The organism is Sphingobacterium sp. UME9, from assembly GCF_014170215.1.
In the GTDB taxonomy this organism is placed as follows: domain Bacteria; phylum Bacteroidota; class Bacteroidia; order Sphingobacteriales; family Sphingobacteriaceae; genus Sphingobacterium; species Sphingobacterium paramultivorum.
Genome location: NZ_LZZP01000001.1, coordinates 115,344 through 230,686 on the forward strand (window position 1 = coordinate 115,344; position 115,343 = coordinate 230,686).

The 115,343-nt window shown below is 39.5% G+C and carries 93 protein-coding genes and 1 tRNA gene (2 of these 94 cut by a window edge); 58 read left to right on the forward strand and 36 right to left on the reverse strand.

Translation table 11 applies throughout. The features are described 5' to 3' along the window. The 4 genes from A9970_RS00495 to A9970_RS00510 form a co-directional block, all read left to right on the forward strand. Positions 1–139, forward strand: partial view of a flavohemoglobin expression-modulating QEGLA motif protein gene (locus tag A9970_RS00495; RefSeq protein ID WP_182980936.1) — the 3' portion only. The gene continues 1,694 nt to the left of window position 1, outside the view; the window shows 139 of its 1,833 coding nt (coding positions 1,695–1,833); its start codon lies off the left edge, out of view; the stop codon is at positions 137–139. Between the two features lie 13 nt (positions 140–152). Continuing rightward, positions 153–1,157 carry a glutathione synthase gene (locus A9970_RS00500; RefSeq protein WP_182980937.1) on the forward strand — a complete coding sequence of 335 codons (1,005 nt, stop codon included), beginning with the start codon at positions 153–155 and terminating at the stop codon, positions 1,155–1,157. Positions 1,158–1,289: 132 nt separating this feature from the next. Beyond that, on the forward strand, positions 1,290–2,273 hold the full coding sequence (locus A9970_RS00505; protein WP_153846179.1) for a lipoate--protein ligase: 984 nt from the start codon (positions 1,290–1,292) through the stop codon (positions 2,271–2,273). 42 nt (positions 2,274–2,315) lie between these two features. Next, positions 2,316–3,083, forward strand: coding sequence for a methyltransferase domain-containing protein (locus A9970_RS00510; protein WP_182980938.1), 768 nt, complete (start codon positions 2,316–2,318; stop codon positions 3,081–3,083). Position 3,084: 1 nt separating this feature from the next. Here A9970_RS00510 and ybaK read toward each other — a convergent pair whose 3' ends face one another. Continuing rightward, positions 3,085–3,561: a Cys-tRNA(Pro) deacylase gene (ybaK, locus tag A9970_RS00515; RefSeq protein WP_159728994.1), complete on the reverse strand. Its 477-nt coding sequence runs from the start codon at positions 3,559–3,561 to the stop codon at positions 3,085–3,087. 3 nt (positions 3,562–3,564) lie between these two features. Next, positions 3,565–5,226, reverse strand: a complete 1,662-nt coding sequence (locus A9970_RS00520; protein ID WP_182980939.1) for a DNA polymerase/3'-5' exonuclease PolX — start codon at positions 5,224–5,226, stop codon at positions 3,565–3,567. A 260-nt stretch (positions 5,227–5,486) separates the two neighbouring features. On the opposite strand from A9970_RS00520, the gene A9970_RS00525 reads away from it, so the two are divergent. Then, complete coding sequence (locus A9970_RS00525) at positions 5,487–6,611, forward strand: peptidoglycan bridge formation glycyltransferase FemA/FemB family protein (RefSeq protein ID WP_182980940.1); 1,125 nt, start codon at positions 5,487–5,489, stop codon at positions 6,609–6,611. A gap of 3 nt (positions 6,612–6,614) precedes the next feature. Here A9970_RS00525 and A9970_RS00530 read toward each other — a convergent pair whose 3' ends face one another. Then, positions 6,615–7,817, reverse strand: coding sequence for a hypothetical protein (locus A9970_RS00530; protein WP_228280351.1), 1,203 nt, complete (start codon positions 7,815–7,817; stop codon positions 6,615–6,617). Positions 7,818–8,159: 342 nt separating this feature from the next. Between A9970_RS00530 and A9970_RS00535 the strand changes: the two genes are divergently transcribed. Further along, positions 8,160–8,588 carry a nuclear transport factor 2 family protein gene (locus A9970_RS00535; RefSeq protein ID WP_083663549.1) on the forward strand — a complete coding sequence of 143 codons (429 nt, stop codon included), beginning with the start codon at positions 8,160–8,162 and terminating at the stop codon, positions 8,586–8,588. Positions 8,589–8,661: 73 nt separating this feature from the next. Here A9970_RS00535 and A9970_RS00540 read toward each other — a convergent pair. The 3 genes from A9970_RS00540 to A9970_RS00550 form a co-directional block, all read right to left on the reverse strand. Next, positions 8,662–8,735: transfer RNA gene (locus A9970_RS00540), tRNA-Ala, on the reverse strand. 233 nt (positions 8,736–8,968) lie between these two features. Then, a complete protein-coding gene (bla, locus tag A9970_RS00545; RefSeq protein WP_153846196.1) occupies positions 8,969–9,670 on the reverse strand; it encodes a BlaB/IND/MUS family subclass B1 metallo-beta-lactamase in 702 nt (233 codons plus the stop codon). A 124-nt stretch (positions 9,671–9,794) separates the two neighbouring features. Next, entirely contained in the window at positions 9,795–10,133 is a 339-nt protein-coding gene (locus A9970_RS00550; RefSeq protein ID WP_159728988.1) for a cupin domain-containing protein, read from the reverse strand. A gap of 187 nt (positions 10,134–10,320) precedes the next feature. Here A9970_RS00550 and A9970_RS00555 point away from each other — a divergent pair, with 187 nt between their 5' ends. Continuing rightward, complete coding sequence (locus A9970_RS00555; RefSeq protein ID WP_310889253.1) at positions 10,321–12,261, forward strand: IGHMBP2 family helicase; 1,941 nt, start codon at positions 10,321–10,323, stop codon at positions 12,259–12,261. Positions 12,262–12,343: 82 nt separating this feature from the next. On the opposite strand, the gene A9970_RS00560 is transcribed toward A9970_RS00555, so the two are convergent. Both A9970_RS00560 and A9970_RS00565 read right to left on the reverse strand, forming a co-directional pair. Next, positions 12,344–13,864 (reverse strand): acyl-CoA dehydrogenase family protein, encoded by a 1,521-nt coding sequence (locus A9970_RS00560; RefSeq protein WP_182980941.1) that lies wholly within the window; start codon positions 13,862–13,864, stop codon positions 12,344–12,346. Between the two features lie 176 nt (positions 13,865–14,040). Beyond that, a complete protein-coding gene (locus A9970_RS00565; RefSeq protein WP_182332881.1) occupies positions 14,041–14,907 on the reverse strand; it encodes an AraC family transcriptional regulator in 867 nt (288 codons plus the stop codon). A 225-nt stretch (positions 14,908–15,132) separates the two neighbouring features. Here A9970_RS00565 and A9970_RS00570 point away from each other — a divergent pair, with 225 nt between their 5' ends. Together A9970_RS00570 and A9970_RS00575 are read left to right on the forward strand one after the other, a co-directional pair. Beyond that, entirely contained in the window at positions 15,133–16,347 is a 1,215-nt protein-coding gene (locus A9970_RS00570; protein ID WP_182980942.1) for an exo-beta-N-acetylmuramidase NamZ domain-containing protein, read from the forward strand. Between the two features lie 24 nt (positions 16,348–16,371). Next, positions 16,372–17,625: a PQQ-binding-like beta-propeller repeat protein gene (locus A9970_RS00575; RefSeq protein WP_182980943.1), complete on the forward strand. Its 1,254-nt coding sequence runs from the start codon at positions 16,372–16,374 to the stop codon at positions 17,623–17,625. Between the two features lie 33 nt (positions 17,626–17,658). Here A9970_RS00575 and A9970_RS00580 read toward each other — a convergent pair whose 3' ends face one another. Continuing rightward, complete coding sequence (locus A9970_RS00580) at positions 17,659–18,009, reverse strand: DUF2200 domain-containing protein (protein ID WP_159728982.1); 351 nt, start codon at positions 18,007–18,009, stop codon at positions 17,659–17,661. A gap of 180 nt (positions 18,010–18,189) precedes the next feature. On the opposite strand from A9970_RS00580, the gene A9970_RS00585 reads away from it, so the two are divergent. Both A9970_RS00585 and A9970_RS00590 read left to right on the forward strand, forming a co-directional pair. Further along, on the forward strand, positions 18,190–18,939 hold the full coding sequence (locus tag A9970_RS00585; RefSeq protein ID WP_182981011.1) for a ThiF family adenylyltransferase: 750 nt from the start codon (positions 18,190–18,192) through the stop codon (positions 18,937–18,939). Between the two features lie 114 nt (positions 18,940–19,053). Continuing rightward, positions 19,054–19,764, forward strand: coding sequence for a hypothetical protein (locus A9970_RS00590; RefSeq protein ID WP_182980944.1), 711 nt, complete (start codon positions 19,054–19,056; stop codon positions 19,762–19,764). Here the strand turns inward: A9970_RS00590 and A9970_RS00595 are convergent. Next, positions 19,761–20,522 (reverse strand): response regulator transcription factor, encoded by a 762-nt coding sequence (locus A9970_RS00595; protein WP_159728976.1) that lies wholly within the window; start codon positions 20,520–20,522, stop codon positions 19,761–19,763. The two genes, A9970_RS00590 and A9970_RS00595, sit on opposite strands and share 4 nt — an antisense overlap. A gap of 739 nt (positions 20,523–21,261) precedes the next feature. Here A9970_RS00595 and A9970_RS00600 point away from each other — a divergent pair. The 3 genes from A9970_RS00600 (at position 21,262) to A9970_RS00610 (ending at position 29,325) form a co-directional block, all read left to right on the forward strand. Continuing rightward, the gene (locus A9970_RS00600) at positions 21,262–24,399 is read left to right on the forward strand and encodes a GH92 family glycosyl hydrolase (protein WP_182980945.1); all 3,138 of its coding nucleotides are present in this window, start codon (positions 21,262–21,264) and stop codon (positions 24,397–24,399) included. 359 nt (positions 24,400–24,758) lie between these two features. Next, positions 24,759–27,044 carry a GH92 family glycosyl hydrolase gene (locus tag A9970_RS00605; protein ID WP_220801484.1) on the forward strand — a complete coding sequence of 762 codons (2,286 nt, stop codon included), beginning with the start codon at positions 24,759–24,761 and terminating at the stop codon, positions 27,042–27,044. A 34-nt stretch (positions 27,045–27,078) separates the two neighbouring features. After that, positions 27,079–29,325, forward strand: a complete 2,247-nt coding sequence (locus A9970_RS00610; protein ID WP_182980946.1) for a GH92 family glycosyl hydrolase — start codon at positions 27,079–27,081, stop codon at positions 29,323–29,325. Between the two features lie 104 nt (positions 29,326–29,429). Here the strand turns inward: A9970_RS00610 and A9970_RS00615 are convergent, their stop codons facing one another. The 3 genes from A9970_RS00615 to A9970_RS00625 all read right to left on the reverse strand — a co-directional run bounded on the left by A9970_RS00615 (position 29,430) and on the right by A9970_RS00625 (position 30,588). Then, positions 29,430–29,987, reverse strand: coding sequence for an N-acetyltransferase (locus A9970_RS00615; RefSeq protein ID WP_182980947.1), 558 nt, complete (start codon positions 29,985–29,987; stop codon positions 29,430–29,432). Positions 29,988–30,101: 114 nt separating this feature from the next. Continuing rightward, entirely contained in the window at positions 30,102–30,332 is a 231-nt protein-coding gene (locus A9970_RS00620) for a hypothetical protein (RefSeq protein WP_182332872.1), read from the reverse strand. Between the two features lie 7 nt (positions 30,333–30,339). Beyond that, the gene (locus A9970_RS00625) at positions 30,340–30,588 is read right to left on the reverse strand and encodes a redox-active disulfide protein 2 (protein WP_088160902.1); all 249 of its coding nucleotides are present in this window, start codon (positions 30,586–30,588) and stop codon (positions 30,340–30,342) included. A 409-nt stretch (positions 30,589–30,997) separates the two neighbouring features. Between A9970_RS00625 and A9970_RS00630 the strand changes: the two genes are divergently transcribed. Together A9970_RS00630 and A9970_RS00635 are read left to right on the forward strand one after the other, a co-directional pair. Next, positions 30,998–31,474, forward strand: a complete 477-nt coding sequence (locus A9970_RS00630; protein WP_182980948.1) for a hypothetical protein — start codon at positions 30,998–31,000, stop codon at positions 31,472–31,474. Positions 31,475–31,500: 26 nt separating this feature from the next. Then, positions 31,501–32,376 (forward strand): hypothetical protein, encoded by an 876-nt coding sequence (locus A9970_RS00635; RefSeq protein WP_182980949.1) that lies wholly within the window; start codon positions 31,501–31,503, stop codon positions 32,374–32,376. A 63-nt stretch (positions 32,377–32,439) separates the two neighbouring features. Here A9970_RS00635 and A9970_RS00640 read toward each other — a convergent pair whose 3' ends face one another. Beyond that, positions 32,440–33,543 (reverse strand): glutaminyl-peptide cyclotransferase, encoded by a 1,104-nt coding sequence (locus tag A9970_RS00640; RefSeq protein ID WP_182980950.1) that lies wholly within the window; start codon positions 33,541–33,543, stop codon positions 32,440–32,442. A gap of 200 nt (positions 33,544–33,743) precedes the next feature. On the opposite strand from A9970_RS00640, the gene A9970_RS00645 reads away from it, so the two are divergent. Further along, positions 33,744–34,514, forward strand: coding sequence for a DUF72 domain-containing protein (locus tag A9970_RS00645; RefSeq protein ID WP_182980951.1), 771 nt, complete (start codon positions 33,744–33,746; stop codon positions 34,512–34,514). 12 nt (positions 34,515–34,526) lie between these two features. Here the strand turns inward: A9970_RS00645 and A9970_RS00650 are convergent, their stop codons facing one another. From A9970_RS00650 to A9970_RS00675, 6 genes are all read right to left on the reverse strand, one after another. Next, entirely contained in the window at positions 34,527–34,859 is a 333-nt protein-coding gene (locus A9970_RS00650) for a hypothetical protein (protein WP_182332862.1), read from the reverse strand. A gap of 11 nt (positions 34,860–34,870) precedes the next feature. Beyond that, on the reverse strand, positions 34,871–35,191 hold the full coding sequence (locus A9970_RS00655; RefSeq protein ID WP_182332860.1) for a hypothetical protein: 321 nt from the start codon (positions 35,189–35,191) through the stop codon (positions 34,871–34,873). A gap of 32 nt (positions 35,192–35,223) precedes the next feature. Then, complete coding sequence (locus tag A9970_RS00660) at positions 35,224–35,538, reverse strand: hypothetical protein (protein WP_182980952.1); 315 nt, start codon at positions 35,536–35,538, stop codon at positions 35,224–35,226. 331 nt (positions 35,539–35,869) lie between these two features. Continuing rightward, positions 35,870–36,928, reverse strand: coding sequence for a major royal jelly family protein (locus tag A9970_RS00665; protein ID WP_259655302.1), 1,059 nt, complete (start codon positions 36,926–36,928; stop codon positions 35,870–35,872). A gap of 318 nt (positions 36,929–37,246) precedes the next feature. Beyond that, positions 37,247–37,900: an alpha/beta hydrolase gene (locus tag A9970_RS00670; protein WP_182980954.1), complete on the reverse strand. Its 654-nt coding sequence runs from the start codon at positions 37,898–37,900 to the stop codon at positions 37,247–37,249. Positions 37,901–38,050: 150 nt separating this feature from the next. Beyond that, positions 38,051–39,115 carry an NADH:flavin oxidoreductase gene (locus A9970_RS00675; RefSeq protein WP_182980955.1) on the reverse strand — a complete coding sequence of 355 codons (1,065 nt, stop codon included), beginning with the start codon at positions 39,113–39,115 and terminating at the stop codon, positions 38,051–38,053. Between the two features lie 112 nt (positions 39,116–39,227). Between A9970_RS00675 and A9970_RS00680 the strand changes: the two genes are divergently transcribed. From A9970_RS00680 to A9970_RS00710, 7 genes are all read left to right on the forward strand, one after another. Further along, positions 39,228–39,575, forward strand: coding sequence for a helix-turn-helix domain-containing protein (locus A9970_RS00680; protein ID WP_220801485.1), 348 nt, complete (start codon positions 39,228–39,230; stop codon positions 39,573–39,575). 176 nt (positions 39,576–39,751) lie between these two features. Further along, the gene (locus tag A9970_RS00685; RefSeq protein WP_182980956.1) at positions 39,752–40,345 is read left to right on the forward strand and encodes an RNA polymerase sigma factor; all 594 of its coding nucleotides are present in this window, start codon (positions 39,752–39,754) and stop codon (positions 40,343–40,345) included. A 96-nt stretch (positions 40,346–40,441) separates the two neighbouring features. Next, positions 40,442–41,581, forward strand: coding sequence for a FecR family protein (locus A9970_RS00690; RefSeq protein WP_182980957.1), 1,140 nt, complete (start codon positions 40,442–40,444; stop codon positions 41,579–41,581). 94 nt (positions 41,582–41,675) lie between these two features. Then, positions 41,676–45,284 carry a SusC/RagA family TonB-linked outer membrane protein gene (locus tag A9970_RS00695; RefSeq protein ID WP_182980958.1) on the forward strand — a complete coding sequence of 1,203 codons (3,609 nt, stop codon included), beginning with the start codon at positions 41,676–41,678 and terminating at the stop codon, positions 45,282–45,284. A 12-nt stretch (positions 45,285–45,296) separates the two neighbouring features. Then, a complete protein-coding gene (locus tag A9970_RS00700) occupies positions 45,297–46,745 on the forward strand; it encodes a RagB/SusD family nutrient uptake outer membrane protein (RefSeq protein ID WP_182980959.1) in 1,449 nt (482 codons plus the stop codon). A gap of 76 nt (positions 46,746–46,821) precedes the next feature. After that, entirely contained in the window at positions 46,822–48,012 is a 1,191-nt protein-coding gene (locus A9970_RS00705) for a DUF255 domain-containing protein (protein ID WP_120334830.1), read from the forward strand. A gap of 8 nt (positions 48,013–48,020) precedes the next feature. Continuing rightward, positions 48,021–49,169, forward strand: coding sequence for a peroxiredoxin (locus A9970_RS00710; protein ID WP_182980960.1), 1,149 nt, complete (start codon positions 48,021–48,023; stop codon positions 49,167–49,169). 436 nt (positions 49,170–49,605) lie between these two features. Here the strand turns inward: A9970_RS00710 and A9970_RS00715 are convergent, their stop codons facing one another. The 5 genes from A9970_RS00715 to A9970_RS00735 form a co-directional block, all read right to left on the reverse strand. Continuing rightward, complete coding sequence (locus A9970_RS00715) at positions 49,606–50,139, reverse strand: NADPH-dependent FMN reductase (RefSeq protein WP_075991829.1); 534 nt, start codon at positions 50,137–50,139, stop codon at positions 49,606–49,608. A 558-nt stretch (positions 50,140–50,697) separates the two neighbouring features. Continuing rightward, a complete protein-coding gene (locus A9970_RS00720; protein ID WP_182980961.1) occupies positions 50,698–51,231 on the reverse strand; it encodes a GNAT family N-acetyltransferase in 534 nt (177 codons plus the stop codon). A gap of 69 nt (positions 51,232–51,300) precedes the next feature. Then, positions 51,301–51,870: a hypothetical protein gene (locus A9970_RS00725; RefSeq protein WP_182980962.1), complete on the reverse strand. Its 570-nt coding sequence runs from the start codon at positions 51,868–51,870 to the stop codon at positions 51,301–51,303. A 19-nt stretch (positions 51,871–51,889) separates the two neighbouring features. Further along, a complete protein-coding gene (locus tag A9970_RS00730; RefSeq protein WP_182980963.1) occupies positions 51,890–52,288 on the reverse strand; it encodes a hypothetical protein in 399 nt (132 codons plus the stop codon). Positions 52,289–52,489: 201 nt separating this feature from the next. After that, entirely contained in the window at positions 52,490–53,140 is a 651-nt protein-coding gene (locus tag A9970_RS00735; RefSeq protein WP_182980964.1) for a hypothetical protein, read from the reverse strand. Between the two features lie 334 nt (positions 53,141–53,474). Here A9970_RS00735 and A9970_RS00740 point away from each other — a divergent pair, with 334 nt between their 5' ends. The 5 genes from A9970_RS00740 (at position 53,475) to A9970_RS00760 (ending at position 59,301) form a co-directional block, all read left to right on the forward strand. Further along, positions 53,475–54,980 (forward strand): sensor histidine kinase, encoded by a 1,506-nt coding sequence (locus A9970_RS00740; protein ID WP_182980965.1) that lies wholly within the window; start codon positions 53,475–53,477, stop codon positions 54,978–54,980. Between the two features lie 67 nt (positions 54,981–55,047). Further along, a complete protein-coding gene (locus A9970_RS00745; RefSeq protein WP_182980966.1) occupies positions 55,048–56,544 on the forward strand; it encodes a TlpA disulfide reductase family protein in 1,497 nt (498 codons plus the stop codon). A 5-nt stretch (positions 56,545–56,549) separates the two neighbouring features. Then, positions 56,550–57,224 carry a LytTR family DNA-binding domain-containing protein gene (locus A9970_RS00750; RefSeq protein WP_182980967.1) on the forward strand — a complete coding sequence of 225 codons (675 nt, stop codon included), beginning with the start codon at positions 56,550–56,552 and terminating at the stop codon, positions 57,222–57,224. A 269-nt stretch (positions 57,225–57,493) separates the two neighbouring features. Beyond that, positions 57,494–58,192 carry an RNA ligase family protein gene (locus A9970_RS00755; protein ID WP_182980968.1) on the forward strand — a complete coding sequence of 233 codons (699 nt, stop codon included), beginning with the start codon at positions 57,494–57,496 and terminating at the stop codon, positions 58,190–58,192. Then, entirely contained in the window at positions 58,150–59,301 is a 1,152-nt protein-coding gene (locus A9970_RS00760) for an AAA family ATPase (RefSeq protein WP_259655303.1), read from the forward strand. The genes A9970_RS00755 and A9970_RS00760 overlap by 43 nt, the downstream gene beginning before the upstream one ends. Before the next feature lie 137 nt (positions 59,302–59,438). Here the strand turns inward: A9970_RS00760 and A9970_RS00765 are convergent, their stop codons facing one another. Continuing rightward, complete coding sequence (locus tag A9970_RS00765) at positions 59,439–59,933, reverse strand: STM3941 family protein (RefSeq protein WP_182980969.1); 495 nt, start codon at positions 59,931–59,933, stop codon at positions 59,439–59,441. A 289-nt stretch (positions 59,934–60,222) separates the two neighbouring features. Between A9970_RS00765 and A9970_RS00770 the strand changes: the two genes are divergently transcribed. Beyond that, positions 60,223–60,795, forward strand: a complete 573-nt coding sequence (locus A9970_RS00770; protein ID WP_259655304.1) for a Crp/Fnr family transcriptional regulator — start codon at positions 60,223–60,225, stop codon at positions 60,793–60,795. 32 nt (positions 60,796–60,827) lie between these two features. Here A9970_RS00770 and A9970_RS00775 read toward each other — a convergent pair whose 3' ends face one another. Then, positions 60,828–61,313 (reverse strand): hypothetical protein, encoded by a 486-nt coding sequence (locus A9970_RS00775; protein WP_182980970.1) that lies wholly within the window; start codon positions 61,311–61,313, stop codon positions 60,828–60,830. Between the two features lie 987 nt (positions 61,314–62,300). Here A9970_RS00775 and A9970_RS00780 point away from each other — a divergent pair. From A9970_RS00780 to A9970_RS00805, 6 genes are all read left to right on the forward strand, one after another. Next, complete coding sequence (locus A9970_RS00780) at positions 62,301–65,441, forward strand: SusC/RagA family TonB-linked outer membrane protein (protein WP_182980971.1); 3,141 nt, start codon at positions 62,301–62,303, stop codon at positions 65,439–65,441. Positions 65,442–65,451: 10 nt separating this feature from the next. After that, positions 65,452–67,329: a RagB/SusD family nutrient uptake outer membrane protein gene (locus A9970_RS00785; protein WP_182980972.1), complete on the forward strand. Its 1,878-nt coding sequence runs from the start codon at positions 65,452–65,454 to the stop codon at positions 67,327–67,329. Between the two features lie 248 nt (positions 67,330–67,577). After that, the gene (locus tag A9970_RS00790) at positions 67,578–68,969 is read left to right on the forward strand and encodes a DUF1080 domain-containing protein (protein WP_182980973.1); all 1,392 of its coding nucleotides are present in this window, start codon (positions 67,578–67,580) and stop codon (positions 68,967–68,969) included. An 11-nt stretch (positions 68,970–68,980) separates the two neighbouring features. Next, positions 68,981–70,396, forward strand: a complete 1,416-nt coding sequence (locus A9970_RS00795; RefSeq protein ID WP_182980974.1) for a Gfo/Idh/MocA family protein — start codon at positions 68,981–68,983, stop codon at positions 70,394–70,396. A 250-nt stretch (positions 70,397–70,646) separates the two neighbouring features. After that, positions 70,647–72,329, forward strand: coding sequence for a glycoside hydrolase family 32 protein (locus A9970_RS00800; protein WP_182980975.1), 1,683 nt, complete (start codon positions 70,647–70,649; stop codon positions 72,327–72,329). Between the two features lie 373 nt (positions 72,330–72,702). Continuing rightward, positions 72,703–73,200: a DinB family protein gene (locus A9970_RS00805; protein ID WP_182980976.1), complete on the forward strand. Its 498-nt coding sequence runs from the start codon at positions 72,703–72,705 to the stop codon at positions 73,198–73,200. Between the two features lie 32 nt (positions 73,201–73,232). Here the strand turns inward: A9970_RS00805 and A9970_RS00810 are convergent, their stop codons facing one another. Then, the gene (locus tag A9970_RS00810) at positions 73,233–73,592 is read right to left on the reverse strand and encodes a helix-turn-helix domain-containing protein (protein ID WP_120334954.1); all 360 of its coding nucleotides are present in this window, start codon (positions 73,590–73,592) and stop codon (positions 73,233–73,235) included. A gap of 154 nt (positions 73,593–73,746) precedes the next feature. Here A9970_RS00810 and A9970_RS00815 point away from each other — a divergent pair, with 154 nt between their 5' ends. The 13 genes from A9970_RS00815 to A9970_RS00875 all read left to right on the forward strand — a co-directional run bounded on the left by A9970_RS00815 (position 73,747) and on the right by A9970_RS00875 (position 92,873). Beyond that, positions 73,747–74,277 (forward strand): NAD(P)H-dependent oxidoreductase, encoded by a 531-nt coding sequence (locus A9970_RS00815; protein WP_182980977.1) that lies wholly within the window; start codon positions 73,747–73,749, stop codon positions 74,275–74,277. A gap of 282 nt (positions 74,278–74,559) precedes the next feature. Next, positions 74,560–75,240 carry a response regulator transcription factor gene (locus tag A9970_RS00820; RefSeq protein WP_088160929.1) on the forward strand — a complete coding sequence of 227 codons (681 nt, stop codon included), beginning with the start codon at positions 74,560–74,562 and terminating at the stop codon, positions 75,238–75,240. A 2-nt stretch (positions 75,241–75,242) separates the two neighbouring features. After that, positions 75,243–76,589 (forward strand): HAMP domain-containing sensor histidine kinase, encoded by a 1,347-nt coding sequence (locus tag A9970_RS00825; protein WP_182980978.1) that lies wholly within the window; start codon positions 75,243–75,245, stop codon positions 76,587–76,589. Positions 76,590–76,679: 90 nt separating this feature from the next. Next, positions 76,680–77,954, forward strand: a complete 1,275-nt coding sequence (locus A9970_RS00830; protein ID WP_182980979.1) for a TolC family protein — start codon at positions 76,680–76,682, stop codon at positions 77,952–77,954. Beyond that, entirely contained in the window at positions 77,951–79,057 is a 1,107-nt protein-coding gene (locus A9970_RS00835; RefSeq protein ID WP_182980980.1) for an efflux RND transporter periplasmic adaptor subunit, read from the forward strand. Before A9970_RS00830 ends, A9970_RS00835 begins: the two co-directional genes overlap by 4 nt. A 1-nt stretch (position 79,058) precedes the next feature. Then, positions 79,059–82,154: an efflux RND transporter permease subunit gene (locus tag A9970_RS00840; protein WP_182980981.1), complete on the forward strand. Its 3,096-nt coding sequence runs from the start codon at positions 79,059–79,061 to the stop codon at positions 82,152–82,154. Between the two features lie 405 nt (positions 82,155–82,559). Beyond that, positions 82,560–83,459, forward strand: a complete 900-nt coding sequence (locus A9970_RS00845) for a dihydrodipicolinate synthase family protein (RefSeq protein ID WP_075991855.1) — start codon at positions 82,560–82,562, stop codon at positions 83,457–83,459. A 169-nt stretch (positions 83,460–83,628) separates the two neighbouring features. Further along, a complete protein-coding gene (locus A9970_RS00850; protein ID WP_182980982.1) occupies positions 83,629–85,086 on the forward strand; it encodes an aldehyde dehydrogenase (NADP(+)) in 1,458 nt (485 codons plus the stop codon). A 35-nt stretch (positions 85,087–85,121) separates the two neighbouring features. Then, positions 85,122–86,120 (forward strand): 4-hydroxyproline epimerase, encoded by a 999-nt coding sequence (locus A9970_RS00855; protein ID WP_182980983.1) that lies wholly within the window; start codon positions 85,122–85,124, stop codon positions 86,118–86,120. Positions 86,121–86,160: 40 nt separating this feature from the next. Next, positions 86,161–87,420 (forward strand): FAD-dependent oxidoreductase, encoded by a 1,260-nt coding sequence (locus tag A9970_RS00860; protein ID WP_182980984.1) that lies wholly within the window; start codon positions 86,161–86,163, stop codon positions 87,418–87,420. Positions 87,421–87,451: 31 nt separating this feature from the next. Next, positions 87,452–89,224 carry a DUF885 family protein gene (locus A9970_RS00865; RefSeq protein ID WP_220801486.1) on the forward strand — a complete coding sequence of 591 codons (1,773 nt, stop codon included), beginning with the start codon at positions 87,452–87,454 and terminating at the stop codon, positions 89,222–89,224. A 6-nt stretch (positions 89,225–89,230) separates the two neighbouring features. Continuing rightward, on the forward strand, positions 89,231–90,655 hold the full coding sequence (locus A9970_RS00870; RefSeq protein WP_182980985.1) for an APC family permease: 1,425 nt from the start codon (positions 89,231–89,233) through the stop codon (positions 90,653–90,655). After that, entirely contained in the window at positions 90,642–92,873 is a 2,232-nt protein-coding gene (locus tag A9970_RS00875) for a S9 family peptidase (RefSeq protein WP_182980986.1), read from the forward strand. Before A9970_RS00870 ends, A9970_RS00875 begins: the two co-directional genes overlap by 14 nt. Before the next feature lie 254 nt (positions 92,874–93,127). Here the strand turns inward: A9970_RS00875 and A9970_RS00880 are convergent, their stop codons facing one another. The 3 genes from A9970_RS00880 to A9970_RS00890 all read right to left on the reverse strand — a co-directional run bounded on the left by A9970_RS00880 (position 93,128) and on the right by A9970_RS00890 (position 98,469). After that, on the reverse strand, positions 93,128–94,801 hold the full coding sequence (locus A9970_RS00880; RefSeq protein WP_182980987.1) for a M1 family metallopeptidase: 1,674 nt from the start codon (positions 94,799–94,801) through the stop codon (positions 93,128–93,130). Positions 94,802–94,823: 22 nt separating this feature from the next. Next, positions 94,824–96,998: a DPP IV N-terminal domain-containing protein gene (locus A9970_RS00885; RefSeq protein ID WP_182980988.1), complete on the reverse strand. Its 2,175-nt coding sequence runs from the start codon at positions 96,996–96,998 to the stop codon at positions 94,824–94,826. A gap of 82 nt (positions 96,999–97,080) precedes the next feature. Beyond that, positions 97,081–98,469 carry an aminopeptidase P family protein gene (locus A9970_RS00890; RefSeq protein ID WP_182980989.1) on the reverse strand — a complete coding sequence of 463 codons (1,389 nt, stop codon included), beginning with the start codon at positions 98,467–98,469 and terminating at the stop codon, positions 97,081–97,083. A 448-nt stretch (positions 98,470–98,917) separates the two neighbouring features. Here A9970_RS00890 and A9970_RS00895 point away from each other — a divergent pair, with 448 nt between their 5' ends. Further along, on the forward strand, positions 98,918–99,802 hold the full coding sequence (locus A9970_RS00895) for an AraC family transcriptional regulator (protein ID WP_120334796.1): 885 nt from the start codon (positions 98,918–98,920) through the stop codon (positions 99,800–99,802). 689 nt (positions 99,803–100,491) lie between these two features. On the opposite strand, the gene fabF is transcribed toward A9970_RS00895, so the two are convergent. The 3 genes from fabF to A9970_RS00910 all read right to left on the reverse strand — a co-directional run bounded on the left by fabF (position 100,492) and on the right by A9970_RS00910 (position 103,054). Next, the gene (fabF, locus tag A9970_RS00900) at positions 100,492–101,730 is read right to left on the reverse strand and encodes a beta-ketoacyl-ACP synthase II (RefSeq protein WP_182980990.1); all 1,239 of its coding nucleotides are present in this window, start codon (positions 101,728–101,730) and stop codon (positions 100,492–100,494) included. A 61-nt stretch (positions 101,731–101,791) separates the two neighbouring features. Beyond that, the gene (locus A9970_RS00905; protein WP_088160945.1) at positions 101,792–102,385 is read right to left on the reverse strand and encodes a TetR/AcrR family transcriptional regulator; all 594 of its coding nucleotides are present in this window, start codon (positions 102,383–102,385) and stop codon (positions 101,792–101,794) included. 84 nt (positions 102,386–102,469) lie between these two features. Then, positions 102,470–103,054 carry a metalloregulator ArsR/SmtB family transcription factor gene (locus tag A9970_RS00910; RefSeq protein ID WP_220801487.1) on the reverse strand — a complete coding sequence of 195 codons (585 nt, stop codon included), beginning with the start codon at positions 103,052–103,054 and terminating at the stop codon, positions 102,470–102,472. Between the two features lie 229 nt (positions 103,055–103,283). Here A9970_RS00910 and A9970_RS00915 point away from each other — a divergent pair, with 229 nt between their 5' ends. The 5 genes from A9970_RS00915 (at position 103,284) to A9970_RS00935 (ending at position 107,926) form a co-directional block, all read left to right on the forward strand. Beyond that, positions 103,284–103,910 (forward strand): superoxide dismutase, encoded by a 627-nt coding sequence (locus A9970_RS00915; RefSeq protein WP_182980991.1) that lies wholly within the window; start codon positions 103,284–103,286, stop codon positions 103,908–103,910. Between the two features lies 1 nt (position 103,911). Then, positions 103,912–104,430 (forward strand): DUF2480 family protein, encoded by a 519-nt coding sequence (locus A9970_RS00920; RefSeq protein ID WP_182980992.1) that lies wholly within the window; start codon positions 103,912–103,914, stop codon positions 104,428–104,430. Then, positions 104,411–104,965 (forward strand): NADPH-dependent FMN reductase, encoded by a 555-nt coding sequence (locus A9970_RS00925; RefSeq protein ID WP_182980993.1) that lies wholly within the window; start codon positions 104,411–104,413, stop codon positions 104,963–104,965. The genes A9970_RS00920 and A9970_RS00925 overlap by 20 nt, the downstream gene beginning before the upstream one ends. A 354-nt stretch (positions 104,966–105,319) precedes the next feature. Then, positions 105,320–107,287, forward strand: coding sequence for a sensor histidine kinase (locus tag A9970_RS00930; RefSeq protein WP_182980994.1), 1,968 nt, complete (start codon positions 105,320–105,322; stop codon positions 107,285–107,287). A 12-nt stretch (positions 107,288–107,299) separates the two neighbouring features. Continuing rightward, entirely contained in the window at positions 107,300–107,926 is a 627-nt protein-coding gene (locus A9970_RS00935) for a response regulator transcription factor (RefSeq protein ID WP_182980995.1), read from the forward strand. 9 nt (positions 107,927–107,935) lie between these two features. On the opposite strand, the gene cydB is transcribed toward A9970_RS00935, so the two are convergent. Further along, on the reverse strand, positions 107,936–109,012 hold the full coding sequence (cydB, locus tag A9970_RS00940; protein ID WP_182980996.1) for a cytochrome d ubiquinol oxidase subunit II: 1,077 nt from the start codon (positions 109,010–109,012) through the stop codon (positions 107,936–107,938). A gap of 6 nt (positions 109,013–109,018) precedes the next feature. Beyond that, positions 109,019–110,356 carry a cytochrome ubiquinol oxidase subunit I gene (locus tag A9970_RS00945; RefSeq protein WP_075991874.1) on the reverse strand — a complete coding sequence of 446 codons (1,338 nt, stop codon included), beginning with the start codon at positions 110,354–110,356 and terminating at the stop codon, positions 109,019–109,021. Between the two features lie 226 nt (positions 110,357–110,582). Between A9970_RS00945 and A9970_RS00950 the strand changes: the two genes are divergently transcribed. The 3 genes from A9970_RS00950 to A9970_RS00960 form a co-directional block, all read left to right on the forward strand. Continuing rightward, a complete protein-coding gene (locus A9970_RS00950; RefSeq protein ID WP_182980997.1) occupies positions 110,583–111,569 on the forward strand; it encodes a hypothetical protein in 987 nt (328 codons plus the stop codon). A gap of 438 nt (positions 111,570–112,007) precedes the next feature. Beyond that, on the forward strand, positions 112,008–115,103 hold the full coding sequence (locus A9970_RS00955; RefSeq protein ID WP_182980998.1) for a TonB-dependent receptor: 3,096 nt from the start codon (positions 112,008–112,010) through the stop codon (positions 115,101–115,103). A 34-nt stretch (positions 115,104–115,137) separates the two neighbouring features. Continuing rightward, a protein-coding gene (locus A9970_RS00960) for a RagB/SusD family nutrient uptake outer membrane protein (protein WP_220801488.1) crosses the window boundary here: on the forward strand, positions 115,138–115,343 show its beginning. Its footprint extends 1,405 nt past the window's final position; only the first 206 of its 1,611 coding nucleotides appear in the window; its start codon is at positions 115,138–115,140; the stop codon falls past the right edge of the window.

The window sequence follows — 115,343 nt, forward strand, 5'->3', positions numbered from 1 at the left end:
TATACCAATCGTTGAAGAACTCATGTTAAAGGGTGTATTGAAGGCTCCGACCCTGACACCAAGGTATCTAATGGATCCATATAAGGATGCCTTGTTAAACCTCAAAAAGAATAATGGAATATTTCAAATGATTCAGTAATCAGATATTTTATATGAAGATAGCATTCGTGATCAACCAAACCCATAAAGAAACTGCTCGTTTCACGACGACTGTTTTGGCATTGAAAGCCCATCAAATGGGACATGAAATTTATTATATTGGCTTGGCCGATTTCTACTATGAGTCGGCCCATATTGCCGCCCATGTGCGAAAAGTACTCCCTGATCAGATGCTTACCTCCACCAATAGCCTCATGGAAGTATTGCGCGCAACAGAAAAAACTAAGATGATTTTGGAAGATATGGATGTGGTTTGGCTACGATTTGATCCAGTTCTGGATATGGTTAGCCGACCTTGGGCTGCCGCTTCAGCCCTACAATTTGCCGCTCTCCTAAAAGAAAAAGGTGTATTGGTTATCAATGATCCCGATAGCCTTAGTCGGGCTAGTAATAAGTTGTATCTCGAGGGATTTGATGAATCTATTCGACCTAAAACAATTGTAACCCGAAACTATGCCGATGTCATTGAATTTTTTGAACAACAGAATAAACTTATTATTTTGAAACCCTTGAAGGGGTCCGGCGGTAAAAACGTATTTTTAATCAATAAGGATAATCAGCAAAACCTCAAGCAAACTGTAGAAGCTATTGCCCGAGATGGTTATGTTATTGGCCAGGAATATCTTCCGGAAGCTGCCCGCGGTGATATCAGATTCTTTTTACTAAATGGAGAGCCTATTTTGATTAATGGTAAATATGCTGCTGTTCATCGCGTGCAACAAGGGGACGAGATTCGGAGCAATGTGCATCAAGGTGCAAAGACCCAAGCAGCCATTATTTCACCGGAGTTATTGCTTATGGTCGATAAGATCCGGAATAAATTAGTTCAAGACGGAATGTATTTTGTCGGTTTGGATGTGGTAGGAGATCGTATTATGGAAATCAACGTATTTAGTCCGGGTGCATTATGCCAGACGGAAGAAATTGTAAAAGAGGATTTTTCGGCGCTTATTATTGAAAAATTAGCGGAGAAGGTTGCTTTCAGAGAACGAGGTTGATGACAGTTGTATCGATGAAAATTGATGTTGTTGAAATCACTGCGGGAGTGCTAAGCTAATGATTTGCGGTAATTATGAATTTGAAATGAATTACATGGATTAAATTCTTGTTATTTTTGAAAAAAGAAAAATATGCTGATTATCGATTCTCCATCCCGCAACGCCTATTTTAACATCGCTTCAGAGGAGTATTTATTGGGTAAATTTCCGGAAGAGGATATTTTTTTACTCTATGTAAATGACCCTTCAATTATCGTGGGTAAATTTCAGAATACCTTGGCCGAAATCAATCTTGATTATGTCAACGAGCATCAGATTAAGGTTGTGCGACGAATGTCTGGTGGTGGTGCTGTTTATCATGATGCTGGAAACTTAAATTTTTCTTTTCATACCTTATTGGGAAATCATGATTTTATGGATTTTTCGACCTTTACCCAGCCGATTGTACATATTTTGAACAAATTGGATATCCCTGCAAAATTAGAAGGAAGAAATGACCTCCTAGTAGATGGGAAGAAGTTTAGTGGAAATGCCAAGCTTGCAAAAAATGGGAAGATGATTCAACATGGTACGATATTGATTGATTCGCAGATGCAGGTATTAAGTGATGCTTTAAAGGTCAATCCATTGAAGTTTGTAGATAAGGCGGTAAAATCGAATCGCGCACGTGTCACAAATTTAATTGAATATTTACCTGCTGGTTTTACGACTGAAGATTTTAAGGAATTGCTGATTGAAGAAATAAAACTTGAGAATCCGGCGGCCAAAATGATTGAGTTTACCGCTTTGGATATTGAAAATATAGAAAAATTGGTCGAAGAGAAGTATGAAACATGGGATTGGAACTTCGGTTTTTCGCCAAATTATAATTTTAAAAAAGCAATTAAGATCCCCGCGGGATTCATCGAGTTGCATTTGGATGTACATAAAGGATACATTGAAAGGGCTAAAATTTTCGGTGATTTTTTTGCATCCCGATCAATTCATGAACTTGAAAATTTATTGATTGGTGAAAAGCATGAGGTAGGAGAGATTGATACCTTATTGAAATCAATTGATTTGACGACGTATTTTGGTAAAGTTGAACCCGCAGAAATTCTTACCTTGTTTAAATAGAAAATGTAGTATTGCCCGATATGGGTGTTAATTAATAAATATATGCCTTGGAATCCAGATATATACAATCAATTTAAAGATATTCGTTTTAAACCGTTTTATGATTTATCTGAACTAATTACTGCCGATAAAATGGAACATGCAGTCGATTTAGGTTGCGGTACAGGTGAACAGACAGCTATCTTAAGCGAACAATTTTCTCAAGCGACCTTTCTTGGGGTAGATTCTTCTGCGGAAATGCTTTCTAAAAGTCATAAGTTGGAAACGGAACGTCTGAAATTTAGGCAAAGTTCCGTTGAGAACTTCCTTGCAGAGCCAAAAACCTGGGATCTTATATTCAGTAATGCTGCTTTACAATGGTTGGAAGATCATCAGGTTCTTTTTCCTCAGCTTATTTCTAAGCTTAATGTTGGCGGGCAATTGGCGATACAAATGCCTTATCAGCCCGAAAATATACTAAATAAAATTTTATTTGAATTGGCGACGGAAGAACCCTATCGATCCTATTTAAGGGGCTGGAATAGGCCTTCTTCGGTATTGGATATTGATACTTATGCGCAATTGTTATTTGATAATGGCCTGGATCAATTAAACCTTTCTCTTCGTGTATATCCACTCATTGCTGCTGATGCAGACATGCTTTACAATTTTATCGCTGGGTCAGCTTTGATTCCTTACATTGAACAATTGGAGGAAGATAAGAAGTCTGTATTTGTAACTGAATTTAAAACACGTATCAAAAAACATTTCACTAAATTTCCAGCGATCTATTCTTTCAAGCGCATTTTATTATATGGGCGTAAAAGGTAATTCACATATCGATCAGATCGGACCAATGGGCAGCTGTAATCGTCGCTAGGTCTGTTGGGGCTAAAATAATCTGAAGCCCCCTTTTTCCCGCGCTTACCGAAATCGCTGTCTCCAATTGTGCGGCCTCTTCAATAAAGGTTGGGAACTGTTTTTTCATGCCAATAGGTGAACAGCCACCACGAATATAGCCGGTCACCGTTAAAAGGTCTTTCATCGGGAGCATTTCACAGTTTTTATTCCCAGAGGCCTTCGCTATTTTTTTAAGGTCGAGCTGTGCATTTCCAGGAACTACGGCAACAATATAAGGATCTTTGTTGCCTTTTAAGACCAAGGTCTTATAAAGTCTCTCGGGTGACAGACCTAGGGTTTGGGCGACATGCTCAGCACTGACGTCCTGTTCGTCTACCTCATATGCTCTGAGTTCATACGTTATTTTTGCCGTGTCCAACAGCCGAACAGCATTTGTTTTACTCGACATACCCTAGCCTTGTTTTTTCTTATTAAAATAGGTCGTTATGGCATCTAGCGCGTATGCATTCAAACAGTTGCTTGCTTGCAGACCACCCTTTTGAGCCACCAATACACCATATTGCATATCGTGCAATCCCTCTGTACGATGGGCATCGGGATTGATGGAAAGTAAAACTCCTTTCTCTACTGCATAACGGTGCCATCTCCAATCCAGATCTAATCGTAAAGGATTTGCATTTATCTCAATGACAACGCCATTTGCCGCACAAGCATCGATTACCCGTTTAAAATCTAACGGATATCCGGCTCTGCTTAATAATAGTCTTCCTGTTGGATGGCCTAAGATTGTTGTATACGGATTTTCGATCGCTTTGATTAGTCGTGTTGTGGCTTTGTCTTCGTCCATTTTCAGATTGGAGTGGACGGAGGCGACAACGAAGTCAAACTTAGCCAATACCTCATCGGGATAGTCTAATGAACCGTCACCTAGAATATCGGATTCAATTCCCCTGAAAATTTTGAATGGAGCCAATTTTTCGTTTAATGTAGCAATCTCATTCCATTGTTGTTCCAACCGCTCAATGGAGAGGCCGTTGGCATAGACTGCAGTTCGCGAGTGATCGCATATACCCAAATATTCTAGCCCCAGGACATCTTTACAATGTAATGCCATTTGCTCGAGGCTATGTACGCCGTCACTATAGGTGGAGTGATTGTGGAGTGTTCCCCTGAGATCTTTGTATTGAATCAGCTTTGGCAGTGAATGCGTTTGAGCCTGCACTATTTCATCTAACCCCTCTCGTAATTCGGGTTCAATATAATCTAAACCCAAGTTACGGTAAATGGCCTCTTCACTGGAAAGTGAAGGGAGATCTGGTAGAATATTAAATAGGAGATCGAGATGTGCAGTGGATCCGGTACTAAGAATCAGGTCGCGATAAAAATCATTGATATTGCTATTGAAGACTTTGAAAGTAAACCCCAATTCATCGGTCAGTTCTATGGAGTTTTCTGTTTTTTCCACTAAAGTAAGTCCATCAAGGAATTTTTCGACGTTGTCTATACTTTCCGATATTAAAAGATCTACGGTGCTCAAAACCTCGCATTTTCTTCGGAAATCTCCTGTATATGACAGCAGGGAAGAAGGGAAATGCAATTTCAATTCGTTGAAAAATTTTTCTGCCAGCGGAAGCACTTTCGCATATAAAAACCATCCTTTGTTGGAAATAGAAAACTCAATGGATTTTTTGATGTCTTCCTGCGTTTTAAGACCAAACCCTTTTGCTTCTACGAGACGGTTTTCATTACAGGCGTAAAGTAATTCGCCGACACTTTCAATCTCGAGTTCTTTCCAGATAATTTGAATCTTTTTAGGGCCAAGGCCCTTAATATTTAACATTTCAATAATACCGGCAGGTGTGTTTTCAATAAGCTCCTCAAGCTCTTTGAAAGTTCCTGTAGCGGCAACTTCTTTGGCTTTTTCAGCAGTGCTTTTTCCTATTCCAGGCTGTGCACTCAAATCTTCAAGACTAGCCTCGTCAATACGGAAAGGTAGCTTGTCCAACTTAAAAGAGGCACTTGCAATGGATTTTGTTCGAAAAGGATTTTCGTTGTGAAGCTCCATCAATTGGCTACATAATTTGAAAATTTTTGAGATCGCTTTATTGTCCATCGTATTTGAATTGTTAAGCTACAAATATCTTAAATTTTAGGTCAAAATAACAATTCAAATACGGATATTATAGCGTTAAATAATGTAAAAAAGCTACTTTAAATGCCTATTTTTCTCTATTTCTTGAAATTAACAACAAAGTGACAAATGCATATGCGCTTAACCAAACATTTTGGCTATGTTTGCCGTTTTTGGGTGTTAAAATTGTGGTTATTTTGTGCATATCTTATAAAAACAACCCTATTAAATAGTAAAATATCATGATAGCAGACATTAGTGACAAAGAAATCAGTGGGCTTTATAAAACAGGTATTATTCAACAAACTGCTTATTGGTCTGCAGTAAAAAAAATGCAAGGTATACAATCCAAGGCATTTAATTTTAAATCCAAACAATCCGATCTGTATGTTGGGGTCGACGACGATACCTATTTTATCGGCGATCTATTAATTATCATTCAAGCCATAGATCAGGAACATAGCATTGCCTATGTACCTTATGGACCTGAGATTGAACCTTCAGATGAAAACCAGGGCTATTTTTTAGAACAGTTATCGGAGAGTTTACGTTCCCATCTGCCACCAAATTGTATAATGATACGCTATGATCTATCTTGGGAATCACATTGGGCTAAAGAGGATGATTGTTATGACCTTCATGGCAATTGGCTAGGGGTGCCGGAGAAACGTATTCAGGAAATGCGCTTTAATTTTAATACAGAAAACTGGAACTTTCATAAAGCCAATACAGACATACTTCCTTCCAATACTATTTTTATGGATCTTAGAAAGGGTGAGGATATGTTGCTTGGAAATATGAAATCTAAGACAAGATATAATATTAATTTAGCAGAGCGAAAAGGAGTACGTGTGCGTTCGCTGGGACTTGAAAGTTTGGAGATTTGGTATGAGCTTTATCGGCAGACAGCTCTTCGAAACAACTTTTTCTTACATGATATAAGCTATTTTAAGATCGTTCTTTCTGCAAGGGCAAGTGATACATTATCTCCGGCAGATGTATATCTTTTAGTAGCCGAAGTGGATAGCAAGCCTTTGGCCGCTATGTTTTTGGTAATTGCTGCAAATCGGGGGACTTATCTATATGGAGCTTCTGCTTCCGAAAATCGTAATTATATGGCGACATACGCTTTGCAATGGCGTGCGATGCAGCTTGCGAAAGAAAAAGGTTGTACAGAATATGATTTCTTTGGAGTATCGCCACAGGCAGATCCTTCACACCCTTTATATGGACTTTATCGTTTCAAAACAGGATTTGGTGGTGAAATCTACCACCGTATGGGCTGTTGGGATTATCCCTTGGACAATAGGAAATATCAGTACTATGCCTCAATGGAGTTTAAAAACCAGAGCTATCATTTGAGTTAGAAATTAGAAGACCTCACCCAAGGTGAGTCTAACGCCACGGTGATTCTTACTGATACCATAGTCGATTCCAATGTTGGTGCCCGAGTTTTTGTTAAACTTAATTCGTGCACCAGCACCAGTGCCGACGTTCCAGTCCTCGAACATGGAATTCTTTGGCCCGTTTAATGTCGTAAAGTTCATAAATGCAACAAATCCAAATAAGCCATTTTGGGTGATATCACGACGATATTCCGTTTCTAAATAGTAAAGTGATTTGCCACGAAAACGGCTGACTGGAAAGCCTCTTCCCGAACTATTGTATGGATCCCATCCTAAATTAGGAAGATCAAGATAGGGCGCTTTACTATTAAATACGGTCCAGAAGAAACTTCTTATGGCAATCATATTTTGGCGATTTCTGTCTTGGGTAAGCCTATGGTATCGTCTAACTTCGAGAAATAACGATTTCCAATTCTGATCACTTCCTAAAAATGTCGGATTTACACGGAACTGTAAATTGGCATAGTTACCCGACCAAGTATTGATCGAATTGGCGCGTGTATCGTAAATTAAATTGAAGCTGACTCCTGAAGACATGGTATTGTCTTTTAAATCTGTTCCATAAGGGTAGGAAGTGTAGTCTTCGAGCTTGGTATTGCTCGTAGACTTAATATTCATTCTATAATCTAAGTCATAGCCAATTCCCATAAAAAGGCCACCATGAATTCTTTTTAATGCATGTTGGTATAAACGAAAGTAGGTGTAATCTAAATTAATCTGCTGGTCGCCATGATGCTCTTTGCCAATTCCCCAAGTTTCGTGCGGGTATTTTAGTAGACGGATATCGCCATCAATCACCCATGCATTCTCTTTTAACCAAATGTAAGAACGGATTGGCAGACCAAATCGTTTTCCAAAATTTGTGTAGGGAGTAAATGTCATTTTGGACATATAGGTATCGGAACGATCTCCTAAATAAAATCCTGCGGTTGTACTTGTAATTAAAGCATGCCCTCCTCCAGGAACATTTGTCGAAAAGGGTAAAAAGGAAAAATAGATTTTCTTTCCTGTACTATCGACAGTTTGGGGTGGCTTGATATTTAATATTTCTTTTCCAATATCAATCAGGTCCCGTTGTTTACTTGTATCAGCGAGATGTTTGGTGGTTTCTATTTCATTGACGGGACGTTGTGCATATGCAGTATCGGCAAGTACAAGTAGAACCATCAAAATAGACCATTTAATATAAAAAAGGTATGCGCTATCGTAGTGTGTCATGAAAGAATGCAATCTAGCAGGAAATAGACAGAATAACAATATTCAAACCAATAATTTATTCATTCTGTCACGTTTTGGCTATAAAGAGAATTGATTGGAAATTTCATTCGCCTAGAAAAAAATATCATTTACCGATTTTAATGTAATGTTAATCTAAATGTAATGAAATCAATATATGAGTTGTCTTAACTTTGAATCAGAAAATAAATAAAAAAAGTACGCAACAAATTTATATAGTAAGCGACAATAAAATAAGAAAATATACTAATACATTATAAAATTGAAAAAGATATGAAAACTTTAGTAAAAACATTTGTAGCAGCGGCAATGATTGCAATCTCTACTTGCTCAATGGCTTCAGTTAAGCCAGAAGAACGCAATTTAATTACTGCTGACTTGGCCATCGATGAATACGTTGGTGCAATGACCGAAGGTCAAGTAGCTAATTTGGATAAGCTTTTTACAGCTGATTTTGACCAAAAAATTTGCGGTAAACAAGATTTGAAACATAGCCGTCATGAGATGATTGAATTTTTGAAAAAACAAAAAGGAATCAAGATGAACTGCAGAACAACAACACAGATCGTTGAAGAATTACCTGATTATGCAATAGCGAAAGTTACTATGCAATTTGATGGTTTTGCGAAAACAGATCTGATCACACTTGTTAAAGAAAACGGAACCTGGAAAATTTCTAAATCTGTAAACTCTTATAAATAAGAATTTGCCGTCAAAATTGGTCGATTAAAAATAAGAAAAGGGTACTTAGAATAGAGTAAGTACCCTTTTTTTGTGGAGCATATCAGATTCGAACTGATCACCTCTTCACTGCCAGCGAAGCGCTCTAGCCAAATGAGCTAATGCCCCAGCTTTATTTGGTGTCGCTAAGATAGTACTTTTTTGGATAAACAAAGCCTCTTTTTTATTTTTCTACATATTTTTCTACGCATGTTATTTAGTCGCTTTTTTTTATGGTGTAAATGCTTTAGAATCAAGGAGCTGTATGTTTGTCTGTTTCAAGATATTTCAATCCTATTGAAAAACAAGTACGTTTAACGAAGATATCTTAAGACCTACCTACTTACGCTCATCCAGATGTATTATTGTTTTTCTGTAAGAAGAGCTTCGGTTCGCTTTATCTGACCTTTATCTTTCCAGGCATCATGGCCAGGAATAACCATGTTAATTTTAGGATATTTTGCCAATAACCTCGCTAGGGATGGCTTCCAGGATTTTATATCCCCATCTGCCGTAAATCCTAGATCTTGGGCTTCGGAGCTTTTTATAAAACAACCACCGTCTAGGATCTTATATTCGGGAAACCAGACAACAACATTGTCCATGGAGTGTCCGGCACCAAAAAAGTTCAAAACAAAAGACTGTCCGCCGACGCTGTAGGTTTTATTGGTGGAAACAAGATGAGTGGCCTGGGCTTTGTGATTTGCCTTTAGCAGGTCGTTCGTCATTTTTGTTGCATAGGTTGGAATTCCAATGCGGTTGTAATAAGCAAAGCCACCTGCCCGGTCTTCGTGCCAGTGTGTCGCGTAAACGGCAATGACGGGTAAATTATGTTTTTGTTTGATACTGTCCAATAAGGGTTGATATTGTGTGGAATCCCATGGTGTATCAAAGAGGATAACGCCTTTTTTCGTAATTAGATATACAGCATTAGCAGCATATTTGGTGCCTCCAAATGTATTAAAGGTCGTGTAAAGATACAGTTGCGGATTTATCTTCTCTATTAAAAGAGGTTTTTCTTGCGCTTGTAGAGATGGAGAAAGACCGAGTAAACCAATGCTCATGCACAAACCAACGAGTTTTGTGCGAATATAGGGTGAAAAAAGTGAGATCATATTTTTGAATGTTATAGCATTAACGTTAGAACAAAATGATTATTATTTTTTCAAGACCTTATTAATACATTTTTTAGGTAGACTGAACAAAGTCTTCGCGATAAGGAGTGAACGAATCGATCAGTTCTCCTTCTTCAAGACATTCACATCCATGAATCAATTGCGAATCAATGATACAAGAGTCGCCTGCAGTTAGGATGCTATCGACACCATTAATATGGTATCGGAATTTTCCTGCACTAACATAAGAAATCTGTGTGTGGGGGTGTTGATGAAGGGCACCGATGGCTCCTTTTTTAAAACGAACTTTCATGAGCATGAGTTCATCATTAAAAACGAGTATTTTTCGCATAACGCCTTCGCCGAGGTCTGTCCATTGCTGCTCGCTGTCGTGTAAGAATATTTCGCTCATCTAATTATTGATTTATGGATGTTTCGATTGGAAAATGCTCTGTTTTCCAATTATAGCAAATAAATATGAATTTACGGCTAGATCCATTGCTTCTTTTGTAGAATATCAACTTGCTTTGCAAAATTTGATAAAAGATGTGGCGAATTAAAAACCAAAAGACTCAAATAAGTGAAAAAACAGTTATTTTGTGCCTGAGCAATATGTATATTACACGATGAATTATTTCGACGAGCTTATTACTTTATTACAAGAAGAGCAGCAATTTGATCGATTACAACATGAAAATTTGTTGTTGAAAAGTAGTTTGAATGAACGAAGAATGCAAGGTGTCACCTGGTTTCCGATTCAGATAACAGATACGGAGCTTGGAAGAGGAGACTATTTGTCCGTTAATTTAAATCGAACAAATCATTATGAGGTCGAACATAAGTTTCGCTTCGGTATGCCAGTTTGCCTGTTTTCAAATCACGATCCCGACCGAGATCGAATAGAAGGCATCATATCTTCGATCAATAGGGACGGGATGCGAATTTCATTTCGTGTCGATGAACTTCCAGAATGGAGCAGAAGAGGGAAGCTTGGTGTTGATTTATTATTTGATGAGTATTCCTATCGGGAGATGTTCAATGCATTGGAGAAAGGAAAGGAATTGAGCGGAGATGCAAAGCAAGGTAGTTTTGTGAGAAGATTAATCGGTGAAGAGTTGATTCCGATTGCTTCTATTGGAAAATTCTATGAGCATCCCAGCTTAAATACGGGGCAAAATAAAGCGATCCAACAGCTATTGGAAGCAAGTACTGTGGCTCTTTTGCATGGGCCGCCGGGGACAGGGAAAACAACAACGTTGGTTCAGGCTGTGAAAGCATTGCTAAAACAATACAACAAGCAAGTGTTGGTTGTTGCACCGAGCAATACGGCCGTTGATCTGTTAACCGAACGTTTAGACGCTGCTGGAGTTGCAGTAACAAGAATAGGAAACCCCGTTAAGGTTTCGGAACATCTTCAAGAATTGACACTCGATGCAAAGATTGATCGACATCCCGCAAATAAGGATATTAAAACACTTCAAAAGCAAGTGCGGACGTATACAGAGATGGCTCAAAAATATAAGCGTAATTTTGGAAAGGCTGAGCGGGAGCAAAGAAAAGCATTGTTTGATGAAGCCCATCGAATCAGAAAAGATGTCGATAAGATTCAGGATTTTATCAGTGCAGATGTTTTGGATAAATCCCAGGTAATCACTGCAACTTTGGTTGGATCGAATCATGAGGTTATTCGCAATCGCAGCTATGAAACAGTCATTATTGATGAGGCCGCACAAGCATTGGAGCCTGCTTGCTGGATACCGATATTAAAGGCACATCGGCTTATTTTGGCCGGTGATCACAATCAATTACCTCCAACAGTAAAATCTAGTAGGGTATCTAACCATGGTCTGAGTCATACATTATTCGAAAAATTGGTAGACCATAATCCGCAATTAGTTTCTTTGCTAGATGTACAGTATCGAATGAATGAACAAATTATGGAATATCCGTCCTCAGCCTTGTATAATGGCTTGTTGAGAGCAGATAGTACAGTGGCAAAGTGGAGCTTAGCATTGGATACCGAACCGGTCTTATTTATTGATACAGCGGGAGCGGGGTTTGAAGAAACGGAAAGTGACGGCGCAATCTTCAATATTGGAGAAGCTCATTTTATTAAAGCTCATCTGAACGACCATATTGGGGCTTGGAAAGCTTCCTTGAACAGAGATGAAAGCCTGAGCATCGGGGTGATCGCACCTTATCGAAAGCAGGCCACTTTATTGAAGGAGGTATTGGATGGGGAAGACGCGCTACGACCTTTTAATGACTTGATTAAAATACAGACAATAGACAGTTTTCAAGGACAGGAGAAAGATGTTATTTATATCAGTTTGACAAGAAGTAACGCCGAACAGCAGATTGGTTTTTTGTCTGATGTTCGCCGGATGAATGTGGCAATGACGAGGGCTAAGAAGAAACTGCTTGTTATTGGAGATAGTGCTACAATAGGTTCACATCCGTTTTACCGAGAATTTATAGCCTATACCGAGTCGATAGGGCACTATCATAGTGTGTGGGAATGGGATATTTCAGCAATATAACGCGAGATGCCACTTCCTATGAAGTGGCATCTTGCTTTTATTGAAACTTACTGACTAGATTGATTCCTGTAATCTCTCCTTATTAAGAAGTGAATTTCATCCAATCTGTGTTTTCGTCGTAGTTCATAAGTGGTTCGGCATTATTATTATTCGATAATTGGCCTACCAACATATAAATATCCATGCTCACGTGTTGACGTGTTATTTCTGTCATCTTATCATTGAACCCGGCGTTGTTAATTTGTAAAACATACTGAAAACAAATGACGCGGGCGATTATCTTTCCAAGTGTAACCAGTTCGCGCTGTTTCGGCTGTAGCGGAAAGTCAAAATTCAAGATTGATGAGAAAAATGGTGCTGCAAATTCAGTTGAGCTATATTTTTTTAAGAAAGACAATAAGTTGCTTTCTTTGGTTTTGCGCATAAGTTTACCGATCGCTTCAGCAACTTGAGAATAAAGCATTTCATTTGAACCCTCAAAGATTTGAAAAGGTCTACTGTCTATGAGGCCACGACCGGCAACATGGTCTAACCTGTAGCCATTTGCACCGGATAATTGCACACATATTTGCGCGGCTTCATGCATTAAGTCTGTCACAAATGCTTTCACACTATTGGCATCTACACCATAGGCTGAAAGGTCATTATGGATAGAGCTGATCGAGACACTGTATGAACACATTGCAGAACATAATGTAAATGCAGCCTGTATGCGCGACAATTGAAATTTAACAGCGTCTAATTCATTTAAACTAATACCCGATACACGACGTTCGGAACAATGCTTCATGGCCTCATCCAACATCCGTTTTATAAAACCCATGCCCATTCCAGGGAACTGTAATCTACTGCGATGGAGGGTATCTAACATCAATTTAATTCCTGTACTTTCCGGATTTAGTTTGTGGTCTGTGGGAACATTGATGTCGATGTCGTTCACACCATAAGGAATCGCATAGAGACCAAGGCTATTGTATTTCTTTGTAACAACAATCTTTTGTTCTTCGACGGCGTTCTCTGTGACAAAGAAATCTATATCCCGCACCAGTTCTCCGTTTTCATTTTTCTTGCGTGCTGTCACGAGCCAAAAGTCTGCAGCTCCAGTAAGACCTTGCCAGTGTTTTTCACCTTTTATATAGTACTTATCGTCCTTTTGTTCGTAAGATGTTCGCATATTGAGTGCGTCGCTGCCGTAAGCTTGTTCGGTAATCATTAGTCCCCCCATAGCTTGGTTTTCCAAAAATTGAGGGAATACCTTCTCTTGAAGTAAGGTGTCGCCGTATTTGGCAAAAGGTTCCAAAAATAGCGCAATATTAATCCCGAAGATTAGCGATAAAGATAGGGATTCATAAGAAGCTGCTGCCAGTACGCCCAAGCATTCTTTTACATGAAGGCCCCGACCACCGTGGTGTTCTGGAATAGCAACCGACAAGGGTTGCATTTTCATGATCTCTGCTAAAAACTCAGGCGGTAGCCCTCGCGTTAAACTGAGCGAGTTGTAATCATACTCTTTATTAAATAAGCTTGATAGCCTAGTTTTAAAATCCGCAATAAACAAATCGAAATCTTGGGTTATATTGTTGTGTTCTGAAACCTTAAGCATCTTTAAATATGTAATTAAATGATGGAACAATTTATTTGAAACATCGAGAATAAAGTGTACTACCGAACTGAAATTCTCTTTTTGCTTCAATCACTTACACAAAAATAACTGCAATCAATTTGATTCTCTTGTGTACTTCAGTATAAAAGATAGGACAAATCGTGCATATTGAAAACCTAAGTTGCTCTGTTTCGATAAGAAGTAGGAGAAACGCCAACTATTTTTTTGAAAAGCCGTGAGAAATAAGAAGGATCAGAAAAATCCAATTCATAACAGATATCTGCAATGCTTTTAGTGGATTCAAACAATAGAAATTGACTGTGCATAATCAGCACTTCAAGAATGAGTTCCTTCGACGATTTCTTGAATACAGAAAATACGCATCGATTAAGGTAGTTTGTAGATACCGCGAGTTTATCCGCGTAGAATGAAATATTTTTTTGCTTTTTGAAGTTTTTGTGCACAAGCTGTTTGAACATCATAGCAATTTCCTGTCTCCGATTGAGGGCTAGGTTGGATGAAGATAGCTTGATGATTTTTAGAATTGCCGATTTTAATAAATTTTCAAATAGTTCTCGATAAGGTAATTCCGAAAGCAGTTCATTATAAAGCAATCTAAAAAGCTCTTGAAGATCGCTGCTGTCTCGCGCAGTTAAGTTCAGTAAGGGCGAGATATTAAAGATATTCAAAATCTCCTGTTCCCTGAATATGGAAGTCATTGCATTGTCGTTGATCAAAACGCAATGTCCTTTCGCGGATTTATCGACCGACTTTATTGTTGAGATATTGCCGTAATTGCTGATAAGAATTGCCGGAGCTGTTACAACGTATTCCTTAGCTCCAATTTGATGTTTAAAATAACCTTCAGTTATATGAACGAGGAGGTTATAGCCCAAGAAAATAGGTGGGGTAGGGAATTTAATGTAAGGAGCGATTTCACTGAGCTGAAATATCTTGATCGGCGATTGCTGGTAGCGAAGATGCTCCAAACTACCTGTCATAAAACGATCTACAAATTCACCCGCATTTACCTGCTTTTCCATTATCAATTATTATTATAAAAATTTAGTATGCCACAGCTTCTGAATGTCATCTATTGTTTCATGTGTAAATCATGCTCCCAATAATACTCCAAAGGTAGCTGGATAAAACTTGTTTATCAATTTTAACAAATGATTTGCTAAAATAAAGCTTTATCCTTAGTTTAGTTTTTGCAATCGGATAAATAGCTTGATGCTCAGGGGCTATATTTTAATATTATAAACCAAATGAATATGAAACCAGTGCTCATTTTTATATTGACTCTATTCCTGTTCAGAAATGCAACAGCACAGATCTCGTTGAATTATTGTAATGATCGTATACAAACTGGAGCCGAGCAGACCGAGCGTTATCTTCCTTATTTAATGAATAAACGCATTGCAATATTGGGCAATCCATCTACGGTTATTAAAGGGAGACACCTTGTTGATAGTCTACTTGCACGCGGGGTTCAGATTGTGAGAATCTTTGGGCCTGAGCACGGATTTCGAGGCAATGCAAGTAATGGAACTAAAGTGGGGGACGAAATCGATCCGACAACTAAAATTCCTATTGTCTCTTTATATGGGAATAAGAAAAAGCCAACAGCGAAGGATCTAAAAGATATCGATCTGTTTATTTATGATGTGCAGGATATGGGGGTGAGATTTTATACCAACATTAATACCCTTCGGGATATTATGGAAGCCTGCGCAGAAAATGATAAGGAGCTCTTGATCTTAGACCGGCCCAATCCCAATGCCTACCTAATTGATGGTCCTATTTTGGAGACAAAACATAAGTCGGGTATCGGGCAATTCCCAGTTCCTATTGCACATGGGATGACTACAGCTGAATTCGCCCAGATGATCAATGGAGAAGGTTGGATGGATACTAAAAAGAAATGTAAATTGAAGATTATTCCTGTAGCAGATTATGATCATAGTATGCTTTATAAGTTACCAGTCAATCCTTCGCCCAATTTAAATACGGAACAAAGCATACTATTATATCCCAGTACCTGCCTCTTTGAAGGTGTGAAAGTGAATCATGGCAGAGGCACCGATTATCCCTTTGTTGTAATTGGTAGCCCAATCTATAAGGGTATATATGACTTCTCATTTGTCCCCGTCAGTAAAAAAGGGATGAGTGAATCGCCACTGTTTATGAATGAAGAATGTTATGGAATAGACCTGCGTAAATATGATCTGCAGCAGCTTGTAGATAGCAAAAAAATAAACCTATCCTGGATGATAGCGCTTTATCGGAATTCTCCGGAAAAAGACAAGTTTTTTGATCAATCATTTTCGAAACAGATTGGCAGTATCGAAAAGCTCGTGGGCGTAGATTTATTTCGCAAGCAAATTGAAGCCGGTGTTTCGGAAGAAGAAATCCGAAAAAGCTGGGAGCCGGGCCTAAGTAATTATAGAAAGACTAGGGAAAAATACCTTATCTATCAATAATATAACCTGAATAAAAGTATATCGATGTTTGGACTAAAATATGATTGGCGCCCAATTATTATCCTATTTATTACAGTGGGATGTTTTTGTCAGTTACGGGCGCAGCATCTGGCTAGAAGTCTAGATCGTCAAAATTATACAGCACAATCTAACATTAGGTTAAATCCCGCGTTGAAATGGAAATTCAAAACAAAGGGAAGGCTGTTTTCTTCGCCCGTCGTTTGGAAGGATATCGTTTTTGTCGGGTCTTGCGACAGTAATCTTTACGCATTGAATAAAACGAGCGGTAATGTACTTTGGAAGTATAAAACTACCGGTGAAATTCGGTCAACTGCTGCTCTTGATGCCGGAACAGTGTATTTTTTAAGCACTGATGGCTACTTGTATGCCCTGGATGCCCAAACAGGTCGAAAATTATGGCAGTTTTCAACCGATGGTGAAAAGAGTTATGATGTATGGGACTATTTCCTCTCATCTCCTGCGGTTGCAGATGGTGTAGTTTATTTTGGCTCTGGGGATCATCATGTCTATGCCGTAGATGCTAAATCGGGAAAACTTGTTTGGAAATTCCCGACTGGAGGTATTGTGCATGCAGCCCCAACGTTGGCACGCGACCATGTTTTCATTGGTAGTTTTGATGGTTATTTTTATTGTTTGAAAAAAGATGGTACCCTTCATTGGAAGTTTAAAACAGTTGGCGAACGTTATTTTCCAAAAGGCGAGATTCAATTCAACGCAGTTGTTGCTGACAGTACAGTCTATTTTGGTGCGCGTGACTTTAATGTATATGCGCTAAATGCCACGAATGGAAGTGGATTTTGGGTATATCATCAACCGGGAAGCTGGACAAGTGTTCCTAGTATTTTTGCCGAAAAGCTTGTCGTAACCATGTCCGATTCCTATAGTATACTTGTTTTAAATAGAATCGACGGCGTGAAAATAGTTGAGCCTAAAGTACCTTTAAACACGTTTAGCAGTGCCTCAATTGCTGGTAATGAGGCTTTTTTTGGAACGCTGGATGGTGTAATTTATAGATTGGATATAAAAAACGGAGAAGTTGTACCTATTTTTCAAACTGAGTCGAGTAAAAAGAATAGGCAATTGTTTCTCAATGATGAAAATATGCTCCACCCCGATCTGCAGCAAAAATATAAAGATGATATTACAAGACTGTTTGCAGACTACCTGCAGATGGGAAGTATCTTTTCAACAATATGGATTGATGAAAATCGGCTTTATTTTAGTTCCACTGATGGTGCCATCTATGCATTGGAATAGTAAGTACGCGCTATTTACAAATCGTAGCAGGGCTTACTTTCTCAAAATTTTTTCCATGGATCTACCTTTGGCCAGTTCATCAATTAATTTATCGAGATAACGAACTTTCTGAACCAGCGGATCTTCAATATCCTCAATGCGATAGCCACAGATTACACCAGAGATCTTTGAAACATTCGGGTTTAAGCAAGGTGCTTGTTTAAAGAAATGTTCAAAGTCAATTTTATCGTCAATCGTTTGCTGTAGGGATACCGGGTTATAGCCGGTAAGCCAGAAAATGATTTCGTCAACCTCTTCTTTTGTGCGTCCTTTTCTTTCGGCCTTTTGTATATAAAGCGGGTATACACCAGCAAATGACATGCGATATATTCTTGTATTATCCATTTTTACACATTGATTTTATTAAAGGTATTCATTTTGAATGAAAATAAAAACAAAGGATAGTTGGCTAAATTAAGCAGAATCATTGCTACGTAACTATAAAATTTACTTAGCAATTTCTTTAATAATAATATAAATTATAATTCTATTTTTATGCGATACAAAATTATTGAAAGATTATATATGGATTTGAGGTATATTCGAAATAACATACATATTAAAGAAGAGGATCAACAACGTATCAAAGACTTTCCTGTGCTGATAGGAGGTTGCGGAATAGGAAGTTATATTGCAGAATGCTTGTTGCGTATGGGGTTCGAAAATTTGACAATTGCTGATGGTGACATTGTCGAATTGTCAAATCTAAATAGACAAAATTATACAAACAAGGATATTGGTGTAAAGAAAGTAATTGCTTTGCAGGATCGCTTACAGACAATTAATCCGGAAGCCAAAATAACGGTATTTCCAGAATTTATCAACAAAGATAATCTATATGATATCGGTGTTAATCATAAAGTTGCTATCAATGCCTTGGATTTTTCTTCTGATATTCCCTTTGTTTTTGACCAATATATGACCGAAAGAAATATACCAGTAGTACATCCTTATAATTTGGGTTGGGCCGGATTTTTAACGGTGCTTCCGCCCGAAGGTCTCAATCTGCAGTCATTGGAAAAGGCCCATCAGACATTCGAATTAAATGTCGGTAATTTCATTGTGGATAGTTTAAAAGCAAAGGGTATAGAAACGAAATGGTTTGAGGAATTTTTGGAAGAATATGGAAAGATAGCGTTGACGTCACCTCCGCCGCAGCTATCCCTAGGTTTATACCTCCTATCTGGCATGGTAAGTCACATCGTGTTCAATTTGGCAACAGCAAAACCGGTGAAATTCTTTCCCGATTCCTATTATTTATCCATGATTAGCTAACTATAATATAAGATAAAGAATCGATTGTTTTATTACACTTTTGTGTAGTAATTTTAATGCGGAAGGAATTTAGGAGGAAAGTGCTTATTTTTATTGCTCTTGAATACCATCTACATGAATTGGACATCTGATAATTATTATTTCACTAAACTTAAAAAGGAAGAACTTTTTGAACTCATTCATTTTTATTTAAGGACGACAGCTGAATATTATAATTTGGATGATTCTCTTAATGAGGAATATGCGCATCATTATAAAAATTTGTTAGGCGAAGATTTAAGTTTTTTTGATACTTCAATTTATTATGTCTTGCGTGATCGAAAAATGCATAATATCCATGCATCAATTCGCATTACTTATTGGGATAGAGAAACAGTATTACCCATTCAAAAATTATTTTCCGTATCAAAAGAAGAGCTTTTATCGCAAAACGTAAATCACTATTGGCATATCGGACGATTTATTATTTCGAAGAAGATTGAAGGCCAACGGATCAGTATTTTGAAAAAGATGCTCTTTGATGCATTTTTTTCGCCCTATTTTCTGGATAACGGCTTAATCATCGCCGAATGTGACAAAAAGCTGGTCAGTACACTATTAAAACTTGGGATACCTTCGTATGAGCTTGGCAGCCCAATCATCTATTTATATTCAGAAACCCTGCCTATTTATATTAGAACTGAATGGCTCGATTACTTCATTCAAAAAAATAAAGTCGCTCAATATTGTTTAGCTAATAGTGATGATTCGGATAGCTTTGCTATTAAAGCAAAACATATGGGTTTTCATGATAATAATGGCAGCAAAAATAGAGTATCTAATTAGAATAGAGATAGCTCAATAGCTAGTGCTGTTGCTTCAGTAATACTCTTCACCTTTAATTTTGAGAATATTTGCTTTTTGTGAAACTTAATGGTATCAATTGAAACGTATAATTTATCGGCAATTTGTTCCATTGTGAATCCCTGAGCTGAAAAAAGAAGAATATCTTTCTCGCGTGGTTTTAGTTTGACATGAGGAGATTCTACCCAAAGATCAGTATCTAAATTATATTCAAATTGTTTGCCCGCATCGTCAGATTTAAACTTAATATTCCCCGCATTGGCATGTGAAGAAATGGAAACTACACATAGTGCAATCCAGGGGTTTGAAGATTTGTCTAAAAGAATAGGCTTCAGTTTATGGTTTATAAGAAGAGGTTTTCCTTTAGCTTGCTTCAAATGAAAATCATAGGATATTGAATGTGTTAATTTGTCTTCAGTCGGAAGATTTTCGAAAAATTCGAATCCGACTTCATTTATTTTCTTTAACAGCAGTAAGTCTCCTTCAGGTACATTATCCAAATAATGCTGATATCCTTTTTTTTGAACTTCAGAAGGAGTATTTCCACATAAAAATATAGGGTTATCAGACACGAACAGAAAGCTCTTTTTTGAATAATCAATTAAATATATGCTTTGGTAAGTTAATTTGCTGAGAGATTTTGCAAAATTAATATAGGCATCTACAATTTCATAGTCATCCTTAGTAAAATTATCTTTAACATATACCGGCTTAAAAAAATCTTCAATCTCAACTTTCATATTGTAAACTACAAAAAGGATTTACTCTAGTATCTAAATAATAAATTAGCGAAAATTTTACGCTAATTTGTAAGGCAAAAATAATGACTTAAATTCAAATAAAATATTTAAAATAGCCGTTTGTTAAGTATTTATACGTGTTTTATGTTTTTCTAGAACTAAAAAATGACGTATTTCAACACTTTTTGTCTCTATTTTACTTGATAATAAATGTCCTACACAAATGTGTAGAATATTTATTAGATTATAAATCTAATAGTTTTACTGCTTACCTTTGCCCAATATTGCAATTAAATTATATAAATATAACCTATTGAAATCAATTTCCCAATAATAATTTTTAAATAAATAAGATATTTGACAAAGTTTGGAGCAAATATAATAACAATTCCCGCTAATTTCCTATAAAACTATTTCTCTGAGTAGCTATTCACTGGACTATATTTTGCCCTTTTTTGCAAAATGCAGCTCTTTTCCATCTAAGAATCAAAACCTTTCATTTTCCCACGCTTGTGTCAATTAGATTCAGTTTATTTTTTTCTTTTTATATGTATATACATTTTGATTTTATTCGTTTGATATTTGTTTTTTTTGTAGTAATATTGTGCTTAAAGTTTTGCTTTTAAACGTTTTTTGTAGATTATTAATGTATGTACAATGTGATGTGTTTTGTGAATTGTTTCGTGCAGTTTACGAGGAAAGCAACTGATGTAATTAAAAATTATAAAAACTGACACTTATGAAATTACGTTTCTCACTTTCTTTTGCCACCGGTCTGTTGTTCATGTGTGTGCAGTCTGTTGTTGGTCAGGAGCACGCAATTTGGCAATTGGGGAATCCAGACGGTTCAAGCAGCGAATTTGCCTTGTCCCCGAATGGATATAAGAAATTTCTGGAACATGATTTTGGTTATGAAGACAATGCATTTATCATCGGTCAATCTTCTTTAACAAGGGATTTACCCTATGTATTGCCCGGTCCGGCCAATGAATGGGGGGGGACTGGAGGAACCTCTGGTCTGAGAACACATTTTTTTAATCTATACTATGTGTTAAACAATAGTATAAAAAATGGTCAGTGCACACTCCAGGTTAAATTAGCAAATAGTGACCCTAAAAATAGACCTACGCTACAGATCGCAATCAATGGCAAGCCCTATAATTTTGAGGTGGAGCGGGGAGCAGGAAATGGTGAGCCGCTAGAGAATCCTTTAAAATCTGGAAATTCTACGATAAATATAACATTACCAGCTGATCTCATTAAGAAAGGAGGAAATCAGATTACCATGACTGTCATAAAGGGAGGTTGGGTTGAATTTGATTCCTTTAAACTGCTGGGTTCACAGCAAGTAAAGTTAATAGCTAATCGCTCTGTAATTGTTAAAAATGTACAGCAAGCTGATTTTGAGATCCTAAGTGCAGGGAAACCCGTCCAAAATATGCTGGTTGATCTCTTGAAATTGAAAGATGATGAACAGTTGAAAGTAGTCTTAGATGGAAAGAAAATTTATGAGAAAACACTTGAAAAAGGTACAGCGAAACTTGAAATACCAATGCCTTATGTCGCTAAGGATATATGGAGTAAGTATGAAATTTATAGTAATGGGCAATTAATACAGTCATCAACAATCAAGCGGGGCCCAAAAAGACTAGGTGGAGTTTCAGATTATGTGAACACGATGATGGGTGCAGCACATTCCAGATGGATGATAGCCCCGGGACCGTGGATGCCTTTTGGCATGGTAAAGATAAGTCCAGATAACCAAAATATTGGCTGGCAGGCTGGTTATGAGCCTTCTATCGAATCTATTGGTACTTTTAGCCATATTCACGAATGGACAATGGCTGGATTGGGAACATTTCCGACAGCAGGTCAATTGAAAACTCGGGTCGGAGATCAGTACAGTACAAATTCAGGATATCGATCAGCAATAGATAAAACCAGCGAAAAGGCTCCATTGGGATATTATGCTGTTCATCTCCTTGATCACGATATCGATGTAAAATTGACGGCTGGTACACGTTCCAGCTTTCAACAATATACCTATCATAAGTCGGACACAGGACGTATTATGATTGATCTTAAAGTTAACGGAGAATATGATTATAAAATTAAAGATTTCTCGCTGAAAAAGGTTTCTGACTATAAGGTTGTAGGATACAGTAATCAATTATCTGAAAACGTTTGGTCCACGGATGCAAAACAGGATTATGTCGTATTCTTTGTGATGGAGTTTGATAAACCGATAAAAAACTATGGTACATGGCATAATGATAAGATAACAGAACGGACCGATTTGGTCGCCGATAGTGCTCAATTTGCGGGAATGTACGTGGAATTTGATGTGCACAAAGATAAGGCTGTACAACTGCGCACGGGGATTTCCTATGTGAGCTTAGCCAATGCAGAGGAGAATTTAAAAACGGAATTGTCGGAGCCATTCGGATGGTCCATTGATCGGGTCGTGGAAAATCAACATAAAGTTTGGGATGAACTTTTAGGTAGATTGGAGATAAAGTCTTCAGACTATTTTGAAAAAGAGAAATTCTATACCAATATGTATCGCACTTTGGCAAGCCGAAACACATTTAGTGATGTGAATGGTCAATGGAGGTCTTCGGATGAAGTGATACGAACTTTAACCCATAAAGGGGATCTCGCCTTAGGCTGTGATGCTTTCTGGAATACCTTTTGGAATTTAAATCAGTTTTGGAATCTGGTTACACCGGAATGGTCCAGTAAATGGGTTAGATCGCAACTTGCGATGTATGACGCAAATGGCTGGCTGGCGAAAGGGCCGGCTGGAATGGAGTATATACCCGTCATGGTTGCTGAACATGAAATACCGTTAATTGTTGGGGCATACCAGATGGGGATTAGAGACTACGATACTGAAAAGGCATTTGAAGCTGTTAAAAAAATGCAGACAACGAGTCCATTGAAATTTGAAGGTGGTTTTGCGGGTAATAGGGATTTGGATGTCTATTTAAAATATAAGTACGTTCCCTATGATGTGGGCCGGTTTTCAAATTCAATGGAATATAGTTTTGACGATTGGACAGTTGGGCAGTTTGCAAAATCGCTAGGAAAAGAGCAGGAGTATCGCTATTTCAATGATCGCGGAAACTGGTGGAAAAATGCGATAGATGTCAGTAGCGGATATGCTCGGATGAAGGATTCAAAAGGAGAATGGTATAAAGATTTTGACCCTTTTAAATCGGGAGCTAACCATCATTATGTCGAAGGAAATGCATGGCAATTGACCTTTTTTGTGCCACAGGATATTCCTGGACTAGCTAAAATGATCGGCCAGGATGTGTTTTTAAAACGATTGGAATGGGGATTTCCAGAAAGTGAAAAATGGCGCTATAATGGCCCTAATGATCAATATTGGGATTATCCTGTTGTTCAGGGAAATCAGCAATCAATGCATTTTGCCTATATTTTTAATTGGTTGAATAAGCCCTGGTTGACACAAAAATGGAGCCGCTCCATAGGTGAGCGCTATTATGGCCAAGGGGTTTCGAATGCTTATCTCGGCGATGAAGACCAGGGGCAAATGAGTGCTTGGTATATCATGAATGCTATTGGTTTATTTCAGATAGATGGCGGAACAAGGGTCAAACCAATTTATGAAATAGGAAGCCCACTCTTTGAGGAGGTTAAGATTAGATTGGATGGTAAATATGGAAGAGGTAAACAGTTTATTATCAAAGCGAAAAATGCAAATAAGAAAAATATGTATGTACAACGCGCAACATTAAATGGAAAACCCCTCAATACCTTTTACTTTGATGCTTCTGAACTTCTAAAGGGAGGAGAGCTCGTCTTAGAAATGGGAGCCAGCCCTAATAAGCAATGGGGATTGTACCAATAAAAGATATATTTTATTGCCGCACCATACTTAGGGCGAGTTGAAGTATAGTAAGGATGTGTTAAAGTTTGGTTAAACTAAGAGGTCTGATATAAGAAACTGCCTTCGGACGGCGTTATATCTGTAGTTTCATAATTTAGGTTAATAATTGGTTAGTTAGTAAAAGCCTGAAGTTCCCCACTTCAGGCTTTTGTTGTTATTGGTTATCATAAATCTCTTTGCTTAACATTTTTAGTTTTGCTAAATCCTATTAACAAACGTAAAATCATCGATATAACCACTTATAAGATTTGTAAATCTTTGCGATTATCTGTAGTATTGTAGGTACACGCTAAAATGCGCGGCCTATGGTGTTTGCTTGAATGAAAGCAATTAACAATGTCGTCTATCAAGATTATATGATCAAATCTATTCGTTTTTTACTTTTAGGATTATTTCTTTGGGAGAACGTTTCTGCCCAAAAGCTTCCTACTGACTATGTCAACCCGTTTATCGGTACCAGCAATTATGGAACAACTAATCCGGGAGCTCAGGTTCCCAACGGCTTGATGAATGTTTCTCCGTTTAATGTAATGGGATCATCACTTAATGCATTTGATAAGGATGCAAGATGGTGGTCTACTCCCTATGAACATAGCAACAGTTATTTTACAGGTTTTTCTCATGTTAATTTAAGTGGGGTAGGATGTCCAGACATGGGAAGTCTGTTGTTGATGCCAACCTCAGGGAAATTAGAGGTTGATTATCATCAATACGGAAGTACCTATACGCAGGAGGTTGCCCACCCCGGGTATTATAGCAATGTGTTAAAGAAATACGGTATCAAGACCGAAGTTTCAGCAACAACCCGTGTAGGTGTTTCTAAATTTACTTTTCCAAAAGGACAGGCAAATATCCTGCTTAATTTGGGCGAAGGTTTAACAAATGAAACGGGAGCAACAGTTCGTTATGTAAGTGATACCGAAATAGAAGGATCTAAGTTGCTGGGCTCTTTCTGTTACACGAACAATCAGGCTGTTTACCCGATCTTCTTTGTTATGCGGGTCAATAAAAAACCGTCAAAAAGAGGATATTGGAAATTCCAGCGTGCCGGAGAAAAATGGGAAAACGATTGGAATAAAGATGCCGGAAAATATAAAATTTTTACGGACTATACCGATCAGCTTTCCGGCGATGATCTTGGCGCATATTTTAGTTTTGATGTCAAAGAAAATGAAAGCTTAGAAGTACAGCTTGCCGTATCATTTGTGAGCGTTGAGAACGCACGTAAAAATCTAGATGCTGAACAAGCAGACTTTAGCTTTGAAAAAACACAAAAGCACGCAGCTTCGCTTTGGAACAATGCATTGTCAAAGATACAGGTAGAAGGCGGTACCGAGGACCAAAAAACAGTGTTCTATACAGCATTATATCATGCTATGATTCATCCAAATATCTTGCAGGATGTAAACGGAGAGTATCCTGCCATGGAAAGTCGGAAGACACTTGTTGCAGATCACAATCGTTACACCGTGTTTTCGCTATGGGATACGTACCGAAATGTTCAGCCTTTAATGTCGCTGGTTTATCCCGATAAGCAGGTGGGCATGATACGTTCCATGATCGATATTTATAAGGAAAGTGGTTGGATGCCCAAATGGGAGTTGTATAGCCGAGAAAGCTATACCATGGATGGCGATCCGGCAGTTCCAGTGATCGTTGACGCATGGATGAAAGGCATTCGGGATTTTGACGTTAATACAGCTTATGAAGCGTTTCTGAAATCGGCAACGACTACGGATTCCACGAATAAAATTAGACCAGACAATGCGGACTATGTGAAGTTTGGGTATGTTCCACTGCGCGATTCATTCGATAATTCGGTATCTCATGCCATAGAATATTATGTTGCAGATTGGAACATAGCCCAATTGGCCGGTTCATTGGGGAAAACCAAAGACGCTCAGCTTTTTGCTAAGCGAGCACAGGGATATAAACATTATTATTCTTCGGAGTATGGGACTTTCAGACCTATTCTTCCTAACGGCGAGTTTTTAAGTCCATTTAGCCCATTGATGGGCGCCAATTTTGAACCTAATCATGGTTTCCATGAAGGTAACGCTTGGAACTATAGCTTTGCCATACCATTTGATATACCTGGTTTGGTGAAATTGATGGGCGGAAAGCAAAAATTTGTGGATAGACTGCAGGCAACGTTTGATAAAGGGTATTTTGATGTTACCAACGAACCAGATATGCTGTATCCACATGTGTTTTCAGAAATCAAAGGAGAAGAATGGCGTACCCAAAAGCTGGTCAAAGAAATTTTAGAAAAGCATTTTACGAACAGCCCAGGGGGTATACCGGGAAATGACGATACGGGAACAATGTCTACATGGGCTTTAATGAACATGATTGGAATCTATCCTTTTTGTCCAGGTAGACCTGATTATACAGTTGTAACACCGGTATTCGACAAAGTGACCATCCAACTCGATAAGAAATATTATCCAAACGGGGACAAAGTGACGATAAGACGTCAAAAAGTGGGTGCTGGTGATTATATCAAAAAGATCGTTATCGATGGAAAACCATTCAATGGATTTAAAATCAACCATCAGACTTTGGTCAATAGTAAGGATATTCTAATCGTTACTGGAAATAGATAATTAGGCAAACTAAATTGAAAAACTGATCTACACGATGAAATATATTAATTATGCGGTCTGTGCAGGCCTTTTGTCCTTAATTGGTTGCGCTTCACTAAAAAATTCCGATGAGACTTCTTATGCAGGGTATGTAAATCCTTTTATCGGAACGGATTTTACGGGCAATACATATCCTGGAGCACAATCACCTTTTGGGATGGTACAGCTCAGCCCAGATAATGGGCTGCCTGGCTGGGACCGTATTTCCGGATACTTTTATCCCGACAGTACGATTTCTGGTTTTAGCCATACACATTTAAGTGGAACCGGGGCTGGCGACTTGTACGACATATCTTTTATGCCGGTTACCTTACCTTATCATGAAGCCGCGGCTCCCTTAGGTATACATTCCAAATTTTCGCATAAAAACGAAAAGGCTCACGCCGGATACTATCAGGTAAAACTTACTGATTACGATATAAATGTGGAGCTGACAGCAACGGCACGCTGCGGTATTCAACGTTATACGTTTCCAAAAGCCGAGTCTGCGGTATTTTTAGACTTAAAGAAAGCAATGAATTGGGATGCTACCACGGATTCACACATCGAAGTGGTTGATTCTGTCACTATTCGTGGTTATCGTTTTTCGGAGGGCTGGGCAAGGGGCCAACGCGTTTATTTTGAAACTCGGTTTTCTAAGCCTTTTATGGCCGTTCATATCGATAGTTCAGCAATATTATCCAGCGCTGATACAACGGCAAAAAGTGCAAAACGAATTGGTACTGCATTCAAAGCACGTTTTGATTTCAAGACAGCAGCTGGAGAACAAGTGACTTTAAGTACGGCCCTTTCGGGTGTTAGTATGGAAGGCGCTTCCAAGAACTTAAAAGCAGAAGCTCCAAAAGATGATTTTGATTATTATTTAAAGGCGGCAGAGCAAAATTGGAATCATGAATTGGGTAGGGTAGCGATCGAGACCAAAGACAAAGAGGAGCAGGTTAAGTTCTATACAGCGTTATATCATTCCATGTTAGCGCCGACGATTTTCGGTGATGTTGATGGTGCGTATATGGGGGCTGACCGGAAGGTACATCAGGCCGAAGGTTGGACTAATTATAGCACATTCTCACTTTGGGACACTTATAGAGCTTCGCATCCGTTATTTACCTATATCGACCCTAGTCGAGTAAATGATATGATTAAGTCCTTCATAGCCTTTTATGAACAGCACGGCCGATTGCCGGTATGGAATATTTACGGGAGTGAAACGGATATGATGATTGGGAATCATGCAATTCCTGTCATTGTAGATGCATATTTAAAAGGAATCGGTGATTTTGATGCATCAAAAGCGTTAGAAGCCTGTGTTGCCACAGCTAATATTGACAATTACCGGGGTATAGGTCTGTATAAAAAACTAGGCTATGTGCCTTATGATGTCAAAGATGAATACAATGCCGAAAACTGGTCCCTATCAAGAACACTTGAATACGCCTATGACGATCATTGCATCGCAATGATGGCCGATAAGATGGGAAAGAAAGAGATTGCGGGAACATTTTTTGCAAGAGCTCAAAATTATAAAAATGTGTATAATCCGGCTACTTCATTTATGCAACCTCGAGATAGCCATGGTAAATTTATTACTCCATTTGATGCGGAGGAATATAGTGCCCATATTTGTGAAAGTAATGCATGGCAATATTTTTGGTCTGTACAACATGATATCCCTGGATTGATTAAACTTGTTGGCGGACAAGAGCGCTTTGGACAGAAGTTAGATAGCATGTTTACATTTCATCCTTCTGACACCAGCAAACTGCCAATTTTTAGTACAGGAATGATTGGGCAATATGCACACGGTAACGAGCCGAGCCATCATGCACTCTATTTATTTAATGCGGTTGGACAGCCCTGGAAAACGCAGCAATATGCGGCAGAGGTAATGAACAAACTTTACTTGAATACACCTTCGGGATTAAGTGGAAATGATGACTGCGGGCAGATGTCGGCTTGGTATGTGTTCAGCTCATTGGGATTTTATCCTGTAGATCCCATCAGTGGAAAATACGAAATCGGTACACCTTTATTTGAAAAAGCTGAATTGAAGTTGTCCAATGGAAAGAAATTTACTGTGAAAGCTAATCATGTCAGTAAATCTAATATTTATATACAATCCATTACGATCGATGGTAAGTCTCTTGAAACAAGTTATATTACACATGAACAAATTATGTCTGGAGCGACATTGGTGCTAGAAATGGGCGAAAAACCGGGACCGGTATGGTACAAAAATAGATAGGTCTATAGGTAAATGGAGTTTCTTATGTGAAACTCCCAAATAATTAAGAGAAGCCTCCAAATGAATATTTAATCGTTTTGGAGGCTTTTTATTTGTCGGCAGAATCAAGCTTTTATAGACAAGCTTTTGTAGAAGTAAGTCGTGCTACACAATGTTCCATTCGGGAAGAGGGCATAATTTGGGATATCTCCGACTATCGTCCAGCCACATTTTTGATACATGATATAAGCCGGGCTATCGGTCACTGTATCTAGTACCAATAGTGTCTTATTTAGATCAATGGCTATATTTTCAATGTGTTGAAGTAGATTTTGTGCAATGCCCATTCTTCGAAAGTCGGTATGGACTAACATTTTGGCTACATCTGCGCGATGTGTTTGATTTGATGGGAGGTCGATTTGCAGTTGAACAGTTCCAGCGATTCGATGCGTAAACGCATCTTTTGCAATAATCAATATTGTTTTCTGCTGCTTGACCTTGTTCAGTACTTCAGTCCAAAATTTTTTTGCCTGCTCAATTGTTAGATCTTCCATAAAACCTACCGATGCACCTCCTTGGACAATATTAAAAGTCAGCTCTACTAGTTCAGAAATTAAGTTAATGCTAGATTCTTTGACTTCTTCAATGACAAAATCTGTATGGGAAATAGGTGAGGAACTCATGTGTTTGATTGAGGACGAGATATAGAAAAGGAATTGATCGCGATGTTATGTAAGAAAAGACATTCTGGTAACGATAGGCTTGGCTCTTCTGGTGAGAATCATATTTAAGAATCGTTACTCGTTGCGGGTGAAGGCATAATAGATGACGTATAACCAACCTAGTATTCCATGAATTAGAGCCCAAAGTATAGATTTGTTACGATCCCATGAGGTGACAACGGCAATTACGGAACCTAGTCCAATACCCGATTGTGTGATCGTCTGTGTCGTTGATTTACTGATCTCTTGACCAAATACGATATCCGCGAGTAAAATAAAGAATACGAATAATGAGAGGTGTTTCATGATGACTTTATTGAGCTCCTCTTATTTTGAGTTCTTCATTGATTTCTTTTATTCTTTTAAAATTCAGAATAACAATGGGAGATAAGGCGAAAGGAATGGCCATCAGTGCACTGAATCCTTTGCTAATTGAGGTATAAATTCCCATGCCTAATAGGATAAAAAGCATGGTTGTGAGCATCCAAGTAATTACCAGAGCAGTTTTTTTGTTGGTTTGAAGCTCTTCGTCAGTCATTCCGTTTAAAGGTCTATTATTCATATTTCGGTGGTTTATAGTCTCTAAGTTCCGTAATTCTTTTTAAGAAACAAAGTATTCTGCCTTAAATGACGTGTGAATCTTGTTAAATATAGCTTTTTTTTCTGTTTTTTAAAAAAGGAATAATTAAATGGCTAAAATAGTCGGTTTCCAAGGACCTTTTTCTTAATAATACAGCATAAGGTGATTTTTATGGATTCCGTTTTTTAAAAGAGCAACCTTTTCATCTTTCATGGTAACGAACAGTTTGTGCAAAGTAGGTATAAGCGTATTGTTTTGAGCAAGTAGATTGTGCGGAAAATAACGAATCTTAAAACAAAGACCACGAATATTAAACGAGGCGGAAAGACTGTTTTAAAAAGCTGTTATTTGTAAAAAAAATCAAGAAATGAGAATGCTAGCTTTAATCTTTATGATATTTACTATGTGTTCCTGTAGGGGTAATTTGGAGTCGGGGTACAACGAGAAAATGGCGAAGCTCTTTCATAGCTGTCGAGAAAAAATGGATGAGAGCTATGGAAAATTGCTGGAAGGGGAATATGATGTCGATAAATCAGACTATTCCTATCACATGAAATTGAATGAGGCACGCGCTTTGAGTAGCTACATAAAGGGAATAAAATGCGAAGCCTCTCAATTGAAATACAGTAAAACTGCCGAAAGTTTTCACATCGCTACAGTTGGTTATATGACCGAGATCGTTGATGGATATGGTGTTTTATTAATTAAATATATTGATGAACAGAAAAAGGGGGATCGAAAAAGTCTGTTGCGGGAGATTACTGATGAAAAAGAAAAAATTGCCGCCTTAGCTGAGTCATGTTTAGGATATCAAATAGCCTTCTTGAATCAAGCTGGAATAAAAGTAGATAGTCAAACAGGAAAGTAGTTGAAATATATTTTAATTTTATAACAATGTTAACACTAAAAAATAAGTGGTATTTGCTTATCATTTTACCCATGATGGCATTGTCCTGTAAGAGCAAAATAGCTGCACATCAGTCAATCCCCCCGTATTCATTAGCTGATACTGTGAAACCCGATTGGTATCGCGAATACTATGGTCAGGTTGTGATGATCGACAATGATTTTGTGACTCAGAAAAATGGCAGTTATTTAATAGATCTTCCTTTGCAGATCGTTCCAGATTCCACTTACGTTTTCTTTTTGAGTACTAGAATTCCAGTGGATTTACTAAAGCGGTCAACTGAATTCTATCCCGATCTTCAACATTTTGTACTGATTGTCCCCGATTGGAGGTATTATGATGAGGTTGCCAAAGAAGCCTCGAAAAACGGAATGTGTATAGAACCTGCGACGACCAATTTTTATTATTCCATAAAAAGAGAGGATGGCGGGGTTAAAGTCGACAGCATCCGGCTTTCTGGTGAAGATAACGCGAGGTTCGATTTTGTTAAACCAATTTCCCCAAAAGACATGCTTACCGTTTATCGAAAAGAAAGTTACGGATCGGTTTGTTGCCCGCGTGACCCCAAATGGGATAACGTCGATAAAGATGAGCTCTTTCTACGTGATTTTGAACACCGCAGTCACCTGAATGTGACCAAAGGGAGGTATGTGCAGATGGAAGGGAAAGAAGGCGAAAAAAGTATCTATTATACCTTACCAGGATTATCTTCAGCACAGCGATTACAATTTTTAGTAGATAAATATGCGCAATGGATTGTCAATAAAGATATGGCGGCAAGGACGTTTATGCCACAGTTATTTACACCGCAAATTGTACCTATGGTAACCGAAGGTTTTAACAAAATGAAAGAATTACCATAAAGTTAGCGATACCGCAATTTGGATGTTTCCGGAACAATATGTTGTTTTTTGGTGGAGATAAAGCTATTCTGTTAGCTTTATCTCGAACATTTTATCCCAGTTTTTACCGGTAACAAAGAAAGTGTTTGATCTTTTATTGTAGGCGATACCATTTAATACATCTAAATCCACATGTTGTGTTACATGTTCACGTAATTTAGATAGATCGACTAAAGCTTCCACTGTACCAGTTTTAGGGTCGATCCGTCCAATGACATCCTCCATAAAGAAATTTGCATAGATTTTTCCTTTTACCCATTCCATTTCATTGATTTGATCCACCATGGCTGTGTTCGTTGCTGCACGGATATAGTCCATTTTTGAGAAGTCATTTGGATTAAGCGTATAGATATAATCAGAACCATTGGACATGTATAAGTTTTTACCGTCAGAAGTTAAACCCCAGCCTTCCATTGGCTGAAAGTAAGGAAGTGTCTTAATAACAGAGAGACTGTTTATATCGTATAGGTAAGCTAGATTATTTTTATAAGTCAATTGATATAATTTTCCATTTAGTACGGTGGCACCTTCGCCAAAAATTGAATCATCCAATTCAATTTTTTTGGTGGGTTGACCCGTTTTTGGATTAACAATACGAACACTCGATTTACCCTTATTTCCGCTTGGACCAACCCCATTCCCGGTACTTTCGATCAAATTATCCCCGTAAAACTCCAATCCTTGTGTGAAAGCTTTAATATCATGGGGGTAAATATTCACAATGCTATAGCTTAGCAAAAGTGGAGGGGTGGAAGCGAATAGATCTATATTGACTGAATTTTCTTCTCGTTTTCCATCGCTAAATATGACAGCTTTAATAATCTGCTTGCCAAATTTCTCCTGTTTTAATGAAAAATGGAAAGGTTCATTTCCGATTACTTGACCAATCTTTTTATCGTTTATAGTGTAAATAACAGAGTCTATTTTGGACGTTTTTTCGCTACCCATCTTTAAGATCAGATCCTCGCCCTGCGTATAGCTCTGTTTAATGTTGTCAAAGGTAAATGTCGGATTTTCATCGGCATATTCGGGCTGAGAGCTTGAAGTTGTATTGTTACTTTTATTTCCGGTACAACTGCCCAAAATGGTGCCAATTACGAAACAAATGAGGTAAGATTTTTTGTGCATTGATAGAGGGTGCTTGATTAATTATCCGCTAATAAACTAGAAAACGAGTTGATTATAAATAGCTGTTGCTGTAATACTCGTTTCTCAAACTTAGATAAATTGTTTTTTATATGCAATTCAATTGCTGATCAATACAAAAGATAATTTGTCTGTGAAAGAAAAAAATGAACAATTACATGCTAGCCGATTGTTATAAAGGTATGGAAAGATTATATTTTACTGGAACGAGCGGTATCCTTTTGCCTTACAAGAATAAAAGCTACTATCCTGAGGAGTTTCAGGATAAAAGTCGATTGGCTGTATATAGCTTATTATTTAATTCATTGGAAGTAAACAGTTCTTTTTATAAAATCCCCAGAGAAGAAACCGTCAGAAGATGGTCCGAAGAAACGACCGATAATTTTCGTTTTACGTTTAAACTATGGAAAGGAATTACACATCAAAAAGAACTCAAATTTGATCCACAGGATGTCGCCAGATTTCTATCCGTTATTGACGCTGTCGGCCAAAAGAAAGGGTGTTTGCTCATACAATTACCACCATCTTTTAAATTTGCTTCTATTGGATTGCTTGCTGAATTGCTAGATTGTATTGCTCAGGACAAGAGAAGTGAAGGATGGGCGATCTGTGTAGAATTTAGGCATCCCGTTTGGTATAGGGAAGAAACTTCTGAACTTTTAAAATCATATAATATGAATCTGGTTATTCATGATAAGAATATGCAAGGTATGCGTCTTCAATACGCAGATGCAAATGCAAACATAATCTATATGCGATTCCATGGCCCAAATGGTGACTATAAGGGAAGCTATACGGACGACATATTGTTTGAATACAGCACCTATATTAACGACTGGATTGCAGAGGGAAAAGAAGTCTATACTTATTTTAATAATACAATCGGAGCGGCACTGTCTAATCTGAATACATTAGCCAAGTATATCACAGCGAGCAAAATATTTCCTGCTTAAAAAGTCTCTTTTTTAAAGTGCACTGCCACGGATATATTCAGTTCCCATGTAGCCGTCCCAGCCTTCATGTTCACGCATAATCCGCTGATAAGCTGCGGTCAATGCCCCAACCTTCGTAAATAAGGGAATACCTCTCCGGATGCAGTCGTGATCAGCGTAAGTCCCGGCATTATCGTACCATTGTAGCCACGCAAGTAATTCTTGTCTCTTCATAAGCGTTAATCTATCGAATAGCGTCTTATCTTTTAAGCTCATAAGCTGATAACGCCAATCCTTGCGATGCGATTCCATGGCTAGAATTTTTGGAAGCTGATGCGCTATGATCTGTTTAATAAGAGATTCCATAATTTGAAATTTTAGTTGTTAAAGATGAGTTGTGCATGCGCATTCGAAAAGTCATTATAGCTTCTTTTCATGTGGATGCGCAGGATTTCTTTATGTATATACGCGACAGCCTTTAATTTGGAAAGCTGCTGCACGCCATTTTCAATACATTTGCGATCTGTATAGTTTCCTTTTGGATCATGCCATTGCAGCCAATCAAGGAGTATTTCTCTTTCTAGTTTCTCGAGTCTCTGATGTAAGCCGACTAATTCACTTTCCCGAAGTTGTTCGCGCCAGTCAGACCAGATCGGACCTGACACTATACCTCGCTTCTCTTTAAATTTGTTTTCCATGTTTTACGTCGAATTTGAAGATCTAAAATTTGTTAGATGACTAGCTTACTGATAATAGCATTACCAAGTTTACTTTTCATAAATAGCTCAATTTGTTTCAGCAATTCTGGACTTACTTCGGGAACTCTTTCTAAATCTCGTATAAACCACTTCTGAATGACAGGCGTTTGTTTGGAACGTTGGTCAAATTTAACCACTTCAGCCCGTGATGATTTTCCAGCAGGATCGTAATATGACCACAATACAATGAAAATCGTATTTGGATCTTCATCGGGATAGGGAGTATGAAAGCGAACGATGTCACCCACGTGTAATTCCTTATTGTCATATGCTGCGCTGTGTTCCATAAAAAGCGTTGTCTAAAACTGATATTCAAATATACTAAAAATATTAGTATTAAAAATTTTTTGCTAAAAATTTTATACTTTATCTAAGATGCCGTTGTTTTTATAGTTGGGGGCATGTCTTAGTGATTTGTGCTTTTACTTCGATTTTATTGTTCTTATGGGGTTGAATTTCAATATCTTATCTTGTGGGTAGAAAAGGCAGACAAATATAAAGGGGAACTATTCGAAGGGAATATTGTTAAGGCTGCGCATGGGGATAATACCTAGGTAAAAAGTAGATGCGTTAGCGCGAGTTTTATGCTTCAGAACTTCACTTGTTGTAACATTCTTCTCAAAATTTCGGTAATTTGACCTTAAAGACATAATATGGCAACTCTACCTTATCAACTCCCTTATTCCATTGTTGGTCTTTAAAGAGCTGTGCACAAGAGAAATAAAGGTATCCATCTCCGCTGATGCCCATAGAATCGGGCCATAGTATTCGGGAGTCCCGTACCAGGGTATTCACATTTCCATCAGGATTTAAATATTTAATACTATAGTCTATTGACGATGTTAGGTAAATATTTCCATCAATGTCTGCTAGTAAGCCATGCGTGATTCCGACTTCTCCTTTGTCTTTCACTTTTGCCTCCAATTCTTGATCCGTCAGCCTTTTGTTTGCTAAAAATTCTGTTGCAATACAATACAGATGGGTTTGATTGATCGGTTTGAAATATAAATATTTAAAGTCGTGACTCAATGCTATGCTATTCACGTTGGAAGAAAAAGGCTTTCCATTTTCATTGCGCATTTCAATTCCATTATAGCTTAATATTACATCAGGATCAGCCAGCGTAAAACGGCTTCCAGTTAAAGCCTTTCTAGTCTGTCCAGTTTTAAGGTCTAAAATAATGATGGCCGCTTGGCCGGGATCGGAGAGATAGGCTAAATTTCGCTTGTGGTCAATGCGCATATCATTTAGACCTGATTTGGTTTTATCAAGGTCGTCGAAACGATAAATATGCTCAATTTTATTTTTTTTTGTATCGATTTTTAACAATTTAAATTGGCCTTGAGTTGATTTTTCATCTTTTCCAAAAATTGATCCGGCCGAAGATGGTTTAGAATCCAATACCCAGAGATTGTCCTCGGTATCGACAAATATATCCTGAACATTTACAAAGTGGGAATTCTCTTTTCCTTTTAAATTCCATTCTTCATTTGGATAAGGAACAGGTTTTCCATTGATGATTTCAGTAAGTGCATACTGATAATTTTTCGCTTGTTTTGGGAAGGAAACAAATAATCGATTGTTGGAGGTAACGCTCACACCGATCGGACGGTACGGACCTAAGGCTGCTGCGACTTCCAGTTTCGAGGCTGTAGTATTATTGACTTGTGCCAGCATAGTGAGAAAAAAGATGTGACAGAATAAAAAACTTAATATGAGCCGTGTTCGCATATTCTTGTTATAATTTAACCTAACTATATTGCTTTTGACTGTTCCCACTAAGTAATAAAGGGGGGGGGTTAGCTTCATAGAGAGACCGCGCTCTCATAGAAGAACCTTCTATTCTCAATTATTGTTTGTCCTTTTCTCCAAATAATACTTTTTTACACTGCTCAGCATATCGTACGACTAATGCCGATACGAATCCACTTGGATTTAATTTTCTGAGCGACTAGAAAAGTTGGGATTGGTCTCGGTGATTAAAAAGGGGGTGATTTACGAACAAATTTCTTGCAAGAGCTTTTCAATCTCCTGTGCATGTGTAACTGTCATAAAATGTCCCGCACCCTTAATGATAAAGTTGGGCTTTACATTTTTGATGGGGATAATACGATCGCTACTACCGTGTATATGAATTAAATTGTCCGGAACCGAATTGTTTTTCCATTGTAGAATTTGATGTATTGCCCAGGCTATAAAGATTGGATCTGTATCCTTTAGGATTTGTTTCAGCAGTAAAGAATCTTCTTTGCAGCGTATACCAAAAAAATAATCCGACAGAAAGCTATGGGTCTTGAGCAATGAATTAGGGACAAACACGTTCAGCTTGAGTCTACCCGCTAATCGATACAGTACGGGTAATTCATACCTTCCTTTGGCCGAAGCTAGCAGAATAACTCGTTGAACAGTTATAATTTTGGCAATTTCCATTGCAAGCATTCCTCCGAAAGAAAGCCCAATGAGGATGGGTTGCTCTGCGGTAATTTTAGTCGATATTCTTTTTGCATAAATAGATAGTGGTTCATTGCGGCTTGGTGTAATCCAATCCAGATAGGTTATATCAAGCGAGCCAAAGTCTATCTTGCTGAATACACGTTGATCTACACCCAAACCGCTGATGACATATATTTTGGTTGCGGTGATTTTCATTTAATCAAGTGTTTGTATCCATTTGTGGAGACAAGTTACTGAATTATCGCTATAAAACAGGGGCAAAAAATTGATTTTCGAATCAATTTTTTGCCCCTGTTTTATAATATTGAATAACGTAATTTTAATCCACCTAATCGCGCGAGCTTACTAAGATAAGCTCGCCAAGCTCTTAGCTTCAAAAGTCGATAATTCGTTGTATTTTTCGGCCTTTACTTTCTTCACCCAATTCGGGTCTTGCAAGATCGCCCTGCCTACAGCTACAAGGTCAAAATCGCCACGTTCATAACGACGGACAAGTTCGTCCAGTGAAGCGGGAGAGGACTTGAACTCAGAATTTGTAAATACTTCACCAAAGTCTTTGTCAAGACCCACAGATCCAACCGTGATTGTGGGCTGTCCTGAAATCTTTTTGAGCCATCCAGCAAAATTTAAGTCACTGCCTTCAAATTCTGGCTCCCAATAACGACGTTGGCTTCCATGAAAAATGTCGACACCGGCATCCGTCAATGGTAGGATCCAATCTTCCATCGCTGCAGGGGTAGGGGCAAGCTTGGCTGTATAGTCCTGCTGTTTCCATTGTGATAAACGTAGAATAATTACAAAATCAGGTCCAACCGCTTTTCGCATTGCTTTTACGACCTCAACAGCGAATTTAGAACGCTCCTTAATTGTTTTTCCACCAAATTCGTCTGTTCTGTGGTTCATTCCTTCCCAGAAAAATTGGTCGATCAGATAACCATGTGCTCCATGGATTTCAAAAGCATCAAAACCGAGGTCTTTTGCAGATTTAGCAGCGTCAGCGTAAGCCTGTATTGTGGCCTCTATATCCGCTAATGTCATTGTATCTGGGCTTTCAAACGCAGCAGGCGGAGTCCATTGCATAGGGGTATAACCAACATGCCATAGTTGAGGGGCTATTTTTCCTCCTTTTTCGTGCACAGTATCGACGATATTTTTCCAGCCGCCCAATGCTTGGTCACCGTAAAAGTTTGGAATATCCTTTAAATTCTTTGATGAAGGTCTTTCAATAACTGTACCTTCCGTCAAAATTAAACCAACATCTCCCGCGGCACGACGCTCGTAATAACCCGCTACAGCGCTGTCGGGAATCCCATCCTTAGAAAATGCTCGCGTCATGGGCGCCATTACAAAGCGGTTTTTGAGTGTTAAATTTTTATACTCAAATGGATTAAAAAGTGTTTGTATGCTCATTTTTCTTGTTTTAAATCGTGAATCTTCACAAAGATATTTTAAATAGTGTATATTTGTAACTATTATTGGTATAAACTAGTTACCTTTGCGTAACTATTTTGAATATATTCAAATGAAAAGGACTGAATTTAAAAGTTGTTCTTGCGCGATGCAGCGTTCTATGGCAATTTTAGGTACCCGATGGAAGCCTGTGATTATCTATACTTTGCGCGATCGAAAAGCCCGATTCGGCCAATTGGATGCGCTTATCGAAAACATTTCTCGGAAAGTCTTGACGAGTTCATTAAAAGAATTAGAAGAGGATGGTGTTATTTTAAGAGAAGAGTACAGGGAGCTCCCACCACGCGTAGAGTATTCCTTGACAGAAAAAGGCAAGGCATTAATACCTATTATGTGCCAATTGGCAAAATGGAATGAAGCCTACTATCAAGAGCCTGCATCACCAGAATTGATCGCGTAGAAATTACAATCTAAATACATAGATCTTGCGTAGTATTTACGCTGATCGCTGCCGGATGGACTAGTATCGTGTCAACCGGTTTGGCCTGTACGTTTTCTATCGCTTGCCAGCGCGGGATTGTTGATCACAATAAATGAAATTTTCATATTTATTTAAAATTTAAGTAATATTGAATTGTGAAAAACAAGGTAAACCAAGAATTTAGCAAGCAAGATTTTTTAAAATCTTTTCGAGAGGGCAGAAGGGATGGTTTACAGTTTCTGTACAAAACTTTCTATAGTCCAATGTGCTATTTTTTAGAAAAGATGAATCTTGATAAAGGTACCATCGAAGAAATAGTGCAGGATGTATTTTTAAAGCTTTGGGAGCGCCGGATTGATTTTGATCATGTTGAATCAATCCGAGGTTTTCTCTACACAAGTTGTAGAAACGCTGCTTTGAACAGGATTCAACAAGAGAATAGAATTCAACAAAAAAACAGTTTTTATACGTCACAAGTTGATCTGGTCGATTTACCGATCAGTCATCAAATGATCTATATGGAAACGCTTCGAACGATCCATGATGCCATTGATACGCTGCCTGAGCAGTGTAAGCAAGTGATGCGTAAGTTGATTGTTGAAGATCTAAGCCCACAGGAGGCAGCGATTTCCTTAGGACTAACCACTAGTACAATCTACAATCAAAAGAAAAGGGGAATTGAACTTTTGAGATTAAGACTCAAGCCTGACCAGTTTTTTTGCCTACTTTTGCTTTTACTCTATTATTAGAAAATTTATACTTCTGATATATAGGTTTTTGTAAAAATATCTACCATCTCTTTAGAGAAACGAAATCAAAATATTGTTTTAAGTATATAGAGCAATATGAAGCAAATACCCCAACATATCATTTATTTACTGAGCAAATCCAAGCTGGAAGGATTGCGCGATGACGAAAAATTGCAGTTGGACTTATGGAGGTCCGAAACGGATGCAAATAAGGGGCTATGCGATCTCATTGACAACAAAGATCAAATGCAAGCGGATTTAGACGGGATAGCCCGTTATGATTGGGAGGAATCATTTGCCCTCTTTGAACAAGATTACCTCAATACCTCATACACTAAACCTTTTTATAAACGCTTGTGGTCTTACGGTATTGCAGCAGTACTGATTGGATTATTGGTGTTATTTTTTATCCATAATCTTTCGGATACGGTATATCAGGAGACTCCGGATAAAGATATTCAACCCGCTCAAATGACGGGGGTAGTTCGTCTGGGAGCTGGACATTCAATTTCGATGGTTCCAGGAGATACTTTATTATCGTTTGCTGCTCCCATGAAAAATAAATCCAGCCAGACGGATAGCTTATTCGCGACAACACCCAAAGGGGGAAAAATGACCATGGTATTACCTGATGGGACCAAGGTATGGATGAATGCCAAAACGAAGTTAGATTATTATGAAATAGATAGTATGCGGGAAGTTCGTTTAGTGGGGGAGGCTTACTTCGAAGTTGCCAAGAAACATTTGCCATGGGGAGGTGAGGTCCCAAAATTGAAACCTTTCGTGGTACAAGCAGGGAAGATCAATATCTCCGTATTGGGGACACATTTTTATGTGAAATCAACCAAGAATCTAGAAGACTTTAGAACGACATTATACGAAGGCAAAGTTCGGGTTCGACAGGGCGACAGGCAAATTATACTGTTGCCAGGGGAAGAATCTTATATCAAACTCGGGCAGATCGAACGACGAATAATTGATCTCGACGTGCGTAACGCATTGAAAGACGGATATTTTGTGTTCAATTCGGAAGCTTTAGGGGGTATAATGGATGAGTTGGCGTCTTGGTATAATGTAGATGTCGTCTATCTCGATAACCAAATAAAATCGGAAAAATTTGAAGCGATGTTGTCGCGTAACAGCAGCCTGAAAGATATCATCAACGTACTGGAGAGTACAGGGAAAATTAAGTTTAAATTTAAAGGAAAGACCATTTATGTAGACAAAACAACCTAAATGAAAAGAAGAAACCCTAAACGCTTGCAACATTTAGGGCTTCAGATCAAGTAATTCTAACTGTAACAGAATTTTAATTCTTAACCTAAAACAAATGTATAAAAATTATGCACAACTTGGTCGTGCCCTACACGATCAAACGCAACAAATGAAAAACAGCGATCGCCCAGATATTTGGGGTAGGCCGCAATGGAGGGGAAACATTATGCGCATATCGCTTACAACCATACTGATGTCTTGTTGTCTGCTTCATGTTGGAGCTAAAACGTATGGACAGGACATATCGATACATGAGAAATCAGTGTCGTTGAGAAAGGTTTTTTCAGAGATCAATAAGCAGACCGGCTATTCTTATGTATGGGCGGCCACAACTATTGATCCAGATACAAAGGTTAACTTAACTGTAAAAAAAGAATCGTTGGGAAATGCACTTGGGAAGTTATTGGACGATTTGGATCTCGATTTTGAGATCAAGGGGAAGATTATTGTCGTACATGAGAAATCTCAACAAACACAACGTTCGATCGCTAATCAGTTAATGACAGTCAAAGGTTTTATTGTCGATTATAACAATAGACCGCTTCAAGGTGCAACCATTCGTGTTAAAGGTGTTCCAAAAGGGACCGTTACAGATCAAAATGGACATTTTGAAATTAACGGTGTTAGTTCAAATAGCTTTTTGGACATTACAATGGTCGGATTTGCTCCGCTTACAATTGCAGCTAAGTCCGATTTGGGTACGATCACCTTAAGGGCCCTGGATGAGCAATTGCAGGAAGTGAACATTACGGTCAATACAGGATACCAAAAAATAAGCAAAGAAAGAGCAGCAGGTTCAATTGCGCAGGTCACTGCCAAAGACATGGAAGGACGGCTCCAGCCTAATTTGCTGGACCGGATCGATGGATTGTTGCCCGGACTAAATTTGGTGCGAAATACCTCAAGTCCGCAGAATAATAAAAATAATCTGGGTATTGAGGTTCGCGGACGATCTACAATCAATGCGCAGGCTGCGCCTCTGATCGTCGTTGACGGTATGCCTTTTGAAGGCGACTTAACAGCCATTAATCCCAATGATATCGCTTCCATAACGGTTTTAAAAGATGCGTCGGCAGCCTCTATCTACGGCGTACGTTCCTCCAATGGTGTCATTGTGATCACAACAAAAATAGGCTCTGCAGGTAAAACGAAGATCGACTATAGCAATACACTTTCTTTTAGGGGACTTCCAAGCCGTAGCTATCTTAATCAGATGAGCAGTGCTGAACTGGTCAACTTTCAAAAAGAAATGTTTAATTATCGTTCGGGCGATTATGCTGTTATTGATCCAAGAAAAGCAATGAATGATGTGTATCGGATTTTGTACGATCGTAAAGGTGGCGTTATTTCGGAAGAAGAGATGGAAAAACGTTTGGATGTATACCGAAATCGTGACCGCTTCAGTCAGATGGATAAGTTTCTGAACACTACTCGATTCGATCAGCAACATAACCTCGCTGTTTCGGGAGGCTCCGATCGTTATACCTATCATTATTCCCTCAATTATACCCAACCAGGAGATTATAATAAAGGCCGTGCAACAAATAAGGAACTGGGATTCAGTCTGAAAAATAATTTTAAGTTTACCGATTGGTTTAGTTTACGCGCAAACGTATTAGGGAAAAATCAAAATAGAGAAGGCGATATTGGCTTCAATTTCTACGATAACTATATGGGGGGCAAGGCATCCTATTATCTTCTTGAAAATGAAGACGGTTCTCCGGCGCAATGGTATAATTCAAAATCGCAATTTGAGATTGATCGTTTGAATACCTTGGGACTGGAAGATGAAACTTATATTCCTTTAAAGCACGTAGCAGCGATTCATGAAAAATTTTATAATAAATACCTCAATTTGAATTTTGCAGCCAACTTTAAGCTACTTAAAGGGTTGGACTTCGATCTATCCTATCAAAGTGAAAGAACAGAAGGGTATAACGGAACTTTAAATAGGAAAAATTCCCAGTCCGTTGTAGGTATGGTCAATGACGCGACCCAAATTGGAAAGGACGGGTCAATCAAGCGCAATATTCCGCAGGGGGGACAATTTGCCGAACAACGTAACGATGTCAACAGCTATACCTTACGTGGTCAATTCAATTATCAATATAACAGTCGGGATAAACATGAAATTATAGCTATTGCAGGTGCTGAGCGCAGGCAAATTAACAATCGTTATACAAATATTTATAAATATGGGTACGATGAAAGCAGTTTAGTCTATAAGGGGATTAATGAAGAGCTTTTTGGTATTCAGATCCAAAATACACAGGCACTTTTTAATAGCTATACTATTTCGAAAAAAGAGACTGGATTTAAGGATCTAGTCGATAGATTTGTTTCCTTCTATGCCAATGGATCTTATACCTATGATCGTAAGTTGACTTTGAGTGGAAGCATCCGGATGGATCAATCTAATTTGTTTGGCACAAATATCAAAAATCAATACAAACCTCTTTGGTCCATAGGCGCTTTATATCATCTGCCAAAAATTGATTGGGAACCATTAGATCGTTGGTCGGTGCGTGCGACTTATGGCGTAAATGGAAATGTGCCAAAGGATAATGGACCATATTTGATTTCAAGGGTGAATAACAATCTGAACTACTTTAATGGTGAAATGCAAGCCTACATTGATTCTCCGCCTAATCCATTGTTGCGATGGGAGCGAACAAAAGTATTCAATGTTGGCTTTGATTTCTCACTATTTAAAGATAGACTTACAGCTACCCTTGATATCTACAATAAGAAAACTTCTGATTTATTGGGGAATACACCGTTGGATCCAACCTTGGGATGGGATATGGTGTTGCTTAATTATGCTGATATGCAGAATAGAGGGATCGAGTTGGGGCTGAATGGTAAGGTGATTCAACGTGAAAACTTCAGCTGGAACAGCACAATAAATTTTAGCTACAACAAAAATAAGATCACAGACCTCTACGTTGAGCAGAATACACCGTATTACTACTATTATGCTCCTCAAAATCGTGTTGGAATCCCAATGGGTAGTTTATATAGCATAGATTATGCGGGATTAAATGATAAGGGACGACCTTTGGCACGAAAGGCTGATGGTAGTCTGGTCGAGACCACGCAAAAATTGACAGTCGATGATTTAATTTATGAAGGTACGACAGTACCTCCCTACACTGTTTCTTTCAGAAATGGATTTCGATATAAAGATCTGACGCTTTCCTTTATGTTCATTTTCAATGGTGGTCATGTGATGCGGGGAGTTCATCCAGAGTTCCTGAGTAAATACGCGGAGCTTAACTACAATAGTAACTTCGACAAATTATGGTTGAATTATTGGAAGAACCCTGGTGATGAAAGTAACCCTGATATTGCTCCTGCATTTGTTTCTGCTGCTTCAGGCAATATTTCGGATATTTTCAATGCCGCACATAAATTTGTTCAGAAGGCTGACTATATTAAATTGCGCGATATTTCATTATCCTACAACCTTCCTGCACAATGGATTGCACCGACAAAACTTTCTTATGTGCGTCTAACAGGACAGGTATTGAATGCATGGCGTTGGGTCGCTAACAAGGATAATCTCGACCCCGAGGTTTGGGCTGGGTATAGTACGGTAACGAGTCCAAGTAGAGGTATACAAGCACCAATAATTTACAATTTAGGTGTATCTGTAGGATTTTAATAAGAAAATATCATGAGAAAAATATATATAGGATTGCTATTCGGTTTATTGACATTGAATAGCTGTAGTAAATATCTGGATATCAAACCAAAAGGTTTTACAATTCCAGAGAATCTGAATGATTACAAATTGCTGCTAAACGATCAATCTTTAGTAAGAGCTTCCGCTGTTTATCCGAACTATTTAGTAGATAATTTACAGTCCGGAGACCCTCAGGATGTACAATCAGCAGCAAGCTATGACTATTATGACTATGTGAAAAAACAACTCTATAGCTTTGCCCACGGTGCTATATTTGAAGATGGCCAGTATGATCCATACTGGGAATCGGCTTATAGCCATATATTCACTTACAATGTTGTTATTAACAATGTATTGGCAGCAACAGAGGGCTCCGAGACAGAAAAGAAAAGGGTTTGGGCTGAGGCTAAGGTCGGTCGTGCATTTGAATACCTTAGTCTAGTGAATATCTATGCCGCGCATTATAATCCTGTAAGTGCAACAAAAGATCTAGGGGTACCTTTGGTGCTGAAAGAGGATATCAATCAAAAATATGAGCGCGTGTCTGTTCAGGCGATCTATGATCAGGTAATTAGCGATCTTAATGATGCGCTACCAAATTTGAGTACAGTGCAGTCAAATAGATTTCAAGCAGTGCGTTCAGTCGGCTTCTCTTTTCTAAGCCGTGTTTACCTCTATCAGGGAAAATATAAAGAGGCCCTTGAGAATGCAAAACAAGCACTTGCTGTCAATAAAACGCTCATCGATTATAGTTTATATACCAATAAGGATAAGACGACTTGGGGGCGGGTTTGCCTAAAAACAGATAATTCTGTCCAATTTCCCGACTCCAGAACGAATACGGAGGCCGTATGGTCTCGGCTAGGAACAAGTTCCTTAGGTAGTCCGAATGCCGAATTTTATGCCTCTAAAGAGCTGATTGACACTTATGCCAAAGATTTGCCTGCAGGTGCAAAGGACAAACGTTATGAATTATTTTTCTGTCGCGATCAGGCTTCTTTAGGTGCTACAATAGTAAAATTTCCAGGGCGGGTTCTTTTTGCTCCCTACGTCGAATTTAGTACTGGATTTAATACGCCTGAATTGTTTTTGATTGCTGCAGAAGCCGCTGTTCGAACAGGTAATGCGACAGAAGCACTAAGTTTCTTGAATACATTAAGAAATAGCCGAATAGAGAATAATAAAGCGTTAACCTCAACGGATTCAAAAGTTGTTTTACAGACTGTACTTGACGAAAGACGTCGCGAGATGCCATTTATGGCATCCGATAGGCTGATTGATTTGAAACGACTCGCTATAGTAGACAATTTTAAAAAGTCAATCCAACATCCATTGGCAGGGAAAGTTTTCGAAATGGAATCCACGGATGCCCGGATGATACTTCCAGTTCCGCCCAAGGTACTTTCGTTGAATCCCGGAATTCCACAATACGAACGATAACAAAATTAGATGTAGACCGCTCATCCTAATCAATTTCTATCATCATAGAAATTGATTAGGATCTTAATAAAAAAAAATGAAAAAGATACTATTGACAGCACTGGCTTTTTCGCAGTCGATGCTATTACTTGCGCAAGAACATATACAGTTTCAGAAGATCACTTTTGATCAGGCAAAGGAATTGGCTAAGCAGGAAAATAAGCTGATTTTCCTGGATGGATTTACCTCCTGGTGTGCTCCTTGTAAATGGATGGAAGGGAATGTGTTTTCACAGCCTGAAGTGGCTCGTTATTTTAACAGCAGGTTTATCAATACAAAATTTGACTGTGAGATAGGAGAAGGTGTAGATATTGCTAAATTATACCAAATCAGAAGTTTTCCTACTTATTTATTTTTAGATGGACAGGGGACATTGATCTATAGAACCCAGTCTCGAATGGAAGCTGATCTTTTCCTGAAACAGGCACAGCAAGCTAATGACCCTAATTTTCAGATCCCCAATTTGCGTAAATCGTATGATTTGGGTATGCGGGAGTCGAATTTCCTGATCCGCTATATTAAAGTGATGGAACAAACCGATAATCAAGCAGCAAATGCAGCAAAAAAGGCATTGGACAGTGTGGCTACCGATGAATTCTTGAAGAGCCCAAATGGATGGGAGACCATAAAAATGATGGCACAGAGCCTGGATGATCGCTACGGTAAATTTTTTGAGTCTAACAAAGCTTATTTTAAAAGCATAGCCGCACCAGCAGATTTTGCAAAAAAGGAGGCCCAGCTGCTACGATATGCTATGTATGGTTATATTAGGGACAATAAAGCCGATGAATTTAACGCAGGAGTAGCCTATTTTGAAGGGTTAAAAGATCCAGAACAAAAAATTGAAGCAGCATTGTATAAAGTAGAGTGGACCGCAGCACATGGAACCGATAAGGAGTTTGTTGTTCTTACGAATACATTGAGAAAAGGCCTGCTCAAGAATGAAGATGAACGGTTGAGTTTTATTGCCCGCCGCAATGCCAATGCGAAGGGAACTGTTGCAAATCCAGTTATCCTAAAACAATGCTATGTGCTGGCTAAACAGGCCGTTGTATTGAATCCATCAAGTTATTCCAATCAAGGAACATTGGCTGATATTTGTATCGCATTAAAGAAAAAGAAAGAAGCCGTCCAAGCGGCAGAAGCTGCGCGTGGCTTGGCTGAACTGGAAACTTCAAAAATTATTAAACTGGCCGATGCTCTTGTGGCGCGTGCTAAAGCACTGTAATTATCAACATGAAAAAAATAGCTACATCGTTATTCTTGGTTTTAAGTTGTCTCGGGACAGTATTGGCTCAAGGACAGCGTTTTCAATTAACAATAAAGGGAAAACAATTTCCCGCAAAATCTAAAGCATTTGTTCGCTACATCGTGGACAGAAAATTGACAATTGACTCTATTAATTTTGGTCCCAATGATGTTATCTATAAAGGGGAAATCATGGAACCAACGCAAGTCATGTTATTTTATTCCAAAGATGGAGCTTCCTTCTTTAATCGCAAAGGTGGACCGATGGAGCGTCTCACATTTTATGTAGACCCTCAGGAACCCAATACGCAAATCACTGTTCAAAGTCCTTTCGAGTCTTCACAGGTACAAGGCGGGAAACTGCAGGTAGCCTATAAGCAGTATCAAGACTATCTAAGCACCTATGAGAAGAAGCTCATGGTTCAGCAATCTAAAAGAGCTGATCTGTATCAAGCAAAAAATCGTGATGAAAATGCACTCAACCAAATTGGGCTAGAAATAGATAAGATCGAAACAGAGCGTAAGAAAGCGCAGCGATATTTTATAGTCAATAATCCAGACAATTACTTCAGTTTATTGGCCTTGCAGGAAGTTGCTGGCTACGATGATAATGTGGTTACCACTGAACCTTTGTTTTTCAATTTGTCATCAAGATTAAGGCAGGCTGCAATCGGGAAAAAATTAGAAGCAGATATTCAACTGGCAAAAAAGCTAGGAATTGGACAGCCAGCGTTAGATTTTGCACAAGTAACTCCTGAAGGTAAAGAGTTAAAACTCTCAGATTTTAAAGGTAAATACCTGCTATTGGATTTTTGGGCGTCATGGTGTGGTCCTTGCCGTGCTGAGAACCCTAATTTGGTTAAAGCCTATCAAAAGTTTAAGGGATCAAAATTTGAGATACTGGGTGTTTCACTAGATAAACCCGGGAAGAAAGATAACTGGATGAAAGCGATTGAACAGGATGGATTAACCTGGCCCCAGGTGTCGGATCTGAATGGCTGGCAAAATCAAGCCGCTCAATTATACGGTATTCAGGCTATCCCGCAAAATTACCTCATCTCTCCCGAAGGTAAGATTGTTGGAATCAACTTAAAAGGAGTAAAGTTGATAGAGAAACTCGAAGAGCTACTTAAATAAATTTTAAGGAGGGGCAAATCGCCCCTCCTTAATTATGAACCTTTGATAGCTGCTATCGCTATGGGGTCAGTTTTCTGTAATAGCGTTGCTCTTTGGGGGGCTAAGGTAAGGGCTTGCCGCTTATTCGCCATTTCTCTGCAATTCCGTTGGTGTTTCTCTGCTATTTCTTTGGTATTTCTCTGTTATTTCGTTGCCGTTTCTTCGGTGTTTCTCTGCTGTTTCTTCGCTATTCCTTTGGGATTGCTAGGGGGCTGATTCGCTTCTTCTTTGCTATTTCTTTGTCGTTTTATTGGTGTTTTATTGGTGTTTCTTTGCTTTCAAAGCAAAGAAAAGGTAAGCAAAAAGTCAATAATATGCAAAGTAATATGTACTCAGTACATCGGCATAAGTTATGCAGAATGCACGAAAAGGCAAATAGATTTTTAGCGGAATGCCACTAGGAGGAAATTTGTTGCTTAAAGTCTGCTATTTTTTCCTTCAGACTATTGAGGTGTTCAGGACTGATTACGCCATTATCCTGATCAAAATTTTCGTAAAATTTGGGAAGCGAAAATGTTTCTTTAATGATTGCTCCAAACTGCGGGAAAAATTTCTGCGCTTCGGCCATCACATTTCCACCACCATAACCTCCTGGTGAAGTTGTCATAAGCAACATGGGTTTATCCTGGAAAACTTTAACATTTATTCTAGATGCCCAGTCGAATACATTTTTAAATGCTACGCTATAGGAGCGATTATTCTCTGCGAGGGAGCAAATGATCATGTCACTGGAGGCTATATGATCTAGGAAAAGCTGTGCTTCCTGTGGGAATCCATTCTTTTCTAGGTCTACAGAAAAGACAGGCATGTTATAGTCATTCAGGTCGATCAAATTAATCTCGTGCCCCTCGAAGCTTTTAAGTACAAATTTGACCAATTGTTTGTTAATCGATGTGGAAGAATTACTCCCAGCGAATGCAAATATTTTCATGTTTTATCCTTTATGATTATCGGTTGCTTAAATTTAGTCAATTTCTCGAAACAATTGGAGATTTAGACTTGACTTGTCGTTTCTGATAGGTTTTGATTATATGGTATAATTTTTTGAAATCCTCACTATGCATATTTCGTTCATTTATTATCATGATTAAATTATTTGTTGCCTGAAGTTTTATGGTTCTGAATTTAAAATATTTTTCCTCCTTACTGAATAACTTTATGATATTAAACGGATTCAGAAAGTGATTCATATCAATCACTTTTTTTGTGTATCTGGTTATATGACACATATTTAAATCCTTTCGATATAATCCACCTAAGTTTACTTTGGTAAGTGTATCTCCAGATATTTCGAAGTGCTCAAATCTCCAAACGCCCGTAAATATGATGAGCCCACAGCAAGTCTCCCATATTATCCCTAACAGAGAAATGGAATACTTAGAAATTATTATTGGGAATATAGCAATACAACCAAAAAGAAGAATAAGTATAGGAAATGTATGATCACAGCGCAACTTGATATTCTTTTTATCCATTAGAAATTGCTGTTTTATTTTTCCGTTTTAAAAATAGCGTATAATGGAATATCGTAATAGCGGCCGTCTTTCTTTAGATGTTGTTTTAACAGGGCCTCTTTTTTCATTCCTATTTTTTCCATGACTTTTCCCGATGCTGGATTATGGGGGAAGTAGGTCGCAAAAATTTTGTTAAAGTTTAATTCTTTAAATCCAAAATCAATGATCGCTTTTGCAGCTTCGGTGACATAACCTTTATTCCAGTAAGGAATAGCAATCCAGTATCCCAACTCAGCCTTATCCGAGCCTTCATCATGCAGACCAATAGCTCCGATCAGTTTTTTATCTTTATTTCGAATAGCAAAAGTGAATCCTTTACGATTGGCAAATGCTTCTTCTGCTAATTTAAGCCAGTATTCAGCATCCTCCTTTCGGTAAGGATAGGGGATATTTGATGTGAAGTCCGAATAGACCTTGTCTTGCAGGTATTCAACAATCTGTGGAATATCAGTCGTGTCTATTGCATTGAGAATAAGTCGTTCTGTCTCTAATTGTGGGAAATCTTTCATCTGATTAAGTCTTCAGTATGGCTAAAATGAAATTAGGGGTTATTTAGTTTTTATAAATGTAGGGAAGTTTTATGAGATTCTTTTGCTTATATTTTTTCGGGTGTAATAACTATAAATTCCAGTAATAGTGATTAAGATCAAAGTTATCAATAAGCCTATATATACATTGAAGAACATATGGACCAGTGTAAAACCAATGAGTCCAATTAGGATTTCTAAAAAAGCTTGCTTTATACGGGACGGAGGATTTGAGTTCTCAAGGTATCTGGTATACTCTTCTATAATTGGTCGATCGGTATCGGTCCAATCAAAATGCGATAGCTCTGCCGAGGGGACCCATATTGCTTGGACATATTCTAGCATGGCAACTTCGCCAGAAGAAAAGGTGCAGAGAACAGGATAGCGGCAAAGTGCCGGACTTTTATGGCCTTGTTGCGTCATCTCTAAGGGCCTTCCGACAAGAATATCTATACTTAGCTCCTCCATAATTTTGAGCGACAGATTTGCTTTCGTTGGCAGGTGGGACTCGGTTATGCGACCAGGAAATTCCCACTTTAAGGCATGTGTCACCGATGGCGGGCGCTGACAAATGAGTACCTTATCATCCTTCCTTATAATCGCACAAGTCAAATAATGCATAACGGTTTAAAGATAGAAATTAGGAACTAGATTCTTTACTTTCAATCTGATGACTTTCAAACAGCTCAATGCGGCCTTCAATAATCAACAAATAAAAGTTTTCAAAACAATCCTGATAGATCTTTTGTTCCAATGATTTTATTTCTTCAAAGAGATGTTCTTTCGCTACTGCAGCGTAACATAGCTCATTTTTTGATGTTGTTATCGTTTCTTGGCAGGGTGTATCGTGAAGCTGTTTGTACAGGTCGCCTAAATCTGAAATGTCTTCACTACGGTGGTAGGAGGGATGAAACCATACCCAAAAGTCTTCTTGATTTTTATAGGGATGAGGTAATAATTGAACAGACGTATTTCTGAATAGATCTCCCGGATGCTTTTTATAACGGAAATGAGTGGCTGTGGTCTTTAAACTATTCATAAAGTTAATTTGTTTGTAGGTTTACAAAAAATAATTCAAGAATAAAGATGTCATCTTAAATATAGGTATTTTTTTTAGTATTAAAAATTTACAGTTGACGTTAGCACTAATTAGATCGCGATAGGATACAGAATACCACAGTCACAAAGCTGCACTTGAGCTGTTCCGCTAAAAAATGTAAATCGTATTCATTTTATGTTATCATCCCCAGAGCATTTTGATGAGAACGGATATTGTGAATACGAATAATCCGACATAGAATATGTTTGTCCCATGTTTTCTGTCATTATCCGAATAGGAAAATATCCGTTCGCCATTCGGTAGGCTCTTTTTGGAACTAAACAGCATATACCCGATTGCAATTCCTAAAAGTCCACCTAGAAATGCTGAAATATAGCCGAAAATAATCCAATACTTCTGCTGCGGTTCCGGTTCCCGTAGTTGCATGAGCCGCTTCTGTTTCAAAAGATCAAGCTTTTCCTGATCCATCTCTTTCCCTCTTTTTACTAAAATTTCTCTAGCCAGTGCGTAGTCCAATTTGTTCCATTCATCGGATTTTTGAAGAATTTCTAAGAGCTCTTCGTCGGAAAACTGATACAGGTAATGGTCGTCTTCAACCAAAGGGAGAGACTGCATTTCCTGCTCTTCTAAAATAGATTCTGCATTTGCGAAATTGGCAGGATCTATTTGAACCTCATATTGATATCCAACCGTGTTTCCGGAAAATGTAATATCCACAGGGGGTACATTATCTGCCAACCGCGTTGTTACACCTTTTTCCGAAAGTAGTTTATGACATTCTTGAGCTTCTTCTAAACTAGAGAACCTTTTTAACACGATATATGTATCCATGTGATCAATTATTTTTTAATCCCTGTATTTATCATTTGACAGTCCAATGTTGTATGCAATCTTGGCTATTTGCCCTAACACCACAAAATCGGACGTGAATGTGTAAATAATGGATTAATTATGTAGTGTCTTTTTTGAATAAAGTTAATAAAGCCGGTTTGATACTTTTCAGCTTAAAGATAGTAAAATCAAATTCTATTTTATAGAAACAACAATAGAATCCCAGCTATAAGATGAAGAAACATTTGATTCATCACATTTTTGGTGGTATTCGTCACATTTTTCTGTTTTATGTTTTCATTTCAATTAATATTGCCTCATCAAAACCAATAACATGAAACTGAAAGACGTAAGAAAAATAGAATTTTGGATGGCAACGATCGTATTTGTCGCTGTTGTTTATGCTTTGCTTGTTGATACAAATAATCGGGATGATAGCGGTATGCATAACTATTTCCTTCACCAAAAAATAAGCTACTCCTATTTCTTTAACTTTTTTGTGCCGAATTTTATCATTGATTTGCTGCTATATGTGATGTTTCTCCTTTTAAATTTTGTCCTTATTCCTTCCCTCATCAACAGAAAACGGGAGCTGCTGAATTATTCATTACTAGCTGCTCTGATCTTGACATCTGGACTGATTTTAGGTGTATGCCGGACCTATAGCCACGCCTACGAATTGAAGGATTATGACAGTATTCAAAGAAGCTATAATAGTATGTTTTTTAAGGCTTTTGCGCAAGCTATTTTATTAACAATTATAATTTCTTTATACACCTGCGCGCAATATCTGATCAGCTATTTGCTTAAAAGCAAGGCAGAAAATCTGACCCTGCAAAAGCAGCTAAAAATGGATTTATCCTTTGGAATAGGTTTCTGGTTTATTGGATTGTTTTTTTTGATTACATCGCGATCCCATTTACAACTTTCGGTATTATGGACTTTGGTCGTATTGTCTGCGGTCGGTATTGTAATCTATTCCTTATACTATTTGTTGCCAAAATTACAGGAAAAACAGAAGAAATTCCGTGATTTCTTCTGGACTATCTTTGCTATTAGCTTGGTTTCAGTCCTGCCATTAAGTGTGCCCGCGTTATTTTTCTTTAATCAGACAAACGAAGTGGTCTTTATCGTTGCGATGTTTCATTTACCCACGCAATTATTGGTTAGCACGCCGCTGTCCTGGTTTCTCTTTAAAAAACGTCTAATGCGTCAAAACGAAATAGCCTCCCTACGTACAGAGCTCGGGCAGTCGGACGCGAATCTGACCTTTCTAAAATCTCAAATAAATCCACATTTTTTATTTAATGCCTTAAATACATTGTATGGCACTGCATTGCAGGAAAATGCAGAACGGACGGGGGAGGGAATTCAACGCTTGGGTGATATGATGCGGTTTATGCTACATGAAAATACACAAGATAAAATTTCGTTGATGCGTGAAGTTGAATATTTGAATAATTACATCGCCTTACAAACGCTCCGGACTTCAATGTCAGACAAGATTACCCTTATAACCGAAATAGAGGAACAGTTTGAAAATTACCACATTACACCTATGTTGCTTATACCTTTCGTTGAGAATGCATTTAAGCATGGTATAAGCCTTCAGAACTCGTCTTATATTAAAATCTCTTTGCAAGTGCGGGACCAAGTCCTGTTTTTCGATGTGAGCAATAGCATTAATCCAAAAAGTGATAACGATCCCGAAAAACTAAAAAGCGGCGTAGGCTTGGAAAATGTAAGACAACGCCTGTCATTACTGTATCGAGATCGGCATGAATTGATGATACATGAAAATGCCAATGAGTTTTTTGTCCATTTAACATTACATCTTTAGATCAAGATAGTTCCACTATTTTTCAATCCATTATTCACCTGATTTATCGGTTTCTTAATTAACAGCAATGAAAAAAGTACTTGTTTTTTTGCTTGTGACCTTGTTTTGTCTAAGCAGTCATGCTCAGTTTAAATTGAGCGGTAAGGTTTGGAATTATGATCCAAACAAGACCTTGGAAATCAATATTCCTCTTGTTTTCGGTTTTTATAAAGAAAATTCGCAACGGATAACCGTTGCCGGCGATGGTACATTTGAGGTCGCGCTGCCAGTAACAGCTCGAAAATCCGCGACACTAATTTACAGCGGTGTATTTCAAACCTTGTTATTAAGCCCCGGTAAGGATCTTATCGTGAATTTAACTGATAGTACGATCGTATTTACATACGGTAGTGCTTTAACAGAAAATAGAACTATTCAGCAAATAAAACTGGATGAAGTGCCGTTTTTTATGAAAGCCCCAGCCTTAAACAATCTTGCTAAACGCTCTTTGGCTGAATTGAGACAGCAGCTGTTAATTCCCTTTTTAGCAGATTGCAATCAAATGAATGAAGTGATCCAAACTACTTCATTGCCCAGCCAACTAAAAGACTATATCCGTGCTGAGCTTTACGCGCAAAGAATTAACCATCTGAACGATTTTGCCCGTGTAGCTGAATTGCCAAAGCCGACCTCAGATAGTTTAGTGCTAGAACTGTTTGGAAAAGCATCGATTAATTTACAGGATAACTTTGGAGGCCCCTCTTTCTATTCTTTCCTTGACAATTACCTGCGTTATTTGGAAACGAAAGCATTTGTTAAGATTCGGTCGGAGAAGATCTCTTCAAGCGAGCCAATCCCTTATTTCGGGATAAGCCTAGACAGTGCAAACAGATTAATGAATAGCTATAGTAAAGATTATTGGCGGTTTATTGGTGCTTTAAATAATTTTCCCAAGCCTATCGTAGAAAAATACAATTTTCAGCAACTGGTCAATCTATATCATGACAGGGACTTACCACATTTAAAAGCATTGGCAGGAGCGCATTGGAAGATATTTCCAACGGATAAGCATAGGCCGCTCGTTGAACGCTATATTGCCGATCTTGACTCTCTTTTGATAGCGAATAAACAGAACAAACAGATCCGGTTGATTGAGGATGATCGACCTATTTCATCGATCTACGACCTGATTGCTGAATTGAAGGGAAAAGTGGTCTATTTGGATGTTTGGGGTACCTGGTGTGGTCCTTGTAAATTTGAATTGAAATATACACCTGAACTGAAGAAAAGATACATGGATAAAGATATTGCCTTCGTTTATTTGGATATGGATGAAGACCATCGCGATCAGGACTGGAAAGACTTTATACGCGTCAACAATTTAACCGGAATCCATTTACGTAAAAATAGGAAACAGATTGAGCCCTTTTGGAAGGAATTACTGCTAAATGCAAAAGACAAAGCGGAATATTATCCGCAATATTTTATATTTGATAAAACAGGGAAATTAGTTGTAGAAAAGGCTCTTCGACCAAGTAATGGGAAACAACTGTATGACCAAATAGATCAGATTTTAAATCAATAATTGTTATGATAGCCATCGCGATAGATGATGAACCTGTAGCATTGCAGGTTATTGAACACCATATAGCTAAAGTCCCTTTTATTGAATTAAAAAGTACATTTACGGATGCGTTTATGGCGATTGATTATCTCCAGAAGGAGCAAGTGGACCTTATCTTTTTAGATATAAAAATGCCCGATATTTCAGGCATAGAGTTTCTGCGTAGTTTGAATACTTCGCCAATGGTGATTTTTACGACGGCTTATTCTGAGCATGCGCTATTGAGTTTCGAGCTCGACGCCATCGATTACTTGCTTAAACCATTTTCTATGAGCAGGTTTTTGAAAGCCTGCAGCAAGGCGAGCGAATTGTATAGCCTTCGGGCAAAAAAGCTACAGCATAACAAAGACTATCTGTTCGTCAAAGATGGCTATGAACATGTTAAAGTTGAAATTGATCGTATCCTGTATATTGAAGCATCAGGTAATTACACCCAGATACATTTGGGCGATAAATGTGTTAGCTCCAGAATTACCATTAGCGAGCTGTTGGAACTGCTCCCGAAGAACGAATTTTTTCGTTGCCATAGAGCATTTATCGTCGCACGAAGTAAAATGATTAAGTTTGACAAAACCCAAATTTGGGTAGCAGACCGGGTTATTCCCATTGGAACAACGTATACTGAATTGAAATTATATTAATGCTAAATACGCATTTTTTGATAAGTTAGGGCTGGTTAGAAAGGTAGGGAAGGGGCTGTGCTGTCAAAAGGTTAAGGGGGCGTGTTTAAGTTTTTAAGATAAATTTAATACTTTTGTAGCAATAGATCATTTGTGTTGTCAATTTTTAAAATTTAAAGTCATGTAATGCATTGTCGATATTTAGGAAGAAAGTAAACAACGGGATTTACCCGATTTGTTTACCATATACCTATGTCTTCAATTTTTTAGTATGGATTTAAATTTTAAAAATGGAATCAACAAAATATGGTCGTACCTATCATTTCCCATTTTCGCCAGGGACAAGCAGCGACGATCGTTTTAATCAACATTATTGGAAGGATATACAATCTTTCCATAAACTGTTATTTACAGAAAAATTAGATGGTGAAAATAATTGCCTTTCACGGCGTGGAGTATTTGCACGATCCCATGCGGCTCCAACCACGTCGCCATGGACAGCTCAGCTTCGGGAGCATTGGTCTAGAGTAAAAAACGATCTGGATGATTTAGAGTTTTTTGGTGAAAATCTTTATGCTGTGCATTCTATCGAATATGTGCAACTTGAGCACTATTATTATGTTTTTGCTGCTCGAATTAAAGATCAGTGGCTTTCATGGGAAGAAGTTACTTTTTATGCCAGTTTATTTGATTTGCCTACTGTACCTGTTTTGAAACTCGACATGGTAAAGGATTTGACTGAGTTAGAACTTCGGCGTTCAGTCGAAAATTTGGCCATGCAGTCTTCTAAATTTGGATCGGTTGACCCTAAAACTGGAGAAGCATGTACGATGGAGGGGTTAGTCTGCAGAAATGCTGATGCATATACTGTCAGTGAATTTCAGCACAATGTTTTTAAATATGTTAGAAAAGGACATGTGCAGACCGACGAACATTGGACAAAATCATGGCGAAGAACAAAAATGATTTGGGAAAGGAGGGATTTCTAATGGAATGGACAATAGCAGTAAATAAGAATTGGTCGGCTTTAGAGGAGCAATTTTCTTGGGTCAGGGATATGGAACAGGTACAACAAGATCCTTTGCATCATGCCGAAGGGAATGTCGCGATTCATACCCAAATGGTATTACAGCAGCTGGAAGCATTGCCTGGATACCGGAATCTGGATTACCAAAAGCAGGAGCTTCTCTGGGCATCCGCTTTATTGCATGATGTCGAGAAGAGATCGACGACAATTGTTGCTGCAGATGGTCGTATCAGCTCTCCAAATCATGCCAAAAGAGGAGCACAGACCGCACGGGAGATTTTATTTCGTGATGTGGAGACCCCTTTTGCATTACGGGAGGAAATTGTCGCATTGGTACGCTATCATGGATTGCCATTGTGGTTGATGGAAAAAGTCGATCCAATGAAGAGCGCCTTGGAGGCGTCATTGAGTGTCAATATGGGCCAACTTAAGTTGTTGGCCGAAGCAGATGCTAAAGGAAGGTACTGTGCCGATTTGGATGCTTTGCTCTACGCATTGGATATGTTCGAACTGTATAGTAAAGAGATTGGCTGCTGGGATGCCACGCGTTCTTTTTTGTCCGAAAATGCACGATTTACATATTTTAATGGAAACAATAGCTATGTTGATTATGTGCCTTTTGATACATTCAAATCCACGGTGACTGTACTTTCAGGTTTGCCGGGAATGGGCAAAGATTATCAGATTTTAGCCATGAATACCGACCTTCCTGTTATTAGTTTGGATGACATCAGACGCAAATATCGCATTGATGCTACTGATAAAAAGAGAAACGGATGGGTTGTACAAGAAGCAAAAGAGCAAGCAAAAAAATACTTACGCTGGGGACAGGATTTTATCTGGAATGCCACCAACATAACTTCCCAGATGCGAAAACAATTGATCGATCTCTTCGTAAGCTATCAAGCCTATGTGAAATTGTTGTACGTTGAAAAACCCTATAAGATTTGGCGCGCGCAGAATAGCGATAGGGAGTACCCACTGCCAGAAGTTGTCTTGGATAAAATGTTTCATAATTTGGAAGTTCCCCAGTTGACAGAGGCGCATGAGGTTCACTACATTACGGCATAGCGGATGCTTTTAAGTAGGCGGTATTTAAGCAGGATTGTGCTGCATTTTTGATTGATTTTGCGAATCAGCCCACTTATTTGGATAGGGGGCTGATTTTTTATGTAATACCTTTTTTCGGAGAGAGATACAATTTTTAGCTACTTTTTCAATCGCTGTAGCAACATAGATAAAAGCTCCTTTTCCTTGATATCGATGACATCCATGTCGATCCAAAAAGATGCAGGTTTTGTTGATAGATTGCGGTCAATAAAGCTTAATAAATAAATTAGACCGCTTGTTTTTTCTTTTTTTAACGATGAAAGGTCATTTAATTTTATAAAAATAGAATTTGTCCGATATAAACCAGTAACAAAATAATCGATATCCGTCCAAGGGATTTGCTGCGGTTTCAATACGCTGTTATTTAGTAATGTATGCTCATCTATCGTGAGTGCGGCCTCTCCTTTTCGATAGCGGTTCAACTGTTGTAGTCGAAGATAAAAAACCGTTGCCGCAACGAGTATCCATATCGTCGAGGTTAGCTTAAAAATAAGATCATAGTATAACCAAGCATACAACCCAATGACTGCTGGAAGAAAACATAGCAGCATGCTGATGATAATTTTTCCTTTGCTAAAATTAATTTTGATCATTGCTTTCTCTTTTTTCAAAAAGTACAAACTCCGCAAAAAATGGAGCCTGCCATTTTCATCATAGCTCCAATCTGTTAATCATATTATTGGAGCACCTGTTATAAAGATAGGGGGTAAAAGCCATTGAAACTATTCCGATTTATGATTCGTGCTTGTTGAATGATTATTCGTATTACTTGAATTTATCTTGCCATCCCTTCCGTATTGAGCTTATTTGAAATGGGACCGCGTGTCTTTTTTTTGATAAAAGGAATGAGTAGCTTTGTTTGTATAATAAAGTGATGGACTGTTGGAAAAACTTAAAGAACATTTAAAGAAATTTATCGATGTCGATCCGGTCGAATTAGAAGAAATATTGCTTTACTTTAAGACGAAAACGGTCGCGAAAAAAGAAAATATACTGGAGGAGGGCCAAGTGTGCAGATATAATTTTTTTGTATTGAAAGGTATTCTCCGTAAATTCTTTGTTAATGAAAAGGGAGTCGAACAAACGACTGAATTCGCAATAGAAAATTGGTGGATTACAGACAATATGGCTTTCGAGCATAAGCTTGTTACGTCATTTTACATTCAGGCCGTAGAGACGTCAGATTTAGTTTATATCAGTCAAGAAAATCAAGAAAAATTGGTTGCTGCATTTCCGATCATGGAGCGTTATTTTCGCTTTGTTTATCAAAGGGCTTATGCAGCTGCGCAAATGCGGGTTAAATATCTATTCTCTAAATCTAAAGAGGAATTCTACCATGATATGCTCCGTAAATATCCTCAGTTTGTACAACGTGTTCCGCAATACCTGATTGCTTCATATCTGGGATTTACTCCAGAATATTTAAGTGAAATCCGTAAAAAAATACTTCCCTGAATCTGCTGCTATAATCTCGTTGCAATTGAAGGCTAGTAGCATTGGTCCGAATCTGCAATGCGAAAAGGGCTAATTTGAAATTGCAGCTTGTGTTCTTTTGCATAGTCTTGCACTAATTTTTCGAATTTTTCCATTGCCTTTTCCTCAGAAGCAGCAAAACAGTGCAGGTTTAATTCCAAAGGTTTCTCTGAGGTGGCAGGATCGATACGCAATTGTTCAAGTTCGGAGAGGACAACAGCAAAAGAAGTTTTACAGATCTCAACTTCTAAATGCGGCCCCATTAATTGAGATGAAATGCTATAATAAGAATCGTTATTTTGGATTTCTTTCTGAAAGGGATCTAAATAGGTTGTAACAATAGATCGATAACCATATTTAGCATTACCAAAAAAGTGATCAATATATTCCTGTGCTTTTTCATATGTTGAGAAGACACCTTCCAGATTGGTGAATAAATCTGGATCTTCTTTTACTTCTTTTGAAACTACTGTATATACCTTAATGGGGTTGGTTGTCATATTTTGTATGCTACTGTTTGTACATTAAGTAAAAGTAAGTTTTTCTGCAAAAAAACTAATTTAGACTTTTGTCTATGAGTGATTCTAAGATAAAATCCTCGTTTTAAAATAAAAAATTTCCTTTGTTAACTTGTAGCCTGTTTAGAGCAGGTGTTTGTGCTTTAAAGTTGTATATAATTTTCGTATTCTCCAAATTTTTTACTGATTGTTTTTATTTGCTTTTCTAAAATAATGCGGATTGAACATATAATCCTATTGTCGAGCTCGCTTTATTACCAAGCTCCTCCTGCATGTAGCCTGAGCCCAGGTAGAGTCTACTTTTTTAGCTGATTCCAATGTGGAGCCACCTTGTTTACACGGTTGGGGCAGGGCGATGTAGGACAAGAGCAATAAACCAATTACTTCTGACGCCGAATGATGGAAACCTGTTTTGACTAACTCATCAGAAATATGGTTTTGTTCCCAAGTCATATTTTTTCATTTGACCGGGCATAGAAAATGCATGCGATCTTTGCTTCTCTTGTTGATGAAGACTTCTCGGTCATTTCGGTCTTTTGTTTAGTTAAGTGTGTATTTTTTTTATTTCTTTAAATTTAATTTTCTTAAATTTATTTTAATTTAAAAGATAGTGAAATTATAATTAAAAAAGGTTTCATTTTGTGTCAAAACTATGCTCTTTTGTCTCAATTTATTTTTAAATTTTATTTGCTTTGAAGCCTGTTGAGGGCTGTTTTTGTTCGCGTAATGTTGTTTTTTGACTTAAGTAGCACCTGTTCTCTTTTTCTTGTCGGAATCCAGCGATTTGTTTTTTATAGCCATTCAAACGTTTTCGTAAATAAATGGATTAAAAAGGTTTGATTGTGTTTTCTTAATTAATACTATTGTTTTGTGTTGATTAAATAATAACCAATTGATATTAATGACTAAAAGGTCTTGTTTTTAGGCTTTTTATAGTTCTATTTATTAATAACCAATAAATCTTAATCTATGAGAAAATTTAATCGTTTGATTTTCGTTAGTTTTTCTTTTTTGTGTATGCTATTGCTGTCTACAGGAATTGTTTATTCACAAGGAACTGGAAAAGAACTAAAGGGTATCGTCAAAACAAATGATGGTCGTTTTTTGGAGAAAGTTACCGTTTTGGTGAAGGGAACTTCAACGGGTACAGTAACAGATAGCTACGGTCGCTTTAGTTTTAAATTGCAGCAAAGTACTGCTAAGGTTACTTTAAGTTTTACCCATACGGGATACTCGTCCAAAGAACTTGAAGTAGAAGTGGGTAAGGAAATAGAGATCACCCTTTCTGAATCTACTGAGAATCTAGATGAAGTCGTCGTTATTGGATACGGAACTGCCAAACGTAAGGACGTGACAGGCGCAATTGTTTCGGTGCAGACCGAAAAGCTTGAAAAGGAGGCGCCCAGGTCTGTTCAGGATCTATTAAGGGGGAATGCCGCCGGATTGGTGATTGGACAGGGTAATTCGGCTAAGGGTGATGCCGATTTGCTTGTAAGGGGAAAGGGAACATTGAAAGCTGGCAGCAGTCCACTAAATGTCGTGGATGGCGTTATTTTTGACGGCACATTTGCTGATCTTAATCCCAATGATATTCAGTCAATCGATATTTTGAAAGATGCGAGTGCGACTGCTGTGTACGGTGCAAAAGCGGCAAATGGCGTTATCTTAATTACGACAAAAAAAGGTAAAAAAGGAAAGCCAACGATTACGTTCAATGGTAATTTTGGAATGGTAGAAAATGCGGGGATGCCACGCGTAATGCCCGCTGATGAGTTTTTGAAATATCGCTATGATTTTGAAGTAGGCCGAAGAACCGCAGATTATCTTAAAGCACATCCCGAAATGTTTGTGGACCCAAGACTGCTCAATGGAACCAATCAATTGGACTGGTATAATTACGATCAAAAGACCCCCGTTATAAATGTAACAGAGGATCAGTTGATCAGGTCTTGGCTTTCTCGATTGGAGCTAAAGACTCCGGAAATTGAAAATTACATGAACAATAAGATTACGGATTGGCAGGATTTGGTTTTTCAAAAGGGGATCCAGCAGGATTATGCTGTTGCTGTATCGAATAGTAATGAAGCGTCAAATTATTATTTGTCCTTGAATCATGTTGATAGAGAGGGGATTATATCGGGTAATAGATTTAGGAACTTTCGTACTAGATTAAATTTAGAAACAAAGATTACACCCTATTTAAAAGTTGGTGCTAATACTAATTTTGCGGTTCGAAATGAAGGTTTTTTACAGGCGGATTGGAAGCAGTCTGCGGTGATATCTCCTTATGGATCAAATAATATCGATGATCCTACAAGTATTTATCAAAGACTTCCTACTGGAGATGTTACACCGGTAAATCCTTTTTTTGATAATCAATTTAGAGATCGAAAAGATCATTACAATACATTGAATTCCAGTTTGTACGGTGTGATTACTTTGCCTTTTGGTATCGAATTACAATCCAATTTTACGCCTTCGTTTATCTGGCACGAGTATTATAACCACGATTCTTCTAAAAATCCCGAGTGGAAGGCAAAAGGTGGAAGTAGCGAACGCTCATTTGAAAAAACATATAATTGGCAGTTAGATAATGTATTGCGTTGGAAGCGGCGTTTTGATGTACATAATTTTGAAGTCACATTGCTTCAAAATGCAGAGAAAGGGCAGTATTGGCGAACCAAGGCCACAGCTTCTCAGTTTGTTCCTTCTGATGTTCTGGGCTGGCATCGTCTGCAGGCTGGGACAATTCCTTTGAACGAGAGTGAGGATACTTATCGTACAGGCGACGCACTGATGGGGCGTCTGTTTTATTCCTTCAAAGATCGTTATATGTTGACAGCTTCTGTACGACGTGATGGGTATTCAGCCTTTGGCGCTCAAAATCCAAGAGCAACCTTTCCCGCCCTGGCTTTTGCCTGGGATTTTACAGCGGAGGATTTTATGAAAAATACCAAATCCTGGTTGGATTATGGTAAGCTTCGTCTATCATGGGGAAGAAATGGAAACCGCGATATTGGAATGTATGAAGCTCTTTCCGACATGACCTCGGGGTTACATCCCTATATTGATGCGAGTGGAAACCTCTATCTTTCATCTCAGCTATACGTGAATAGAATGGCCAATTTGGGCTTGAAATGGGAAAATAAAAGTTCGTACAACGCTGGTTTGGACTTTTCGATCTTCCATGGTCGTCTGAGTGGCGCACTGGATTTTTATACAGCAACAACTCAGGATTTATTGGTAGATCGTGCATTGCCAGAAATTATCGGATTTAACAGTGTTGCCGCCAATCTTGGTGAGCTCTCAAATAAAGGTTTTGATATTACCTTAAATAGTAATATCATGAATAGGGGGGATTTTAGTTGGAATGCGACGGCAATCTTTATGTTGAATCGGAGAAAAATTGTGAAGTTGTATGGCGATATGGTGGATATAAAAGATAGTGAGGGAAATATCGTCGGCCAAAAGGAAGCGGACGATGTTAAAAATAGATGGTTTATTGGACAGGATCCCGACAGGATATGGGCCTACAAACGAAATGGAATCTGGCAATTAGGGGAAGAAGAAACGGCAGCAAAATACGGCAACCAACCTGGAGATTTTAAATATGTAGATCAAAATGGAGACGGGGTACTAACGGATGCTGACCGCGTGTTTCAGGGGTATACAACACCGCGTTTTAGGTGGTCATTTCGAAATGAATTACGTTATAAAGAGCTGAGCTTTTCTTTCTTTATGTACTCCAATTGGGGACATTTCGCAGAATTCAATCGGGCCGCAAACAATAGTAATTTTGCAGATCGGAGTACGGATTATGCGCTACCGCGATGGACGCCAGATAATCCGATCAATGATTATGCCCGAATTGGTTCCAAAAATAACGGGACTAACTACATTAACAAATCTTATATCAGACTGGAAAATATTGTATTATCATATTCCGTTCCTAAAACACTTTTACAGGCATTAAAAATCCAGCAGTTACGTGTGTCGGCATCTGTGAGAAATGTAGCCTATTTGACAAAAGATTGGAGATTCGGTGATCCTGAAGCTTCAGGTGATCCAACTCCTCGTACGTATAATCTTAGTTTAAACCTTACCCTTTAATTTTTAGATCATGAAATTGAAAAAAAATATAATATTTAGTTTATGTATTGGTTCAATGGCTGTTTTTACATTTTCTTGTAGTAAGGATTGGCTTAAACCGAAACCTTTGTCTTTCTATGAACCTGATGTTGCACTAGCCGATGCGCAAGGTATGTACTCCGCTTTAACGGCCTGTGAAAGAAATATGCGGCATGAGTTTTTTGGCGATGCTGCACCAATTTTGACCGAGATTATTCAATCTGAAGTAGCGGTAGAGGGTACGACAGATAAAGCTGGTCCACAAATGGATATGGATATTGCACTGCTCCCCGATGCAGATCTCAATAACAACGATAGAACTAAAGTCGGTTGGTATTGGTACGAGGGATTTAAGGGGATAAAATACGCTAATCTTATTATTTCAAGAATAGATGCAGGAACTTTTAAAGACGAAAATGAAAAAAACGCGATTTTAGGAGCAGCTTATTTTCAACGTGCCTATCGTTATTTTAAATTGGTGCATCAATTTGGCGATGTTCCTTTTATTGATAAAGAAATAAATGAACCGAAATATGATTTCTATAGTTACGATCGTTGGAGCATTCTCGAAAAATTACGGAAAGATCTGGAGTTTGCCTACCAATGGGTACCCGAAAAAGTAGACCGTGGACGTACGTCCAAATCTGCTTGTGGTATATTGTTGATGAAGGTATGCATGGCCTTGGCAGATTTTGATCGGGCAATCGCTATTGGAAAAGAAATTGTCGCTATTCATCCACTTATGAAAAGCAGATTTACGGTGAATAAAAGTAAACCAAATACCAATCTGATGTTTGATCTTCATAGTGTTGAGGCAAAATTAGACGGGGCCAATACCGAAGGTTTAATGTATGTAGTTTCTTATCCTGGAGTTGATGGTTCTGATCGTATCAGAACAATGCGTAATGGCGTTCCTTTCTGGAATAACGGCGGTATAAAAACACCGGACGGAAAAACGGGGACAGGCCTATCATTAGCAGCGGATGAAACGGATCTTTCATTGGATTTAAATAAGAACTATGGTCGTGGTATAGGACGATTACGTCCAACTTGGTATTTTACAAATCAGATTTGGAGATCTGGGAAAGAAGATAATGATTTGCGGGGGATCTTTAATCGGGATAGTTGGAGAAAGATGGAAGATTTGAAATATAATGAGCCCAACTTAAAAAAGACCGGCAATCCCTGGTATGGAAAAAATCTAGTTAAACCGGCGGGGATGAGTGTTGAGGATTCAATTCGTCTATGGTTCTCTTGGCCGCATTATAAATTATTTGTACCGGATCCATTGCAGACACAATGGGAGGGCGGGGAAACCCCATGGTATATTTATCGTTCTGCGGAAGTCTATTTATTGTTGGCAGAAAGTTATTATTGGAAAAATGATCTTGGTCAGGCTGCCATTGCCATTAACGAAGTCCGTCAACGCGCCGGTGCATCACAGCTGACGGCAGACGAAATCAATATCGGTGAGCTATTAGATGAGCGTGCACGTGAGTTGTATTATGAAGAAAACAGACATATTGAGCTCGTAAGGATTGCCTATATCTACGCAAGAACCCGAAAACCATGTGAAATATTTGGTGGTCGTGTCTATGATTTAAAACAGATTAGTGGTCCAGGAGGAACGAACGCGAATATTAAACAAGCTGGAGTTAATTTTTGGTACGATAGAGTGGTTGCTAAAAGTAATTTCTATAACAAAGGGGTCAAACATAAATGGGCCGAATATAAAATTAGTGTGCACCATATCTTATGGCCTGTGCCTGCCAATGCAATTAATACAAATATCAAAGGTGTTATCAATCAAAATATAGGTTATCCGGGAGCCGAGAAAAATAAAACGCCGTTATTGGTTGAAGATAAGTAACAAGTGTTTTCAAACGTTTTCGTAAATAAATCACATCATTTGATTCATTTCACTTATATTAATTAATATCTTGTTTTATTAAGTCAATTGAATCAATAGCCAATAAGTAAATGGGGGCCTATTTGGCTTGAAAGTGAAGTGTAGTATCGTCTCCTGGCTTTCGCTAGTATGGTCTCTAACTTGTTATGATTGACAAACCAATGATGAATAAATAAACCGGGTCGATAGACTCAAGATCAAATTTTACAATGAAAAGAAATACACTATTTAAATCTGTTGTGATGGCAGCGATCGTTAGCAATGCTGTATTATCGTATGCCCAGACAGATAAAAGTAATGAGAAAGGTTGGACAAACCTTTTTGATGGAAAAACGCTGAATGGCTGGAAATCCGTCGGAGGAAAAGCTCCCTATTCTATTGAAGGTGATGCTATTGTCGGCAGAATGACAAAAGGTACGCCCAATTCTTTTTTGATCACTGAAAAAGAATATGGTGATTTCATATTGGAACTGGATGTTAAACTTGAAGGTAACGAAACAAACTCAGGTATTCAGACACGGAGCCATCTTGATCCAAAGGCTAACGATGGGCGCGGACGTGTATATGGAAGGCAAGTAGAAATAGACCCCTCTGCCCGTGCATGGACGGGTGGGATATATGATGAGGCGCGTCGTGGATGGATTTATCCACTCGATTTAAATGAAAATGCAAAAAAAGCCTATAAAGCAGAGGAATTCAATCATATCCGAATAGAAGCAGTCGGCGACGAACTGCGTACTTGGATCAATGATATTCCTGTAGCTTATGTCGTTGACACGATCGATAGAACAGGTTTTATCGGATTACAGGTACATGGTATTCCACCGCAATTGGATGGAAAGAAAGTTTATTTTAAGAATATTAAAATAAAAACAACTGACCTCAAATCAAAAGGTTTTCCAAAAGACCTTTATATCGTTAATCTGAAGCCCAACGATTTGGCAGATGCCGAAAAGAAAAAAGGAGTTAAGCTCTTATTTGACGGTAAGACCAATAAGGGCTGGCGGAGTATACATGGCGATAAATTTCCGGAACGTGGCTGGCAAGTTAAGGATGGACAAATGACTGTTCTGAAATCCGACGGTGGAGAGTCAACCAATGGTGGTGATATCGTCACAAAAGATAAATACGCTGTGTTTGACCTTTCATTTGAATTTAAGCTTAGTCCGGGAGCAAATAGTGGTGTTAAGTATTTTGTGACTTTAAAAGAAAAATCAAAAGGATCAGCTATTGGTTTGGAATATCAAGTGCTGGATGATGCTTTACACCCTGATGCGAAGTTGGGACGAGATGGAAATCGTACATTGGCATCGCTTTACGATCTCATCACATCCAATCGTGACGAGCGTGCACGCAGACCCATCGGTGAGTGGAATAGAGGTAGAGTTGTGGTCACAGCAGATAACAAAGTGGAACATTATTTAAATGGAATTAAGATGCTGTCTTATGAGCGGGGCTCCAAAGCGTTTAAAGATTTGGTTCAGATCAGCAAATATAAAGATTGGGAAAATTTTGGTGAAGCGAAGGAAGGTTTTATTCTTCTCCAAGACCATGGCGATCGGGTTTCATTTCGCAGCATAAAAATCAATACACCCAATTAAGCTTATCTCTTATGAATCATTATTTATCGCGCAGAAGCTTTGTTAAACAGTCTGTTATCGCTGCAGGAGCGGTTATGCTGTCCAATAGTGTATTGGGAAATGTCAATTTGGCCAAACCAAATGAGCGTGTCAACTTAGCTTGTGTAGGCTTAGGAAATAGGGCCGCAGAAATCATTAAAGAGCTGTATAAAACAGGACTCTGTAATATTGTCGCGCTATGTGATGTAGATCTTGGAGCGAAACATACACAGGAAATTTTGGGCTTGTTTCCCGATGCACCTAAGTTTAAGGATTTTAGAGTGATGTTTGACAAAATGGGAAATCAGATCGATGCTGTAAGTGTCGGAACTCCCGATTTCTCGCACTTTGCCATAACAATGCTTGCACTGGACTTGGGTAAACATGTTTACGTGGAAAAACCCATGGCGAGAACATTCCTTGAAGTTGAACTGATGGCAAATAAAGCCCGGAAAAACCCTAAACTTGCTACCCAAATGGGAAATCAGGGGCACTCCGAGGCCAATTACTTTCAATTTAAAGCCTGGAAAGATGCCGGTATTATTAAGGATGTGACGCGCATCGATGCGCACATGAATATGCCGCGTAGATGGCATGGCTGGGATGTGAATATGAAGGGTTTTCCTGCCGCTGAAATGGTGCCCGAAACATTAGATTGGGATCTTTGGCAAATGCAGACCATAGGCCATAATTATAATAAGGATTTTGTGAATGGTCAATGGCGCTGTTGGTATGATTTTGGAATGGGCGCATTGGGTGATTGGGGTGCACATATATTGGATACAGCGCATGAATTTTTAGATTTGGGGCTGCCTACAGAAGTGTCCGCTGTGAAGCTCGATGGGTATAATTCCTATTTTTTCCCCATGTCTTCGACCTTGAAATTTCATTTCCCAAAAAGGAAAAAGATGCCAGCACTAGATATCAATTGGTATGATGGACTGGATAATTTGCCACCTATACCGGAAGGCTACGGTGTATCCGGACTGGATCCTAATATTCCTGCACCAAGTACAGGGAAATTGGAACCCGCCAAATTAAATCCTGGGAAAATTATCTATAGCAAGGATTTGATATTTAAAGGTGGCTCTCATGCTAGTACCTTGCAGATTATTCCAACAGCGAAAGCTAAGGAAATGGAGTCTCGGTTACCGGAAGTGCCAAAATCACCGTCAAATCACTTTGCTAATTTCTTAAAAGGTTGTAAAGGCGAAGAAAAGACGCGCTCGGCTTTTGAAATTGCAGGTCCTCTGAGCCAAGTATTTTGTTTGGGTGTAATTGCACAACGCTTAAACAGCAAGTTGATCTTGAATACACAGACAAAAGAAGTGACTAATGATAAGTTTGCCAATGCACTCTTAGCTGGACCTCCACCTGCGAGAGGCTGGGAGCAGTATTATAAGATGTAATGGACCAGTAACTGGGCATAGAAAGTAAAGGGCAATGTGAACATTGCCCTTTTTTTTGAAATGAAAAGTCTTTCCTGAAATGTACGATTTGCTTGCTCTTTATATAAAAGAGCTGGAAAGTCGAAAAAAGCTGATAATCCCAAGCAAATTGAGACAAATCAGCGCTATTTTGATCAATCCTAGTAGAAAGTAATTCTCCTCCCTTAGGTATATTTGTGATGCAGCAATTCAATTTTTAAACCTTAACGTCATGTATAAAGTATCCCTGCTCTTTATAGGCATTGTAGCATTTATCCTTAATGCCAATGGTCAAAATTTATCAACCCAATCTTTTCAGGCAACCCATCGGTATCTTAAAATTCCAATTAAAAATGGTGCTCCCAAACGTCATGTGGAGGTATGGCTGGGAAACGATAAAGTAAGGTGGTTTGATGTCGAACTGGCGGATAGTACCTATGATTGGATAGCCAATCTTGATATAGGGAAGTGGAAGGGACAGCAGCTTAAGGTGGTGGCAAATACATCAGACAAAGAAATTCCTTTGTTTAATCCTATTGCACAGAGTGATACCGATGATAACGATAAGGTCTATGCTGAAGATCGAAGGGGACAATTTCATTTTTCGGCCAAGAGAGGTTGGTTGAACGATCCGAATGGTCTGGTCTTTTTTAATGGACAATATCACCTGTTTTTTCAACATAATCCCTACGGAACCAATTGGGGCAATATGCATTGGGGGCATGCCGTGTCCTCCGATCTGTTGCATTGGACGGAATTGGGAGAGGCTTTATATCCAGACGAATCTGGCGTCATGTTTAGCGGTGGGGCTGTCGTGGATAGTAACAATACCGCTGGTTTTGGAAAAAATGGTGTAACAAGCCCTATGATCCTGTTTTATACCGCTGCGGAGAAATCATGGGGACAGGGATTGGCATACAGCTTGGATGGTCAGAAATTTGAGAAAATGCCAAACCATATTTTGGATAAAATAACAACAGGAAACCGAGATCCAAAAGTAATTTGGCATGCCCCCTCAAAGCAATGGGTTCTTGTACTTTATGTTGAAGAGGAACAGGAACAACACACGATGCAGATTTTTACCTCAAAGGATTTAAAAATATGGACATTTGCGAGCAAAATAAAAGGCGGGCGGGGTAATGACCGTTATTTATTTGAGTGTCCCGAATTCTTTGAATTGGCGGTAGACGGTAACCCGAACAATAAAAAATGGGTTTTGACGGGGGCTAATAGCCAATATGCGATCGGAGAGTTTGATGGAAAATCTTTTCATCCTGAGATCGAGCGCCTGTTTAGTCAATATGGTCGTGATTATTATGCCGCGCAAACTTTTAGCAATGAACCGAAGAAGCGACGCATTGAAATCGGCTGGTGGCGCACACAGACAAATCAAGGGAACTCCGCTTTTAATCAATCCATGAGTGTACCGATGGAACTCAAATTGAAAAGTACGGAAAAGGGTATTCGCCTTTTTCGGGTGCCGGTGACAGAATTGCAAAAATTAAGAAAAGAAAAACTCAGCATCAGCCGAAAGAAAATTAGTTCGAACGATTCAAGTTTGTTTCAGCAGTTCAACACTGAAATTGCTGAATTGGATTTGGTCATCGATCCACAGCATGCCAAAAATATTCAGATCAATGTGAGGGGCTTGGCAATTAATTATAACGTTTCGACCGAAGAGCTCCTTATTGACAATGTAAGGGCCCAGGTACCGCTGCGAAATAAAAAACTCGCATTGAAGTTGCTTGTAGATCGGACAGGACTCGAGCTTTTTGCGCAAAATGGAGAATTTTACATGCCCATAAATTATAATTTTGATCGGAATAATTTAACTTATCAGCTCGTAGCTTTTAATGGTGAAGCCGTATTGGAATCTGCTGACCTCTATGCGCTTGACGGTATATGGATTAAATAACACTTTTATGATATAGCAATAATGGAGAGACTGTTTTTGTCAATTCGTTAGGATGATAAAAATAGTGCTGGAAGACTATATTTTTTTGTTCATTTATAAAAAAAAAGGTTTTCAAACGGGGAGAATGAAAACCTTAAATAACCAATTATAAACCTAAATTATGATGATACAAAGGTAAGTGTATTTCCTACACTATGCAAATTTATTTTAAAAAATAATTTAATCTTCGTTAAACAAGCTATTGGAAGTACCTATTTTTATAGGAGTAAACTGTATTTTTTATCGAAAACGGACTGTTCGCTGTATTCTTTTTGCACGCTTTGGCTTGGACTTTAAAAAGCATCAGTTGTAGACAATTAGCTATTTTAGAAACATGGAAAATTTAGAAGTATGGATGCGTGGACCTATTGAAGGGGTTCCTGCTCTTCTCCAACCTGTTGCTCATGCACTCTTGCAGGTTGAAGAAGATGTTTTAAAGTATACTGCACAACTATCTTCAGCACAACTTTGGACAAAACCGGGGGGTAATGCCAGTATAGGTTTTCACCTTCAGCATATTCGTGGGGTAATCGATCGCATGTTTACTTATGCCGAAAACAAATCCTTGTCGGATGAGCAATTTGACGACCTCCATAAGGAAGGTATAGAAAATAGCGATGTGAGCGTAACAGCGCTTGTAGAAAACTTACACCGACATATTCAGCAATCTGTGCAAAAACTAGCGTTAATTGATCCGGAAACCTTGACGGAAGTGCGTTTTTTGGGTAGAAAACGGATCCCTACGACCTTGATTGGTTTGTTGTTCCACGCTGCCGAGCATGCACAGCGCCATGTTGGCCAATTACTGGTAACGGCACGATGTATCAATTAAAAACAAACTATATTTTTGTCCGCTAGAGGCTATTATTTTTGAACTTGTTGTAACTTTTCTCCCCATTTCCCAAGTTCTTGAATAATTGGTTTGACTTCATAACCCAGCGCAGTTAGCTCATAGAGTACGCGTGCCGGTACCTCTGCATATACAGTACGTTTTATAATGTTATCCTCTTCCAGCTTTCGCAATTGTAGGGTGAGCATACGTTCAGTGATACCTGGTAAACATCTTTTGATTTCAGAATAACGTAGCGCGCCATTGATGAGATAACAACAAATGGCTAGCGCCCATTGACCGCCAATCACATTAGCGGCAAAGACTTCGGGGCAATTATGCTCAAGTTGCTTTTTATTTGAAAAGTTAGTGGAACTCGTCTTGATTTTAGTCATACGCACATTTTTTATAGTACCTAACATTAGGTTACAGATAGGCCAAAATAGGAATTATGTCGCTATTTTTAAATCACAGTCATGTCGTTTATTAAAATTGCCGCAATGAATTGGCTAGACCTGGTGACTTGTACATAGATACATAAATAAAAATATGAAAACATTAATAGTCGTTATTCACCCTAATTTTGGGACCTCTCTCGTAAGTAAAATTTGGGTCAGGGCCTTGGAAAACCACCCCGATTTGTATGAGATCCATCAGTTGCACCAAGTCTATGCTGACGGTAAAATTGATGTCGTGGCAGAACAGCAGATGATGGAGAAATATGATAAAATTGTATTTCAATTCCCCTTTTATTGGTTTAACTGCCCGCCTTTTTTTAAGCAGTGGTTGGATGAGGTGCTTACCTACGGGTGGGCTTACGGTAAAAAAAGCGGCTACAAACTGGAAGGAAAGAAAATCGCATTAGCGATTTCGGCAGGGATAGACGAGCAGGAGTATGGGGTTACGGGTAAGTATAAATATAGCATGGAGCAATTAACAAGTCCTTTTGAAATTACTTTTGACTATGTTAAAGCGAATTATCAAAAGCCTTTCGTCTTTTACGGAATAGAAAAAGAGTCATCCAAAGAATGGATAGCGCAAAGTGTTTCGCAGTATCTGAGTTTTCTGGAGCAGTTATAGTCAGTGAATTCATATGTCAACAAGGCTGCTCTCATGACTTCTTTTCCTGTTGGAGCGCAATACTGTGTTCATATTGATTCCTTGCCGAATTGTTAAGCTAAATATAAACAAATTATAGGATGTGCAATATTTTACACCTGAATTGGGTTGGCATTGGTCGTGATGTCGTAACCAAACCGCTATGGGGCACTGAGTGATTAAATTGTAAATTCGTATACTTGTAGAATTCCGGGAGGAATTCGCAATTTTTATAATCCCGCATAAAAATAAACAGCGTATAATATGCAGATACTTTTAGTAGAGGACGATCGCCGGATTAGCAGCTTTGTGGTGAAAGGTCTGGAAGAAATGGGGCACCAGGTCATTTTAGTTGAATCTGCGGAAGCTGCACGTGAATGGATCAATGCAGATTCTTTGGATATTATTGTACTTGATATCATGCTGCCCGGAATTGATGGTATCCAGTTTACGAAGATGGTCAGGTATCGAAAAAATCATATTCCGATATTGATTTTGAGTGCCTTAGGGGAGATTGAAGATAAGGTCGAGGCCTTGGAAAGTGGTGCCGATGACTATCTCGTCAAGCCCTTTTCCTTTAAGGAATTGGTGAGCCGTATCAAAGCCCTGGTACGTCGGGACAATTATAAAAACGTGCCAAAGGACAGTAGCGTAGAAATTCGTGATTTAAAAGTGGATCTTGAACGTTATGAAGTTCATAAGAATGGTAAAAATGTCGATCTCTCTCCCAAAGAATTTAAACTATTTAAGTATCTGATCGAAAATCGGAATAAAACGCTTTCACGGACTGCAATCTTGCAGGCCGTTTGGGGAATCGATTTTGATAACAGCACCAATGTCGTCGATGTGTACGTTTCTTATCTAAGAGGCAAGGTTGATGAGGGGAGCGATACCTCCATTATCAAAACGGTGAAAGGAGTCGGTTATATGCTTACAACGGACTGACAATGAATTTAAAAATTCGGCTTACACTCTTTTCTACGCTGGTATTCACCATTATTTTTGGGCTTGCAACGCTAGTCATCTACTGGATATTTTATAATTCCTCGGAACGACATCTGATCAGTTCCCTCGAAAAAAATGCAAAAATAGCTGGTATTTATTACCTCGAGGCAGATGAGCAGAGTCCTCTAAAGCACCTGGAGTCCAAAAATCAATATGAAAGTTTGGTCAAGCGTGCGATGGTAGCTGTATATAATGCAGAGGGAAAAGTAAGTTATGGCGGTATGCGCTTTGATAGTCAAATTAATAAGGATTTGCTGAGCCAGCTGAAAACAGACAAAACGATTTATTTTAAAACAGAAGATAGCTTTTATTTTGGTTTGTATTATCCAGATAATCAGGGTGACTTCTTTGTGTTTGTCAAAGAGTCGAGCGCAGATTTTGATCATCAGTTGAATCGTTTGCTCATTACGCTTGTCTTTGTTTTTCTCGTTGCATTGATCAGTATTGCCTTGCTGTCCGTTTGGCTGAGTAAATATGCTTATCTCCCCATTCGTAAAGTGATCCAAGAAATTCAACATAAGGATTTAAGCACGATTCAGGAGCCTCTAACGACTATAAAAACGAAGGACGAATTACAAGATCTTATTGAAAGTTATAATGCGCTCCTACGTCGGATCAGTGAAAACATGATTATTAGAAAGAACTTTGTCAGTTATGTTTCACACGAGTTTCGAACGCCTTTGGCGGGAATTCTGGGCTCAATGGAGGTCTTCGGTACAAAGGTCAGAAGTGAAGAAGAATATCATGAATTGGCCGAAACCATTACTGAGCATGTGAATTTTCTGAATCAGCTTATTGGTAATTTTCTATTGCTGACCGAAGATCAGGCCCTGAAGCGTTCACTGGAAACCTTTCGCATAGACGAGATCGTATGGGATCTTGTTCCTAAGTTTTCGAGATCATTTGCCGTGCCCTTGAAAGTCGATATACAGGTCGATGAACCGCGATACTTTAATTTTCGGGGCAATAAGATGCTCGTCAGTCTGTCTATTTCCAATTTAATCGAAAATGCACTTAAATATGCAAATGGGCAGGAAGTTCTTGTCCGAATGACAGGTGTAAATGGCAGGCTGTCTTTGCAAATCATAGACCATGGTATTGGTATCCCACAAGCCGAACTGGAGTCTGTGAAACAGACTTTTTATCGAGGATCAAATGTTGGTAAAGTTAAGGGCAGCGGCATCGGTCTCTCTTTTGCGCAGATTGTATTTAAGGATCAAGGGGTAGACTTTGATATTCGTTCAAATGATCTAGGTACAACGGTATCCCTATTATTCCCTCAATTCTAATCATTTTCTAATCCCTTCTAATCAAACTTTAATTTAACCTAAAGTTGCCTGTAATCCCTGTCATTTAGTTTTGTGTAAATTCAAAATTAAGTGAGAAAACTACGTATTACATTATTTTTACTTCTTGGCCTGAATAGCAAGCTATTTTCGCAGGAGGCGGTTGAAAACCGTTTGCGAAAGGCGGAGATCGAGCAGGTATTCCTTGCCCATAACCTGACCTTAATGGCGCAGCGTTTTCATATGCAGCAAGCCGAAGCTGCCGTGCTTCAGGCAAAGTTGTGGCCCAATCCAACGATTTCCATCTCTGAAGTCAATCTTTGGAAAAACCCTTCCAGCGAATCCTTTCCGGCGCTGATCGGAAATTACGGTAAGTACCAGCAGGTAGCGGTCGAACTGGAACAGACCATCGAAATGGCTGGCAAACGAAAAAAAAGGGTGCAATTGCAGCTTCTCGAAAAAGAAAATGCCCAGCTCCAATTTGAGGAATTGCTGCGGAACCTAAAATATGATCTCCGGAGCCAATGTCTCGAATTGCAGATCCTGCAGGAAAAGGAGAAGTTATATAATAGTCAGGTGGATATCTTTCAGACGTTGGCAAAATCATACCAAAATCAGTGGAAAGAAGGCAATGTAAGTGAGATGGACTATCTCAGGATTCAAAGCGAGTCTATCGCATTCGGTAATAAACTGAATGAAATCCAACAGGAAAAAATCACAAAAATGAATGAAGTTGCGCGCTATCTCGGAGAGAAAGGGACAGCACTCACTATATCAGATACGATCGGCATGCCGCATTTTCTCCAGGGAAAAAAACAAGAATGGAAAACGATGGCCCTCGACAATCGCAGCGACTATAAAATCATCCATAACGAATTGAAAAAAAGCGATGCTCAGCTGAAAATAGAAAAGGCCGAACGTATACCAGATTTGCAGGTCTCCATGAATTACGACCGTGGCGGAAATATCATGCGCGATTTTATAGGGCTGGGGGTTGCTATGGATCTTCCTCTATTTAACCGGAACCAGGGGAATATCAAAATCGCTAAACTGGAGCTTGAGAAAAATAAAGTGGAAATCGAGCAATTTCGTATCGACATAGAACGGGAGATCGACTTCCTTTCGGAGCGGCTCAGCAACCTTGAAACGAGTTTGAAGACAACGGATATCGGCTTTGATGGTAAATTGGACGTAGCGCTAGAACGCTATGTGCGCAATTTCCAACAACGGAGACTGACCATCGTTGAATTTATAGATTTTATCAATAATTATATGGAAAACAAAGAATCAATATTGGAACGCAGGGCGAAATATCTTCAGTATAAGGAGGAACTGATGTACTTGATCGGAAAGGATATTGTCTCATGAAAAGTAATTTTTTAATGCCATTGACACTGCTATCCATTTGTTTAGTGTGGAGCTGTCAGCCGGCGAAAAATGATGAGCAGCCTATTCCTGCTGCTAAAGGCTTTTGTCTTAGCGCCGACTTTAAAAACCAAATTAAAATTGATTCGATACAGAAGCGAACGGTATTTGAACAGATCGCTTTAAATGGGGTTATCCAATACGATCAGGATGAACTTGCTGCGCTAAAGAGCCCTATACCTGGTATCGTGCAGTCTGTTTCGGTCAAGATGGGCGATTATGTAGAAAAAGGACAGATTCTGGTATCGCTTAAAGGGACCTCGGTCAATGACTTAGGAAAGGAGCTGCGGGAACTGGAAAATAGCAAGCGGCTGACGGAGAGTAAATTGCTTAGCCTGCGTAGCCTGCTGAAAGATGGTATGGCTTCCCAGCGGGAGCTGGAAGAGATGGAAAGTGAATTGAAAGCCGTGCAGATTGGAATCCGCCATGTGAAAGCGAACATGAGTTTGCTGAATGGTTCCTCGGAAAATGGTGTGTTTTACATCCGTGCACCCAAAGCTGGCTATATCGTAGATAAAAAGGTGAGTCCTGGTATGACTGTTGGCGATGACGCCGATTTGCTGTCGGTCAGTAAACTGAATGAGGTGTGGGTTTCGGTCAATATCTATGCAAATAATTTACCTTTTGTCAAAAACGGGGCTCCTGTCAAGATCACTACACTGGCTTATAAAGGTGAAACTTTTGACGGTTATATTGATCAGGTAGCCAACTTCTTTGATCCGGAAGAACGTGTGGTCAAAGCGCGCGTAAAGTTGTTGAACAAAGACCTGAGATTGAAGCCGGGCATGAGCGTGGACGTGCTGGTCGAAAAGGCTGTTTCGGGACAGGGAGAGCGTATGCTGGCAATTCCGAAAGATGCCATTATCCTCCATAACAATCAGAATTTCGTTGTACGCTACAAAAATGACTGCGACCTGTCGGTTAAAGCTATTGATATTGTCGCTGAGAATGAAACATACGCTTTTGTCAAATCTGGTGTAGCCGAGGGAGATCAGGTGCTGACGGAGAATGAGCTGATCGTATTTGATGAACTGATAAATAGATAGGATGAAGAAAGTTGTACAAAATATTGTTTCATTCTCATTGAAACATTCCTTGGTCGTCCTGTTTTTTACGCTGGCATTATTGTTCGGCGGAATATATGCCTACCTCCATACACCGATCGAGGCTTTCCCCGACGTGACCAACACACGGGTCAGGATTATCACACAGTGGCCCGGGCGCAGTGCTGAAGAAATAGAAAAGTTCGTTACACTGCCTGTTACCAAAGAAATGAATACCATTCCAAAGAAAACGGATGTTCGTTCCATCTCCTTGTTTGGGTTATCTGTTGTAACGATTCAATTTGAGGATGGGGTAGCGGATTTTTATGCCCAACAGTATGCGGGTAATAAGATGCGTTCCATTGATTTACCAGAGGGGGCCGAGAGTTCCATCGAACCACCATCTGGTGCTACCGGAGAAATTTTTCGCTATGTAGTGAAAAGTAATCTTCCGATCAAGGAAGTCTCCGCCATTCAGGATTGGGTGATTGAAAGGGAGCTTGTCGGTGTGCCCGGTGTGGCGGATGTCGTCAGCTTTGGGGGGGAGGAAAAGATCTATGAAATAAAGATCAATCCAACAGAGTTGGCCAATTATAACCTGTCGCCACTGGATGTTTATGAAGCCGTATCGCGTTCGAATATAAATGTCGGCGGCGATGTGATCCAAAAAGGAAATCAGGCTTATGTTGTGCGTGGGGTAGGACTATTGGATAAGATCGATGATATCGGTAATATTTTGATCAAGGTGGTCGGCAATACACCGATTTTAGTCAAGCATGTAGCCGAAATCGAACTGGGGGCAAAGCCACGACTCGGACAGGTGGGGCTCAACCAGGAAGATGATCTTGTCCAGGGAATCGTCATTATGCTCAGGGGAGAAAATCCTTCGGCTGTGGTCACCAAGCTAAAAGCAAAAATTGAAGAGCTGAACCAACGTATTTTACCTGCAAATGTCAAGATTGAACCCGTTATTGATCGCACAAAACTGGTGAATAATACCGTGCATACGGTTTCCAAAAACCTGATAGAAGGAGTTCTTCTGGTTTCGATTATTGTCTTTATCTTTTTGAACAACTGGAAGACAACCTTTATCGTTGCATCGGTGATCCCATTGGCCTTCCTATTTGCGATTATTTGTTTGAAAATACAAGGGCTCCCTGCAAATTTGATTTCCATGGGGGCATTGGACTTTGGATTGTTGCTCGAAGGAACGCTGGTCATCGTGGAGACTGTTTTTGTCTCCTTGGAAAAAGAGGCCCATCGGCTCGGGACGGAACGCTTTAATAAAATCTCCAAACTAGGGATCATTAAGAAAAGTGCCGGCTCTGTAGCAGGCTATATCTTTTTTGCCCTACTAATCTTGATTGTCGCATTGACGCCGATTTTCTCTTTTCAAAAGGTGGAAGGAAAGATGTTCTCACCGTTGGCTTTTACGCTCGGTTATGCCTTGTTGGGTTCCTTGATCTTGAGTTTGACCTATGTGCCCGCCATGTGTAAATACTTATTGAAAAAGAATATCAAAGAAGATGAGAATAAGATCACCAAGGTCAGCCGCAATGCCATTTTTAAAGGTTTTAGGAAAGCTTTCGACCATCCAAAATGGACATTGTCGATTTTTATTGCTGCTTTGCTCGTCTGTATTTTTCGGTTTAGCCATTATGGTTCAGAGTTTCTTCCGAAACTGAATGAAGGTGCAATTTATGTCCGCGCAACCTTACCCAATAGTGTCAACCTAGAAGAATCTGTGAAGCTGACCAAAACCATGAAAGCAAAATTGATGAAGCAGTTTGACGAGATAGATTTTATCATGACGCAAACCGGCCGCCCCAATGATGGTACAGATCCAACCGGTTTTTTCAATATTGAATTCAATATTGAATTGAAACCCGAAGGCGAGTGGAAAAGAAAGCTGTCAAAAGAGAAATTGATTGGTCAGATGCGGGATAGTCTTCAGACTTTTCCGGGAATAAATTTTGGTTTTAGCCAGCCTATCCAAGATAATGTAGAGGAGTATGTAGCCGGAGTAAAAAGTCCGCTGGTCATCAAAATTTTTGGTGAGAATTTACAAGATTTAGAAAATAAAGCCAATAAGTTTGCCGAATCACTTAAAAAGGTGAACGGTATTACGGACATCAATGTTTTCAAAAATATCGGTTTGCCTGAACTAAGGATTCAGCTGCATGATTCGAAAATGGCCAAATATGGTGTTTCGACCAAGGATGTGCAATCTGTGATCGAAATGACTATTGGCGGGCAATCTGTGACACATTTCTATGAAAACGAGCGCATCTTTGATGTACGTCTCCGCTTCCAAAAATCGTATCGTGACAATCCTGAGAAGATCGGAAATATCATCATTCCGACGATGAATGATCAGAAAGTACCGCTTCGGGAGATCGCAACAATAGATTACCATACCGGTCCGGCATTTATTTACAGAGAGGGCAATTCCCGTTATATCGGTGTTGGCTTCAACATTGAAGGACGGGATTTGGGAAGTACAATTACAGATGCAAAAAAACAAATAGAAAAAGATGTTAAATTGCCCAAATCTTATAAGGTCGTGTGGGCCGGAGAATTCGAAAGCAAAGAACGGGCTACAAAACAGCTGATGAATGTTGTGCCAATTTCTCTTATTTTGATTTTACTCTTGTTGTATGCCAATTTTGGCAACGTCAAAGATACGTTGATCTCTTCGCTGACACTGGCATTTGCTTTTATAGGCGGTTTTGTATCGCTGTGGGTTACTGGGACGACATTTGGAATTTCGGCGGGTATCGGATTTATTATTCTCTTTGGTGTAGCCACGATTGACGGCATTGTTTTAATAGGGATAATGAAAGAAAATCTGTTGAATAAAATGAGCTTGAAACCCGCTATTTATGAAGCTGTAAAAAGCCGGATCAGACCCATCCTAATGATTGCGTTAATGGGGGCAATGGGGTTATTGCCGGCTGCACTTTCAAACGGAATGGGATCTGAAATCCAAAAACCCTTGGCTATTATGATTGTCGGCGGATTGATTATTTGTATGATTCTATCGTTTTCCGTACTGCCAATTGTTTTTTACTTCTCTTATAAAAAGGAGAACCGCGATTAGTTACCCATTTTTAATTATTATATACAATACAAAGGTTGCCTGTCAGACAGTGCAACCTTTGTTATTTCTAATCTGCAGCTATACATTCCACAATAGCTGTCAAAATTTTACGCCGATAAACATGTATATATCTTTTACATACTATTTTTTGTAAATCTTGTTATAAATGTTGAACTTACATTTAAGTTGTTGAAATCAAATTTCAAATTACAAAGCACTAATCTGAAGTTTTGCTGAAATAAGTTATAAATCTGTATTTAAAATTAGAAAGCCATTCTTCCGCTTTTTCATGAGTTGTATTTACTAGAAAAGGTCAATATTAGGTCAGTGTTGATTAATTCATAAGAAGATTGACCTCGCTATTCCAAATAGATTTGTGATAAAGAAATATTAAAATAATACGCTATGGCACAATTTAAATGGGAAGGAATTTATCCTGCAATGTTATCACCATTTGATGAAAATGGAAATTTGGATTTTGATATGTTTGGTAAAAACATTGAAGCACAATTGGATGGAGGTGTTCACGGTTTGATTATCGCTGGATCATTGGGTGAAGCAAGTGTTTTGAGTACGGAAGAAAAGTATGATTTATTGACATATGCGTTGAAGGTTGTTGCTGGGCGTGTACCGGTGTTGTTGAATATTGCAGAAAATACAACTGCTGCAGCGATCAAAGTAGCTCAGACCAGTGAAGAATTAGGCGCAGATGGTTTGATGTTATTGCCACCGATGCGCTATAGAGCTGATGATAGAGAAGCTGTCGCTTATTTTCGTGCTGTTGCACAAAGCACCAAATTGCCAATCTTAATCTATAACAACCCTGTTGACTATAGTACTTATGTATCGCTTGATATGTTTGAGGAACTCTTATTGGAACCAAATATTCAGGCAGTGAAAGAGTCTACACGAGATTTAACAAATATCACGCGTTTGAAAAATCGTTTTGGTGATCGATTAAAGATTATGGCTGGCGTAGATACGTTGGGGCTTGAGTCTTTGATGTTAGGGGCTGATGGTTTAGTTGCTGGACTGGTCGACGCATTTCCAAGAGAAACTGTGGCCATGTACGATCTTGTAAAGGCTGGCGAGTACAGCAAGGCTGTAGAAATATACCGTTGGTTTATGCCTTTATTGGAATTGGATATTCATCCTAAATTGGTCCAATATATTAAATTGGCGGCGACAGCAGAAGGAATTTCAACACCTTATACACGGGCTCCCAGATTGCCATTGATCGGCGAGGAAGAACAACGTGTTAAAAAAATTATTGCAGATTCAATCGCAACTAGACCACAATTATAGGAATGCTTCTGAACTTTCTGGACGAAGGTTCAGAAAATTTCCTTTTTAGAATCGGGTAAAAATAGGCGAAAAGGACCTTCTTATTATATTTAAAGCCGCAAGGAATAAAGATATCAGGAAGGTTTTTATTGATTTTTGAAGATAGATACTTACAATAAAAACAAAAGGAATGGATAGAAACGAAAATGAGATTGATTACGTCGTAAAACAGGCAGAGGCTGGATTTCAGTTTCTTCAAAAAACTGATATCATTGAACGAACGGAATTGATGTACGCCATTGCCGCTGAAATTGAGGCATTGGGAGACATCCTGATTGAAACGGCCCATCTGGAAACGGCCCTTCCTTTGGGTAGACTGCAAGGTGAAAAAGCGAGAACGGTCAATCAATGGCGTCGATATGCCGATGCTGTGCGAACTGGTTTATACAGTGAAGCACGGATAGATCGTGACCCAAATGGTCAATTTGATTTACGGAAGTATAATAAAGGGCTTGGTCCTGTTGTGGTTTTTGGCGCAAGCAACTTTCCTTTTGCTTTTTCAACGGCAGGTGGGGATACAGCCAGTGCCATTGGTGCCGGCTGTTCGGTTATCGTAAAAGCACATCCCGCTCATCTTAAAACTTCGCAATTAATGGCAGACGCTATTGATCGGGCGATTTCAAAACAAGGAGCCCCAAGTGGCGTTTTTAATCATGTGCTGTCGGATTCATTTGCTGCTGGACAAGAATTGGTCCGCCACAGATTCGTAAAAGCAGTTGCATTTACAGGTTCTTTCCGTGGTGGGAAAGCTTTATTTGACCTGGGCCAGTCAAGACCTGATCCTATTCCTGTATTTGCCGAAATGGGGAGCGTAAATCCGGTTTTTCTTTTACCGGACTACTTAGGGAACAATCTGGAACCTTTTGCTAAGCAGTATATTGTCTCACTGCTTTTAGGTGTTGGCCAATTTTGTACCAATCCAGGTGTTTTAGTAAGTGTCCGCGGCGAACAACTAGATCGATTTAAAGCGGAGTTGAAGAAGGAACTTCAAGCCGCCGCTACCGGCAAAATGCTGCACGCAGGAATATTGGATAGCTACAACCGTTTAAAAGGGGAAATGGTTCAATACGATGGTGTCAGTATATTGGAAGAAGGTCAGGATAATACAGCGCAAGATTTTGCTCAGGCCCTGCTTGCTGAGGCGGAAGCAAGCCAAGTTTTGGCTAATCCTAAGTTATTGGAAGAGGTTTTTGGACCTTTTGGGCTAATTATATCCTGTGCGGACCTCAATGAAATGAAAAATGTAATGGAGCAGCTCGAAGGACAGATAACCATCACTTTTGCGGCATCGGCGCAGGACATCCACGAATGCCAGGCACTCTTTTCAATTGCACAGGACAAATGCGGAAGGCTTTTGTTTCAGGGTATGCCAACTGGGGTTGAAGTACAGTTTGCTATGCATCATGGCGGACCCTATCCGGCAACCACAGATGCGCGTTTTACTTCTGTAGGGCCCGATGCGGTAAAGCGCTTTCTTCGCCCCATTAGTTTTCAAAATTGGCCAAATGAATTTTTGCCTAAAGAACTACAAGACGGAAACCCATTGCTGATTGACCGCTTGGTCAATCAGCAATGGACTAAAGCATAATAGAAACAAATGACCATATAAACAAGTGATCAGAAATGAAGAAGACTTTTTTTTGCATTGATTCGCATACCTGTGGTTGTCCCGTGCGATTGGTGGCAGGAGGAGCCCCATTATTACAGGGGAATTCCATGATGGAGCGCAGGTTGCATTTTATACGTGAGTACGATTGGATCCGTATGGGATTGATGTTTGAACCAAGAGGGCACGACATGATGAGCGGCAGTATGCTTTATCCGCCCTTTGATCCGCAAAATGATATTGGTGTCCTTTACATTGAAACCAGTGGCTGTCTGCCGATGTGTGGACATGGAACGATCGGTACGGTGACGATTGCCATTGAGGAGGGGCTCGTTCAACCTAAAGTTCCCGGAAAATTAAGGCTGGAAACTCCGGCTGGACTTGTACATATCGATTATGTTCAAGAGGGACCTAAGGTGAAAAGTGTAAAGCTTACGAACGTCAAGTCCTTTTTATATGCTGAAGCCTTAACGGTCGATTGCCCGGATCTAGGTAACATCAGCGTCGATGTTGCTTACGGTGGAAACTTCTACGGCATTATTGATCCGCAGACTAATTTTCAAGATATCAGTTCCTATTCAGCCAGCCAGCTCATTCATTATGGAAAAATAATCCGTCAGCTGCTGAACGAAAAATATTCTTTTGTTCATCCCGAAGATGCTAATATACATGGATTGACTCACATTCAATGGACAGGGGATCCTAAACTCCCCAACTCCTCGGGACGCAATGCGGTACTGGTTGGCGAAAATGCATTGGACCGTTCACCATGCGGTACAGGTACATCAGCCCGTATGGCGCAATGGTATGCTAAAGGGAAACTCAAGAAAGGGATGGAGTTTATACATGAAAGTTATATCGGTTCACAATTTACTGGTAAAATTGAGGCTGAAACAACCGTGGATGGCAAGCCGGCCATTGTCCCATCCATCGAAGGCTGGGCAAGGATAACAGGCTATAATACCATTTTTTTGGATGATGAGGATCCTTATTTTGGCGGTTTTCAGGTGATTTAATAGTTCAGGTGATTTAAAAAATTAATAAGACAAGAGCAACGTGAAAGAAAATAATAGAGGTACGGTTGTCGTCGTTGGTGCAGGAATTGCAGGACTTGCTTCCGCCTATTACCTTGTAAGAGACGGATGGGATGTGAAAATCCTCGAAAAAAATACCTTGGACAATAACTGTTCTTATGGCAATGCCGGCATGATTGTCCCCAGTCATTTTACGCCCTTGGCTGCCCCCGGTATTGTAGCGCAGGGGATAAAGTGGATGTTCAATAGTAAAAGCCCTTTTTATGTACGGCCTTCGCTAAATCCACGAATGATCAATTGGGGATTGAAGTTTTTAAAACATGCTAATCGCTCACACGTAGAACAGCATGCGACTGCAATACGTGATTTGAATCTCTACAGCAGCAGATTATATGATGAATTGGCGCAGGAGGAGGGGGTTGATTTTGAACTGAAGCAGAACGGGATCCTGATGATGTATAAATCCAAGGAAATGCAGCATGAAGAAATTGAATTGGCTCATCGTGCCCAGGATCTTGGACTTGATGTCGATATTCTGGAGGGGAATGCCGTTCAAGAACTGGAACCTAATCTGAAGCTGGATGTTTTAGGTGCTATACTTTATCGCTGTGACGGAAAATTATATCCACCAAAGTTAATGCGGCAATTGATTCAATATTTGAAAGCCGCAGGCGTAGCTTTTTTCGAAGAAACTGAAGTCAATAAATTTATAACAGCCGGAAATAAGGTGAAAGAGGCGATCAGCAGCAAAGGAAGTTTTCAGGCGGATGCTTTTGTTTTGACTGGTGGCGCTTATTTGCCGCAGCTGACATCAAAGTTGCACGTAAATACACCGCTTATGCCAGGAAAAGGGTATTCTTTTATGTATCAGCCTGAAGAGAATACATTGAATCATGCGGCATTATTACTGGAGGCTCGTGTTGCTGTAACCCCCATGAATGGCCAGATCCGATTCAGCGGTACGATGGAATTGGGACCAGCAAATGACAAAATTTATGAAAACCGTGTCCGCGGAATTGTAGAATCCATTCCAAAATATTATCCGGAATTGAAGGTCGATTACCCAAGCGAAAAAATATGGTATGGTTACAGACCCTGCTCGCCTGACGGATTGCCCTATCTGGGAAGATTGAAAAAATTTGATAATGTCCTAGTTGCCGGCGGGGGTGGTATGATGGGCTTGAGCTTGGGCCCTGCCTATGGGAAAGTTGTTGCAGATTTATTGGCAGGACAGAAAATAGAGTCTGAAATCGCTGGTTTTAGGCCTGATCGTTTCGACTGATAAAATTATGATATAAACCAACATCCGAATTATGAATCGTTCTTTTTCTTTTAAAGCTCCCAAAACATTGTTTTATGGACTGCTCTTTCTATTCCCGGTCTCCATGCATGCACAAAAGATGAAATTATACGACCATACAACTCCTATAGAGCCTTATATTGTACAATATGGGCATGATGTTGAGGCGATCAACTATTTTTATGGCCCTATGCCCAAAGGCTGGGGCAATCAGCGGGCTGCCGCTTCGCCCGAACAGTTGGCACGTCTTCAGCGTTTGGATAACGAATATTTGAACAAGCTGGACATGTTCCCCTATGAAGAACTCGAAACATCGGGGCAGGTAGATTTTATCTTACTGAAGCGCAAACTAAAAAGTGATCTCCTTTCATTGAAAGAAGATGAGTCGAATTACAACCGGTTATCCGTGTATTTACCTTTCGCACAGCGAATTTTTGCACTTGAAAAGGAACGCCGTAGGGGGAAGCGTCTGGCAGGAGAAGATGTCGCGAAAGAGCTGACGCTGGTCGCCGGTGAAATCGATCGGTCAATAGCTGCGCTGCAGGAAAAGACCAATATTCCTTATTCAGATGTTAACTTTCTGGTTGCCTTATTAAATTCACTGGACTTAAGGATCACCAGCACCTTCGATTTTTATAATGGATATGACCCTGAATTTACTTGGTGGGTACCCACCATATTTCAGCAAGTGAAAAGCAAGCTGTCGGATTATAAGGAGAAATTGGCTGCAAAAAGTGATTGGAAAGTGTTTGATGACGGTAGTCAAATTGCTGGTTGGCCTATTGGGGAAAAAGAGATAAACCGAAGACTCAAAGCAGAAATGATCAGTTATACCGCTGCCGATCTTTTAAAATTGGCTGATCAAGAGTTTAAATGGTGTGAGGCCGAGTTATTGAAAGCGAGCCGTGAAATGGGGTTCGGCGATGACTGGCGGGCTGCACAGGAAAAGGTTAAAAACTCCTACGTACCCATTGGAGAACAGCCGGAGCTCATCATGAGATTGTATAACGATGCGCAGCAATTTATTGAACAAAATAAACTCATGACTATTCCTGAGCTGGCAGATGAGACTTGGGGCATGATCATGATGACACCTGAACGGCAGCGGGTCAACCCCTTTTTTACAGGCGGACGGGAAATTAGCATATCCTATCCGACAAACACGATGGATCAGCAGGCGAAATTGATGAGTATGCGTGGCAATAATCCTTATTTCTCGCGTGGCACAGTCCAACATGAATTGATTCCTGGTCATCATCTGCAATATTTTATGAATAGGCGTTACAAGCCTTACCGCGAAGAGGCATTTAATACGCCATTTTGGACGGAAGGATGGACATTGTACTGGGAATTGCTGCTGTATAGCAAGGGATTTGCAAAAACTCCGGAGGAGCGAATCGGGATGTTATTTTGGCGCATGCACCGCTGTGCAAGAATAACCTTTAGTATTAAATTTCATTTAGGTGAGTGGACGCCGCAGCAATGCATCGATTATCTGGTAAACCGCGTGGGATTTGAGTCGGCTAATGCGCACGGTGAAGTAAAGAGATCGTTTGAAGGTTCCTATGATCCTTTATATCAGCTGGCCTATCTCGTAGGCGGCTTGCAATTGATGCGCATCAAAGAGGAGGTCGTAGATCAAGGGAAAATGTCATTTGCTGCATTCCACGACCGTGTGATCAAAGAAAATTATCTACCGATGGAAATGTTGAGAGCGATTATCAAGGGCGAGAGGTTAAAGCCCGATTACGAGACAAACTGGAAGTTTTATCATTTTAATAACTAGGTGTTTATGAGTGAGTCGAAACAAACTTTTCAAAAGTCTCTCGGGTTACTGGATGCCACTATGCTGGTGGTTGGAAGTATGATCGGTTCTGGGATTTTTATTGTATCTGCGGATATTGCGCGCAACACGGGGTCTGCAGGCTGGATGATGGTGGTATGGCTGATTTGTGGTTTTATGACATTGACTGCAGCGTTGAGTTATGGAGAATTGAGTGCGATGTTTCCAAAGGCAGGAGGACAATACATCTACCTTCGGGAGGCGTATGGACCGGTATTGAGTTTTGTATTTGGCTGGACATTTTTTGCCGTTATACAAACTGCGACTATAGCGGCTGTGGGGGTAGCTTTTGCGAAATTTACAGCCTATCTCTTCCCTTTTATGGATGAAGATGTTTATTTGCTCGAATGGTCAGATTATCGGGTATCAGCAGCGCAACTGCTGGCAATTGCCGTCATTATTGTATTAACCTATATTAATTCAAGAGGCGTAAATAGCGGAAAGCGCGTACAGACATCCATCACATTGATCAAGATTGGGAGCCTGCTGCTCTTGTTGCTCTTTGGCTTCCTTGCTTTGAAACATGAAGTTTGGACTTGGAACTGGGACAATATATCTCTTTGGTCAATGCGCCGTTTAAATACGGATGGAACGTATGCACCTTATGATGGATTTTCAGCAATGGGCGCTTTTTCTGCGGCTATGGTCGGTGCGCTCTTCAGCAGCGATTCCTGGCACTCATCTTCCGCTGTAGCTGGCGAAATTAAAAATCCACAACGTAATATCGGCTTGAGTCTTGCATTAGGGACTTTACTGGTTACCGTAATCTATCTCCTGACTAATTTGATGTACACCGGCATATTGCCTTTGGAAGCTATGGTCAATGCACCAAAAGATCGTGTAGCCATGAGTGTAGCACAAGAAGTTTTTGGCCCATTTGGGATAACTATTATAGCGATTATGATCATGATCAGCACCTTTGGCTGTAATAATGGGATTATCCTGGCAGGAGCGAGGGTGTATTATTCTATGGCCAAAGACGGTTTGTTTTTTAAAAGGGCAGGTAAGCTCAATGCGCATGCGGTACCTGGCTGGGCACTCTGGATACAATGTGTCGCTGCGTCAATATGGTGTTTAAGCGGAAAATATGGTGATTTATTGGACATGATTACCTGTGTGGTCGTCATATTTTATGTACTCGCGATTGCGGGTATTATTCGTCTCCGTATCACACGTCCAGATTTGAACAGACCCTATAAAGCATTTGGCTATCCTTTTCTTCCCATTCTTTATATTCTGATGGGACTTGCCTTTATTGGGCTTATGGTCATTTTCAAACCCAATTATACCTGGCCAGGCATTATCATTGCACTATTGGGTATCCCGATCTATTATTTAATCAATCCTAAGCGAAGAAAGTATGAAGTTTCTTAGTACAGCGGTTTTGTTGTTGTCTGCACAGTTTCTGTTTGGTCAAGGAACTTTGGCAGATTATACACGTGCACAAAACTTAAAAAAACAATTGACCAACAAAATTGAAAATCTGCCCGGCCAGTTTTATTGGAATGATAAGGGAGATCTCTTTTGGTATGATCGAAATACGTTGCAGGGAAAAGAGTATATTTTGGTCAATCCCCAGGCAAAAACAAAAGAACAGCTGTTTGATCTGACGAAAGTATTTTCGTTAGTGGATGAAAAACTGGGGCGGAAAATCGAAAGTCGTGTTATTTCCAATGATCAGATAAAATTGCTGGACCAGGATCAAGTGTCGCTCGATATCGCGGGTTATCTATGGATCTGGAACCGCCGTTCCTCGCAATTGAGCCAGGGTGCTGCAAGTGGAAGTAAAGAACGAAATATGCGATATTGGGGGCAGCGTGAACAGGGAAATGCCTATAGGGAAGTTGAGTCTCCAGATAAAAAACATGTGGCATTTATCCGCAATAATAATGTATTCCTGGCAATAAAGGGAAATACAAACGATGCGCGACAAATTACCTTTGATGGCAACACGGCAAATTATTACAGCAATGACATTCAATGGGCACCAGATAGTCGTAAGCTGGCTACAGTAAAAACTCAAAAAATAGAGATCAGGCAACTGACGCTTATTGAATCTTCTCCGAAAGATCAGCTGCAGCCTAAAATTCAGACACGCGATTACGTGAAGCCCGGAGATGAGCTTGCGCAAAAACTACCCATTTTATATGATCTTGAAAAAGACCGACTGTCGGTGTTTGATGCTGCACTCATACCAAATCAATTTTACCTTTCGGATCTTTCCTGGCGCGATGACAGCAGAGCATTTACCTTCGAGTATAACAAACGGGGGCATCAAGTCTATGGCGTCATGCAGATGGATGCAAATAGCGGCACCTCGAGTTTTCTGATTCAAGAGCAGAATAAGACCTTTATTGATTATAGCGGCAAGAAATACCGTGAGGATCTGGCCGATGGAAAGGAGATTGTATGGACCTCTGAACGTGATGGTTGGAACCACCTGTACCTCTATGATGGAATTACTGGAAAAATAAAGAACCAGATAACGAAAGGAAACTGGGTTGTTCGGAAAGTTGTGCATGTTGATGCTGAAAAACGAACGGTTATTTTCGAAGGCAGCGGAGTGAATGCCGCAGAAGATCCCTATTTGGTCCACTATTACGCTATCGGTTTAGACGGAAAGGGCTTAAAACTGCTGACCGAAGAAAATGCAAATCATCAAGCTTTTTTCAATAAAGACTATTCGCAGTTTGTGGATACGTATTCCCGGGTCGATCAGCCGCCAATTTCAGTATTGCGCGACAAAAATGGCCGTCTTATCATGGAGCTGGAGAAAACAAACAGTAGTCTGCTCGAAGCTGCAGGATGGCGTGCACCGGAGGTTTTTAAAGCTAAGGGACGTGATGGCGCAACGGATATCTGGGGGATTATTATTCGGCCGACGAATTTTGATCCTGCTAAAAGCTATCCTGTCATCGAATACATTTATGCGGGACCGCATAGTTCTTTCGTACCCAAATCATTTTATAGCAACCCGAGCGGGATGTACGAACTCGCCGAATTGGGCTTTATTGTGGTACAGATCGACGGCATGGGGACCTCAAATCGTTCAAAGGCTTTCCATGATGTCTGTTGGAAAAATCTGAAAGATGCGGGCTTTCCGGATCGAATTGCCTGGATGCAGGCCGCGTCAAAACAATATAAATACATGGATACCAGCAGGGTAGGGATCTATGGCACATCTGCCGGAGGCCAAAGTTCAACCGGCGCGCTGTTATTCCATCCCGAGTTTTACAAAGTTGGCGTTTCCTCCTGTGGCTGTCACGATAACCGAATGGATAAAATATGGTGGAACGAGCAATGGATGGGCTGGCCTGTAGGTCCTGAATATGCGGCTAGCTCCAATATTGAAAATGCTGCTAAGCTGAAAGGAAATCTTTTGCTGATTGTTGGAGAACTTGATGATAATGTGGATCCTTCATCCACTTTCCAATTGGTTGATGCTTTGATCAAAGCGCGTAAGAATCATGATTTTATCATGGTTCCTGGAATGGGGCATTCTTCCGGGGGAGATTATGGTGAACGAAAAAGAAGGGACTATTTTGTAAAACATCTTCTTGGCGTAGATCCGCCTGCCTGGAATCAGTATTGATCTTTCATCAGGACAATAATCCGCTAATGCAGGCCTATTTCCTGTTTTTTCTGAAAGTGTCTGGATCTTATTGGCCAGAAAGGACCTTCGGTATGCTTTTTATTGCTGTTGGTGTCTGCGAAGTCATGAAGGTTTTATTTCAATTGGGAATAGGTACAAAGCGATGAGAGTGGTTCAAAAACACAGCGCCCCGGAAAGTAGCTAACTTTCTGGGGCGCTGTGTTTATTTCATGTTGGTAACGTTGAAGCTGTTTTTATTCGACCAATACGCCGACATAATAGTTAAACGTATCAATATCGATATTCTCTTTCGTTAAACCAGCCACTTTAATCGGTCTGAAACGTTGGTCCAACTGGATAAGTTCTCTTTTTTGACCTTTTACGCCAATATGTATGGGCATATGGAAGCCTTTGACTTCGCTGATCCAGCGGCCCAATATTCTGCCTGAAGGATCTTGTTTGATTTCCAGTGTAGGAATGGCAGTATGCTTTACATACTGTTCAAATACTTTTAACAGGTCTAGACCGGACTGCTGGCTTACGTAGTTGACAATATCAGTATAATCGACTTGTTGGTGATAAAACTTGCTGTTTAATCCCCGGAGAATATTCCGCCACTTTTCATCATTGTCGATCATCGTACGGATCATGTTAAGCATAACACCGCCTTTGGGATACATATCCCCAGATCCTTCTTTATTTACGTGGTAGGGGCCTTGGATAGGGCTATCATTTTGGATCCCGCTCCGGATACCATGGGCGTAAGCCTGGCTGGCTTCCTTACCATAGAAATAGTCGATAAATAAGCCTTCGGAATAATTAGTGAAGCTTTCGTGAATCCACATATCGGCCAGATCAGCTGAAGTAATATTGTTGCCAAACCATTCATGACCAGATTCGTGGACCACAATAAAATCCCATTTATGTCCCCAGCCGGTTCCCGACGCATCCCCGCCGCGATAGCCATTCTGGTAATGGTTACCGTAGGCGATGGCACTCTGGTGTTCCATGCCGGTATGGTAGGTTTCAACAAGTTTATAGCCATCTTCATAGAAGGGATATGGACCAAACCAATGTTCAAAGGCTTCTAAGGTCTGGTTGGCGTTTTTTTGAAGATGGGCTTTTTTTTCTGCCGTATCGTTTTCGCGCAAAATATAATAGTCTATATCCAATGGTCCTTTTTCACCTTTGTATTTTTCCTTAAAATGAACGTAGTCGCCGATGTTGATGGCGACATTGTAGTTGTTGATTGGATTGGCAACTTTCCAGTGGTATTTGGTGTAACCATCCTTCATCTTTTCTACCTTGACCAAACGTCCATTGGATACATTCATCACCTCTTTTGGGACAGCGATGGAAATCAGCATACTATCCACTTCATCGGATTGATGGTCTTTGTTTGGCCACCAGACACTCGCGCCCATACCCTGGCAGGCCGTGGCCACCCATGGCTTTCCATTGCTATCTTTTTTCCAGTCAAAGCCGCCGTCCCAGGGAGCTTTGACCGCTTCTGTAGGATGGCCTTCGTAATATACCGTAAACTCTTCCTGTATTCCTTTCTTGATAGTAGCAGGAAATTCGACAAAGACAGCATTGTGTTCTCTGGTAAAGGAAAGTTCTTTCCCCTTATATACGATTTTGTCTACGTTGAGATTTGCAAAAAGATCAAATTGCAGGCGATTAAAATCAGTTGTAGCCTTGAAACGGAAAAGGTTTGAACCCGAAATAAACTTATTGTCTATATCTACCTTAACATCCAAATGATAGTATTGGATATCGTAGCAGGTTCGCAGCGGTGACAGATATCCGCGCAGTGAATCCGCTCTTGTGAATTCATTTTTTTCTTTCATCAGCTGCGCTGCTGATTGCTGTATACCTGCGGTCAGTAGACCACAGGTTCCCAATGCATATAATAGTATTCTTTTCATCTGTAAATGATAACTATTCGGTCTATCTTCCACCCGGAGGGCAATGTAATTTTAGATAGTTTGTAAATAATGTTTTTAAATGCTCATGTGTACCTTGTCCCTCGCTGATCGAATGGCTGCGGTTGGGGTAAGACATCAACTGGAACTGCACGTTATTTTTGATCAGTTCATTGATCAGGACTTCTGCATTTTGATAATGCACATTGTCGTCTCCGGTTCCATGGATATAGAGTAAATTACCTTTGATGTTTTTTGCATATTTCAGGGGAGAGCCGTTTTCAAAGTCTGCAAGATTTTCTTGGGGGAGGCCCATGTAGCGTTCTTGGTATACGTTGTCGTAAAGTAACTGATTTGCTACAGCTGCAATAGCAATACCCGTTTTATAGATTTGAGGATATTGTCCCAGTAGGTTAAGCGTGCTTGATCCGCCACCGCTCCAGCCCCAGACGGCCACACGTGAACTGTCGACAAAAGGCCATTTCAGGATTTCTTGTGTTGCCGAAGCCTGGTCGCGAATATTGAGCTGTCCGATATTGCGGTAGATGCTTTTTCGCCACAAGCTGCCTTTAGGAGCAGGGGTTCCGCGATTATCCAAAGAAATATAAATGTAGCCATCCTGCGCCATATTTCCTTTATATAAACTGTTATAACCTGCACCAAAATTGTCTAATACAGTTTGTGATGCTGGTTCGCCGTAGACCATAAAGACGACAGGATACTTTTTATTGGGATCGAAATCAAGTGGTTTTACCATCCAGCCGTCTAACTCAATACCGTCCGTTGTTTTAACTTTAAAAAACTCGGCAATACCATCGCTGACTTTTTTTTCACGTTTAAAATCAAAGTCTACGAGTATTTTGTGTGTCGGTAACTCAATAACGGCATTGTGTTTTAAGGTTGCGCGGTTGCTAAAGCTGAAGATGGCAATTTTACCGTCTTTTGAAATATCATAATCGCAGGTGCCTTCGTATGAGGCCGGGGTCAGTCTTTTTGGAACTCCGCCTTTCGTTGATACACTATACAGATACTTCTGCGTTGCATTGCTTGGAGAGGCTGTAAAATAAATCATTTCATTTTTCGGATCGAAAAAGTCAAGATTGATCATATCATAGTCCGCTTTCATAACCAGCTTCTCGTTGCCCGATAAATCAATCTGATAGATTTTGCGCCAGCCGTCCTTTTCCGAGACCCAGATGAAGGCCTTGCCACCTTGAACCCAGTCCCATCCCGAAGGATCATTGTTATTCCATCGTGCTTTGATATCAATCCACGAGTCGCTTTGCTCCTGATGTATATTTTGCGCTTTATTATCGGAGAGAGCGACGGTATAGATTTTGCTCTCATTTTGTTTTCTGTTGAGCTGCTCTAGAATAACCTGCTTGCTATCAAGACACCATTCCATGCGGGGAATATAGTGCTGGTTGGGATCTCCCGGGATATTCAGCATGGTATTTTTTCCAGTGGCAATTTCATAGGTCCATATCGAACAGGCACTCGGCGATTGTCCAACTTTAGGATACTCCACGGGAATAGTATAGGAGTAGAGGCTATCCGTATTGTTGATCATCAGAAAATTACGGATGTTGCGGGCATCAAGCTTCCAATAAGCAATGGAAGCACCGTCCGGCGACCAGCGGAAACCATCTTTACAGCCAAATTCTTCCTCGTATACCCAGTCGAAAGTACCATTGATTAAACGGTCTGTTCCATCTTTGGTAACGGAAACGATGCTGCCATTAGCGAGATCTTCCACGTAAACATTATGGTCGGCTTTATTAACGTAGGCGACTTTATCTGCTTGTGGGTTAAATTTCGCAAACATCAGTTGTGAGGCCGGGAATTTTTGGCCTAGTTGCTGCAACTGATTGGTCTTCTTGTTGTAAACCCAATAATCGCCTCTTGTATTCTCGCGCCAAACTCTTTTACTATTGGTATAGATCAATATAAGCTCCTTGTTTTTGGAAATGGAAAAATTTTCGACTTTCAAGGCTGCTGTTGCGCCTTTCGGGATAAGCGATTGCTGTGAAAGGAAGATGGAGCGCACCCCATTTTTTGGGTTGACCATTTCTATTCCTTTGTCGGAAAATTCATAATACTGATCACCATGATCTGTCCAGAGTCGCTGCGCAAAAAGGGAAGCTGGAACCTGAAAAATCAGTATTAGAATAATAAAGATCGACTGTTTAATGCTGTTCATTTGTTTATCTGTTTGAGTTGACCCCAAAAGAATTTAAGTTTACTTTTTGGGTTTATCATTATGTTAGTTGTTCGTTAATTAATCAATCAATTGGATTGTCTTTTAGCTGATATATCTCCTGGATTTCACGTTCAAGGTATTTTCCTAAACGACGGTATCCATCTGTTTCAATAAGATAATTATCTTCAATACGGACCCCGCCGAAATCGAGATGTTTTTTTAAGAAATCATAATTGATAAAGTCCTTGTGTAAATTTTGCTGTTCCCAAAGCTGCGTTAATTCCGGGATAATATAGATGCCGGGTTCAACGGTTAGCACATTGCCAGCCTCCAATTTCTTACCTAGCCGCAGCGATTTGATTCCAAAAGTCTTGGTATCTTTTGGCTCAGCTTCGGTATAGCCTACATATTGTTCACCAAGATCCTCCATATCATGCACATCAAGACCGAGCATATGGCCTAGTCCACATTGAAAGAAAAGCGCATGCGCGTGATTCATGACCGCATCTTGTGCGTTGCCTTTCATGAAGCCGGTTTGTATAAGTCCGTCTACAAGCGCCTCACAGGCTTTTAAATGTATTTCTTTAAAACGTATTCCGGATGTCAGCAGCTTCTCTGCAGATTTAAACGCATGTAAGACAATCTGGTAAATTTCCTCTTGTAAAGCCGTAAAACGTTTTCCTACGGGAAAGGTTCTGGTCAGGTCCGAAGCATAGCCCATGGCCGTTTCTACGCCCGAATCATTGAGCAGGAGATCACCTTCATAAAGCTGGTGAAATTGCATATGATTGTGCAGAATTTCACCCCGTTTTGTGACTATCGGAGGATAGGAGAAGGACGTTCCCTGATCTTGCGCAAAATGTTGCATGGCATTGCTGATCTGATATTCGTAACGATCAGGTTTTGTCATTCGCATAGCAATGCGGTGCATATCAACAGCAATATCTACGGCTTTCTCTAATTCGATAATTTCTTCTGCCGTTTTGATACTTCTCTGGGCAACGACAGCTTTAATCAAAACCACAGAGGGCTGGAGCTGATTTGCGGAACGGCCGGTTAGCTGCTCAAGTAATAACTTATTATGTGACTGATAAGGAGGAAGGTAGTGAATATCTTCCTGTTTTCCTTTGTTAAGGTAGTCAAAGAGTTGATTGAAAGGTAGGATTTTGCTGATACCCGAAAGGTCAGCCTTTTCAGCTAAAGTCTGCTGTTGGCCCATCCACACAATATCGTCAATGGTCATTTCATCACCAAATAGTATGGTCTCGTTTTTTTCAGTGTCCAGTACAGCCGCTAAACGTGGACTTTTGATACCGATATAATATAAAAAGCTGCTGTCTTGGCGAAATGGATAGGTATTGTGCTCAAAATTGATCGGATTTTCAATGCTGCCTAGCAAAAGAATTTTGCCAGTTGTGATCTTTGATAATAGATTATTTCGGCGATTAAGATATATTTCTTTTTTGAACATAAGTTTTGGGAATTATTTGAAGTTGGATTGTCTACTTAGGTGCCTATTGTCTAATACGAATATCGTAAAATTTATGTGCTTCAAAATGATTATTTAAAAGGTCTCTCTTTAATGTGTAGTGTTTGTTCTTGTTACAAATGATATGCTTTTCGTTTTTACACTAATAAGAATCAAAAACGAAATTTAATAAAGTTCAATCTTTCTATTGAATAATAATTATCACAATTTATCAAAGTCTAATTGTATTTTAACCCATTTTTTCACTATAAATGGATTTTTATTGTGAATTCTCAGTTTTGTGTGGAGTATTATTAAAGGATTATTAAATATTGTCGAATTCTAAACATATTTTAGTATAGTATTTTTATGTTTTATTTGGAAGTAGTGTTGTTGCTTTGGAGTTGTTATATTTATGTTAACTAAGCAGTAACATAAACTAAACAAACCTATGAAAACGCTCCAATTTAATGTGCCGACCATGCGAGGACAAAGTCTGACAATACAAGAAGATGTTTTAGAAACTTTTTATCCTCATTTTCATCGACATCAAGAAGCTCAATTAATGTGGATAAAAAAAGGTAAGGGAGTTTTGATTGTGGAAGATACCTTACATCCTTTTAAAGAAAATGATATTTTCTTTTTGGGGGCGAATCAACCACATGTATTTAAGTCAGCCTCCCAGGACGGGTTTTCAAATGAATCTCGCTCTGTTTCCATTTTTTTCGACCCAAATGGAAAGCTTAAATCCCTATTTTCTCTGGAGGAATTTGAATCGCTGAATCAGTTTATTTATAATAACGCAAGGGGGTTTAAGGTGCCCGATTCATATTTTTCCCAAATAGCAGAACGGGTTTGTTTATTAAAATCTGCGGACCAAATGGACAAATTGATGCATTTTTTCTATCTATTGCGATCTTTGGCAAATATATCCCGCGAAACAGAGGCACTCTGTAATGAGAGAGTAGAGGTGATTTTTGATGGAATTCATGCTTCAAATCGCATTAATATTATCTGTAACTATATCCGGGAACATTATCGGGATGAACTTACCTTGGAAGATGTTGCTGACCATGCGAATCTTACGCCACAGGCATTTTGTCGATATTTTAAAAAGCATTGCGGCGTTACCTTTGTCACCTACCTCAATAGAATAAGAGTCAAGGAGGTTTGTAACCAGTTAAATGAGGATCACTTGGATAGCGTTTCTTTTATTGCCTACAACTGTGGGTTTAATAGCATCACTAATTTTAATCGGGTTTTTAAACAAATTGTAGGCTGCAACCCGAAAGAGTACGTGCAGCAGTATAAACAAACACTTTACTCTGTTATTTAGCATAGGATTCCCGCTGTGAACTGCGGAATTCCTTTCCGGACTCTATCCCAGATTTCGTGAATATGTTGGCTACTTGGTCGATGTAACAAAAAGGTCGCTCTCAATTCAAAATTAAGAGCGGCTTTCCGATTGTATCTTCTTAAAGCTGTTCTTTTGAGCTGCTTTACGACTCCAGTACAGATGAGACAGACATTAAGCACGGATATAATACTAAAGGCGTAGTAAGGGTAAGTGCTATATCCGTGCTTTAAACACGTTTTATGTTTCTCTGAAAACGGTATAAAATGGCCGGTTTTAACTAAGTTGAACGATTTGTTTTGTTTAACTTTTGGGAAATAATCTATTTAATTTGCACTGCCTCGAACATAAGATCAAATACTTCTTTCACACAACGTATACTACACCTAAAAATAACGAATTGAATAATATCTCGTTGGAGCGATCCATTGGGTGTAGGATGGGAATGATCTATAGAAAAGATGTTTACGTAAGCGGCGGAACTGATTTGGATACTGATAATTGAACAAGGGGATTGGTATGTTGGTTCCTGTCAATTGGAATAATGAAGCAAAAAAAAGGTTTTCAAACGGGGAGAATGAAAACCTTAAATAACCAATTATAAACCTAAATTATGATACAACAAAGATAGTGTGTTTATTACACTTTGTCAAGAGTTATTTCAAAAAAAATTAAATCTTTTTGAAAACGATACTCGAATTGTGCCCTCCAAAGCCAAAGGCATTGCTCATTGCGGTTTGAACAGTTTTTTCTAATGGCTGATTGATGACAATGTGAATTCCCTCGGGAATATCGGGATCGATATTTTCAATATTAATTGTTGCTGGAATTACATTATTGTTAATGGATTTTATGGCAATGATTGCTTCGATAGCGCCGGCTGCCCCAAGTAAATGTCCTGTCATTGATTTGGTAGAACTGACCCATAGATTATTTAGATTTCCAAAAGCTCGTTGTACGGCTTTAAGTTCGGCAATATCTCCAACTGGCGTTGAAGTCGCGTGAAGATTTAAATAGTCGAGCTCGCTGGTATTAATTTTAGCCTCCTCCAAAGCCAGAGACATGGCTTTTGCTGCCGCTATCCCTTCGGGATGGGGTGAGGTCATATGGTAAGCGTCTGCGGTCATCGAAGCTCCGACAAGCTCTGCGTAAATTTTTGCACCTCTTTGCTTGGCATGTTCGTATTCTTCCAAGATGAGTGCTCCGGCTCCCTCACCCATAACAAAACCATCACGATCCCGATCAAAGGGTCTGCTTGCTGTCTGTGGGCTATCATGTCGGCTCGACATGGCTTTCATGGCAGAAAAACCGCCAACTGAAGCCGGGGTAATGGGGGCTTCGGAACCGCCGCTTATAAAGACTTTGGCTTTGCCGAGCCTAATGTAATTAAAAGCATCCATAAAGGCCGTATTGGATGTGGCGCAAGCCGATACGGTAGTGTAATTGATTCCTTTTAAGCCATACTTCATTGAAATCATGCCTGAAGCCATATTGACGATAAGTCTAGGAACAAAGAAAGGGCTGAATCGTGGTTTGTAATCTCCTGTCACGTAGCCTTCTACTTCTTTTTCGAAAGTTTCCATGCCGCCCTGACCAACACCCCAGATGACACCGATATCAAATGGATCTATGGCATCGAGATCTAGTCCCGAATCTTCCATTGCCTGCGCTGCACTGTATAGAGCATATTGCGTAAAGAGATCACTCCGTTTAATCTCATTTCTATCTAAGTATTTTTCAGGTTGAAAGTGTTTAATTTCGCTTGCAATCTGTGTTCGAAACAACGAAGCATCAAAACGGCTAATAAGCGTTGTGTGGTTTTCGCCCCGCAAAATGTTATCCCAGAATATGTCTATGTTTTCTCCCAGCGGGTTAATTGTTCCCATGCCAGTTATTACAACTCTTTTCATCTCTTTTTATTTTAATATAAACTTATAAATATACCAATTGGTATTTGTTTCTGTAAAAAAATTAAGCCTTAATCTCCCGATCCACCATTTCCTTCATTTTATCCAATACAATGGCAAGATCTTTTCCTCGTCCGGAAATCTTGGAAAGCAAGATTCCGCCTTCGACCATCGCCATAAAGGTGATGGCATAATTTTCAGCAGAAATATGCTGTTTAAATTCACCGCTGGCAACTCCTTCTTCAAGAATTAGAATTAGCCGCTGTCTCCAAAGGTCAAAGGAACGTCTGACTTTGGGGGTTAAAAAAGATAGCGAATCATCGGCCTCCACGGCTGCATTCATCATGGGACAGCCTCCTGAAGCTGCGATATTTTTGAAATTGTCCTTGTAGAAATCTAGAAAAGACAAAAGCTTCTTTAGCGATGTTTTTTGCTGTGTAATCTGCTGATTAACAGCTTCTGAAATTTTTCTACTCTGATAGGTATAGACATGGGTAGCCAGGTCATCCTTGTCCTTGAAATTACCGTAGATACTTCCTTTTGTTAAACCTGTCGCTGTCGTAATGTCCGAGAGTGAAGTTGCAAAGTAGCCTTTTTTATTAAAGATGGGCGCAGTCTTTTCAATGATATATTGTCGTGTCTGTTCTGCTTTTGACATGTAATTCCTGTTCTTTTAATGCAAATATAAAAAATACTTTTTGGTATATTAATAATTTGTGCAGGAATGCCTTAGAAATTGGTTTTATTTCGCCTTTGAAATACGATAGGTACAGCGGGGGGCATTTTCGATGATGTATTCTGTTCTGCAGATACGATATGCTGGACCGATGAGTTGCTGAAAATTATTCAGTTCTGAACGGCAGAATCCCTGACATTCGGTTGCAGCTGCACATATGGGACAATGATTTTCAATGAGCAGATAATCGTCAGCCTCTTTTTTCCATTCTGCCATATAACCTTCCGCCGTTCTTTTTGCGGCAATAACTTCAAGTTTTTTTTCGATGGATTCAATATCCGATAGCGCGTCAGTATATTTTTGATATACTTTAGACTCCCGATCACTGATAAGTAGATCCAAAGCATTCTCGCCAAGCACTTGTTTAATCGACTGCAACAGTTGTACTGTAATGTCGGCGTGACTATCTGGAAATCTTGCCATGCCCTGCGGTGACAGACTGTAATAAGTCGAGGGGCGGCCAATACCTTCACTCCGGGCATTGGAGACAATCAGGTTTTGATTCGCCAGGTTCAATAAATGTTTACGGGCCCCTTCTTTTGTTATAGCCAACTCTGTTGCAATCAAAGCTGCAGTGGCTTCTCGGCGCATTTTTAATAACATTAATATTCGATCAGCTGGATTTTTCTGCATTTGACAATAAAAAAGTTGTTTTATATAACATCAGCAAAGATAGTGTTTTTATTTTTTGTTCTAAAATGTGTTTAAAACACAGGTTTATTCTTTTTAATTTATTTTTATGACTTTAATAAAACAACTGTTTAGTTGTTTTATTAAATTTGATTCTCTAGTTTTGACTTATCATAAAAACACTAAAACTATGCACAAATTTCAATTACCCCAGTTAGGATATGCCTATGCGGCGCTTGAACCATATTTTGATCGCGAGACCATGACGATTCATCATCAAAAGCATCATCAAGCTTATGTTGACAATCTAAATAAGGCATTGGAAGGAACAGCAAGCGAAGCTGACAATCTATTGGATATATTAACAAGCGTAAGTAAATATAGCTCAGCAGTCCGCAATAACGGCGGTGGTCACTTTAACCATACGCTATTTTGGGAAATTTTATCGCCCAATCCAAAAACGGTACCCACAGGGAAGTTAGCCGATGAGATAAACGCTGCCTTTGGTTCTTTGGAAGAGCTCAAAGCCCAGATCAAAAATGCTGGACTAGGGCAGTTTGGTTCGGGCTGGTCTTGGCTGTATGTAAAACATTCTGGCGCCTTAGCTATCGTAGCTACTCCCAATCAGGATAATCCGCTGATGGATACACAATCGATCGGCAGAGGTTTCCCTATTTTGGGGGTCGATGTTTGGGAGCATGCGTATTATTTGAAATATCAAAATAAAAGAGCCGATTATTTGGATGCATTTTGGTCGCTTTTGGATTGGTCTGTTGTTGAACAAAAATACGATACTGTGATTGCAGGCTTGGTTTGATATGTTTATCAATAAAGTTGAAAACACGGGTATATTGGCTTTAGATCTAATTGATTTTAAGACCAATCTTGCTATCCTAAGTTTTGACATCAAAACATTGTTGTATCAGGAAGCAATCGTTAAAGAAAAAGAATTCAGAGAAGCTTTGGCGGCGGTGGACTGGTCTGCTTTTCGAAATAAGGCGGTTGCCATTAGCTGTTCTGTGGACGCAATTATCCCGCCTTGGGTCTATATGGCCCTGGCGGAAAAACTTCATCCTGTTGCAGCGTATTACGATTTTAAGGCGATGGAGGATTTGGAAATAGACCTATGGATGCAGGCTTTGCAAGCGATGGATTTGTCGAATTTTCAGCAGCAAAAAGTTGTCATACGGGCCCGTCCTAATATTCCGGCGTCACTTTATATGTTAGCGACAGAACGTTTGATTCCTATTGTCCAGACGTTAATGTATGGTGAGGTTGGTATGCCAAAAGTTATTTTTAAAAAAAAGGGAAAGTATAATGAAAGCATTAATATTTAATGGCGCCTTGGAAAGAAGGCAAGAATCTACATCGGGAAAATTGTCACACTATTTTTCCGACCAACTGAACCAAAAGGGCGTTGAAAATACTATTTTTAATTTGGCTGATAGCGGAATACCCTTATTTGATTTGAGTCTCAATCGGGTGCCCAATGCGGTCAAGATTATGAATAACTTATTTCTTGAGGCAGATATACATTTTTGGTTGTCTCCGCTTTATCATGGAAGTATTCCCGGTGTCATGAAAAACTGTTTGGATTGGCTTGAAGTCAGTGCTAAAAATAAACCGGCTTACCTGACGGATAAACATATCGGACTGGTTTGTTGGGCCGATGGTGTGCATGCACTACAGGGCATTAATGCAATGGATGCTATCGCGAAGTCGCTCCGCGCCTGGACATTGCCCTTTAGTGTGCCCATCATGAAATCTGCGCTTTTTGAGTCCGACAATCCAAATGTGCTGTCTTCGGCTTACCAGTGTAAGCTGGACTTGCTGATCGATATAGCGACGAAAAAGAGTAGTGAATCTCGTTAATAAAAAGGCCTCTCGGTAATTCGAGAGGCTTTTTTATCAACGAGAGATGTTTTAGCCTATATTTAAATAGATTAGCCAAACCCTATATGGAAAATTAATTTCAAAAAAGTAGAAGAATATCTTTAGCAATTCATCGCGGAGATATATCTTTGTTTTTTGGACCCGCCATTTGATTATGCGGTTTTCCGATCTATATTTTCTATTGTCGAATTTGAAGAAGCCTCATCGACGGCAAATTTAGAGGTAGAGAGAAGTCTTTAACCACCATAAGACGTTCTTATTACATATTATGAAACCATTGGCTGAAAAGGCCCCATTTAGTTTAATTGTTTAAATGATTAAGATATTGGATTAATGATGTTTCAGTTGAGAGAGTTAACGAAGATAATTGCCTTTTTTATAGTATACTTTACTGTACATGCTGTAGCTGCACAGAGTTTTTTGCCATTGGATGAAAATAAATATCGATCTGACGCGGAAAAATTATTGCTGTCGAGTTCGGGGGACAGTGTGAAAGCAATGCAGCATTTTTATGTGGCAGATTACTATAGATTTAGAGATACGACCAAATTTTGGGATCATATGCAACAGGGGGAGCGGTTAGCCAAACCGTTCCGGAGCTTACAGGCGATGGGGGCACTTTACAAAAGCTTTTATTACGGGCAATTTCTGGATAGTAAAAATGCAGGAGTTGAAGCCCAACGATGTGTAGACCTCCTTGGAAATGCACAAAAGCCTTTTCAGCAGGGGCTTTTGGCCAAAGCTTGGTATAATTTGGGCTTAATTCGATTTCCTAAAAAAGGATTTGCTGATTTTCTGGATATCCTTAACGGGAAGTGTTTGCCTTATGCGAAGGCACATGATCCCATCATGGAAGGTAGTATAAATACGATGATCGGCATGACGTTTATGTCGTCCAATCAGCTTGCAAAGGCTGATGAATACCATCAATTGGCCATAAAACAGCTCGAGCAGCAACCGCCGAGTGCTGCACTTGTGGTGGCTTATCTCAATACAGTCAGTAATTATTGTTATCAGGTGAAATCCAAAGAAGCAAGAGTACTGTTGGATAAAGTCAAACAGCTCCTGAACGATTACCCGAATTCTTCTCAATTACCCAACTACTATTACAATGAAGCGCTTTATTTTACCACAAAGCAACAAACTGACGAAGCCCTTCGCCTGTTGGATATCGGTTTGGATTGGTCGGTGAAAATGAACAATTGGAAATTATTTCAGATGATGCGGTTCAGAAAGTTTAATGTATATCTCTTGCAGAAAAAGTATGCTGATGCTAAACTGCAGTTGGAGGAAATCGTGAAAAATGGATTATTAACGCGAGATCTCTACAACAGTAAAATTGTGTACAGTCAACTGGCTGGTGTGAATGAGCTTATGGGGAATTATCAGGATGCGCTGAAGATGTCCAATATGGCAAATAAACTATCCGATAGCATTCAGAAGGTCCAATTGCTGGAAAAAATGAATGAGATGGAGACGAAATATAAGACCGTTGAAAAAGAAAAAGAAATTTTGAATCTACGCGCAGAAAAGGACCGTAACCAATTTCGGATTTTTCTCGTTTTGGGTATTGCCGTTTTGCTTTTTTGTATTGTGCTTTTTGTTGCTTTTTTCTATCGAAAACAACGGAAGCTCAATACACAGATTCAGCTCAACCACGAAATCGTGTTGGACAAATTGGAAAAGGAAAAACAGCTGCAAATTTCGGAATCTATGCTCAGAGGGGAGCAGCAGGAGCGTCAGCGTATAGCCCAAGATCTGCATGATAGCATAGGTGGTATGTTAACAGGTTTAAAATTTAAGATTGCCGGCGATGTAGCAAAGGGTACACTTTTGACTGATGAAGTCCCGCAGAAGTTGAACGACATCTTAGGCGAAGTAAGGCGGATATCCCATAATCTAATGCCCGAATCGTTGCGTCAGTTTGGATTGATAGCAGCATTGGAGCAATTGTGTATGGCAATGAAAAATAGTGATGTTTCGATCCAATTTGAAAACTATGAACCTGAATTGAATGTGGATTTTCAAAAAGGATTGGCCATATATCGAATTGTTCAAGAGGCTATTTCAAATGCATTAAAGTATGCAAACGCAGATGCAATTATCGTTCAGGTAAGTAAATCGGACGAAGTACTGCATATCCTCGTAGAGGATAATGGCAAAGGCTTTGATTCTGCTGTGTTAAATTATGGATTGGGTTTAAATAATATGGTCAATAGAGTGAAATGGATCAATGGATCAATTGATATTCAGAGTAAGCTTGGAACTGGAACTCAAATCGAAATTGGTGTAACTGTTTAAATAGGCTGAGTCATGAAGATAATTGCAGTGTTAGACGATCATCCTTTATTGTTGGAAGGTGTCGCCTCTTTTCTCAATAATCAGGATGGGTATCTTGTATATCCCTTTTTGGAAGAGATTACGTTAATTGAATTTTTAAAGGTCACGAAAGCGGATCTCATACTTATGGATATGCAACTGTTGCAGACAAATGGAGTAGATGTCTGTACTCAGGTGAGGAAACTGTTTCCTATGATTCCTATTGTTGCATTGAGCAATTTGGCCGATGGTAACCTTATTTTTCAGTTTATGCAGGCTGGTGGAAATGGCTATATCTTAAAGGATGTTAGCAACGATGAATTCTTGGGCTGCGTACAGCTCGGATTGGACGGCAAAGAAGCAATTTGTGACCGGGCAAAAGAACTTTATCGCGGTGCAATTTCTACGATCGGCAATCTACCCAGGCTTACACAGCGTGAAAAAGAGATTTTGACTTTGATCTCCAATGGACTTACCACCAACCAGATTGCCGAGCAGTTATTTTTAAGTCCAGTTACTGTTGAAACGCATCGGCGCAATCTCCTGACTAAATTTAAAGTTAAAAATATGATTGAACTTGTACAGCTTGCGATGAAACATAAGTTGTTGGGACTCGAATAGAGACCGCTCTTAGTGTTCACCGTAACCGACGTCATCAAGCTTACCTTTGAAGACCCTAAACTGGATAATAAAATATGCAACCACCAGAATTGCTGCAAACATAAACCAGCCTAACCCTACTGAAAGACCATATTCATGTGCAGCAGCATTTTGAATCGTCAAGGAAGGATTTACGTCATTCGTTGAAGGTAATAATATAGGGAACATGGAAGCAACGGTGGTGGCAAAGCTCCCCAGTATAAACAGGGATGAAAATAGGAAGCCAATACCATCTTTCTTAAAGGTCTTGATCCAAAATTGCCCAAGTAATCCAACGGCTGCAATCAAAGGGAATATCCACAGCCAATAATGATTTTGAAGATTGTTTAAGGAGATGGGTTTCACATAATGCCATACATAGGCCGATAGTAGGACGAGAATAAGCAAGACAAAGTTGAGTTTAAAAACAATATTCTTTAATCTAGTATTTAGTGTGCTGGATGTTTTCAGAATGACCCAGCCTGCACCGTGGATTGTTAATGTAACGACGGCAACTAAACCTAATATGATGGTGAACCAGTCTATAATGCCTTGATGTTGGGCTAATGGGTCAAATGTCGGGTTCCAAAGTGCTAAGAAGAAATAATGTGGCTCTTGGGTCGATACACCATTTTCTACCATACCTAGGTTTACTCCGCGAACGACATTACCCAATGCGGCACCGAAGAAAAGTGCCAGCAACAAGCTTGCTAGGCCGAAAGCTTTATCCCATAAAGCCTCCCAAAGACGATGGTGAACCTGCCCCCTGAGTTCAAGACTTATCGCTCTAAAAATAAGCAACCATAATACAAGCATGAGCGGCAAGTAAAATCCACTGAAAGAGGAGGCATAAAGTGTTGGGAAAGCAAAGAATAGGACACCGCCCGAAGCGATGAGCCATACTTCATTGGCATCCCAAAACGGCCCAATCGCGTTAGTAACAGCTTTTTTCTCCTGTTCGGTTTTAGCAAAGAATAGATGGACAATTCCCGCTCCAAAATCGTACCCATCGAGTACGATATAAATTCCCAGCATGAAAGTTAATACGATAAACCAGAATATTTCCATAGCTAATTAGGTTAATGCAACTGTCGTTTCAGGACCTTTTCTAATGATCTTCAAGACTAACATCAGAAATAACAAACCCAAAAGAATGTATAAACCGACGAAGCCGAGGAAGGTAAATAATGTATTTCCAGAAGATACGGTAGGGGATACACCGTCTACCATGCGCATGAGATTATAAACTAGCCAAGGTTGTCGTCCCAGTTCCGCCGTATACCAGCCTGCAGTGTTCGCGATGTAGGGGAAAGGAATCATAAACATAATGATCCATAACAACCATTTCGTTTGATACAACCTGTTTCGCCAAAGCAGTAGCGCTCCAAGGACCATAATGCCAATGAATATGGTACCCAAACCTACCATGATGTGATAACTGTAATACAGTCCGGGCACGTTCGTTGGATGTAAAGATTGGTCAAATTCATTTAATCCTTTAATTTCTGCATCCCAACGCTGGTAAGTAAGGAAGCTCAATACATTCGGTACGGCTATCTTATTGTCCAATTTTTTGTTTTCCATGTCCGGTTGACCGATCAGAATAATCTCTGATCCGCCTTTCTCAGTTTTGAAAATTCCCTCCATGCCAGCAAAGGCTGCGGGCTGATATTTGACTACGTTTTTGGCTGCAAGATCTCCTGTAGGAAACGCCAGCATAACGGAGGAAATAGCGCCAAAAATAACACCGCTTTTAACGAATATCTTTCCAAATTTACTATGCCTGTCACTTAACAGATAGAAGGCTCCAATAGAAGCAACGAAAAACGAGCTGGTCACCAATGAAGCGGCTTGATTATGTAGATAAGATGGCCATAACCATGGATTACTGAATAATGCACTAAAATTGTTCAGTACAAATTTGCCATTTTCGAGAATCTCATACCCAACAGGATGCTGCATCCAGGAATGCGTGGCGATAATCAGGAAACCACTGGCCCAAGATCCAATAAAGACCATGAGTCCGGATAAAAAATGGAGCTTATGCCCCAGCAACTTTTCTCCAAAAAGAAACATCCCTAGAAATGAAGATTCCAGGAAAAAGGAAAACATACCTTCCATGGCTAAGGTCTGTCCGATAATACCACCGGTAAGTTCAGAAAATTTGGCCCAGTTGGTACCAAACTGAAATTCCATGGGAATGCCTGTTACAACGCCCATGGTGAAATTTAGCGCAAAGATTTTCATCCAAAACTTGGAAGCATGGTTGTAGTCTTCATTTTTTGTTTGCAGAAATTTCCATTTGAAATAGACGATCATTAAGGATAAACCCATGGTCAATTGAGGGAATAAATAATGGAATGTAATTGTAAATGCGAACTGAAGTCGATTATAGAGAATCATATCTTCCATGTAGCCGAAGTTTTGGTTAAAAGACAGTTAAATATAGCCATTTTATTTGCGTATATATCCATGAAACTGTTTTATTTTTTGATAAAATAACTGGTTTTTTATTGTTTTCTGTCTTAAGTGTAAAATCTGAAAATCAACACAAGGCATCCACCGCTGTAATCTCTTTTTTATCTTATCTTCGTCCGAATTTAAGATAATGACGGAAGGGTAGAAGAGCATTAGGGAAATGAAAAAAGTGCTAATTTTGATGGGTGTTTTATTGATCCCCATACTTTTTATTATACTGAATAATACGGGGCGGGGAACTGTCGCTAAAGATAATATTGTGTTTCGGGATAAATTATCTGATTACAATTTATTCAAGGGCAAAATTGGCGATCTCGTTCCAAATGACCAGGGGGTTTCTTATGAATTAGCTTCGGCCTTATTTACAGACTATACCGATAAAAAGCGTGTCATCTTTCTTCCTAAGGGAGGAAAAATGATCGCCTCAGACGATGGTTTGCCCAGCTTCCCCGATGGTACCATCATTGCCAAAACTTTTTTTTATCCCCCGAGAGATGCGGTAGGCGATTCGAGACAGCGGCTGCTTGAAACGCGGCTTTTGATTCATAAAGACGGACAGTGGAACGCAGCTACCTATCAATGGAATGCGGCCCAAGATGAAGCTTTTCTGTTGATGGACAGTGCTTCCGTGCATGTCTCATTTTTGGACAACAAAGGTGTCGAGCGACAAACAAATTATATTATTCCTTCACGAAAGGATTGTATGGCATGCCATCGACAAGGAAATCAGCTGCTCCCGATAGGTCCGAAGATCAGAAATCTAAACCGGATAATCGTTCACGATCGTGACAGCATCCAACAACTGGTCCGGTTGACCCAGATGGAAGCGCTCGATCTGAAATCGTTGAAAGTTTCCAATAGTTTACCTGGTTATGAAGATATTGGTCAATCGACTGCAAATCGTGCCCGAGCTTATCTGGAGATCAATTGCGCCCATTGTCATAACCCTAAAGGAACCGCTTATATGACCATGTTGGATCTGAGGTATGAAAGTCCGTTGGATGAAACTGGAATTTGGTTGAAACAAGCTAAGATTATTGGACGGATGTCTACATTGGGAGAGATGCATATGCCTCAAAAGGGAACTACTGTACTTCATGAGGAAGGAATACTGTTGATTAAAACCTATCTAAAAACACTAAAATAGAAGCTTCTTACTTATCCCTAATCAACAATCTTTTAAGCCTACTAGCTCGCATTTATAGCCTCGCTGCATATCCTATTTATTTCTTTTAATAAAATCTATAGAATTAGTAGATTATATTGAAATTACTTCTATATTTGTGAGAAGATAACAGGTCGCGGTTGAAAACATGTATTACTTTTCAGCGTGGCGAATTAACACATTATTATGGAACATATCAATATTAGTAAAAGCACATTTTTCGTAAGTATTACTGTAAAGTCTTTGAAGGCTAAATCCCCTTATGTAAGAAAGATGCGAATGTGCATATAGGATAATTTCCCTTATCTTTTCTCAAACTGACAGCAGGGGAAGCGCTCGCTTCCCCCCATGTCTTCAAAATAAAAACAAGTTCTCGATTGGCGTTGGCACTTGTTCGTATTCACCATTAACACTTTATCTATGAAAAATCTTAGGGTACTCCGGTATTCTACCTTGTCGCTATGTTTACTATTATCTGGCGTTGGGCATCAGGTATATGCGCAAACAGATGTTAGACCGATTATCAATGCATCCTTATCAGGATATGTATATGATAGCCAGCTTAAACAACCTCTTGAAGGCGTAACCATTCAACTCGAAGCCGTAACTCACGTTGTTACAACAGATCAAAAAGGTTTTTTTCAAATTGTAACGGGACAGAAATTACCCTTTTCCATTACACTCTCGCGCATTGGTTACAAAAAAAAGACCGTGTTAGTTTCCGAATCTCCCACGAAAATTGAATTGGATCCGGTTACACAGGACCTTGATGAAGTGATCGTTGTTGGCTATGGAACACAGAAAAAAATCTCGTTGACTAATTCAATCGCCAGTATTGATGGCGATAAACTGACGAAAAGACCGGTTTCTAATACCCAGCAAGCTTTACAGGGCCTATTGCCGGGGGTAACTGTACAAGACCTTGGTGGAAAACCAGGACAATCAGCTGCCAATATTCGAATCAGAGGATTGACTACATTTAATACCAATTCGAGCAGCACCAGTGGCTATGATCTCAGCAAGAATAATGCTTTGGTCATCGTGGATGGAATCGAACAACCCTGGTCCAAGTTAAACCCCAATGATATCGCCTCAATTTCAGTCCTGAAGGATGCGGCTTCCACGGCGATATATGGATCACGCGCGACCAACGGTGTAATTATTGTAACCACCAAAAGTGCAAAATCTGGACATGTTGTGATTGATTATAATGGCTATTACGCTTTACAGAAATCAATTAATAAGCCCAAGCAAATGGATGCCGTATCCTACCTCCAACTGCAACAGGACGCCTACCGTAATGCGGGACTGGCGGTGCCAGCGCGATTTGGCGACGAATCCATTACGGCTTACCAAACAGCAACTGATCGTGAAAAATATCCTTTACCGAATACCTGGTTTGACACGCTGTTGAAAACAGCTCCTCAACAAGACCATGCCTTGTCATTCGCTGGTGGAAATGAGATCCTGCGCTCTAGATTGGCGGTTCGTTATAACAAGCAGGATGGTATTATTGAGCATTATGGTGCTGAATTGGCGGATATCCGGCTAAACAACGATTACAAAGCAACCTCTTGGCTTAATTTTACGGGAAGTATAAACTACCGATATAGCAAAGCCGCCGAGCCCGGACGTGATCCGATCAATAACTTTCTCCATGGCTCGATGTGGGTGGTGCCTAAATATGATGATGGTACCTACGGATTAAGTACACAAGGAAATAATCCTTTAATGTTGATTGAAAAAAGTGGTTTTAAAAAGGTAAATGAAAACTACCTAAGCTCCATCGTTAAAACCGACATTCAATTAGTGAAAAATTTGTTGTTTACTTCCCAATTTGGTGTTAGGGTAAACCTCAATAACAGCAAAACCTTTTTGAACGCTTTTGACAATAAAGACCGAAATACGGGGATAGTAAAGAGCTTTCCGATCAATTCGTTAACCGAAATTCGTGATAATAGCAGCGAGTATACATGGAACAACCTGTTGACCTATCAGTTGACAGCTGGGTCAAATCATATCAAGGCATTAGCTGGGTATTCACAGATTCATAATTACCAAAATTATCTTACAGCCTATCGCGAACGATTCTACAACAACGACATTACCTCTATTGGACAGGGCGCTGACGACGCTACAAAAAATAATAGCGGCTATGATGTGCAGTATGGCTTGCGCTCTTTTTTTGGTCGGGTAAACTACGATTGGAAGGGCAAATACCTGCTTGAAGTGAATGGCCGCTATGATGGTTCATCCCGTTTTACGGGAGACAAACAATATGGTTTTTTCCCTTCGGCATCAGCGGGATGGCTACTATCCAAGGAAGGTTTTTGGGAACCTATCCGAAATTGGTTGAACGAATTCAAGTTGCGTGCTTCCTGGGGAAAGACGGGAAACCAATCTGTCGACTTGTATAGTTATTATTCGGCCTTGATCGCTGCAGGATATGATTTTGGGGGTAAATCTGTGCAGGGGTATCGGCTGGACAGTTATGCCAATCAGCAATTGGGTTGGGAGTCTACGACACAGTATGACTTGGGTTTGGATGCCGCTTTCCTAAACAATCGCTTGACGTTTACCTTGGATTATTATAACAAGGTTACCGACGATATTTTATTGAATCTGGATATTCCCGCCGTTTTGGGATTAAAACCTTCGCCCCAAAATGCTGGAACGGTACTGAATCGCGGCTGGGAATTCAGTGCAAATTATCAGCGAAGACCCAATGCTCCTGGGGCTTTTGCGTACCAGCTGAATGCAAATTTTAGTATCAACCATAATGAAGTAACAGATCTAAAAGGTACAGGACCCTATATCGCAGGGTCGGATATCGACCCAAGGTATATTATTGCGAAAGGGCTCCCTATCAATACCCTTTGGGGATATAAGACCGATGGTATCTTCCAGTCTGCGGAGGAAATTAAAGCTTATGGTGCTACGTATGCCACCAATACGAAGCCCGGAGATGTGAAATATGTGGATTTGAATGGCGACGGTATAATCAATGCAAATGACATGGCCGCCATCGGAAATTCCTTTCCCAAATATACCTTCGGAATTAATGGGAGTTTCAGTTTTAAAAATTTTGATCTTGATCTCCTTTTTCAAGGAGCAGCGAAAGTCGATACGCGATTGTCAGGTGCTTTGGCGGAGATGGGAAATCAGGAAGGGTTTACACATGAAATATTTACAGGCAATTATTGGACACCGACACATACCGATGCACGCTTTCCGCGCGTGGTCAAATATGATTTGCGCAATGTCGCAACGTCGGACCGTTTAGTGGTCAATGGTTCTTATCTGCGTTTGAAAAATATACAGGTTGGGTATACAATACCCCTAAATGCAATCGGAAAGACAGCAATCAACAAACTACGGGTATACCTATCCGCGACAAATTTATGGACAATTTCAAAATTGAACGAATGGAATTTGGATCCCGAAGCGGAATCTGGACGGGCAGTATATTATCCGCAAACTGGAATTTATACACTGGGAGTGAATTTGACCCTGTAGTGTGATTGTTACTATACTATTTAATTGAGAACTCATGAATTTTTACAAATATCTATATCAAAAAGGAAACTGGATTTTCAGTTTCGGACTGTTTTCGCTTATGCTGATTGGCTGCGATAAGAATCTGTTGGATGCCGTACCAACTGACCGTCTGTCAGAAAATATATTTTGGAAGAGCCAAGCCGATGCGGAGCTTGCTGTAAATGCGCTCTACAATGATCTTGATGGAGCGGAAATCTT

What these genes read in the sequence shown, in the direction of transcription:
- A9970_RS00500 (WP_182980937.1), top strand. Translation starts at nt 153, where the DNA reads ATGAAGATAGCATTCGTGATCAACCAAACCCATAAAGAAACTGCTCGT.
- A9970_RS00765 (WP_182980969.1), bottom strand. Translation starts at nt 59,933, where the DNA reads ATGATCAAAATTAATTTTAGCAAAGGAAAAATTATCATCAGCATGCTG.
- A9970_RS00800 (WP_182980975.1), top strand. Translation starts at nt 70,647, where the DNA reads ATGTATAAAGTATCCCTGCTCTTTATAGGCATTGTAGCATTTATCCTT.
- A9970_RS00735 (WP_182980964.1), bottom strand. Translation starts at nt 53,140, where the DNA reads ATGGATACATATATCGTGTTAAAAAGGTTCTCTAGTTTAGAAGAAGCT.
- A9970_RS00720 (WP_182980961.1), bottom strand. Translation starts at nt 51,231, where the DNA reads ATGAAAGATTTCCCACAATTAGAGACAGAACGACTTATTCTCAATGCA.
- A9970_RS00560 (WP_182980941.1), bottom strand. Translation starts at nt 13,864, where the DNA reads ATGCTTAAGGTTTCAGAACACAACAATATAACCCAAGATTTCGATTTG.
- A9970_RS00670 (WP_182980954.1), bottom strand. Translation starts at nt 37,900, where the DNA reads ATGAAAATCACCGCAACCAAAATATATGTCATCAGCGGTTTGGGTGTA.
- A9970_RS00745 (WP_182980966.1), top strand. Translation starts at nt 55,048, where the DNA reads ATGAAAAAAGTACTTGTTTTTTTGCTTGTGACCTTGTTTTGTCTAAGC.
- A9970_RS00645 (WP_182980951.1), top strand. Translation starts at nt 33,744, where the DNA reads ATGGAAAGATTATATTTTACTGGAACGAGCGGTATCCTTTTGCCTTAC.
- A9970_RS00695 (WP_182980958.1), top strand. Translation starts at nt 41,676, where the DNA reads ATGTATAAAAATTATGCACAACTTGGTCGTGCCCTACACGATCAAACG.
- A9970_RS00950 (WP_182980997.1), top strand. Translation starts at nt 110,583, where the DNA reads ATGAAAAAAGTGCTAATTTTGATGGGTGTTTTATTGATCCCCATACTT.
- A9970_RS00715 (WP_075991829.1), bottom strand. Translation starts at nt 50,139, where the DNA reads ATGAAAATATTTGCATTCGCTGGGAGTAATTCTTCCACATCGATTAAC.
- A9970_RS00700 (WP_182980959.1), top strand. Translation starts at nt 45,297, where the DNA reads ATGAGAAAAATATATATAGGATTGCTATTCGGTTTATTGACATTGAAT.
- A9970_RS00925 (WP_182980993.1), top strand. Translation starts at nt 104,411, where the DNA reads ATGAAAGCATTAATATTTAATGGCGCCTTGGAAAGAAGGCAAGAATCT.
- A9970_RS00890 (WP_182980989.1), bottom strand. Translation starts at nt 98,469, where the DNA reads ATGTTCAAAAAAGAAATATATCTTAATCGCCGAAATAATCTATTATCA.
- A9970_RS00920 (WP_182980992.1), top strand. Translation starts at nt 103,912, where the DNA reads ATGTTTATCAATAAAGTTGAAAACACGGGTATATTGGCTTTAGATCTA.
- A9970_RS00815 (WP_182980977.1), top strand. Translation starts at nt 73,747, where the DNA reads ATGAAAACATTAATAGTCGTTATTCACCCTAATTTTGGGACCTCTCTC.
- ybaK (WP_159728994.1), bottom strand. Translation starts at nt 3,561, where the DNA reads ATGTCGAGTAAAACAAATGCTGTTCGGCTGTTGGACACGGCAAAAATA.
- A9970_RS00895 (WP_120334796.1), top strand. Translation starts at nt 98,918, where the DNA reads ATGAAAACGCTCCAATTTAATGTGCCGACCATGCGAGGACAAAGTCTG.
- A9970_RS00820 (WP_088160929.1), top strand. Translation starts at nt 74,560, where the DNA reads ATGCAGATACTTTTAGTAGAGGACGATCGCCGGATTAGCAGCTTTGTG.
- A9970_RS00945 (WP_075991874.1), bottom strand. Translation starts at nt 110,356, where the DNA reads ATGGAAGATATGATTCTCTATAATCGACTTCAGTTCGCATTTACAATT.
- A9970_RS00640 (WP_182980950.1), bottom strand. Translation starts at nt 33,543, where the DNA reads ATGCACAAAAAATCTTACCTCATTTGTTTCGTAATTGGCACCATTTTG.
- A9970_RS00660 (WP_182980952.1), bottom strand. Translation starts at nt 35,538, where the DNA reads ATGGAACACAGCGCAGCATATGACAATAAGGAATTACACGTGGGTGAC.
- A9970_RS00915 (WP_182980991.1), top strand. Translation starts at nt 103,284, where the DNA reads ATGCACAAATTTCAATTACCCCAGTTAGGATATGCCTATGCGGCGCTT.
- A9970_RS00680 (WP_220801485.1), top strand. Translation starts at nt 39,228, where the DNA reads ATGAAAAGGACTGAATTTAAAAGTTGTTCTTGCGCGATGCAGCGTTCT.
- A9970_RS00575 (WP_182980943.1), top strand. Translation starts at nt 16,372, where the DNA reads ATGTTTGGACTAAAATATGATTGGCGCCCAATTATTATCCTATTTATT.
- A9970_RS00530 (WP_228280351.1), bottom strand. Translation starts at nt 7,817, where the DNA reads ATGGTTCTACTTGTACTTGCCGATACTGCATATGCACAACGTCCCGTC.
- fabF (WP_182980990.1), bottom strand. Translation starts at nt 101,730, where the DNA reads ATGAAAAGAGTTGTAATAACTGGCATGGGAACAATTAACCCGCTGGGA.
- A9970_RS00705 (WP_120334830.1), top strand. Translation starts at nt 46,822, where the DNA reads ATGAAAAAGATACTATTGACAGCACTGGCTTTTTCGCAGTCGATGCTA.
- A9970_RS00805 (WP_182980976.1), top strand. Translation starts at nt 72,703, where the DNA reads ATGGAAAATTTAGAAGTATGGATGCGTGGACCTATTGAAGGGGTTCCT.
- A9970_RS00510 (WP_182980938.1), top strand. Translation starts at nt 2,316, where the DNA reads ATGCCTTGGAATCCAGATATATACAATCAATTTAAAGATATTCGTTTT.
- A9970_RS00740 (WP_182980965.1), top strand. Translation starts at nt 53,475, where the DNA reads ATGAAACTGAAAGACGTAAGAAAAATAGAATTTTGGATGGCAACGATC.
- A9970_RS00615 (WP_182980947.1), bottom strand. Translation starts at nt 29,987, where the DNA reads ATGAGTTCCTCACCTATTTCCCATACAGATTTTGTCATTGAAGAAGTC.
- A9970_RS00775 (WP_182980970.1), bottom strand. Translation starts at nt 61,313, where the DNA reads ATGACAACCAACCCCATTAAGGTATATACAGTAGTTTCAAAAGAAGTA.
- A9970_RS00635 (WP_182980949.1), top strand. Translation starts at nt 31,501, where the DNA reads ATGTTAACACTAAAAAATAAGTGGTATTTGCTTATCATTTTACCCATG.
- A9970_RS00525 (WP_182980940.1), top strand. Translation starts at nt 5,487, where the DNA reads ATGATAGCAGACATTAGTGACAAAGAAATCAGTGGGCTTTATAAAACA.
- A9970_RS00605 (WP_220801484.1), top strand. Translation starts at nt 24,759, where the DNA reads ATGAAAGCAATTAACAATGTCGTCTATCAAGATTATATGATCAAATCT.
- A9970_RS00750 (WP_182980967.1), top strand. Translation starts at nt 56,550, where the DNA reads ATGATAGCCATCGCGATAGATGATGAACCTGTAGCATTGCAGGTTATT.
- A9970_RS00625 (WP_088160902.1), bottom strand. Translation starts at nt 30,588, where the DNA reads ATGAATAATAGACCTTTAAACGGAATGACTGACGAAGAGCTTCAAACC.
- A9970_RS00935 (WP_182980995.1), top strand. Translation starts at nt 107,300, where the DNA reads ATGAAGATAATTGCAGTGTTAGACGATCATCCTTTATTGTTGGAAGGT.
- A9970_RS00710 (WP_182980960.1), top strand. Translation starts at nt 48,021, where the DNA reads ATGAAAAAAATAGCTACATCGTTATTCTTGGTTTTAAGTTGTCTCGGG.
- A9970_RS00570 (WP_182980942.1), top strand. Translation starts at nt 15,133, where the DNA reads ATGAATATGAAACCAGTGCTCATTTTTATATTGACTCTATTCCTGTTC.
- A9970_RS00865 (WP_220801486.1), top strand. Translation starts at nt 87,452, where the DNA reads ATGAATCGTTCTTTTTCTTTTAAAGCTCCCAAAACATTGTTTTATGGA.
- A9970_RS00930 (WP_182980994.1), top strand. Translation starts at nt 105,320, where the DNA reads ATGATGTTTCAGTTGAGAGAGTTAACGAAGATAATTGCCTTTTTTATA.
- A9970_RS00730 (WP_182980963.1), bottom strand. Translation starts at nt 52,288, where the DNA reads ATGAATAGTTTAAAGACCACAGCCACTCATTTCCGTTATAAAAAGCAT.
- A9970_RS00505 (WP_153846179.1), top strand. Translation starts at nt 1,290, where the DNA reads ATGCTGATTATCGATTCTCCATCCCGCAACGCCTATTTTAACATCGCT.
- A9970_RS00755 (WP_182980968.1), top strand. Translation starts at nt 57,494, where the DNA reads ATGGAATCAACAAAATATGGTCGTACCTATCATTTCCCATTTTCGCCA.
- A9970_RS00810 (WP_120334954.1), bottom strand. Translation starts at nt 73,592, where the DNA reads ATGACTAAAATCAAGACGAGTTCCACTAACTTTTCAAATAAAAAGCAA.
- A9970_RS00880 (WP_182980987.1), bottom strand. Translation starts at nt 94,801, where the DNA reads ATGAAAAGAATACTATTATATGCATTGGGAACCTGTGGTCTACTGACC.
- A9970_RS00850 (WP_182980982.1), top strand. Translation starts at nt 83,629, where the DNA reads ATGGATAGAAACGAAAATGAGATTGATTACGTCGTAAAACAGGCAGAG.
- A9970_RS00550 (WP_159728988.1), bottom strand. Translation starts at nt 10,133, where the DNA reads ATGAGCGAAATATTCTTACACGACAGCGAGCAGCAATGGACAGACCTC.
- A9970_RS00875 (WP_182980986.1), top strand. Translation starts at nt 90,642, where the DNA reads ATGAAGTTTCTTAGTACAGCGGTTTTGTTGTTGTCTGCACAGTTTCTG.
- cydB (WP_182980996.1), bottom strand. Translation starts at nt 109,012, where the DNA reads ATGGAAATATTCTGGTTTATCGTATTAACTTTCATGCTGGGAATTTAT.
- bla (WP_153846196.1), bottom strand. Translation starts at nt 9,670, where the DNA reads ATGAGCATTGGTTTACTCGGTCTTTCTCCATCTCTACAAGCGCAAGAA.
- A9970_RS00845 (WP_075991855.1), top strand. Translation starts at nt 82,560, where the DNA reads ATGGCACAATTTAAATGGGAAGGAATTTATCCTGCAATGTTATCACCA.
- A9970_RS00595 (WP_159728976.1), bottom strand. Translation starts at nt 20,522, where the DNA reads ATGAAAGTTGAGATTGAAGATTTTTTTAAGCCGGTATATGTTAAAGAT.
- A9970_RS00520 (WP_182980939.1), bottom strand. Translation starts at nt 5,226, where the DNA reads ATGGACAATAAAGCGATCTCAAAAATTTTCAAATTATGTAGCCAATTG.
- A9970_RS00535 (WP_083663549.1), top strand. Translation starts at nt 8,160, where the DNA reads ATGAAAACTTTAGTAAAAACATTTGTAGCAGCGGCAATGATTGCAATC.
- A9970_RS00905 (WP_088160945.1), bottom strand. Translation starts at nt 102,385, where the DNA reads ATGTCAAAAGCAGAACAGACACGACAATATATCATTGAAAAGACTGCG.
- A9970_RS00835 (WP_182980980.1), top strand. Translation starts at nt 77,951, where the DNA reads ATGAAAAGTAATTTTTTAATGCCATTGACACTGCTATCCATTTGTTTA.
- A9970_RS00655 (WP_182332860.1), bottom strand. Translation starts at nt 35,191, where the DNA reads ATGGAAAACAAATTTAAAGAGAAGCGAGGTATAGTGTCAGGTCCGATC.
- A9970_RS00725 (WP_182980962.1), bottom strand. Translation starts at nt 51,870, where the DNA reads ATGCATTATTTGACTTGTGCGATTATAAGGAAGGATGATAAGGTACTC.
- A9970_RS00690 (WP_182980957.1), top strand. Translation starts at nt 40,442, where the DNA reads ATGAAGCAAATACCCCAACATATCATTTATTTACTGAGCAAATCCAAG.
- A9970_RS00885 (WP_182980988.1), bottom strand. Translation starts at nt 96,998, where the DNA reads ATGAACAGCATTAAACAGTCGATCTTTATTATTCTAATACTGATTTTT.
- A9970_RS00910 (WP_220801487.1), bottom strand. Translation starts at nt 103,054, where the DNA reads ATGCGCCGAGAAGCCACTGCAGCTTTGATTGCAACAGAGTTGGCTATA.
- A9970_RS00585 (WP_182981011.1), top strand. Translation starts at nt 18,190, where the DNA reads ATGGATTTGAGGTATATTCGAAATAACATACATATTAAAGAAGAGGAT.
- A9970_RS00590 (WP_182980944.1), top strand. Translation starts at nt 19,054, where the DNA reads ATGAATTGGACATCTGATAATTATTATTTCACTAAACTTAAAAAGGAA.
- A9970_RS00785 (WP_182980972.1), top strand. Translation starts at nt 65,452, where the DNA reads ATGAAATTGAAAAAAAATATAATATTTAGTTTATGTATTGGTTCAATG.
- A9970_RS00565 (WP_182332881.1), bottom strand. Translation starts at nt 14,907, where the DNA reads ATGGAAAAGCAGGTAAATGCGGGTGAATTTGTAGATCGTTTTATGACA.
- A9970_RS00855 (WP_182980983.1), top strand. Translation starts at nt 85,122, where the DNA reads ATGAAGAAGACTTTTTTTTGCATTGATTCGCATACCTGTGGTTGTCCC.
- A9970_RS00795 (WP_182980974.1), top strand. Translation starts at nt 68,981, where the DNA reads ATGAATCATTATTTATCGCGCAGAAGCTTTGTTAAACAGTCTGTTATC.
- A9970_RS00840 (WP_182980981.1), top strand. Translation starts at nt 79,059, where the DNA reads ATGAAGAAAGTTGTACAAAATATTGTTTCATTCTCATTGAAACATTCC.
- A9970_RS00955 (WP_182980998.1), top strand. Translation starts at nt 112,008, where the DNA reads ATGAAAAATCTTAGGGTACTCCGGTATTCTACCTTGTCGCTATGTTTA.
- A9970_RS00610 (WP_182980946.1), top strand. Translation starts at nt 27,079, where the DNA reads ATGAAATATATTAATTATGCGGTCTGTGCAGGCCTTTTGTCCTTAATT.
- A9970_RS00630 (WP_182980948.1), top strand. Translation starts at nt 30,998, where the DNA reads ATGATATTTACTATGTGTTCCTGTAGGGGTAATTTGGAGTCGGGGTAC.
- A9970_RS00580 (WP_159728982.1), bottom strand. Translation starts at nt 18,009, where the DNA reads ATGGATAATACAAGAATATATCGCATGTCATTTGCTGGTGTATACCCG.
- A9970_RS00600 (WP_182980945.1), top strand. Translation starts at nt 21,262, where the DNA reads ATGAAATTACGTTTCTCACTTTCTTTTGCCACCGGTCTGTTGTTCATG.
- A9970_RS00665 (WP_259655302.1), bottom strand. Translation starts at nt 36,928, where the DNA reads ATGCTGGCACAAGTCAATAATACTACAGCCTCGAAACTGGAAGTCGCA.
- A9970_RS00675 (WP_182980955.1), bottom strand. Translation starts at nt 39,115, where the DNA reads ATGAGCATACAAACACTTTTTAATCCATTTGAGTATAAAAATTTAACA.
- A9970_RS00870 (WP_182980985.1), top strand. Translation starts at nt 89,231, where the DNA reads ATGAGTGAGTCGAAACAAACTTTTCAAAAGTCTCTCGGGTTACTGGAT.
- A9970_RS00825 (WP_182980978.1), top strand. Translation starts at nt 75,243, where the DNA reads ATGAATTTAAAAATTCGGCTTACACTCTTTTCTACGCTGGTATTCACC.
- A9970_RS00790 (WP_182980973.1), top strand. Translation starts at nt 67,578, where the DNA reads ATGAAAAGAAATACACTATTTAAATCTGTTGTGATGGCAGCGATCGTT.
- A9970_RS00780 (WP_182980971.1), top strand. Translation starts at nt 62,301, where the DNA reads ATGAGAAAATTTAATCGTTTGATTTTCGTTAGTTTTTCTTTTTTGTGT.
- A9970_RS00650 (WP_182332862.1), bottom strand. Translation starts at nt 34,859, where the DNA reads ATGGAATCTCTTATTAAACAGATCATAGCGCATCAGCTTCCAAAAATT.
- A9970_RS00760 (WP_259655303.1), top strand. Translation starts at nt 58,150, where the DNA reads ATGGCGAAGAACAAAAATGATTTGGGAAAGGAGGGATTTCTAATGGAA.
- A9970_RS00620 (WP_182332872.1), bottom strand. Translation starts at nt 30,332, where the DNA reads ATGAAACACCTCTCATTATTCGTATTCTTTATTTTACTCGCGGATATC.